At 62.8% G+C, this 111,496-nt stretch carries 108 protein-coding genes, 1 tRNA gene and 2 pseudogenes (1 of these 111 cut by a window edge); 48 read left to right on the plus strand and 63 right to left on the minus strand.

Annotated elements, in window-relative coordinates; translation table 11 throughout:
- On the plus strand, nt 1-223 hold a 223-nt coding region (locus AC07N6_RS15610), incomplete at its 5' end, for a hypothetical protein (RefSeq protein WP_494782895.1).
- 1 nt (nt 224) lies between these two features.
- Here the strand turns inward: AC07N6_RS15610 and AC07N6_RS15615 are convergent.
- A pseudogene (locus AC07N6_RS15615) lies at nt 225-470 on the minus strand (allantoinase); the annotation flags it as partial.
- 4 nt (nt 471-474) lie between these two features.
- Here AC07N6_RS15615 and AC07N6_RS15620 point away from each other — a divergent pair.
- Nucleotides 475-666: pseudogene (locus AC07N6_RS15620) on the plus strand (IS5/IS1182 family transposase); the annotation flags it as partial.
- 198 nt (nt 667-864) lie between these two features.
- Here the strand turns inward: AC07N6_RS15620 and AC07N6_RS15625 are convergent.
- The 5 genes from AC07N6_RS15625 to AC07N6_RS15645 all read right to left on the minus strand — a co-directional run bounded on the left by AC07N6_RS15625 (nt 865) and on the right by AC07N6_RS15645 (nt 7,526).
- Entirely contained in the window at nt 865-1,995 is a 1,131-nt protein-coding gene (locus AC07N6_RS15625) for a porin (protein WP_494782894.1), read from the minus strand.
- A gap of 92 nt (nt 1,996-2,087) precedes the next feature.
- Nucleotides 2,088-3,419 carry an MFS transporter gene (locus AC07N6_RS15630; protein WP_494782893.1) on the minus strand — a complete coding sequence of 444 codons (1,332 nt, stop codon included), beginning with the start codon at nt 3,417-3,419 and terminating at the stop codon, nt 2,088-2,090.
- 168 nt (nt 3,420-3,587) lie between these two features.
- Nucleotides 3,588-3,758: a benzoate/H(+) symporter BenE family transporter gene (locus AC07N6_RS15635; RefSeq protein WP_494782892.1), complete on the minus strand. Its 171-nt coding sequence runs from the start codon at nt 3,756-3,758 to the stop codon at nt 3,588-3,590.
- 101 nt (nt 3,759-3,859) lie between these two features.
- Nucleotides 3,860-5,260, minus strand: a complete 1,401-nt coding sequence (locus tag AC07N6_RS15640) for an aminotransferase family protein (protein ID WP_494782891.1) — start codon at nt 5,258-5,260, stop codon at nt 3,860-3,862.
- A gap of 16 nt (nt 5,261-5,276) precedes the next feature.
- Nucleotides 5,277-7,526, minus strand: a complete 2,250-nt coding sequence (locus AC07N6_RS15645; RefSeq protein ID WP_494782890.1) for a N,N-dimethylformamidase beta subunit family domain-containing protein — start codon at nt 7,524-7,526, stop codon at nt 5,277-5,279.
- A gap of 95 nt (nt 7,527-7,621) precedes the next feature.
- Here AC07N6_RS15645 and AC07N6_RS15650 point away from each other — a divergent pair, with 95 nt between their 5' ends.
- Both AC07N6_RS15650 and AC07N6_RS15655 read left to right on the plus strand, forming a co-directional pair.
- Nucleotides 7,622-8,524 carry a LysR family transcriptional regulator gene (locus AC07N6_RS15650; protein WP_494782889.1) on the plus strand — a complete coding sequence of 301 codons (903 nt, stop codon included), beginning with the start codon at nt 7,622-7,624 and terminating at the stop codon, nt 8,522-8,524.
- The gene (locus tag AC07N6_RS15655) at nt 8,517-9,467 is read left to right on the plus strand and encodes a LysR substrate-binding domain-containing protein (protein WP_494782888.1); all 951 of its coding nucleotides are present in this window, start codon (nt 8,517-8,519) and stop codon (nt 9,465-9,467) included. Before AC07N6_RS15650 ends, AC07N6_RS15655 begins: the two co-directional genes overlap by 8 nt.
- A 258-nt stretch (nt 9,468-9,725) precedes the next feature.
- Here AC07N6_RS15655 and puuE read toward each other — a convergent pair whose 3' ends face one another.
- From puuE to AC07N6_RS15680, 5 genes are all read right to left on the minus strand, one after another.
- Nucleotides 9,726-10,658, minus strand: coding sequence for an allantoinase PuuE (gene puuE / locus AC07N6_RS15660; RefSeq protein WP_494782887.1), 933 nt, complete (start codon nt 10,656-10,658; stop codon nt 9,726-9,728).
- A 68-nt stretch (nt 10,659-10,726) separates the two neighbouring features.
- On the minus strand, nt 10,727-11,461 hold the full coding sequence (locus AC07N6_RS15665) for an aspartate/glutamate racemase family protein (protein ID WP_494782886.1): 735 nt from the start codon (nt 11,459-11,461) through the stop codon (nt 10,727-10,729).
- Complete coding sequence (locus AC07N6_RS15670; protein WP_494782885.1) at nt 11,446-12,924, minus strand: NCS1 family nucleobase:cation symporter-1; 1,479 nt, start codon at nt 12,922-12,924, stop codon at nt 11,446-11,448. Before AC07N6_RS15670 ends, AC07N6_RS15665 begins: the two co-directional genes overlap by 16 nt.
- 152 nt (nt 12,925-13,076) lie before the next feature.
- A complete protein-coding gene (locus AC07N6_RS15675) occupies nt 13,077-13,826 on the minus strand; it encodes a GntR family transcriptional regulator (RefSeq protein ID WP_494782884.1) in 750 nt (249 codons plus the stop codon).
- A 465-nt stretch (nt 13,827-14,291) separates the two neighbouring features.
- A complete protein-coding gene (locus AC07N6_RS15680) occupies nt 14,292-15,350 on the minus strand; it encodes an adenosine deaminase (RefSeq protein ID WP_494782883.1) in 1,059 nt (352 codons plus the stop codon).
- A 296-nt stretch (nt 15,351-15,646) separates the two neighbouring features.
- Here AC07N6_RS15680 and AC07N6_RS15685 point away from each other — a divergent pair, with 296 nt between their 5' ends.
- Entirely contained in the window at nt 15,647-16,192 is a 546-nt protein-coding gene (locus AC07N6_RS15685; RefSeq protein WP_494782882.1) for a hypothetical protein, read from the plus strand.
- A gap of 71 nt (nt 16,193-16,263) precedes the next feature.
- Here the strand turns inward: AC07N6_RS15685 and AC07N6_RS15690 are convergent, their stop codons facing one another.
- The 18 genes from AC07N6_RS15690 to AC07N6_RS15775 all read right to left on the minus strand — a co-directional run bounded on the left by AC07N6_RS15690 (nt 16,264) and on the right by AC07N6_RS15775 (nt 32,309).
- Nucleotides 16,264-16,998, minus strand: coding sequence for an amino acid ABC transporter ATP-binding protein (locus tag AC07N6_RS15690; protein WP_494782881.1), 735 nt, complete (start codon nt 16,996-16,998; stop codon nt 16,264-16,266).
- Nucleotides 16,979-17,635 carry an amino acid ABC transporter permease gene (locus AC07N6_RS15695; RefSeq protein ID WP_494782880.1) on the minus strand — a complete coding sequence of 219 codons (657 nt, stop codon included), beginning with the start codon at nt 17,633-17,635 and terminating at the stop codon, nt 16,979-16,981. The genes AC07N6_RS15690 and AC07N6_RS15695 overlap by 20 nt, the downstream gene beginning before the upstream one ends.
- The gene (locus AC07N6_RS15700; protein WP_141913808.1) at nt 17,632-18,303 is read right to left on the minus strand and encodes an amino acid ABC transporter permease; all 672 of its coding nucleotides are present in this window, start codon (nt 18,301-18,303) and stop codon (nt 17,632-17,634) included. Before AC07N6_RS15700 ends, AC07N6_RS15695 begins: the two co-directional genes overlap by 4 nt.
- A gap of 166 nt (nt 18,304-18,469) precedes the next feature.
- A complete protein-coding gene (locus tag AC07N6_RS15705; RefSeq protein WP_494782879.1) occupies nt 18,470-19,252 on the minus strand; it encodes a transporter substrate-binding domain-containing protein in 783 nt (260 codons plus the stop codon).
- 39 nt (nt 19,253-19,291) lie between these two features.
- Nucleotides 19,292-20,056, minus strand: coding sequence for a GntR family transcriptional regulator (locus AC07N6_RS15710; protein ID WP_494782878.1), 765 nt, complete (start codon nt 20,054-20,056; stop codon nt 19,292-19,294).
- A gap of 315 nt (nt 20,057-20,371) precedes the next feature.
- On the minus strand, nt 20,372-21,340 hold the full coding sequence (locus AC07N6_RS15715) for an NAD(P)H-dependent flavin oxidoreductase (protein ID WP_494782877.1): 969 nt from the start codon (nt 21,338-21,340) through the stop codon (nt 20,372-20,374).
- A gap of 18 nt (nt 21,341-21,358) precedes the next feature.
- The gene (locus AC07N6_RS15720; RefSeq protein WP_494782876.1) at nt 21,359-22,099 is read right to left on the minus strand and encodes an enoyl-CoA hydratase/isomerase family protein; all 741 of its coding nucleotides are present in this window, start codon (nt 22,097-22,099) and stop codon (nt 21,359-21,361) included.
- Nucleotides 22,096-22,587 (minus strand): MaoC/PaaZ C-terminal domain-containing protein, encoded by a 492-nt coding sequence (locus tag AC07N6_RS15725; protein ID WP_494782875.1) that lies wholly within the window; start codon nt 22,585-22,587, stop codon nt 22,096-22,098. Before AC07N6_RS15725 ends, AC07N6_RS15720 begins: the two co-directional genes overlap by 4 nt.
- Before the next feature lie 18 nt (nt 22,588-22,605).
- Nucleotides 22,606-24,228, minus strand: a complete 1,623-nt coding sequence (locus AC07N6_RS15730) for an AMP-binding protein (protein ID WP_494782874.1) — start codon at nt 24,226-24,228, stop codon at nt 22,606-22,608.
- Between the two features lies 1 nt (nt 24,229).
- Nucleotides 24,230-24,967 (minus strand): ABC transporter ATP-binding protein, encoded by a 738-nt coding sequence (locus tag AC07N6_RS15735; RefSeq protein WP_494782873.1) that lies wholly within the window; start codon nt 24,965-24,967, stop codon nt 24,230-24,232.
- Nucleotides 24,964-25,770, minus strand: a complete 807-nt coding sequence (locus tag AC07N6_RS15740; protein ID WP_494782872.1) for an ABC transporter ATP-binding protein — start codon at nt 25,768-25,770, stop codon at nt 24,964-24,966. Before AC07N6_RS15740 ends, AC07N6_RS15735 begins: the two co-directional genes overlap by 4 nt.
- Nucleotides 25,767-26,663, minus strand: a complete 897-nt coding sequence (locus AC07N6_RS15745) for a branched-chain amino acid ABC transporter permease (protein WP_494782871.1) — start codon at nt 26,661-26,663, stop codon at nt 25,767-25,769. The genes AC07N6_RS15740 and AC07N6_RS15745 overlap by 4 nt, the downstream gene beginning before the upstream one ends.
- Before the next feature lie 7 nt (nt 26,664-26,670).
- Nucleotides 26,671-27,543, minus strand: a complete 873-nt coding sequence (locus tag AC07N6_RS15750; RefSeq protein WP_494782870.1) for a branched-chain amino acid ABC transporter permease — start codon at nt 27,541-27,543, stop codon at nt 26,671-26,673.
- Between the two features lie 74 nt (nt 27,544-27,617).
- Nucleotides 27,618-28,748, minus strand: coding sequence for an ABC transporter substrate-binding protein (locus AC07N6_RS15755; protein WP_494782869.1), 1,131 nt, complete (start codon nt 28,746-28,748; stop codon nt 27,618-27,620).
- Nucleotides 28,749-28,877: 129 nt separating this feature from the next.
- On the minus strand, nt 28,878-29,669 hold the full coding sequence (locus tag AC07N6_RS15760) for an enoyl-CoA hydratase-related protein (RefSeq protein WP_494782868.1): 792 nt from the start codon (nt 29,667-29,669) through the stop codon (nt 28,878-28,880).
- A gap of 16 nt (nt 29,670-29,685) precedes the next feature.
- Nucleotides 29,686-30,465 (minus strand): citryl-CoA lyase, encoded by a 780-nt coding sequence (locus AC07N6_RS15765; RefSeq protein WP_494782867.1) that lies wholly within the window; start codon nt 30,463-30,465, stop codon nt 29,686-29,688.
- Between the two features lie 34 nt (nt 30,466-30,499).
- Nucleotides 30,500-31,378 (minus strand): MaoC/PaaZ C-terminal domain-containing protein, encoded by an 879-nt coding sequence (locus tag AC07N6_RS15770; protein ID WP_494782866.1) that lies wholly within the window; start codon nt 31,376-31,378, stop codon nt 30,500-30,502.
- A gap of 25 nt (nt 31,379-31,403) precedes the next feature.
- On the minus strand, nt 31,404-32,309 hold the full coding sequence (locus AC07N6_RS15775) for an SDR family NAD(P)-dependent oxidoreductase (protein WP_494782899.1): 906 nt from the start codon (nt 32,307-32,309) through the stop codon (nt 31,404-31,406).
- A 707-nt stretch (nt 32,310-33,016) separates the two neighbouring features.
- On the opposite strand from AC07N6_RS15775, the gene AC07N6_RS15780 reads away from it, so the two are divergent.
- Nucleotides 33,017-33,904 carry an IclR family transcriptional regulator gene (locus AC07N6_RS15780; RefSeq protein ID WP_494782865.1) on the plus strand — a complete coding sequence of 296 codons (888 nt, stop codon included), beginning with the start codon at nt 33,017-33,019 and terminating at the stop codon, nt 33,902-33,904.
- Nucleotides 33,891-34,778, plus strand: coding sequence for an IclR family transcriptional regulator (locus tag AC07N6_RS15785; RefSeq protein WP_494782864.1), 888 nt, complete (start codon nt 33,891-33,893; stop codon nt 34,776-34,778). Before AC07N6_RS15780 ends, AC07N6_RS15785 begins: the two co-directional genes overlap by 14 nt.
- A 42-nt stretch (nt 34,779-34,820) precedes the next feature.
- Here AC07N6_RS15785 and AC07N6_RS15790 read toward each other — a convergent pair whose 3' ends face one another.
- The 3 genes from AC07N6_RS15790 to AC07N6_RS15800 form a co-directional block, all read right to left on the minus strand.
- Nucleotides 34,821-36,383, minus strand: coding sequence for a CYTH and CHAD domain-containing protein (locus AC07N6_RS15790; RefSeq protein WP_494782863.1), 1,563 nt, complete (start codon nt 36,381-36,383; stop codon nt 34,821-34,823).
- A gap of 70 nt (nt 36,384-36,453) precedes the next feature.
- Complete coding sequence (locus AC07N6_RS15795; protein ID WP_494782862.1) at nt 36,454-36,855, minus strand: NUDIX hydrolase; 402 nt, start codon at nt 36,853-36,855, stop codon at nt 36,454-36,456.
- A gap of 8 nt (nt 36,856-36,863) precedes the next feature.
- A complete protein-coding gene (locus tag AC07N6_RS15800; RefSeq protein WP_494782861.1) occupies nt 36,864-37,805 on the minus strand; it encodes a 5'-nucleotidase in 942 nt (313 codons plus the stop codon).
- 261 nt (nt 37,806-38,066) lie between these two features.
- Between AC07N6_RS15800 and AC07N6_RS15805 the strand changes: the two genes are divergently transcribed.
- From AC07N6_RS15805 to otnI, 6 genes are all read left to right on the plus strand, one after another.
- On the plus strand, nt 38,067-38,768 hold the full coding sequence (locus AC07N6_RS15805) for a FadR/GntR family transcriptional regulator (RefSeq protein WP_494782860.1): 702 nt from the start codon (nt 38,067-38,069) through the stop codon (nt 38,766-38,768).
- A gap of 114 nt (nt 38,769-38,882) precedes the next feature.
- Nucleotides 38,883-39,791: an L-threonate dehydrogenase gene (gene ltnD / locus AC07N6_RS15810; protein WP_494782859.1), complete on the plus strand. Its 909-nt coding sequence runs from the start codon at nt 38,883-38,885 to the stop codon at nt 39,789-39,791.
- Between the two features lie 57 nt (nt 39,792-39,848).
- The gene (gene otnK / locus AC07N6_RS15815; RefSeq protein ID WP_494782858.1) at nt 39,849-41,147 is read left to right on the plus strand and encodes a 3-oxo-tetronate kinase; all 1,299 of its coding nucleotides are present in this window, start codon (nt 39,849-39,851) and stop codon (nt 41,145-41,147) included.
- Nucleotides 41,144-41,779 carry a 3-oxo-tetronate 4-phosphate decarboxylase gene (gene otnC, locus AC07N6_RS15820; RefSeq protein WP_494782857.1) on the plus strand — a complete coding sequence of 212 codons (636 nt, stop codon included), beginning with the start codon at nt 41,144-41,146 and terminating at the stop codon, nt 41,777-41,779. The genes otnK and otnC overlap by 4 nt, the downstream gene beginning before the upstream one ends.
- 271 nt (nt 41,780-42,050) lie before the next feature.
- Entirely contained in the window at nt 42,051-43,364 is a 1,314-nt protein-coding gene (locus tag AC07N6_RS15825; RefSeq protein ID WP_494782856.1) for an MFS transporter, read from the plus strand.
- A gap of 60 nt (nt 43,365-43,424) precedes the next feature.
- Nucleotides 43,425-44,228: a 2-oxo-tetronate isomerase gene (otnI, locus tag AC07N6_RS15830; protein ID WP_494782855.1), complete on the plus strand. Its 804-nt coding sequence runs from the start codon at nt 43,425-43,427 to the stop codon at nt 44,226-44,228.
- A gap of 108 nt (nt 44,229-44,336) precedes the next feature.
- On the opposite strand, the gene AC07N6_RS15835 is transcribed toward otnI, so the two are convergent.
- The gene (locus tag AC07N6_RS15835) at nt 44,337-44,492 is read right to left on the minus strand and encodes a hypothetical protein (protein ID WP_494782854.1); all 156 of its coding nucleotides are present in this window, start codon (nt 44,490-44,492) and stop codon (nt 44,337-44,339) included.
- 676 nt (nt 44,493-45,168) lie between these two features.
- Here AC07N6_RS15835 and mqo point away from each other — a divergent pair.
- A complete protein-coding gene (gene mqo / locus AC07N6_RS15840) occupies nt 45,169-46,818 on the plus strand; it encodes a malate dehydrogenase (quinone) (protein WP_494782853.1) in 1,650 nt (549 codons plus the stop codon).
- Between the two features lie 325 nt (nt 46,819-47,143).
- The gene (locus tag AC07N6_RS15845) at nt 47,144-48,334 is read left to right on the plus strand and encodes a porin (RefSeq protein ID WP_494782852.1); all 1,191 of its coding nucleotides are present in this window, start codon (nt 47,144-47,146) and stop codon (nt 48,332-48,334) included.
- 242 nt (nt 48,335-48,576) lie between these two features.
- Here AC07N6_RS15845 and AC07N6_RS15850 read toward each other — a convergent pair whose 3' ends face one another.
- Nucleotides 48,577-48,828 carry a hypothetical protein gene (locus tag AC07N6_RS15850; protein ID WP_494782851.1) on the minus strand — a complete coding sequence of 84 codons (252 nt, stop codon included), beginning with the start codon at nt 48,826-48,828 and terminating at the stop codon, nt 48,577-48,579.
- 71 nt (nt 48,829-48,899) lie between these two features.
- Here AC07N6_RS15850 and AC07N6_RS15855 point away from each other — a divergent pair, with 71 nt between their 5' ends.
- Entirely contained in the window at nt 48,900-50,474 is a 1,575-nt protein-coding gene (locus AC07N6_RS15855) for a tetratricopeptide repeat protein (RefSeq protein ID WP_494782850.1), read from the plus strand.
- Between the two features lie 128 nt (nt 50,475-50,602).
- Here the strand turns inward: AC07N6_RS15855 and AC07N6_RS15860 are convergent, their stop codons facing one another.
- Complete coding sequence (locus AC07N6_RS15860) at nt 50,603-51,559, minus strand: CsgG/HfaB family protein (protein ID WP_494782849.1); 957 nt, start codon at nt 51,557-51,559, stop codon at nt 50,603-50,605.
- Nucleotides 51,560-52,173: 614 nt separating this feature from the next.
- On the opposite strand from AC07N6_RS15860, the gene AC07N6_RS15865 reads away from it, so the two are divergent.
- The 4 genes from AC07N6_RS15865 to AC07N6_RS15880 all read left to right on the plus strand — a co-directional run bounded on the left by AC07N6_RS15865 (nt 52,174) and on the right by AC07N6_RS15880 (nt 56,482).
- Entirely contained in the window at nt 52,174-53,157 is a 984-nt protein-coding gene (locus AC07N6_RS15865) for a DUF1852 domain-containing protein (RefSeq protein ID WP_494782848.1), read from the plus strand.
- Between the two features lie 43 nt (nt 53,158-53,200).
- Nucleotides 53,201-54,229, plus strand: coding sequence for a methionine synthase (locus tag AC07N6_RS15870; RefSeq protein ID WP_494782847.1), 1,029 nt, complete (start codon nt 53,201-53,203; stop codon nt 54,227-54,229).
- A 199-nt stretch (nt 54,230-54,428) separates the two neighbouring features.
- Nucleotides 54,429-54,938 (plus strand): flavin reductase family protein, encoded by a 510-nt coding sequence (locus AC07N6_RS15875; protein ID WP_494782846.1) that lies wholly within the window; start codon nt 54,429-54,431, stop codon nt 54,936-54,938.
- 89 nt (nt 54,939-55,027) lie between these two features.
- On the plus strand, nt 55,028-56,482 hold the full coding sequence (locus AC07N6_RS15880; RefSeq protein ID WP_494782845.1) for a methylenetetrahydrofolate reductase C-terminal domain-containing protein: 1,455 nt from the start codon (nt 55,028-55,030) through the stop codon (nt 56,480-56,482).
- Nucleotides 56,483-56,578: 96 nt separating this feature from the next.
- Here AC07N6_RS15880 and AC07N6_RS15885 read toward each other — a convergent pair whose 3' ends face one another.
- The 5 genes from AC07N6_RS15885 to AC07N6_RS15905 all read right to left on the minus strand — a co-directional run bounded on the left by AC07N6_RS15885 (nt 56,579) and on the right by AC07N6_RS15905 (nt 59,790).
- Nucleotides 56,579-57,259, minus strand: a complete 681-nt coding sequence (locus tag AC07N6_RS15885; protein WP_494782844.1) for a hypothetical protein — start codon at nt 57,257-57,259, stop codon at nt 56,579-56,581.
- A gap of 243 nt (nt 57,260-57,502) precedes the next feature.
- Nucleotides 57,503-58,087, minus strand: a complete 585-nt coding sequence (locus AC07N6_RS15890) for a hypothetical protein (protein WP_494782843.1) — start codon at nt 58,085-58,087, stop codon at nt 57,503-57,505.
- 99 nt (nt 58,088-58,186) lie between these two features.
- A complete protein-coding gene (lspA, locus tag AC07N6_RS15895) occupies nt 58,187-58,717 on the minus strand; it encodes a signal peptidase II (RefSeq protein ID WP_494786265.1) in 531 nt (176 codons plus the stop codon).
- Between the two features lie 70 nt (nt 58,718-58,787).
- A complete protein-coding gene (locus tag AC07N6_RS15900) occupies nt 58,788-59,045 on the minus strand; it encodes a hypothetical protein (RefSeq protein WP_494782841.1) in 258 nt (85 codons plus the stop codon).
- Between the two features lie 669 nt (nt 59,046-59,714).
- Nucleotides 59,715-59,790 (minus strand) — tRNA-Phe (locus tag AC07N6_RS15905).
- A 76-nt stretch (nt 59,791-59,866) separates the two neighbouring features.
- Here AC07N6_RS15905 and AC07N6_RS15910 point away from each other — a divergent pair.
- Nucleotides 59,867-61,123 carry an FAD-dependent monooxygenase gene (locus AC07N6_RS15910; RefSeq protein ID WP_494782840.1) on the plus strand — a complete coding sequence of 419 codons (1,257 nt, stop codon included), beginning with the start codon at nt 59,867-59,869 and terminating at the stop codon, nt 61,121-61,123.
- Between the two features lie 200 nt (nt 61,124-61,323).
- On the plus strand, nt 61,324-62,094 hold the full coding sequence (locus AC07N6_RS15915) for a DsbC family protein (protein WP_494782839.1): 771 nt from the start codon (nt 61,324-61,326) through the stop codon (nt 62,092-62,094).
- Nucleotides 62,095-62,164: 70 nt separating this feature from the next.
- On the opposite strand, the gene pth is transcribed toward AC07N6_RS15915, so the two are convergent.
- Nucleotides 62,165-62,743, minus strand: a complete 579-nt coding sequence (gene pth / locus AC07N6_RS15920) for an aminoacyl-tRNA hydrolase (protein WP_494782838.1) — start codon at nt 62,741-62,743, stop codon at nt 62,165-62,167.
- Nucleotides 62,744-62,932: 189 nt separating this feature from the next.
- Here pth and AC07N6_RS15925 point away from each other — a divergent pair, with 189 nt between their 5' ends.
- Nucleotides 62,933-65,284 carry a Tex family protein gene (locus tag AC07N6_RS15925; protein WP_494782837.1) on the plus strand — a complete coding sequence of 784 codons (2,352 nt, stop codon included), beginning with the start codon at nt 62,933-62,935 and terminating at the stop codon, nt 65,282-65,284.
- Nucleotides 65,285-65,393: 109 nt separating this feature from the next.
- Here the strand turns inward: AC07N6_RS15925 and AC07N6_RS15930 are convergent, their stop codons facing one another.
- The 9 genes from AC07N6_RS15930 to pilM all read right to left on the minus strand — a co-directional run bounded on the left by AC07N6_RS15930 (nt 65,394) and on the right by pilM (nt 75,348).
- Entirely contained in the window at nt 65,394-66,113 is a 720-nt protein-coding gene (locus AC07N6_RS15930) for a DUF5610 domain-containing protein (protein ID WP_494782836.1), read from the minus strand.
- A 206-nt stretch (nt 66,114-66,319) separates the two neighbouring features.
- Nucleotides 66,320-67,432 carry an ABC transporter substrate-binding protein gene (locus tag AC07N6_RS15935; protein ID WP_494786266.1) on the minus strand — a complete coding sequence of 371 codons (1,113 nt, stop codon included), beginning with the start codon at nt 67,430-67,432 and terminating at the stop codon, nt 66,320-66,322.
- A gap of 128 nt (nt 67,433-67,560) precedes the next feature.
- Nucleotides 67,561-68,718 (minus strand): deoxyguanosinetriphosphate triphosphohydrolase, encoded by a 1,158-nt coding sequence (locus AC07N6_RS15940; RefSeq protein WP_494782834.1) that lies wholly within the window; start codon nt 68,716-68,718, stop codon nt 67,561-67,563.
- Nucleotide 68,719: 1 nt separating this feature from the next.
- Nucleotides 68,720-70,510, minus strand: a complete 1,791-nt coding sequence (gene aroKB / locus AC07N6_RS15945; protein ID WP_494782833.1) for a bifunctional shikimate kinase/3-dehydroquinate synthase AroKB — start codon at nt 70,508-70,510, stop codon at nt 68,720-68,722.
- 114 nt (nt 70,511-70,624) lie between these two features.
- Nucleotides 70,625-72,700 (minus strand): type IV pilus secretin PilQ, encoded by a 2,076-nt coding sequence (locus tag AC07N6_RS15950; protein ID WP_494782832.1) that lies wholly within the window; start codon nt 72,698-72,700, stop codon nt 70,625-70,627.
- An 8-nt stretch (nt 72,701-72,708) separates the two neighbouring features.
- Nucleotides 72,709-73,296, minus strand: coding sequence for a pilus assembly protein PilP (locus AC07N6_RS15955; protein ID WP_494782831.1), 588 nt, complete (start codon nt 73,294-73,296; stop codon nt 72,709-72,711).
- The gene (locus AC07N6_RS15960; protein WP_494782830.1) at nt 73,293-73,895 is read right to left on the minus strand and encodes a hypothetical protein; all 603 of its coding nucleotides are present in this window, start codon (nt 73,893-73,895) and stop codon (nt 73,293-73,295) included. Before AC07N6_RS15960 ends, AC07N6_RS15955 begins: the two co-directional genes overlap by 4 nt.
- Nucleotides 73,892-74,488, minus strand: coding sequence for a pilus assembly protein (locus AC07N6_RS15965; protein WP_494782829.1), 597 nt, complete (start codon nt 74,486-74,488; stop codon nt 73,892-73,894). Before AC07N6_RS15965 ends, AC07N6_RS15960 begins: the two co-directional genes overlap by 4 nt.
- Nucleotides 74,485-75,348: a pilus assembly protein PilM gene (gene pilM / locus AC07N6_RS15970; RefSeq protein ID WP_494782828.1), complete on the minus strand. Its 864-nt coding sequence runs from the start codon at nt 75,346-75,348 to the stop codon at nt 74,485-74,487. The genes AC07N6_RS15965 and pilM overlap by 4 nt, the downstream gene beginning before the upstream one ends.
- A 624-nt stretch (nt 75,349-75,972) precedes the next feature.
- Between pilM and AC07N6_RS15975 the strand changes: the two genes are divergently transcribed.
- Nucleotides 75,973-78,378, plus strand: coding sequence for a penicillin-binding protein 1A (locus AC07N6_RS15975; RefSeq protein WP_494782827.1), 2,406 nt, complete (start codon nt 75,973-75,975; stop codon nt 78,376-78,378).
- A gap of 89 nt (nt 78,379-78,467) precedes the next feature.
- Here the strand turns inward: AC07N6_RS15975 and AC07N6_RS15980 are convergent, their stop codons facing one another.
- The 4 genes from AC07N6_RS15980 to AC07N6_RS15995 all read right to left on the minus strand — a co-directional run bounded on the left by AC07N6_RS15980 (nt 78,468) and on the right by AC07N6_RS15995 (nt 82,637).
- A complete protein-coding gene (locus AC07N6_RS15980; protein WP_494782826.1) occupies nt 78,468-79,655 on the minus strand; it encodes a serine hydrolase domain-containing protein in 1,188 nt (395 codons plus the stop codon).
- 12 nt (nt 79,656-79,667) lie between these two features.
- Nucleotides 79,668-80,414 carry a 7-cyano-7-deazaguanine synthase QueC gene (queC, locus tag AC07N6_RS15985; protein WP_494782825.1) on the minus strand — a complete coding sequence of 249 codons (747 nt, stop codon included), beginning with the start codon at nt 80,412-80,414 and terminating at the stop codon, nt 79,668-79,670.
- Nucleotides 80,415-80,506: 92 nt separating this feature from the next.
- Entirely contained in the window at nt 80,507-81,280 is a 774-nt protein-coding gene (locus tag AC07N6_RS15990) for a DUF3108 domain-containing protein (RefSeq protein ID WP_494782824.1), read from the minus strand.
- 229 nt (nt 81,281-81,509) lie between these two features.
- Nucleotides 81,510-82,637: a DUF3108 domain-containing protein gene (locus AC07N6_RS15995; protein ID WP_494782823.1), complete on the minus strand. Its 1,128-nt coding sequence runs from the start codon at nt 82,635-82,637 to the stop codon at nt 81,510-81,512.
- Nucleotides 82,638-82,794: 157 nt separating this feature from the next.
- On the opposite strand from AC07N6_RS15995, the gene AC07N6_RS16000 reads away from it, so the two are divergent.
- From AC07N6_RS16000 to rfaE2, 4 genes are all read left to right on the plus strand, one after another.
- Nucleotides 82,795-84,117: a branched-chain amino acid ABC transporter substrate-binding protein gene (locus AC07N6_RS16000; RefSeq protein ID WP_494782822.1), complete on the plus strand. Its 1,323-nt coding sequence runs from the start codon at nt 82,795-82,797 to the stop codon at nt 84,115-84,117.
- A 56-nt stretch (nt 84,118-84,173) separates the two neighbouring features.
- Nucleotides 84,174-85,067: a PhaM family polyhydroxyalkanoate granule multifunctional regulatory protein gene (locus tag AC07N6_RS16005; protein ID WP_494782821.1), complete on the plus strand. Its 894-nt coding sequence runs from the start codon at nt 84,174-84,176 to the stop codon at nt 85,065-85,067.
- A 137-nt stretch (nt 85,068-85,204) separates the two neighbouring features.
- On the plus strand, nt 85,205-86,062 hold the full coding sequence (locus AC07N6_RS16010) for a ferritin family protein (protein WP_494782820.1): 858 nt from the start codon (nt 85,205-85,207) through the stop codon (nt 86,060-86,062).
- Nucleotides 86,063-86,227: 165 nt separating this feature from the next.
- Nucleotides 86,228-86,710: a D-glycero-beta-D-manno-heptose 1-phosphate adenylyltransferase gene (gene rfaE2, locus AC07N6_RS16015; protein WP_050466718.1), complete on the plus strand. Its 483-nt coding sequence runs from the start codon at nt 86,228-86,230 to the stop codon at nt 86,708-86,710.
- A gap of 81 nt (nt 86,711-86,791) precedes the next feature.
- Here the strand turns inward: rfaE2 and AC07N6_RS16020 are convergent, their stop codons facing one another.
- Nucleotides 86,792-87,304 carry a copper chaperone PCu(A)C gene (locus AC07N6_RS16020; RefSeq protein WP_494782819.1) on the minus strand — a complete coding sequence of 171 codons (513 nt, stop codon included), beginning with the start codon at nt 87,302-87,304 and terminating at the stop codon, nt 86,792-86,794.
- 96 nt (nt 87,305-87,400) lie between these two features.
- Nucleotides 87,401-87,814, minus strand: a complete 414-nt coding sequence (locus AC07N6_RS16025) for a DUF2946 family protein (protein WP_494782818.1) — start codon at nt 87,812-87,814, stop codon at nt 87,401-87,403.
- 233 nt (nt 87,815-88,047) lie between these two features.
- Here AC07N6_RS16025 and AC07N6_RS16030 point away from each other — a divergent pair, with 233 nt between their 5' ends.
- From AC07N6_RS16030 to AC07N6_RS16045, 4 genes are all read left to right on the plus strand, one after another.
- Complete coding sequence (locus AC07N6_RS16030; protein WP_494782817.1) at nt 88,048-89,028, plus strand: ABC transporter substrate-binding protein; 981 nt, start codon at nt 88,048-88,050, stop codon at nt 89,026-89,028.
- Nucleotides 89,029-89,187: 159 nt separating this feature from the next.
- Nucleotides 89,188-90,177: an ABC transporter substrate-binding protein gene (locus AC07N6_RS16035; RefSeq protein ID WP_494782898.1), complete on the plus strand. Its 990-nt coding sequence runs from the start codon at nt 89,188-89,190 to the stop codon at nt 90,175-90,177.
- 116 nt (nt 90,178-90,293) lie between these two features.
- Complete coding sequence (locus tag AC07N6_RS16040) at nt 90,294-91,187, plus strand: ABC transporter permease (RefSeq protein ID WP_494782816.1); 894 nt, start codon at nt 90,294-90,296, stop codon at nt 91,185-91,187.
- 1 nt (nt 91,188) lies between these two features.
- A complete protein-coding gene (locus tag AC07N6_RS16045; protein ID WP_494782815.1) occupies nt 91,189-91,983 on the plus strand; it encodes an ABC transporter ATP-binding protein in 795 nt (264 codons plus the stop codon).
- 91 nt (nt 91,984-92,074) lie between these two features.
- On the opposite strand, the gene AC07N6_RS16050 is transcribed toward AC07N6_RS16045, so the two are convergent.
- Together AC07N6_RS16050 and AC07N6_RS16055 are read right to left on the minus strand one after the other, a co-directional pair.
- Complete coding sequence (locus AC07N6_RS16050) at nt 92,075-92,557, minus strand: tRNA (cytidine(34)-2'-O)-methyltransferase (protein WP_494782814.1); 483 nt, start codon at nt 92,555-92,557, stop codon at nt 92,075-92,077.
- A gap of 28 nt (nt 92,558-92,585) precedes the next feature.
- Nucleotides 92,586-93,422 (minus strand): phosphoribosyltransferase family protein, encoded by an 837-nt coding sequence (locus tag AC07N6_RS16055; protein WP_494782813.1) that lies wholly within the window; start codon nt 93,420-93,422, stop codon nt 92,586-92,588.
- A gap of 68 nt (nt 93,423-93,490) precedes the next feature.
- Here AC07N6_RS16055 and AC07N6_RS16060 point away from each other — a divergent pair, with 68 nt between their 5' ends.
- The 8 genes from AC07N6_RS16060 (at nt 93,491) to AC07N6_RS16095 (ending at nt 100,058) form a co-directional block, all read left to right on the plus strand.
- A complete protein-coding gene (locus tag AC07N6_RS16060; RefSeq protein ID WP_494782812.1) occupies nt 93,491-94,432 on the plus strand; it encodes a methyltransferase domain-containing protein in 942 nt (313 codons plus the stop codon).
- A 380-nt stretch (nt 94,433-94,812) separates the two neighbouring features.
- Nucleotides 94,813-95,274 carry a DUF2244 domain-containing protein gene (locus tag AC07N6_RS16065; protein ID WP_494782811.1) on the plus strand — a complete coding sequence of 154 codons (462 nt, stop codon included), beginning with the start codon at nt 94,813-94,815 and terminating at the stop codon, nt 95,272-95,274.
- Nucleotides 95,275-95,306: 32 nt separating this feature from the next.
- On the plus strand, nt 95,307-96,467 hold the full coding sequence (gene coxB / locus AC07N6_RS16070) for a cytochrome c oxidase subunit II (protein ID WP_494782810.1): 1,161 nt from the start codon (nt 95,307-95,309) through the stop codon (nt 96,465-96,467).
- A gap of 19 nt (nt 96,468-96,486) precedes the next feature.
- A complete protein-coding gene (gene ctaD, locus AC07N6_RS16075) occupies nt 96,487-98,109 on the plus strand; it encodes a cytochrome c oxidase subunit I (RefSeq protein ID WP_494782809.1) in 1,623 nt (540 codons plus the stop codon).
- Nucleotides 98,110-98,163: 54 nt separating this feature from the next.
- Entirely contained in the window at nt 98,164-98,274 is a 111-nt protein-coding gene (locus AC07N6_RS16080; protein WP_494782808.1) for a cytochrome oxidase small assembly protein, read from the plus strand.
- Nucleotides 98,271-98,840: a cytochrome c oxidase assembly protein gene (locus AC07N6_RS16085; RefSeq protein WP_494782807.1), complete on the plus strand. Its 570-nt coding sequence runs from the start codon at nt 98,271-98,273 to the stop codon at nt 98,838-98,840. The genes AC07N6_RS16080 and AC07N6_RS16085 overlap by 4 nt, the downstream gene beginning before the upstream one ends.
- 28 nt (nt 98,841-98,868) lie before the next feature.
- Entirely contained in the window at nt 98,869-99,096 is a 228-nt protein-coding gene (locus tag AC07N6_RS16090; protein ID WP_494782806.1) for a DUF2970 domain-containing protein, read from the plus strand.
- A 101-nt stretch (nt 99,097-99,197) separates the two neighbouring features.
- Entirely contained in the window at nt 99,198-100,058 is an 861-nt protein-coding gene (locus AC07N6_RS16095; RefSeq protein ID WP_494782805.1) for a cytochrome c oxidase subunit 3, read from the plus strand.
- 59 nt (nt 100,059-100,117) lie between these two features.
- Here AC07N6_RS16095 and AC07N6_RS16100 read toward each other — a convergent pair whose 3' ends face one another.
- Nucleotides 100,118-100,318: a twin transmembrane helix small protein gene (locus AC07N6_RS16100; RefSeq protein WP_006461519.1), complete on the minus strand. Its 201-nt coding sequence runs from the start codon at nt 100,316-100,318 to the stop codon at nt 100,118-100,120.
- A 233-nt stretch (nt 100,319-100,551) separates the two neighbouring features.
- Here AC07N6_RS16100 and AC07N6_RS16105 point away from each other — a divergent pair, with 233 nt between their 5' ends.
- The 5 genes from AC07N6_RS16105 to AC07N6_RS16125 are packed head-to-tail and all read left to right on the plus strand — an operon-like array spanning nt 100,552 to nt 104,573.
- On the plus strand, nt 100,552-101,283 hold the full coding sequence (locus AC07N6_RS16105; RefSeq protein WP_494782804.1) for an SURF1 family protein: 732 nt from the start codon (nt 100,552-100,554) through the stop codon (nt 101,281-101,283).
- Nucleotides 101,280-101,912: an SCO family protein gene (locus AC07N6_RS16110; protein ID WP_494782803.1), complete on the plus strand. Its 633-nt coding sequence runs from the start codon at nt 101,280-101,282 to the stop codon at nt 101,910-101,912. The genes AC07N6_RS16105 and AC07N6_RS16110 overlap by 4 nt, the downstream gene beginning before the upstream one ends.
- 33 nt (nt 101,913-101,945) lie before the next feature.
- Complete coding sequence (locus AC07N6_RS16115) at nt 101,946-103,088, plus strand: COX15/CtaA family protein (protein WP_494782802.1); 1,143 nt, start codon at nt 101,946-101,948, stop codon at nt 103,086-103,088.
- Entirely contained in the window at nt 103,085-103,978 is an 894-nt protein-coding gene (gene cyoE / locus AC07N6_RS16120) for a heme o synthase (RefSeq protein WP_494782801.1), read from the plus strand. Before AC07N6_RS16115 ends, cyoE begins: the two co-directional genes overlap by 4 nt.
- A 4-nt stretch (nt 103,979-103,982) precedes the next feature.
- Nucleotides 103,983-104,573, plus strand: coding sequence for an SCO family protein (locus AC07N6_RS16125; protein WP_494782800.1), 591 nt, complete (start codon nt 103,983-103,985; stop codon nt 104,571-104,573).
- A gap of 74 nt (nt 104,574-104,647) precedes the next feature.
- On the opposite strand, the gene rpoH is transcribed toward AC07N6_RS16125, so the two are convergent.
- The 4 genes from rpoH to ftsY form a co-directional block, all read right to left on the minus strand.
- The gene (gene rpoH, locus AC07N6_RS16130; protein WP_494782799.1) at nt 104,648-105,547 is read right to left on the minus strand and encodes an RNA polymerase sigma factor RpoH; all 900 of its coding nucleotides are present in this window, start codon (nt 105,545-105,547) and stop codon (nt 104,648-104,650) included.
- A gap of 359 nt (nt 105,548-105,906) precedes the next feature.
- Complete coding sequence (ftsX, locus tag AC07N6_RS16135; protein WP_494782798.1) at nt 105,907-106,830, minus strand: permease-like cell division protein FtsX; 924 nt, start codon at nt 106,828-106,830, stop codon at nt 105,907-105,909.
- A complete protein-coding gene (locus AC07N6_RS16140) occupies nt 106,827-107,519 on the minus strand; it encodes a cell division ATP-binding protein FtsE (RefSeq protein ID WP_141913728.1) in 693 nt (230 codons plus the stop codon). Before AC07N6_RS16140 ends, ftsX begins: the two co-directional genes overlap by 4 nt.
- Nucleotides 107,520-107,524: 5 nt before the next feature.
- Complete coding sequence (gene ftsY, locus AC07N6_RS16145) at nt 107,525-108,670, minus strand: signal recognition particle-docking protein FtsY (RefSeq protein WP_494782897.1); 1,146 nt, start codon at nt 108,668-108,670, stop codon at nt 107,525-107,527.
- 205 nt (nt 108,671-108,875) lie between these two features.
- On the opposite strand from ftsY, the gene AC07N6_RS16150 reads away from it, so the two are divergent.
- The 3 genes from AC07N6_RS16150 to AC07N6_RS16160 form a co-directional block, all read left to right on the plus strand.
- A complete protein-coding gene (locus AC07N6_RS16150) occupies nt 108,876-110,246 on the plus strand; it encodes a M16 family metallopeptidase (RefSeq protein WP_494782797.1) in 1,371 nt (456 codons plus the stop codon).
- 62 nt (nt 110,247-110,308) lie between these two features.
- On the plus strand, nt 110,309-110,944 hold the full coding sequence (locus tag AC07N6_RS16155) for a nucleotide-binding protein (RefSeq protein WP_494782796.1): 636 nt from the start codon (nt 110,309-110,311) through the stop codon (nt 110,942-110,944).
- Between the two features lie 57 nt (nt 110,945-111,001).
- A protein-coding gene (locus AC07N6_RS16160; protein ID WP_494782795.1) for a M16 family metallopeptidase crosses the window boundary here: on the plus strand, nt 111,002-111,496 show its 5' end (the start). It continues 843 nt past the right edge of the window; the window shows 495 of its 1,338 coding nt (coding positions 1-495); its start codon is at nt 111,002-111,004; the stop codon falls past the right edge of the window.

A 111,496-nucleotide genomic window follows, 5' to 3' on the forward strand; every position in this document is an offset into this window, starting at 1 on the left:
CCATTTTTTTGCCCGCTCCGCCGGCTGGTTAGATGCGGACTTCGGAAACGGCTCGCCTTCGGCATCGCGGTGCTTGCTGCTCGCCTGCGGCTTCGGTGTTGTGGCTCGCTATCTTGCTTTCTGCGTCATCCTGACGAAGTCAGGATTCAGTGTCATTCGTTGCGCATCAAGGAAAAAACGCCGGCATCTGCCGGCGTTTTCATTTCTGCTTGAATCAGCGTGAATCAACCCGCCTGATACGGATGCGCCTTCTTCCAATGCTCCGCAATATCGATGCGCCGGCAGATCCATACGCGCTCATGCGATTGCACGTAGTCGAGGAAGCGCTGCAGCGCGCGGAAGCGTCCCGGGCGCCCTAGCAGGCGGCAGTGCATGCTGATCGACAGCATCTTGGGCGATTCCTCGCCTTCTTCGTACAGCACGTCGAAGCTGTCCTTCAGGTACTGGTAGAAATGCTCGCCGGTGTTGAAGTCTTTGAAGTTTCGTCATCTGCTGGAGAAACATCAATTGGATGAGAAACTGTTTGCCGAGGTCGGACGCGTCCTGCAAGGCGGTGGCATGAGCTTGAAGAGCGGAACCATCGCTGACGCCACCATCATCGCCGCGCCCAGTTCAACCAAGAATCGCCAACAAGAGCGAGATCCCGAGATGCATCAGACTAAGAAATTCCATGTATCCGTGAACGAAATTCGTTCCGACGGTGGCCTATGCCGCCTGTCGTCACCAGATACTTCACGCGAGGGCTGGTGTTGGGGCAAGAGATAGGACGGGACTTTATCGGCGGCTCGTTGTTGGTTGCCCGCCGATAATTTGAAAACAGGAGAAGCGCGTGCATCAGTTAGCCAACGCTTCTCTTGCCTGCGCTTAAAAGAACGTTCGCATCCCTATAGTCAGGCCGGTCTGACTGGCATGTCCGTTGAAAGTGCCGACCGGGCTGTTGGTATCGTTGACCGAGGCACCGTTGAGTACATTGCGGTCCAATTCTGCGTAGACATTGGTGCGTTTGGATAACTGATAGTCCACCAGCGCAACCAGCGTCTTGATCTTGCCGCTGCGGTCACCGGCAACACCAGCCACATTATCGAGCATCAGGCTGGCGCCGACACGCAACATCGGAGTAGCCTGATAAACCGTTCCTAGCGAAACGAAAGAATCGAGCCTGGCTGAGGTCTGCAGACCCGACACCGTGATTCGGTTGGACAGCATGCTGGTATTGGCCAGCGCAGTGCCGGCGGTGCTGCCGATCACAAATCCGGCATCACGCCGCGAATGAATATAAGTCGCAAAAAACTTCATTGGCCCCATGGTGTAGTTAGCCCCGGCGCCCAACACATCCGCATGGTGTTCGCTGGCGTCCGTCGCCCGCTGGGCGATCAATCCCGCAGCTACGGCCTTGTCGCTATAGCTCAGGCCGACGGCAGTGGTGGCGCCAGACTTGGTATCGCCTGCCTGCTCGCCAAAGGATTGTTGCAGCTGTAAAGTGAACGGCCCGCTGGAAACGGTGTACTTCACCGAATTATCCAGCCGCACGCCGAAGAAACGTGTTTGCCATGCTTCGGCAAGATAGTTGGGAAAGTTGAAGGCATCATAGTTCGACAACTGCCAGAACGGCAAACTATAAATGCGCCCCGCTTGCAACATACCGTAGCGCTGATTTTCAAGACCGACCCAGGCCTGGCGTCCAAATAGCTGGCCTTGTTGGTCGAGGCTGCCGGTGGTAGGAAGAAAGCCGTTTTCCAGGACGAAGCTGGCGCTGCTGCCGCCGCCCAGATCTTCCTTGCCGCGAAAACCGAGACGGCTGCCCATCAATGCGCCCGCACCCGGCCCCCATGTAACACCGCCGCCGGCGGTGGTGTTGTTGGTGTAACGAATTCCGGTATCGATGCCGCCGTACAAAGTGACCGAGGATTGCGCATACGATATCGAGCTCATGAAGAGGCTGGCCAGACCGCTGGTAACGCGTACGAAATTTTTGCTGAATGCCGTGGTTAACATCTGTTTCCCCTGAGGATTTTTTCTGAAGTTGAGGTGGCGCGCGTGAGGCTCGCATCTGCAGCGTTGAGCGCGGCCTGCCCGGGCGAAAGTGCTTATCTGTTGGAAAGTCCCGGATCGCCCAATGAGGCGACTGGCCGTGAAATCGTGTCGCGTGGGCATTGACTCAGTGCGATCAGGCTGATCACGGCACCGAAGGCCAGGTAGTAGGCCGGGGACAACTGATCGCCAGTCTTGCCGATCAGCCACGTCACGATGAAGGGAGCGAAGCCGCCGAACACAGTCACCGCAATGCTGTAACTGACCGACAGGCCGGTGGTGCGATTGCGGGTTCCGAACAGGCGCCCCATCAAAGCCGGTACCGGTGCGAAATACGCTGCAAGGCCTACGCCCAGAACGATCTGCACGAACACGATTCGGCCCACGCCTGGCTCCACCCCAATGTATTGGAAGGCTGGATACATGCCGATGCCGACCAGTAGCGCACCGGGTACCATCACCTTGGCAGCGCCCACGCGATCGGACAGGGCCCCGAATATCGGCGACAGGAAAAACTGTACCGCACCGGCGGCCATCACAGAATAGAACGCTAGTGACGGCGGCAGATGCAATTGCCGGATGGAATAAGTCGGCATGTACAGTAACAGCAGATAGGAACCGATAGTGGCCAGCACGATAAGACCGGTCGCCGGTAGAATTCCCACCAGGCCTTTACGGCCTGAGGCGACTGATGTGCTCACCCTATGCTTCTCTGCCTGCAGCACTTCTGCCACGAACTGCGGGCTCTCCTCCACCTTGGCCCGGATATAGAAACCGACCGGACCGATCAGTGCGCCAAACAGGAACGGAACGCGCCAGCCCCACGATGCCTGTGCATCGGCAGGCAGCAGCGAAATCAACAGGCCAAACAGAGCTGCCAGAAATGCGGTGATGCCCTGGCTGGCAACTTGCCAGCTGGCGTAGAAGCCGCGTTCATTTTCGGGCGTATGTTCCAGCAAGAATGCCGTCGAACTGCCGAATTCACCGCCAGCGGAAAACCCCTGAATCACGCGTGAGATCACCACCAGAATCGGTGCCCACACGCCGATTGCAGCATAGCTGGGTGTAAATGCAATCACCAGCGTGCCCAGTGTCATCAGCAACAGTGACAGTGTTAGTGCCGCCTTGCGGCCGGCACGATCTGCGTAGATGCCGAGCACAATGGCGCCGACCGGACGCGCTACGAATGCCACGCCGAAGGTCGCCACCGTCATCAGCAGCGAAGTCAGCTCGTCCTTGGCCGGAAAAAAAGTCTTGGAAATGATGATGGCGAAAAAACCGAAGATGATGATGTCGAACCATTCCAGCGCGTTGCCAACCGTCGCCGCGACGACAGCCTTGAGTTGCTGGTTCTTGCCCCCTCCAAGGGGCGGATGAGTGGTTTTCATATTGGCATTAATCCTTTTGTTCTGAGTGAGCGTGGCGATGTCCGTGATCGCGTGGCCTGCGCAATCCCATTTTCGAAAAAGCGATGGAGCTGATGTAGATTAAGATGCAAAAAACAAGCCCACAATGCACATAAACTCTTAGTGAATATTCATGCAAAGAATATTCACTCAGCTGCGCATTGCCAGCAGTGCCAACAGGCCAGCCAGCAACGCCCGGAAGCTCGATCCGATACCCAGCATGCTGATGCCTGACGCGCCTGTAAGGAAGGTCGGCAAGGAAGCCTTACGACGTACAGGATCGTGCAACATGCGCTGCAAGACATTGTTTAGCGGTGGCAATAAGCAAGGCCTGTCGCATATGGAATTGCCGGTTTGGGCAAGGCGCTGGAATGTCTGAGATCGGCTTTCAAAGACAGGCCACGGGGAGCCAGCGGCTGCGATCAGGCTTGCAGTACCTCCTTGGCAATCAGTTCTTGCTCCAGATCGTTGAGCGCACTAGCCAAGCCTTCAGCCAGTTCATCGATCTGCGCTTCGGTGATGATCAGCGGCGGTGTGATCATCTGGATATCGCCAAATACACCGCGATTTGCGCGACGGTTATATAGCGCGAGGCCGTATTTAAGCGCATGCGCAGTCAGCATTGCCGGTGCATTTAGCGCAACCGGCAAGGCTTGCTTGCTCTGCTTGTCGGCCACCAGCTCGATGGCCATCAGCAGACCTATGCCGCGCACGTCGCCGACCAATCGCGAGCCAGTCTGCACTTCCAGCAAACGTTTGCGAAGATGCGCTCCTAAGGGCAGCGAACGCGATAGCAATTCGCGCTCGATGATTTCATCGAGCACCGCTTTCGCGGTGGCGCAAGACATAGGATTGGAGAAATAGGTATGGCCGTGTACGAAACCGCCCTTGGCGGCAATCGTCTCGACAATACGGTTCGGCGCCAGCAAAGCGCCAAAGGGTGTGTACCCTGCGGCCAGACCTTTGGCCAGTGTCACCAGATCAGGTTGCACCTCAGGCCAGCGATGGGAAGCCAGGAAATAACCCGTGCGACCGGCACTTAAAATTTCATCGTGAATCAGCAGTACGCCATGTCGGGTGCAGATGTCGCGCACCGCGCGGTGATAGCTTTCTGGCGCCATTACGGCGCCACTGGCCAGGCCCCCGACCGGTTCGATGATAAAGGCCAGCACACTCTCCGGCCCTTCTGCAAGAATGCATTTCTCGAGTGCCTGTGCGCATTGCAGAGCGTAACTTTCGACATCCATGCCAGGAGGCAAACGATAGCTCAGCGGCGCCGGTACCTTGGGCATCTTGCACAGCATGGGTTCGTAGATCGAGGCAGTAAAGTCGTCTCCGGTAATGGCGACCGTCCCCAGCGTGGCGCCGTGATAACTGGGGGTGAGCGACAACACTTTCCAGCGCGAAGCCTGCCCGGTGACGACAGCATATTGACGCGCCAGCTTCATTGCAGCTTCGTTGGCCTCCGATCCACCCGATACGAAGAAGGCGCGGTCTAGGCCGGCGCCGGCCAGTTCGCATATGCAATCGGCCAGGGCCACCGTTTGCGGACTTTCAAAAAATCGCGGATAGGCAAAGGTGACTTTGGCCGCCTGTTCAGCCATCGCTTTCAGAACGCGCGGATTGGAGTGCCCAAGATTACTGACCATGGAGCCCGATGTGGCATCGAGGTAACGCGTGCCTAGATCATCGTATAGATAGACGCCTTCGGCGCGATCGATTCGGGGTGGACGGGCTGCGCCCTTAGGCACGTAGAAGCCAAGTACTGATCCCCCCTTGGGCGTGTCTCCCACGAGTCGGACGGTATTTTTTTCAGAAGACATATCGGTCGCTATTTCATTATTGACGGTTGAGGGAAGAGGAGGAACTGAAGCCGGTCACCACATTGCGCAATAGCGTGGCGACATTGTTGTGATAGCCGTTGTGAGAGAGCGCTCCGCAAAAGGTGATCGATCCGACTGAAAACACCTGGCCGCCAAATCCCGAGAAGTAATGAATCATGTCGGCGCGGATCAGTTGCTCCGGTGTGCCGCGCGACACGCTCATGGTGTGCGATAAAAGACTGTCTTGCGCGGCGCCAAAACCAGGGCCATGACCTTCTGAACTGGCCAGCAAGGTAAAGTCCTCCGGACTGCCGTCCACCGCTTGCACCGAATCCAGCTCGAAACCCGCGGCGCCGCCGCCGCATAGGCCAAAGTCGCCCAGCACAGGGCCTTCTACTCCTTCGAGAATCCAGCCGCCTCGCTGACTGCGCGCCTCATCCGGGATGCGGAAATACGAACCTTCATACGGCCCCTGCGCAGTAAAACCGATGCCGACCAGGCGATTGGGGGTACGTCCGCTGTTGCGCCACAATCCGCTGTAATGGCCGTCAAGCGCATGAAAATATTCCCCTGCGGGCGTGGCCCATGCGCGCGTCCCGCTTTCGCTGCGGCGCATTTCAAGCGCACCTGGAATGCTGTCGCTGCGGCCGATCCGCCAATAGAAACCATTGCCGCCGAGGTAGGCCAGATTGCCGCCGACGCGCAAATAGCCGGTCAGCGCATCCAGCGTTTCGGTAGTGTGGTATTCGGGGTGTGTGCCGGTCAGCACGCAGGGGTAAGAAGCCAGCAATGCTGCGCCGTCACGCTGTACGTCTTCGTCGGTGACGATATCGACCTTGATGCCCTCATGTTCCAGCCAGTCCAGCAAATGAGAATCGGCAATGTAATGACGGCAACCTGAACCGCGCGCATCGTCAAAGGTCATGAAGCCAGGGCGAAAGGTCAGCATAGGACGCAGACGCGAAGAAAAATAGACGCCGCTGCCGTCGCTGTGCAGGTTGTAAGTCGATAAACCATAATCACGGTGCTCATCTGGATTGTGCGGATAAGCTCCCCAGGCTGCGACCTTGGCTTTGAGTTTGGCGTCGTAATTGCCGCGGGCAAAATTGGCGTAGGCCTGATAGGTATAGGTGGGCGCCACGAACAACGCCTTGGCGCCGGGTTTCCCAAGTGCCGGGCGCACATAGAACGGCAGATAATCTTCGTGACCGCCGACTGTAATATGCATGGCATAAGCACCGCTGCGCAGCCCCTCGGGAATTAAGAAACTGAAATCGGTCTGCCAGCCCGCGTCGTGCAAGTCGTCATCATGAAAATGGATCGCAGCGTAGTGCGATGGCGCGTGACGCCAGCACATTTCATCACCGTTCCAGCTGCTGCCAGTGACACCGCGCGCCGGCAGATTGAATAGTGTGCCGTGCCGTCCATATGGCCCTTGGTCGATAATGGTCTGAGTGTCTATCCCCTGGCTGAAATCCCAGCAGGCGTAAATGGATGTATGGCCGGGCATAGGCCGCAAACTTGCACGAGAAGCTTTCTTCACTAGCCTCGCAGCCTCTTCCGCACCGGCGAGAATAAAGGGTTGCTCAAGTTTTCCATTGAAACTGCGGGAACGCATGCCGCGCAACTCGTCCGTGGCCAGGAGCAGATCGGCAGAAGCTCGTGTGCTGAAAGGCTGGCACAGGAATGCGTCAGTGGCGTGGAACGCCGGTGGCGTGCGCTGCATGTTCTGTTCGACGCCGGCAACGGCAATTTGCACCCTTCCCCGCTCCGGTGCGTAACTCAGAATTACATCGTGCCAATCTTTGCTCAAGGGTGCAGAGCAACGCACGTTTTGCTGCAAACCATCGGGACCATCAACCGAGAAGCTAAGGCCTGTATCGTCGATCAGCAGCGCAAAGCCTTGTCCGCTAGCCGGATCGCGTTGCGCCAGCAGGCATTGAGGCCCGGCGGCAAGCAAGGTCGGCAGAACCCGGACCGAAAAAGTAAAGCCATCGCCCTGACATAGAGCCGCGGCACCGGCGATGCGGGCATAAGAGCCGGTCTGCAATACCTGAAGACGCGAGGGAACGCGTCGCGCGAATATCTGTTCCAGTTTTTCAAACCTAAGGCCGGGGCCGGCTGGGTTGGCATCGGCATGAATGACGCGTACCAAGCTGGCCTGGTAAGGCTCCTGAACGCGACTTGAAACCTTGAACTCTATGGTCTCGCCGGCACATCCGGAGAGCCGGTCGCTATAGCCGATAAGGGGGATGGGGTCTGGCATGTGGAATCCTGAACTTCTGTTTTGATCTGGATTCCAGTCTATTGTCGGCTCTGAATTTCCGCGATGCAGGCAATGCTTTATAGTATATTCGCCACATGAATATCGACCTGAACCTCTTGCGTATTCTGCATAGTATCTATGCGGAAAGAAGTATCAGTCGTGCCGCGGCGCGGGTCGGGTTGTCACAACCTCGAGTCAGCAATGCGCTCGCCAGCCTACGCGAGATGTTGCAGGATCAGCTCTTCGTGCGCGAACCCGGCGGGATGTCGCCCACGCCATTCATGCGCCGCCTTGCGCCCTATCTGAATCGCGGTTTCGATGCGTTTGAAGAAGGGTTGGTACAGCAGCTGGCGTTCTCCCCGGCCACCTCGCGCCGCACTTTTCGCATTCAAATGAGCGACAGCGCAGAGCTGCTGTTTGCGCCGCCCCTGCGACGCATGCTGCAAAAGGCTGCACCGCATGCGACCCTGCATACCTTATCCAAAGCCTCACGCGATATCAGTCACGCGCTAGCCAATGGCGACGTCGATTTTGCTATTGGCCGATATAGCGGCAATGAATCCATTTTGCACAGGCCACTGTTCGATGAACGCTATGTACTGTTACGTGACGGACTGCGCGAGCCGCGCGAACACATCACGCAGGACATGCTGGCGGAGCTGGAATATCTGGTCGTGGGCGACTATCCGGATGTTGCGCAGCTGATCGCCGACTTCGGACTTGAAAGCCGTATCCGTCTGCGTACATCGTCTTATCTGGCGGTGCCCTCACTGCTGGAAGGTAGCGGTCTTTCACTGCTGCTCCCCTTCGGCGTGGCGCAGTTGATGGCACCGCTTGGGCCGTTTGAAATTCATGAACCCTGCCAGCCGCCACGCCGTATCCCCTTGTCGGTCTACTGCTATCGCTTGGCGCCTGAAGATCCCGGCTTGGCCTGGCTATGGGATCGTATCGTTCCGACCTTGTGCTTTCCCGATGCCAATGAGGGACAACATGAGTAGTAGCGCGGAAATTTTCGACAGCCTCGATCTCGAACTCTTGCGCACCATCGAGGCAGTTTATCTGGAACGCAACGTCGCACGCGCAGCACTACGTCTGAACGTTTCGCAACCGCTGGTGAGTCGGCGGCTGACCAGCTTGCGGCTACTATTGAAAGATCAACTGTTCGTCAGGGCGCCGCACGGCGTGGCGCCGACCGAATTGACCAAAAGCCTGGCGCCCAGCATTCACCGTGCACTCAGCGAGCTGCGGGAGTCTTTGCAGGGGGTGCGCCAGTTCGATCCGGCCAGTGCCGTGCGCCAGTTCACGCTGCATATGAGCGATAGCGCCGAAATGGCTTTTCTGGTGCCATTGCATCGCCATCTGCGTGTGCATGCTCCTGGCATTCGCCTGAAAAGCGTGCGGCTGCCGGCCGACGCGGTGCCGGCTGCGCTGGAGAACCAAAGCATTCATCTCGCCATCGGTGTTTTCCCGCAACTTGGCCCGGAGTTCGACCGCGCCAATCTGATCACGCAGGATTATCAATTGGTCATGAGTCGTTCGCATCCCTGGGGCCAGCGTGATATTAGCGCGGCGGATTTGATTCAACTGGATTTTCTGATGGTCGGGGATTTCCACGATGTCGAAAACATGATGGCCGAGCATGGCCTGAGCAGCCGTATCCGCCATCGTATCGGTCACTATCTGGCAGTGCCTTTGCTACTGGCGGAAGGCTCATTGGTAGCCTGGCTCCCGCGCAGCATCATCAAGCCGATGTCGATTTTCGGCGAATACCGCGCTTTATCGCCATTGCATCCCCAAAGAATTTTCAGTGTCTGCATCATCAGAACTGCCCGCAGCCGGCATGACCCGGGGATTCTGTGGTTGTGGCAAACAATCATAGACTGCATCCATGAGAACGCACGTGCATTGGGAACCGATCTGGAAGCTCCCCTCAAATCCTGAGACGATTGCAATGCTCGAAGGGGGGATGGCCGGCATTAGGGAATTTCTCACCCTAGTGCATAGATCCCTGGTTGCAGATACTTTTCAGGGCCGTATCGAAGCCGGCGTGTCAGCGTTAGCGGTCTTGTCTGCCCCTCGATACGCTGCTGCGCAGCTACTCAGGGCGAACGGGGCCTGAACTCCACAAACACAAATGCCGCTCAACACTTAACTGAACGGCATTACCGTCATCTGCCGGCGTTTTCATCTCTGCGTGAATCAACCCGCCTGATACGGATGCTTCTTCTTCCAATGCTCCGCAATGTCGATGCGCCGGCAGATCCATACGCGCTCATGCGATTGCACGTAGTCTAGGAAACGCTGCAGCGCGCGGAAGCGTCCCGGGCGTCCCAGCAGGCGGCAGTGCATGCCGATCGACAGCATCTTGGGCGATTCTTCTCCTTCTTCGTACAGCACGTCGAAGCTGTCCTTCAGGTACTGGTAGAAGTGTTCGCTGGTGTTGAAGCCTTGCGGGGTGGCGAAGCGCATGTCGTTGGCGTCCAGCGTGTACGGCACTACCAGGTGAGGTTGCGCATTGCCGTCGCTGGTCTGGACCTGGGTCCAGAACGGCAGGTCGTCGCCGTAGTAGTCGGAGTCGTAGGCGAAGCCGCCGTGTTCGACCACCAGCTGGCGGGTATTGGGCGAGTCGCGGCCGGTGTACCAGCCCAGCGGAGCGGCGCCGGTCAGTTCGCGGAAGATCTTCACGGCCTCGCGCATGTGGGCGCGTTCGGTTTCGATGTCCATGCTCTGGTAGTGGATCCAGCGCAGGCCGTGGCAGGCGATTTCGTGGCCGAGTTCGATGAAGGCTTGGGTCACGTCCGGGCAGCGCTGTAAGGCCATGGCCACGCCGAATACTGTCAGCGGCAGGCCGCGTTTCTCGAACTCGCGCAGGATGCGCCATACGCCCACCCGCGAGCCGTATTCGTAGATCGATTCCATCGACATGTGGCGCGCCGGATAGGCGGCGGCGCCGACGATTTCGGAGAGGAACTGTTCGGAGGCGGGGTCGCCGTGCAGCACGCAGTTCTCGCCGCCTTCTTCGTAATTCAGCACGAACTGCAGGGCCACGCGCGCCTGGCCGGGCCATTGCGCATGCGGCGGGTTGCGGCCGTAGCCGGCCAGGTCGCGGGGGTAGTGTGGTGGCAAAGACATAGTACTCATTCAGGTTGCGGTGAAAAGGAAAAACACGGCGCAGGAACATGCCTGCGTTGTCAAACGATTCATGGCCGGGCGAACTCCCGTAGCAGGCCATGGTAAGCCTTGGGGCGCGGCGGCGCCAGTTCGCCGTGCTTGGCGGTGGCCAGGCCCAGCGCTACCAGCGATTCGGCCAGCTTGACGGCGGCGCTCACGCCGTCGATCACCGGCGCGCCGATGTCGTGCGCGATGGCCGCGCACAGGTCGGCCATGCCGGCGCAGCCCAGCACGATCGCCTCGGCGCCGTCTTCGTCCAGCGCGCGCCGGCATTCCGCGGTGATGCGCGCGCGCGCATCGGCGGCCGGATCTTCCAGTTCCAGCACGGCGATGTCGCAGGCGCGCACATTGCGGCAGAAACGCCGCATGCCGTAGCGTTCGGCCAGGTGCCAGGCCATGCCGGAAGTGCGCGCCAGCGTGGTGACCACCGAGAACGAGGGCGCCACCAGGCTGGCCATGTGCATGGCGGCTTCGGCGATGCCGATCACCGGCCCCCGCGCCAGCTCGCGCGCGGCCGCCAGGCCGGGGTCGCCGAAGCAGGCGATCACGTAGGCGTCGAAGCCGTCGCGCTCGCCGCGTTCGATCTCCTGCAGCAGGCCCGGTACGGCCAGCGCTTCATCATAGTGGCTTTCGATCGAGGCCGGTCCCATCGACGGGCTGGCGCCCACGATCTCGGTCCCGGGCGCGGCCACCGCCCGGGCGCAGGCGGTCATGGCGTGCGTCATCGAGACGGTGGTATTGGGATTGATCAGTTTGATGCGCATGGCTTCTCCTTCCTGGCCAGGGCCAGGTAGAACAGCGCGCCCAGCGTGGCGCCGATGAACCATGAGAAGTTCGATGCCGCGCGCAGCTGCGGCAGCATCACGCAGGCCACGCACACCGCGGCGGCCAGCGCCAGCGCCTTGACCGCGTCGCGGTTGACGCCGTTGCTGTACCAGTAGCGACCGTCGCGGCGCATCGAGTACAGGTCCTCGACGGCGACCTGGCGCCGTTTCACCAGATAGTAGTCGGCCAGCAGGATGCCGTACAACGGGCCGACGAAGCCGCCCAGCACGTCCAGCGTGTAGTGGATCACCTCGGGGTTGCCGAACAGGTTCCAGGGGGTGATGAAGATCGAGGCGACGGCCGCGATCATGCCGCCGGCGCGCCAGCTGATGCGGCTGGGCGAGAGGTTGGAAAAGTCGAATGCGGCCGACACGAAGTTGGCCACGATGTTGATGCCGATGGTGGCCACCAGGAAGGTCAGCGCACCGATCACGGCGGCGGTGGCGCTGTCGATGCGCGCCACGGTCTCCACCGGATCGATGATGAGTTCGCCGAACACCGCGACGGTGGCCGAGGTGGTCACCACGGTGACCACCGAGAACGCCAGGAAGTTGACCGGCAGGCCCCAGAAGTTGCCGCGCTTGACCTCGCCGAAGGTGCGGCAATAGCGTGAAAAATCGCCGAAGTTGAGCATCGGCCCCGAGAAATAGGACACCACCAGCGCGATCGCCGTGAGCATCACCGGCACCGCCGCCCAGCCGCTGTACTTGACCTCGCCCAGGTTCAGGCCGATGTTTTGCCAGCCGGCCTTCCAGATCATCCAGCCGGCCAGCACAAACATGACGACATACACGGCCGGGCCGGCGAAGTCGATGAACTTCTTGATGGTCTCCATGCCGTTCCAGAACACCAGCGCCTGCAGCACCCACAACAGCATGAAGCCGGCCCAGCCCAGCGCGGAGAGGCCGGCGAAGGAGTGCACCTGGACGTCGGCCCAGGGTGCGAGCTCGGGATAGAACTTCAGCACCACCACCACGAAGGCGGCCGAGGCCAGGTAGGTCTGGATGCCATACCAGGCCACCGCGATCAGGCCGCGGATCATGGCCGGGATGTTGGCGCCGAGCACGCCGAAGGAGAGCCGGCTCATCACCGGATAAGGCACGCCGTGGACCTGGCTGGGCCGCGCTACCAGATTGCACAGGTAGTAGACGATGGTGATGCCCGCCAGCAGCGAGACCAGCACCTGCCAGCTGCCCAGGCCCAGCGCGAACAGGCTGCCGGCGAAAACGTAGCCGCCCACGCTGTGCACGTCCGACATCCAGAAGGCGAAGATATTGTAGGAACCCCAGGTCTGCCGCTTCAGCGGCGCCAGGTCGGCGTTGGTCAGGCGCGCGTCGTTGGCGCCGGAGGTGCGCGCGGCCGCGGATTGCGTATCGATGATGCTGAGTGATTTGATGGTCATTGCCGGTATTCGTCCAAATGAAAAGGATCCGCGCAAGCAGCAAGCTGCGCCGCACGGATCTGTGCAGGTATCCCTCCCTGCATGCTCTTCGGCATTCATTCAGTAGCCGGTCGCGGCCGTGTTGGCGGCGGCCGCGAATATGCGAACCGGGTTTACAGTCCCTTGCCGAGCACGGCGCGCAAATCGAACTGGTCGTCCGCATCCGGCCGCACCCGGTCCTCGCACAAATGCAAGTGATGTGCCATATGTTCCTGGGCGGCTTCGACGTCGCCGCTTTCCAGCGCTTCCAGCACGGTTTCGTGTTCGTCGAAGGAGCAGGCGTTGTGGCCCGGCGCTTCGGTCTTGGCGATCATCAGCGTGGTGCGCGACACCAGCTTGCGCAAGGTGTCCACCAGCAGCGCATTGCCGGTCAGTTCGGCCAGCGCCAGGTGGAACTGCGCCGACAGGCGGATCCAGCGCGGCCGGTCGCCGGTCAGGTACGACTCGCGCTCTTCCTCCACCATGCGCCGCAGCCCGGCGATCTGGCGGGTGCCGGCCTGGCGGCCGACTTTTTCCAGCACGGCGTGTTCCAGGATATTGCGCAGCTCGAACATGTCGCGCACCTCGGCATGCGAGGGGCTGGCGATGAAGGCGCCGCGGTTGGCCTCAAGGTCCACCATGCCTTCGGTGGCCAGGCGCGAGAGCACCTTGCGCACGGTGTGGCGCGCCGTATCATAGATCTGGCAGAGCGTCTGCTCGGTCAGCTTGGTCCGCGGCGGCAGGCGGTGTTCCATGATGGCATCGTAGATGTCCTGGTACATGCGTTCCTCGACGGCCACGGACGACTCCCGGTCGCGCGTGGAGACGGCGGCGCGGGTCTGGATGGCGGCCGTCGCGCGGCCGGATTTGCTGGCTTTGTTCATGATGCTCATGCTTTCGATGAAGATCCTGTTCCTGCGGATGCCGGGCATGCCTTGATGCGGATCGTCGACAATCACGGAAAATATTTGCAACAAAACGGGGCTATTTTGCACCAAAAAGAACGCCATCTGCTTTTCTTTGGTTCATCCTGAGCCAGCCGTTGATGCTGCGGCGCAGCGCAAAACCCGTGTTTCCTTGAGGTCGGCCGCAACAAGCCAGATACCGCCTGCCTCAACAGCCCAGGCCTGCGTACGGCATGTACGGCGCAAGGGATTGTCGCCAATCCATATGCTGATTCCCGGCAATATTTCTGGCCGATGTGGTCGTTTGCGGATTGCGGTTCCAGACAATCCATTCGCCAATCCGGCTCAGGACTTCCATGATGCAAGAAGCGTGCTTGATTTGCACGGGGCGTTTGAGGAAGGGGAGAGCGCCCGGCGCGGCGGCCGGGCGGAAGGGCAAAAATCTTAGTTGACGGCGGCGTACTGCTCCAGCTCCTGCAGCAGCGCGGCCTTGTCTTCCTCGGGCAGGAAACAGGCCTCGATGCCGTTGCGCGCCAGTTGCAGGACCTGTTCGCGGCTCAAGTCGAGCGCGCCGGCCACGGCCTGGTAGTTGGCGGTCATGTAGCCGCCGAAATAGGCCGGGTCGTCCGAATTGACCGTGACGGCCAGGCCGGCATCCAGCAGGCGCGCCAGGTTATGGTCGGCCATGTCCTTCACCACGCACAGCTTGAGGTTGGACAACGGGCACACCGTCAGCGGAATGCGCTCTTGCGCCAGGCGCTTCATCAGCGCCGGGTCTTCCTCGCTGCGCACGCCGTGGTCGATGCGTTCCACCTTGAGCACATCGAGCGCGCCGGTCACATAGGCGGCCGGGCCTTCTTCGCCGGCATGGGCCACCAGGCGGAAACCCAGTTCGCGGCAGCGCGCGTAGACGCGCGCGAACTTTTCCGGCGGGTTGCCGCGCTCGGAAGAATCCAGCCCGATGCCGCTCCACAGGTCCCGGTACTGCTCGCGCAGCGGCAGTGCCGCTTCCAGCGTGGCGAAGGCGTCTTCTTCCGACAGGTGGCGCAGGAAGGACATGATCATGGCGCCGCCGAAACCGTCGCGGCGGCGCGCATCGCGCAGCGCCGCGGCAATGCCGGCGAACACGGTGGCGATCGGGATGCCGCGTTCGGTATGGGTCTGCGGATCGAAGAAGATCTCGGCATGGCGCACGTTGTCGGCTTGCGCGCGCGCGATGTAGGCGGCGGTCATGTCGTAGAAGTCCTGCTCGGTGCGCAGGACGTCGGCGCCGGCGTAATACAGGTCGAGGAAGGATTGCAGGTCGCTGAAGTCATAGGCCGCGCGCAGGTCTTCGACCGAGGCGTAAGGCAGCGCGACCTGGTTGCGCTGGGCCAGCGCGAACATCAGTTCGGGTTCCAGCGTGCCTTCGATGTGCAGGTGCAGTTCGGTTTTCGGCATGCCGGCGATAAAGGCTTCAAGCGCCTTGCCCGACGCGGATGGAGAAGTGACTGCTGAGTTCATGGCTGACTACCCTTCAAAAATGGCGAGAACGATGGGCGCGACGAGGATATTCGCTCCCCGGAGCTGCGCGGGGCCTGGAAAAGTGCCTAACGCGCTCTAACCCCGCATTATCACGCAAATCCCATACCTGGCCTACCCGGCCACGGCCAAGGATGAACCTTGTCGCCGGCGCGCGCTCTGAACAGCAGGCCGCAGCGGCATGCCGATATCGAATGCGAAAGCGGTGTAAAGATTCGGTGAAAACGCTTGTACGGCGGCAAAGCATGTTTAAATGCAAACCTTCATGGGGGAAATGCATGCGCAAGACGATTCGGGGTTCGTTGCAATTGCTGGTATGCACAACGATGTTGGCCGGCATGTCCGGCTGCTCGCTGATGCCGTGGACGGAGCAGGAAGATCCGGCGGTGGTGCCGTTCAAGACCATCATGAGCGGTTCTTACCAGGGCTTCCTCAAGAATTGGGACGACAGCCGGCAGCCGGTTTTCTGCGCGCTGATCCGCAGCCGCGCCGAGTGGGACCATTGGATGGCGCCGGCGCCGGTGATGGAAGACAAGCGGCCGGCCGGCCCCTCGAGCGCGCATTTCGACACCACGCAATACCTGCTGGTGGCCCGCACCATGCAAGCCCCCGATGCCGCCGAGCGTCCGCATGTGTTCACGCCGCTGTCGGTCAGGCTGCGCGACGGCGGACTGCGGATCAATTACCTGTACCGCATGCCGGCCTCCGGCGCTTCCTACCGCATCAAGGACTATCTGATGCTGGCCATTCCCAAGGAGCGCTATACCACCGGGCCGGTGGTGTTCTACGAGAACGACCGCAAGGTGTGCGAGCTGGACCGCTGAGCGCAGCGAACGCAAAAAAAAGCCGGAAGCGCGCAAAACGCTTCCGGCTTTTTTGATGCGCCGATGCGGGATCAGGCGCCCTGGGTCATGCCAATGAACTGTTGCAGTTCCGGCGTCTTCGGTTGGGTGAACAGCTCTTCCGGCGGGCCGACCTCATGCACCTTGCCCAGGTGCATGAAGACCACGCGGTCGCACACCTCGCGCGCGAAGCGCATCTCGTGCGTCACCATCAGCAGGGTCATGCCTTCCTTGGCCAGGCTGCGCACCACGGCCAGCACTTCGTTGACCAGTTCCGGATCCAGCGCCGAGGTGATCTCGTCGCACAGCAGCGCCTGCGGTTCCATCGACAGCGCGCGGGCGATCGCCACGCGCTGCTGCTGGCCGCCGGAGAGCATGTCCGGGAACTCGTCGAACTTGTGGCCGAGGCCGACCTTTTCCAGGTTGGCCTTGGCCGTCACCATGGCTTCGGCTTCCGACGTGCCCTTGACGATCATCGGCGCGATCATCACGTTGCGGCCCACCGAGAGGTGCGGGAACAGGTTGAACTGCTGGAAGATCATGCCGACCTTCAGCCGCAGGTTGCGCAACTCCAGTTCGGAGGCGCCCAGCTTGGCGCCGGCCACGCTGATGTTGCCCTCGTCGATGCTTTCCAGGCCGTTGATGCAGCGCAGGAGGGTGGACTTGCCCGAGCCGCTCTTGCCGATGATGGCGATCACCTCGCCGGGTTCCACGTCCAGGCTGATGCCCTTCAAGACCTCGTTGTCGCCGAAGCGTTTTTTGACGTTATCAATGGCGATGAGCGGCATTGTATTTCCTTTCTAAAGACTGGCTGTACTTGGACAGCGGCCAGCAAAGCACGAAGTAGAAGAGGCCCACGATGGCAAACACCGTAAAGGGGCGGAAGGTAGCATTGGTGATCACCGAGCCGGCCTTGGACAATTCGATGAAGCCGATGATGGAAGTCACCGCGGTCGATTTGATGATTTGCACGCCAAAGCCCACGGTCGGCGCGATGGCGATGCGCAAGGCCTGCGGCAGCACGATGTGGCGCATCTGCTGGAAGTAGTTCATGGCCAGCACCGACGACGCTTCCCACTGGCCCTTGGGGATCGCTTCCACGCAGCCGCGCCAGATCTCGGCCAGGTAGGAGGCGCTCCAGAAGGTCAGCGCCAGGCCGGCCGCCAGCCAGGCCGGCACTTCGATGCCGAACAGGGCGATGCCGAAGAACACCAGGAACAATTGCATCAGCAGCGGGGTGCCCTGGAACAGTTCAATATACAGGCGGGCGATCTGGCGCAGCCAGTTCTGGCGCGAGGTGCGCATGAACAGGATGATCAGGCCCAGGGTGCCGCCGAGCACGAAGGTGACCAGCGACAGGAGGATGGTCCAGCGCCACGCCAGCATCAGGTTGCGGACGATGTCCCAGGTGGTGAAAGAGATCATGCGTTCCTCCGGGCGGTGATGAAGTATTGGCCGATCAGGCGCAGCAGCTGGCGCAGCAGGATCGCCAGCACCAGGTAGATCAGGGTGGCTACGATGTAGGCCTCGAAGGCGCGGAAGTTGCGGCCCTGGATGAAGTTGGCGGCGAACGACAGTTCTTCCACCGCGATCTGCGAGCACACGGCCGAACCCAGCATCACGATCACGACTTGCGAGGACAGCGCCGGCCAGATCTTTTGCAGCGCCGGGCGCAGGATGATGTAGCGGAAAATCTGCATGCGCGACATCGACAGCGAAGCCGCCGCCTCGATCTGGCCCCTGGAAACGGCCTGCACGCCGGCGCGGATGATCTCGGTGCTGTAGGCGCCGAGGTTGATCACCATCGCCAGGATGGCGGCCTGGATTTCGCTGATGTGGATATTGAGCGAAGGCAGGCCGAAGAAAATGAAGAACAGCTGCACCAGGAAGGGCGTATTGCGGATGATCTCGACATAGCCGCTGACGATGGGCTTGAGCCATGCCGGCCCTTGCGTGCGCGCCCAGGCGCCGAAGATGCCGACCGCGATGCCCAGCACGCCGCCGATGGCGATCAGCTCGATCGTCGTCAGCACGCCTTTGACGATGACGTCGCCGTAGTCGAAGGTTGATAGGAAATCGAATTGATAGGCCATGATGTCGTGTTTGCCCTGCCTCAGTGTTGCGGGGATTGCCGCGCGATGTTGCCGTCGCGGCGCCCCGGTGGTCCGCCTGCCCCCCATTGCTGCTATTGCCCGCATCGCCGGCGCCAGGCGAAATCGCGCCGGCGATGCGTTATTGCTTTAACTCAGCCCCAGCAAGTTACAGGCCAGCCGGCAGCGGCAGGCCCAGCCACTTCTGCGAGATGGCGTTCAGGCTGCCATCCTTCTTGGCTTCGGCCAGGATGGCGTCGACCTTGTCCTGCAGCTTCTTCTCGCCCTTGTTCAGGCCGATGAAGCATGGCGAGTCCTTGATCAGGAACTTGGTTTCCGGCTTCTTGGGCGGGTTCTTGGCGATGATGGCCGCGGCCACCACGTTGCCGGTCGCCACCAGTTGCACCTGGCCCGAGAGGAAGGAACTGATGGTGCTGTTGTTGTCTTCGTAGCGCTTGACGGTGGCGCTGGCCGGGATGATCTTGGTCAGCTCCAGGTCTTCCACCGAGCCGCGGGTCACCGCGATGGTCTTGCCGGCCAGGTCGGCCGCGCTCTTGACGGTCATGTCGGCCGGGCCGAACACGCCGTTGAAGAACGGCGCGTAGGCGGAGGTGAAATCGATCACTTTTTCACGCTCGGGGTTCTTGCCCATGCTGGAGATCACCAGCTCCACCTTCTTTGTGGTCAGGTAAGGAATGCGGTTGGCGCTGGACACCGGAATCAGCTCGACCTTCACGCCCATTTTCCTGGCGATCAGGTTGGCCACGTCGATGTCGAAACCCTGCGGCTTGAGGTCGGCATCGACCGAGCCGAACGGCGGGAAGTCGGCCGGCACGGCCACGCGCAGCGTGCCGCTCTTCTGGATATCGTCCAGCGCGTCGGCGCGCGCGGCGCCGGCGGAGAACATCATGGCGCCGGCCATCAGGCCGATCAGGAGTTTGGATAATTTCATGGCAGTTTCCCTTTACTTGACGACGTTGATGAGTGGGCTCTACGAGCTTCTTTTGGGGTGGTGGTGATGGCGCAGAATATCGGTGACGGCCGCGGTCTTCACGGCCCCTTCGTGCGACACCGGCGCCAGCGCCTGCCGCAACGGTTCCAGCGGATCGCTGCTGCGCACCTGGTTCAGCCCGGATTCAACATGCTGCAGGTGGGCCTGCATCAGTTGTTCCGCTTGTTCCAGATCGCCGCGTTCCAGCGCCTCGACGATCAGCACATGTTCCGAACATGAATCCTCCGCCTGCTCCGACGACTGGTGCAGCATGGCCGTGAGCGTGGTGCGCGCGGTCAGGTCGCGCAGCGTTTCCGACAGCAGCGAGTTGCCCAGGCATTCGCACAGGCAGACGTGGAAGTCGCCCAGCAGGTAGCTGCGCGCACCGACATCGGCGCCGGCGATGGCCGCCTCTTCACGCGCGATGTGCTCGCGCAGCTGCCCTACCGCGGCCTGCGGGATCGGCCGCATGCGCGCCTGGCGCAACAGGCCAAGCTCGATCACGCGGCGCGCCTCGAAGGCTTCGCGCGCTTCTTCCGGCGTCGGCTCGATCACGAACCAGCCGCGCCGCGCGCTGACCGTGACGATGCCGCGCGCCATCAGCCGCGTCAGCGCCTCGCGCACCAGGGTGCGCGACACGCCGAACAGGTCGGCCAACTGCTGCTCGCCCAGGCGGGTGCCCGGCGCAAGCTGCTTGGCCAGGATCGCCTCGGTGATGCGGATCGCGATCTGCGAAGAAGATTTGACGGAAGGATTTGTGCCCATGCCCACTCATCAGCAAGTTGCGTGCCACACTGATATACAAGATTGAAATACAAAACTGCGCGACGATTATTGGCGGCGAAAGCCTTGTGTGACAAGGGTTTTCAGACATGAATGCATGTGCGAACGCACAAAATTCCCAAAGGGAAATTTGTTGCAATGCAAGTTGGCGATGCTTGGGAAAGGAGGGGGGCGGCGCCTTCTGGTGCGCGCCCGCGGCGATGCCGTGCACCATCCTTGTGCGGTGCTTCACAGGCGGAAGAGTTGTTGATGGTGCAATGAAAGCCGGCTTTCCCGTCACGGGAAGAACGGCCTGGTTCAGCCGGGAATGCCCAGCCGCCGGCCCGCCAGCCGGTACTCCTCGTGGAGCTGCTCGACGATCTGCGCCGCCGGCAGGATGGCCGAGATGGCGCCGATGCCCTGGCCGCTGCCCCAGATCTCCTTCCAGCGCTTGGGCTTGCCGAAATCCAGCGCTTGCTTGTCTTCCTGGTCCAGCTGGTCCGGATCGAGCCCGGCGGCGCGGATGCTGGGCTTGAGGTAATTGCCGGGAACCCCGGAGAAGTGCGGCGTATACAAAATGTCATCGGCAGTGCCGTCGACGATCATCTGCTTGTGCAGCGGCGCGGCCGAAGATTCTTCCGAGGCGATGAAACGCGTGCCCATATAGGCCAGGTCGCAGCCCAGGGCCTGCGCTGCGAGGATGCCCTGGCCGTGGCTGATGGCGCCGGCCAGCACCAGCAGGCCGTCGAAGATGGCGCGCACTTCGGACGCCAGCGCGAACGGGCTCAAGGCGCCGGCATGGCCGCCGGCGCCGGCGCAGACCAGGATCAGGCCGTCCACGCCGGCGCCGATCGCCTTTTTCGCATGGCGCAGCGTGGTGACGTCGTGCAGTACGATGCCGCCATAGGCATGCACCTGCTGCACCACCCGGTCGGGCGCGTGCAAGGAGGTGATCACGATCGGCACCCGATGGCGCACGCAGGTGGCGAGGTCGTGTTCCAGGCGCGGGTTGGACTGGTGCACGATCAGGTTGACCGCATAAGGCGCCACCAGCGCTTGCGGGTGCTGGCGCCGGTAGGCGGCGAGCCCTTCGGCGATATCGGTCAGCCAGGTCTCCAGCGCTTCCTGCGGCCGGGCGTTGAGCGCCGGGAAGGAACCGACCACGCCGGCGCAGCATTGGGCGATCACCAGCGCCGGATTGGACACCAGGAACATCGGCGAACCGATCACGGGCAGGCGCAGGCGGCCCGGCAAGGCGGCGGGCGAAGGCAGCAGAAGTTCAGTCATGGCACGGTAGAGGAAAGGTCATTTCTTGCCGAAGGCGGCGATGCGCTGCTGCATGTCCGGCCCTTTGCCGGCGTTGCGGAACACTTCGTGCGCCAGCCCGGCTTCCAGCGGCAGGCCATCGGTTTCCAGCAGCAGGCGCTTGTTGGCGCGATGCGAGAACCAGGAGCCGGCCAGCAGTTCGCGCGCCAATGCGTCGACCCGGGCGTCGAACTCTTCATCGGCGAAGCAGAAGTTGGCCAGGCCGAGCGCGGCCGCCTGGGCGCCGCCATAGCTGCGGCCCAGCAGCATCATCTCTTTCGCGCGGGCTTCGCCGACCCGGCGCGGCAGGCGCTGGCTCATGCCCCAGAGCGGCGTCAGGGCCCACTTGGCATGGGTGTCGGCGAACTGCGCCGACTGCGCGGCGGCGATCAGGTCGCCCGCCAGCGCCAGCTCCAGCGCACCGGTGTAGCAGTGGCCATGCACGGCCACAATCACCGGTTGCGGCAGGCGCGCCAGGCGGTCGATGGCGCGCGCCTGCAAATGCGGTCGCGGCAACGGCTGGCCGGCGGCGAGGTCGCGCAGATCGTTGCCGGCCGAGAAGCAGCGGCCGGCGCCGCGCAGCAGCACCGCGCCGATGGTGTCGGTCTGCCGCTCCAGCGCCGCCACGTGTTCGTCGAGTTCGAGGAACATCTGCACGGTGAGCGCATTCATCTTGTCGGGACGGTTCAGCGTCAGCGTGCAAAGGCCGTCGCGATCCTCGCGCAGCACCTGCGCGCTCATGGCTGCGCCGCCTGCGAGGATTGTTCCTGCTGCTGGCGCGCGCCTTCATGAGTGAGCACCAGCACATCGCTGTCGCCTTCCTGCGCCACTTCGCCGCGTTGGTTGAGCAGGCGGAAGCGCCGCCCCAGCTTGCCGCTGCGGCCGCTCTTGCCGGGCTCGACCGACAGGATCTCCAGCTCCAGGTGTACCGTGTCGCCGATCATGATGGGCTGCTTGAAATTCCACTCGCGCAGGCCCAGCATGGCAATCACCGATTTCTCGAAGATGCCGATCTGGTGCAGCATCCCGGTACAGATGGCAATGCCCAGCGTGCCGTGCACCAGGCGCTGGCCGTAACGCGTGCCGCGGGCGAATTCGGCGTCGGCGTGGATCGGGTTCCAGTCGCCCGAGATCATCGAGAACATGGTCAGGTCGGCCTCGGTGATGGTGCGCCCGCTGCTGGTGAAGATCTGGCCGGGCTTGAAGTCTTCCAGGTAATACGAACTCATCGTTTGCTCCGAAAAGGGTCAGGCCGCCTGGGCCAATCGCTGCAGCGCCATGTCGCGCAGTTTCACGCGCTGGATCTTGGTGCCGTTGGAACTCTGCGTGGTGGGGAATTCGTCGACCAGCCAGATGTGCGCCGGCACCTTGAAGGCGGCCAGCGCGGCCGCTGCGGCGCGCAGCATCTCTTGTTCCGCCGGCCGGCTGCCGGGCGCGGCGATGACGAAGGCCACCGGCCGCGCCTGGTTGGCGATGTCGATGGCCACCACCTGCACATCGGCCACGCCGGACACGGTCTTGATCACATCCTCGATTTCCACCGGGCTGACCAGGTAGCCGCCCAGGCGCATGGCGTCGCCCTGGCGGGTCTGGTAGACGAAGCTGCCATCCTCGCGCAGGTAGCCGACGTCGCCGGTACGGAAGAAGCCCTCGGCATCGATGGCCTGGGCGGTGGCTTCCGGGTTGTTGAGGTAGCCGATGAAATTGGTGTCGCTGCGGATCTCGATGGCGCCGCTGTGGCCGACCGGCAGCAGTTCGCCGCTGTCGACATCGCGGATGCGCACCTCGGCGCCGAGGCCGTGGCTGGCCGGCATGCCGCCGCCCTTGATGCGTTCCTCCAGGGGCAGCGCGCGCTGCTGCAGCGAGAACAGCGCCTGCACTTCGGAGGAGCCGTACAGGCCGATCATCGGAATGCCGCGCGCCCAGGCCGCTTGCGTATATTCGACGATGCCGGGATGGAAGCAGGCAAAGCCGAACACGCGCGCGCTGGGGAAGGGCCGCTCGCCTTCGCCGTTCTCGATGATGCGGCGGAACATCTCGTCGCTGCCGAACACATGCGTGGCATGGTGCTGCCTGATCAGCCGCGCCGCGCCGGGGCCATCGAAGGTATCCATCACCACGATGGGCTTGCCCGCGGCAAACGCCGCCATCGCCGCGTTGAAACCGAACACGCCGGCGAACGGCAGCGCCGCCAGCAGGCGCACGCCTTCTTCCGTGAAGCCGTAGGCCGGGGCCACGCGCTGGCTGTGGAGGGTCACCGTGCGCTGCGGATGCAACACCAGCTTGGGGCCGGAGGTGGTTCCCGAGGTGGTGAACAGGATGCTGTGGGCGTCGGGCGCGGAGACGTCCGGCACATCGGCATGCGGCAACCCGGCCAGATCGAAGGCGACGGTGGGCTTGCCCAGTACTTCGGACGGTATGGCACTATCGGCGGCGCCGGCGGCGTCGACCACGACCACCTTCTTCAGGGTGCGGGCCGATTCGGCCGGCACGTCGCGCAGCACGGCGGGGAAATCGATCTTGCGGAAGTTCAGCTGCAGCACCAGCATGCAGGCTTGCGAGCGCTCCAGGATGTAGGCCAGCTCGTGCGAACGGTAGCGCGTGTTGACCGTCATCATGGCCGCGCCGATCCTGCCCAGGCCAAAGTACATCGCCAGCCATTCCATGCGGTTGACCAGCCAGACCGCCACGCGGTCGCCGGGCCGGATGCCTTGCTGCTGCAGCCAGGCCGCGGTGCGCCCGGCCATGCGGTCGAATTCACGGTAGGTGATGTGGCGCTCGCCATCGATGAAGGCGAGCGCATCGCCGCGCTCGGCGACATTGCGCGCCAGCAGCGCGGGCATGGTGAGGAGAAGGTCGGTAGCGGGCATGTCAGTACAGCTCCATCAGTTTCGCGTTGTCGTTCAGTTCCTCGGGCAGCGCCTCGCGGATGATGGCGCCGGACTTCATCACCACCACGCGGTCCGAGATCTTCAGGGCTTCTTTCACGTTCTGCTCCACCAGCAGGATGGCCATGCCAGTGTCGCGTTGCAGTTGCCGGATCGGCTGCAGCAAATCCTGGAACAGCTTGGGCGCCAGGCCGATGGAGGGTTCGTCCATCAGCAGGCAGCGCGGGCGCGAGAGCAATGCGCGCCCGATCGACACCATCTGCTGCTGGCCGCCGGAGAGGTTGCCGGCGCGGCGTTCATAGAATTGCTTCAAGGCCGGCAGCACCGACATCACCCAGTCCAGCCGCGCCGCGCGTTCGCCGGCGGGGACGCCGGCCGACCACAGGCCCATCTTCATGGTCTCGGCCACCGTCAGGCCGGGGAAGATGCCGCGGCCTTCCGGCACCAGCGAGATGCCGGCGGCGGTCAGGCGGCGCGGCTCCACGGCGTCCAGCGCCCGGCCGTCCAGCAGGATCTGGCCTGCCTGGCGCTGCACCAGGCCGAACAGGGTCTTGAGCAGCGTCGACTTGCCGGCGCCGTTATGGCCGATCAGGCACAGCACCTCGGCCGGACGCAAGCCGAAGTCGAAATCGCGCAGCACCGGGCGGCCGCCATAGCCGACTACCAGGCCGCGCGTTTCCAGCACCAGCGGCTGCGGTTCGTGATTGGGTTGCGCGCTCATGTGTTCTGGTCTCCGAAATAAATGGCCGCCAGGTGCGGATCCTTGAGCACCACATCGGGCAGGCCGTCGGCCAGCAGCTTGCCCTGGTCGAGGAAGGCGATGCGGTCGGAAATGCCGACCACGATGTCGAGGTTGTGTTCGATGATGCACACCGTCACGCCCTTCTTCACCTCGGTGCGCAGCAGGTCGAGGAACAGTTCGTAGGAACTGCGGTCCAGGCCCGAGGCCGGTTCATCGAGCAGCCAGATGTTGGCCTCGGCGGCCATGATGCGCGCCATGCTGAGGAACTTGCGCTCGGCATAGGCCAGGTCGATGGCGCGCGTGTGCGCCTTGGCGGCCAGGCCGGTGCGCTTGAGGATGGCTTGCACCTTCTCGCGTCGCCGGTTGCGCGCGGCGCGCCCGCCCGGCTGCCAGATCCAGGAAGTCGGCTCCATCACGGTCAGCACGTTTTCTTCCACCGTCATGTGGTTGAACAGGCGCAGGTCCTGGAAGGTGCGGGCGATGCCCATGCGGCTGATCTGGAAATGCTTCTTGCCGAGCACCGACTGGCCGCGCCACAGGATGTCGCCCGACTCCGGCACCAGGTGGCCGGTGATCTGGTTGAACAGCGTGGTCTTGCCGGCGCCGTTGGGACCGACCAGCGTGGTCACGATGCCGGCGCGCAAATCCAGCGAGACATCGTTGGTGACCTTCAGCCCGCCGAAGCTCTTGTTCAGGTTGCGGATCGACAGCAGCACTTCCCCGCCCGGATCCTGGCCGGCGGCCTGCAGCGCGCCGCGGTTGTGTTCGATGATGGCGTTCATGCGGCTTGCTCCTTGGTAGCGCGCGGTTTGCCGGAGCCGACGATGCCGCCCGGCCGGTAGATCATCAGCAGCACCATCGCCAGCCCGTAGGCGATCTGCTGGATCGAGCCGATCTCGGTCTGCGGCAGGAAGGACATATAGCTGAACACGCCCGGCAGCAGCATCAGCAGCACGGTGCCCACGATCGGCCCGAGCAGCGTGCCGGTGCCGCCGATGATGACCATCGCCATCAGCAGCACGGAAGTGTCCAGCATGAAGCTCTCGACGTTGATGAAGCCCATGTAGAACGCGTACAGCGCGCCGGCCACCGCCGCCAGCATGGCCGAGATCACCACCGACATGGTCTTGATGACGGCCACGTTCTTGCCGAAGGCGTGCGCCGCCGATTCGCTGTCGCGGATGGCCTTGAGGTTGCGGCCGAAGGAGGAGCGCAGCAGCACGCTGGTGACCAGCAGCACCGGGATCAGGCAGCATACCGCCAGCAGCAGGAACTGCACCGGGTCGGCCACGGCATGGCCGAAGATGTCGGCCGGCGGGATGCCGATCATGCCGCCCAGGCCGCCGGTGACCGATTTCCATTCGGAAAACACCGTCACGCCCAGCACCTGCAGGCCCAGCGAAGCGGCCACGAAGTATTCGCCGCGCACGCGCAGCGCCGGCAATGCCAGCACCAGCGACAGCAGCCCGGCCACCACCATCGCCACCGGGATCACCAGGAAGATGGAAGCGCTCACATTCAGCGCGAAATACGCCGCGCTGTAGGCGCCCACGCCGAAGAAGATGGCATGCGCGATCGAGAAGATCCCGGCGTAGCCCATGATGAAGTTGAGGGTGATCGCCAGTACCGCGTTGATGCACATGAGGGTGGCGAGATTAAGGATATAGGCGAGCATGGCAACCTCAGCTGGCAGTGGCCCGGCCGAAGAAACCGGAAGGGCGGAACAGGATGAACAGGAACAGCACGATGAAGGTAATGGCTTCGCTCCACTGCGGCTCGAACCAGGCCAGCGCCAGGTTTTCGGCCAGCCCCAGCAGCAGGCCGGCGCAGGCCGCGCCGCGCAGGCTGCCGACGCCGCCGACGATGGTGGCGGCCAGGCTGATGAGCATGACGTGGTGGCCGATGGCCGGGTTCAACCCGGAGCCGGCCGCCGACAGCAGCGCCGCCGGCACCACCAGCAACGAGCCCAGCGCGAACACCGTCATCGACAGGCGCCGCGGCGACAGGCCGTAGGCGCGTACCAGCTCGGGGTTTTCCGACAGCGCGCGCATGGCCATGCCGGTATGGGTGCGCATCAGGAACAGTTGCAGCGCGAAGAAAAACACCAGCGCGATGACGATGGCGATGCCGGCCAGCGGCGAGACGAACAGGCCGGGCAGCATTTCGACGCTGCGCGAGAGCGGCGTATTGACCGACACGAAGCTGCGTCCGAACAGCATGCCGCACAGGTTCTGCACCACGATGCCCACACCGAAGGAGGCGACGAAGACGGTGAAGAAGGAGCCTTCATGTTTCTGGATCGGCAGGTAGACGAAGCGGTTCAGCGCCAGGCCGAACAGGATCGCCGCCGCGCAGGCACCCAGCACCGCCACCGTCCAGTGCAGCTGCATGATCGCCAGCAGGTCGTAGAACACGTAGGCGGCGATGGTGAAGGTCGAACCGTGCGCGAAGTGGAAGATGCGGGTGGAACCGAAGATCAGCGAAAAGCCGACCGCGATCAGCGCATACAGCGCGCCTACCTGCACCCCGTTGATCAATAGCTGTAGCAGCAGCATGTCTTTGTCCTTGCGCCGCCGTCCCGCATGCGCGGGCCGGCGGCATCATTGCATCCGAAGCGGAATGGTCCCGCTCACTTGGCCGCGGCGCTGACCACCTTGCCGCCCTTGCCGTCGATCTCGTTGATTTGCATCGGCATGGTCACGGTGCCGTTCTCGGCGAAGCTCACCTTGCCGCCGACCAGGTCGAAGGTCTTGCTCTCGATGCGCTGCTTCAGCAGGTTCTCGCCGGTGATCGGCTGGCCCTTCTTGACCAGCTGCTGCGCCAGCAGGCCGAACATGCGTACCGCGTTGTAGTAGTTGGCGATGTAGGCGGTCGGCATCTTGTTGTACTTCTTCTTGTAGTCGTCGACGAAGCGCTTGGTCACCGGGTCCTGCGAATTCCAGTCGATGTTCTGCGAGGTATAGAGCGAACCGGCGGCCTCGGGCTGGGCATTGATCTCCGGGATCGAGAAGGCGGTGTAGCTGGCCAACTGCTGCTTGATGCCGTTGTCGCGGAACTGCTTGACGATCTGCGACTGCTGCGACCCGTAGGAGGCGATGTAGATCACGTCCGGATTGGCCGCGCGCACGCGCGCGGCGATGCCGCCGAATTGCTGCGCCGTGGCGGGGACCGACAGCGCCTCGGCCAGCTTGCCGCCGGCGGCCGGCAGCGCGCTTTCCATTTCCTTGCGGATAGCTTGTCCGAGCGGGTCGTCGATATAGACCAGCACGAAGTTCTTCATCTTGCGCTCGTTGACCAGGTAAGGAATGATGGCGCGCACTTCATAGTTGGCCAGCGGGATGATGTTCCAGAAATAGGGGCCCAGTTCGGCCAGGTCGGGGCCGACGCCGCCGCCATTGACCGCCACCGTCCTGGTGCGGGTGGCGATGGTGGAGATCGCCTTGGAGACGCCGGTGAACGCCGACAGCACGTACGGCACCTTCTGCACGTTGACCAGCTTGTTCATGCCGATCACGCCTTGTTGCGGCAGCGCCTGGCTGTCCTCGTACTGGATAGCCAGCTTGCCGCCCAGCAGGTTGTCGGCGTTGATGTGCTCGGCCGCCAGGTTGGCGCCGGAGCCGAAGATGTCGCCGTAAGAAGCGTTCGGGCCGCTCATCGGGAACAGTGCGCCGATGGTCACGTCGGCGGCATGGGAGGCGGCCGAAGCCGCCAGTACGCAGGCCAGGACGCCCGCTTGGATTGCCTTGCTGAACTTGGTCATCATCATCTCCTTCGTTTCCTGTTATGGTCGGCGCCGTTCCCGCGGCAGCCGTCTTTTTCTTCCTGTGCGGCCGGGCGATTGTGCGCCGGCCAATTGCCGTGTGCTTGCTGCTGCGCTGCTGCCTTCGGTCTACCGCCCTTTGAATACGGCACTGCGTTTTTCGCGGAATGCGGCCGCGCCTTCCTGGTAATCATCAGTATTGCCGAGCAGGCGCTGCGATGCCGTTTCCAGGTCCAGCTGCTGCGCCAGGGTGTTGCTCTGGGCGGCGTAAATGGCGTGCTTGGTCAGGGCCAGCGCGCGCGTGGCCGATTGCGCCAGTTGCGCCACCAGCGCGCGGCTGGCGGCGTCGAATTCATCATCCGGCACGCAGCGCCAGATCAGGCCCCAGTCGGCGGCTTGCTGCGCTTCCAGCTTGTCGTTGAGCAGGCACAGCGCCATCGCGCGCGCCGTGCCGATGCGCTGCGGCAGGAACTGCGAGGCGCCGCCATCGGGCATTAGCCCCAACCTGGTGAAACCCTGCAGGAAGTAGGCCGAGCGTTTGGCGATCACGATGTCGCAGGCCAGCACCAGGGTCGCGCCCACGCCTACCGCCAACCCGTTCATGGCGCACACCACCGGCGCCGGCAGCGCGCGCAGGCGCAGCATCAGCGGCTTGTAGTAACGCTCCAGCGCCGCGCCCATGTCGCGCTTCTGGCCGTCCGGCAGCGGCTTGCGGTCGCCCTGGTCCTGGCCGGCGCAAAAGGCGCGGCCGGCGCCGGTGATGACCAGCACGCGCAATGCCGGGTCATGCTCGATGCGGTCGAGGAAAGCGGCGATGGCGTCGTGCATCGCATCGTTGACGCTGTTGAGCCGGTCCGGCCGGTTCAGCGTGACGGTCGCCACGCCATCGGCGAACTCGCACAGCACGGGAGGCTGATCCATGTCGCTGGCTCCGTTCTCAGCCGCGCAGGTGGGCGCTGGCGCGGTCTTCGATCTCATGCCACAACCGGTAGGACATCGGCGACTGCGATTCTTCCAGGATGTGGCCCACCAGGCCGATGGCGCGCGCCATCACGCCGAAGCCGCGCACGATCTTCCAGGGGAAGCCGAACTCGCAGCAGATCGCGCCCAGCGCACCGGTGGCGTTGATCGGCAAGACCTTGCCGGTGGCGCGTTCGGCCTCGGCCTGGATCAGTTGCACCAGCTTGACGTACTTGCCGGCCATGCCGTTTTCTTGGGCCAGCTGGAACAGGCGCGGGGTGCGCGGATCGATGGGCTTGTGCAGCGGATGGCCCAGGCCGGGGATGGCCTGCTTGCGGGCGCGGAAACCGGCCACGGTCTGTTCGGCCAGCGCCTGCAGGTCGGGCTGGTCGCCGGCGCCTTCAAAGGCTTCGTACAGCATCTTGGCCGAGCCTTCGGTGGTGCCGACGAACACCGTGCCCAGCCCGCACAGGCCGGCGGCCACCGCCGCCTGCAGCGATTCGGGCGCGCCGGCGTAAGTCATGCGGGCGGCGATCGCGCTGGGGGTGATGCCGTGCTCGACCAGCGTGATCAGCAGCGCGTTGAACATGCGCGACTGCTGCGGCGTGGCGGTCTTGCCGGTCAGTTGCAGGTAGGCGAAATCGCCCAGGTTCATCTTGCCGAGGATTTCGTTGGGGAGATCCTTGCCGCGCACCACGATGCGGTCGGGGGTGCTGTAGGCGATGTCGGATCTGATGTCTGCTGTCTTGCCGGTCATGTCGTTCTCCGTTGTGCTTGCGGTATAGGTGGTGTCAGGCGGCGATTTCGGCCGTGCCGTTGGCCAGCACGACCTGGTTGCGTTCGAGCGCGCGCGACTGGAACTGCAATTGCGTACCGTCGCGCCAGATCTCGGTGCGGATGGTTTCGCCGGGATAGACCGGCGCTGAAAAACGTGTTGCGAGCGCGCGCAAGCGGCTGGCGTCGTAATCGCAACAGCTGCGCACCAGCGCATGGCAAGCCACGCCATAAGTGGCCAGCCCATGCAGGATGGGCGCGGAAAAGCCGGCGCGGCGCGCGGTTTGCGGGTCGGCATGCAGCGGATTGCGGTCGGCTGACAGGCGATACACCAGCGCGCTCTCGGGGCGCGTCGGCAATTCGCACACCAGGTCGGGCTCGCGTCCGGGCACGGCCGGCATGGCGGGCGGGGTGGCGTCGCTGGGCTGGCCTTGTTCGGCAAAACCGCCGTCGCCGCGGCAAAAGCTGGTCTGCTCGACGGTGGCCAGCAATTCGCCGGACGGGTCGCGCAGTTCGCGCTCGACGATCAGCAAGGCGCCCTTGTCGCGGCCCTTGTCGACGATCGCCTTCACGCGCGATACGCCGGTGACCGTGCCCGCCGATGGCAGCGTGCGATGCAGGCGCAGGCGCTGTTCCCCGTGCACGACCTTCAACAGGTCGACGCCGGCTTCCGGCGCGCCCATCCACAGGCCGGGGTGGGCCAGGATCACCGCCATGCTGGGCATGGCCTGCAAGTTCTTCTCATAGACGAAGCGCAGCGCGCCTTCACCGTCAGGCAAGGCCGCCGAGGCGCCTACGCCGATGCCCAGCGCGTACAGCATGCTGTCGTCTGCGCCGTAGCTGTGCTGCAGCACCGGGAAGTTCCAGTTCTTCAGCTTGTGGTAGTCGATGGCCATGGCTGTGTTTCCTTTGCCGCCGCGCTTACACCGGGTCCCACTGGAACACATCGGCCGAACGGTCCAGCGGGATGAAGCTGGCCTTCAGCGCCGGGATCGCATGCTCGGCCACCGTTTGCGGCGTCCAGCCTTCGGCGCGGTGGATCGAGCGCAGCGGGCGCGGCTGGCTCATCAGGAAGATCTCGTTGTTGCGCACCGTGAAGACCTGGCCGTTGACATCGGCCGCCGCATCGCTGGCGAGGTAGGCCGCCAGCGGTGCGATCTTGTCCGGCGTCATCTGCTTGATCTTTTCCACGCGCGCCTGCTGCTCTTCGCTCTTGACCGGGATCGAGCTGATCATGCGGCTCCAGGCGAAGGGGGCGATGCAGTTCGAGCGCACGTTGAATTTCTGCATGTCCAGCGCGATCGATTTGGACAGCGCGGTCAGGCCCAGCTTGGCGGCCGAATAGTTGGCCTGGCCCAGGTTGCCGATCAGCCCTGAGGTGGAGGTCATGTGCACCAGGCTGCCCGACTGCTGTTCGCGGAAATGCATGGCGGCGGCGCGGCTGACGTGGTAGGCGCCGTACAGGTGCACCTTGAGCACGGCGTCCCATTCGTCGCCGCTCATCTTGTGGAACAGCGCGTCGCGCAGGATGCCGGCATTGTTCACCACGCAATCGATGCGGCCGAAGGTCTGCACCGCCTGTTCGACGATGCGTTCGGCGCTGGCGGCATCGGCCACGCTGTCGGTGTTGGGGGCGGCGCGGCCGCCGGCGGCCTTGATCTCATCGGCGACCTGCTGCGCCGGGCCGGTGCTGGCGCCCTCGCCGGCAAGCGAGGCGCCGATGTCGTTGACCACCACGGCGGCGCCCTGGCGCGCCATCGCCAGTGCGATCTCGCGCCCGATGCCGCCGCCCGAGCCGGTGACGATGACTACCTTGCCTTCCAACATGCGTGCATTGCTCATGGCTGTGTTTCCCTGTTCGGAAACGATGGACAAGGCTGCGCCCTGCGGGCGTCCTCGCATTCTCGTTTCGGTTGGCTGGTGGCGGCGGCGCGCCTGCATGGATTGCCGCCTTAGTTTCTTCCGCACTGCTGCCGGGCGGAAAAAACCTGTCTCTTATTGCGTTGTTTCTTGGTGTTTTGCCGGAAGGCCGTGCGATGCTTCCGGTGCTGCGATGTGCGTATAGTCTGGAAGCGGGGAAGGGGTGTCAAGCAGGGTTTTGACGGTGTTCCGTACAACGGAATATGGCCGACCCTTCCAAAACATGGCGCGACAGGTCTGGGTATTGCGTCGTTGCATCTTGCGCTGCGGGATAAACCGATGCGCATGGCGTAAATTGAAGCAAGGCGGGCCATATACAGGGCTGTTGCGGCTTTTTCTTCATCGCCGCGACGACTGGCGCGGCGCAGCAATGAATGTTCGCCATTCAAAATGGTATTGAATATTTCAAAGTACGGAACATAAAATATTCATCGGTTGACCCTGCCGCGGCAGCTGCCGCATGGTGTCGGCAGAGCGCGAAAAAATACGCTTGCAGGTTAGCGCGCGGCAGAAAAAAGATGCGCATCCACACGCAGATGCACGGCAAGACAAGGAGACCCAGTGAATTTCGCCATCTTGTATGTAGAGCGCATGGTGCGGCATGAAGGGCGCGCATGAAGACGGCCGCGCGCAAGCCGGCGCGGCGCGTCAAGGACGTGCGCATCGTGCTGCGCGCGCCCAATCCCCCTGAATACCGCAACGGCAATACCCCGCTGCGCGCCGATGCGTCGGCGCCAGGCACCATCAAGCCGATCGAACGCGGCTTCGCCGTGCTCGATGCCTTCCTCGGCGAGGCCGACTGGCTGGCCAACCAGGACATTGCCTTGCGCACCGGCTTGCCCAAGGCCACCGTCTCGCGCCTGGCGCAGACGCTCGCCGCGCTGGGCTACCTGACCTACAGCGAGCAGCGCCGCAAATACCGCTTGGCGGTATCGGTGCTCACGCTCGGCTTCGCCGCCATGGTCGATACCGATGTGGTGCTGCAGGCGCGTCCGCTGATGCAGAAGCTGGCCGACGACAATGGCGTGTTTGTCGCGCTCGCCGGCCGCGACGGCCTGGACATGATCTTCTTTGAAAACTGCCACAGCGCATCCAACACCGCCACTGTCGGCCTGGGCGTGGGCGAGCATATGCCGATGGCGTCATCGCCGGTGGGCTGGGCATTGCTGGCTTGCCTGCACGAGAACGAACGCGGCTACCTGCTGGACCATATGCGGCCCTACCATAAGCGCGACGAGTGGATGGCGGTGCGCCAGAAGCTGACCGACGCCGAAACCCAGATCGGCGAGAAATCGTATTGCGTCTCTGCCGGCGACTGGGGACCGGACATCACCGTGGTGGCCACGCCGCTGAAACTGGCCGACCGCTTGCCGATGGTGCTCCTGTGCGCCGGCCAGTCGCGCACGCTGACCAAGGCGCGGGTGGAGCAGAAGGCCGGCCCGCAGTTGCTGGCGATGCGGCGGCAGTTGCAGGAAATGGAGGCGCAACGTGCGCAAGCTTGAGATATCGCGGCGAAGCAATGGGCGCAGTGGGCACAATGGGCGCGCCGAAGACGCCGCCTTGCCCGATGTGGTGCATGACGATGCCGCAGCCGCTCCGGAAGCGTCGGCCGGCACCCATACACTGGAGCGCGCGCTCAAGCTGCTCAAGGTATTCCATGGCAGCGCCAAGCCGCTCACGCATGCCGAACTGGTGCGCCGTACCGGCTATTCGAAAGCGTCGGTGTCGCGCCTGAGCGCGACCCTGGTGGCCTTGGGCTATCTCGACCGCGCCCCGGACGGCGTGCGCGTGCAGATCGGCGTGCGCGGCCTGCGGCTGGGCCACAAATATCTGGCCAACAGCCCGGTGCCCGACATCGCGCGGCCCATCATGCAGGAGTTCGCCGACCGCTACGACATGTCGGTCGGACTGGCCGTGGCCGACCAGCTCGACATGGTCTACCTCCAGTACTGCAACAGCAGCAAGATCGCCACCCTGCGCCTGGGCGTGGGACGGACGGTGCCGATGGCGCTCAGTTCCATCGGCCGCGCCTATGTGTGGTCGCAACCGCCGCAGCAGCGCCAGCGCCTGCTGTTTTCGATCTGGAAGAAGAGCGGCGAACACGGCCCGCAGGTGGTGGCGAAGATGGAGCGCGCCTTCGGCGACCTCGATACCCACGGCTATTGCCTGGCGGCCGGCGAATACCAGCGCGACACCTTCGCCATCAGCGTGCCGCTGGCGCTGGGCGCGCCGCCCCTGATGATGGGTCTGAACTGCAGCGCCGTGGGGCCCTTGCCCGACCGGCTGATGATCCGCGATGAGCTGGCGCCGGCGCTGATGAAGACTGCGCGCCGGTTGCAGCTGGAACTCGACGCGGTCGACAGCAGCCTGTTCTGACGCCGTCCCATGCCATGCACGTTTTGTTATTTCGTTATTTTGTTATTGCGGCAGCTGCTGCGCTTTCCATTTCTTCCACAGCCGGCGGACCTTCTCTTCGCCGTCGCTGACCTGCGCGGCCAGGAAGCCGCGCGCATAGCCGATGCCGGAAGCCAGCGGCGGGTGCTTTGCCTGCAGTTCGTCCAGCAGCTTGTTGGCGACCGAGATGTCGTTGAGCAGGCCCAGTTGATCCTGCAGGCGCGACAGCGCCTTGAGGTAGGGCTTGCTGTTCTTTTCCCGGTACAGCGCCTGGAAGAATTCGGTGTCGTAGCGCATCCGCTTGGCCGCGATGCGGGCGCGGTGGCGCGAACGGGGATCGTCTTCCATCTTGCTGCCGCGCTTTTTCATGCGCTTCTCGTCATGGCGCAGCATCTCGCGCGCGAAGCGCGACAGCGGCCGTTCCAGCGCCGCCAGTTGTCCCACGGTCATCGTTGCGCGCCATTGCGCGGCCAGCATCCAGCGGCTCAAGTGCAGTGCCAGCGCGGTGTAGCGGGGCGATGCCACAACTTCTACTGCGGCCTGGTGCATCGCCCGCGCCTGCTTGTAGGCCGCGTCCCGCACCGCAGCCAGGCCGGGCGCATCGGCCGGTCCGGCCGGCACCGACGCCAGGGTGGCGCCGGCCAGCACGTCCCAGTCGCGGGCGGCGCCGATGTGCCGGGACAGCCATTCGAATTCGCCCGCCAGCGCATCCGGCAACGCGATCTCTGCGCCAAACAGCGTGAAGGCCGAGCGCAGGCGGCGCAGGCCGACCCGCATCTGGTGCAGGCGTTCCACATCCCGGGCGTCGCCATCGGCGATGTCGTTGGCCTGGATCTGCTCCACGCAATTGCCGACGATGGCGCTGAAGGCTTGCTCCACGCTCATCTTCTTGGACAGCGCCAGCGCGGCCGCCTTGGTGACGTTGCTGACGTTGCTGGCGTTGCCGGCGGGCAGGCTGCCGGCGGCCCGGTGGTACAGCGTGTAGCCGCGCTGGGCCTTGCTCTGGATGCCGATGCGCAGCGGGATGTCCTGCAGCAGTTGCAGCGCGAAATCGAACAGCGCCAGCGGGCTGCCGGCCTTGAGTTCGAGTTCGATCTCGCACACCCGGGTTTTCAGGTCGCCATGTTCGACCGTGCCGCGGTCGAGCACGAACTCCACCTCGGAACCGTCGGGCAGCTTCAAGTCCCACAGCATGCGCTTGATGTTGGTGGCGAAGATGGGGCGGATCCGTTGGGCCAGGTCGGACGTAAAGACCAGCCTGGCCCATTTGGCGTCGGCCGGCACCATCTCGCGCAGCGCCGCGAGGTCGGGCTGTTCGCCCGCGACCTGGGACTCCCATTCGTTGCGCTGGTGCAGGCCGCCCTGTACGCCGCCGCCGGCTTTCAGGGTCTGGATGTATTCGCCGCCGGTGCGCCGCACGCGCAGGCCGGCGTCGTTGCGGCGCAAGTCGTTGCCGGGAGTATCGAAGTACACGCCGGTCTGGTCCTTGGTGCGCGGCGCGGCCAGCGCATGGCGCGCCAGCAGCGGATGCCTGATCAGTGTCTTGACGTGCCCGGGGGCGAGCAGCAGTTTCAGTTCGGTTTCCATGGTGGAAGAAGATAGTGAGGGTGGATTCCCAGTGTGCATGCCTGCGTTTTAAAACGGCAGGCCTGTGCCGTCAACAATCCCGCACGTCCGTATTCGCGCGGGACAGTTCCCGTTCGATCGAGGCCCGGTAGCCTGCCGGCAGGTTTTCCGGAAGCGCATCCGGCGCGAACAATCCTATCCGCTGGTGTTCATGGCTGATATCCGGCGCGAAGGCGCCGGCCAAGGCGCAGCGATAGGTGGCGATGAACACCCGCTTGCCGGGGATCACCTCGAACATCCAGGCGTCGATGATGGCGCCGACCTGGACTTTCAGGTTCAGCTCTTCTTCAATCTCGCGCGCCAGGCATTGCTGCGGCGTTTCGCCGTCTTCTATCCGGCCGCCGGGCAGTTCCCATTCGTTGCGTTCGTTTTCCAGCAGGACGATCCTGCCATCCGGCGCCTGCAATACACCCTTGATCGAGACCGGGTACATCGCCGGCCTCAGCGCTTGAGCGCGCGTGCGGCCGGCTTCGCGGCGCCGGCCAGCTTGCCGCCCTTGTAAGGCACGCGGCCCGAGGGCACCACCACCGCCGCGGTTTCGACATGGCCTTCCTGGTCGTCGAAGAACATATGGGCGCCGAAGGCTTGCAGCACGTCGGTTTTCTTCAGGCCGCCGAGGAAGAAGGCTTCGTCGACGTTGACGTTCCAGGTGCGCAGCGTGTGGATCACGCGCTGGTGCGCCGGGCTGTTGCGGGCGGTGACGATGGCGATGCGCACCGGGCATTCCTTGGGCGGAAACTGTTTCTGGATGGCGGAGAGCGCCAGCAGCAGCTTGGCGAACGGGCCTTCCTTCATGGCTTTCTTGCGGTGGCGCTGTTCGTGTTTGGCGAAGGCCTCCAGGCCTTTCTCGGCGAAGATGCGTTCGGACTCCGGCGAGAACAGCACGGCGTCGCCGTCGAAGGCGATGCGGATCTGGTTTTCCGGCGCGCTGTATTCGACCGGCGCGGTGTAGAGCTGGGCGGCGGCGACGCCGGCGTCGATGGCTTCCTGTACGTCGCCGGTATCGCGCGAGAGGAACAGGTCGATCTTGAAGGCCTGCAGGTAAGGCGCGGTCGGGCCGCCGCCGGTGAAGGCCGCGCGGCTGATGTCGAGCTTGTGGGCGGCGATGGCGTTGAAGGCGCGCAAGCCGGTGTCGGGCGTGTTGCGCGAAATGACCACCACTTCCACCAGGCGGCGTTCGGGAATCAGGTCGTTGAGCCGCAAGAGCGCCTTGACCAGCGGGAAGGCGGTGCCGGGTTCCAACGCATCATTTTCGTGGGTGCGCTGGTAGTCGGCATAGACATCCACCCCTTGCTCGTCATAGATGGCGTTTTCGGCTTCGAGGTCGAACAGGGCGCGCGAGGAGATTCCGATGACGAGTTTGTCTGAAAGGTCGTAGGGCATGAAGGCATTTCCGTGTAACTGGCTGGGTAAGCCGTGATTGTAGAGCGGCCCAGGCGGGGCAAAGTCGGCTAAATCGCCAGTTATATGAAATTTTAATGTCTGAGGTGAACCTGCCGATATAACTGATTAACATCGTTTAATTGTATTTATTTATCTCAATTAAAGGCTGTTTCTCCCGGTAAAAAGAAAAAATCGCGTTGCCGAGCCATTGATAAATTTGTATGATGACCGGATAACCTTACGATAACGACGCGAGACAGCATGTTTCAGAAAATCCCCGCGCAAGCGCTCAGCGACACGGTTGCCAGGCAGTTGCTGGAGAACATCGATGCCGGCGCTTTCCCCCGTGGCAGCAAGCTGCCGACCGAAGTGGTGCTGGCGCAGGAGTTCGGCGTCAGCCGCACGGTGGTGCGCGAGGCGATCTCGCGCCTGAAGCATGAGGGCGTGGTGGAACCGCGCCAGGGCAGCGGCGTTTTCGTGACGGAGCAGGCGGGCATCAAGCCGCTGCGCATTGACTATGCTGAAGTAAGTTCGCCCGATGCGGTGCTGCAGATCGTCGAGCTGCGCCGCGCCATCGAGGCGGAGGTGGCGGCCCAGGCGGCCAAGCGCCGCACCGGGGAAGACATCGCCGCCATCGACGCGGCGCTGGCGCGCATCGGCGCCGATGTGGCGGCCGGCGGCGACGGCGTGGCAGCCGATGTGGCTTTCCACCGCGCGCTGGCGCAGGCCACGCGCAACCCTTACTTCATCAAGACGCTGGAGTTCCTCTCGCAGTACCTGGAGGCGGCCACGGCGGTCACGCGCGGCAACGAAGCCCGCTACGAGGATTTCTCGCGCCAGGTGCGCGAGGAGCACGAAGCCATCGTCGAGGCGATCCGCGCCGGCGACGAGATGGCGGCGCGCAACGCGGCGCAGACGCATATGTTCAATGCGGCGCGCCGTTTGAGCCAGGGGCAAAGTTAGTTTTTCCCAACAAGGATTCAGTAACAGGCGACGCCGGCCTCGAGCCGGCGTCACATCATCAACCGGCGCAGCGGTCTGCATCACGATAATGGCAGCGGCGCCTTTTGCTTCTCAGTGGAGACAACAATGTCCAAGAATGTGGGTGTGATCGGTTTGGGTGCGATGGGCTTCGGCGTCGCCAGCTCCCTGTTGCGTGCCGGCTTCAATGTGCATGCCTGCGATGTGCGCCGCGAAGTGCTGGACAAGTTCGCCGCCGCCGGCGGCGTGGCCTGCGCCAACCCGGCCGAGCTGGCCGGGGCGGTCGACGTGGTGATCACGCTGGTGGTCAACGCGGCCCAGACCGAAGCCGTGCTGTTCGGCGAGAACGGCGTGGTATCCACCTTGAAGCCCGGCAGCGTGGTGATCTCCAGCGCCACCGTGGCGCCGGACTTCGCCGTCGAGCTGGGCAAGCGCCTGGGCGAGAAGGGCCTGCTGCTGCTGGACGCGCCGGTTTCCGGCGGCGCCGCGCGCGCCGCTTCCGGCGAAATGACCATGATGACCTCCGGCCCCGACGAGGTGTACGCCAAGATCGAAGACGTGTTGCAAGGCATGGCCGGCAAGGTCTATCGCCTGGGCAACGCGCACGGCATCGGCTCCAAGGTCAAGATCATCAACCAGTTGCTGGCCGGCGTGCACATCGCCGCTTCCGCCGAAGCGATGGCCCTGGGCCTGCGCGAAGGCGTGAACCCGGATGCGCTGTACGACGTCATCACCCATAGCGCCGGCAATTCCTGGATGTTCGAGAACCGCGTACCGCACATCCTCAACGGCGATTACACGCCGCTGTCGGCGGTCGACATCTTCGTCAAGGACCTGGGACTGGTGCTCGATACCGCCCGCCGCAGCAAGTTCCCGCTGCCGCTGTCGGCCGCTGCCCACCAGATGTTCATGATGGCATCCACCGCCGGCCACGGCGGCGAGGATGACTCGGCCGTGATCAAGATCTTCCCGGGCATCGACCTGCCCGCGGCCAAGGCCAAGTAAGCAGTCAAGCAGCGCCGATTGGCATCAATGAGTATCGAACAGATTCCGGAGTCCACCATGTCCCAAGCCAAACCACTGCTCGGCTGCATCGCCGACGATTTCACCGGCGCCACCGACCTGGCCAACATGCTGGTGCGCGGCGGCATGCGCACCGTGCAAACCATCGGCGTGCCGGCCGAGATGCCTGCCGCAGTTTCTACATTGACCGCTGATGCGCTGGTGATCGCGCTCAAGTCGCGCACCATCCCGGCCGCCGAGGCCATCGAGCAATCGCTGGCCGCGCTGCGCTGGCTGCAGCAGCAGGGCTGCACGCAGTTCTTCTTCAAGTACTGCTCCACCTTCGACTCCACCGACGCCGGCAACATCGGCCAGGTGACCGATGCATTGATGCAGGAACTGGGCGTGGACTTCACCATCGCCTGCCCGGCCTTCCCGGAAAACGGCCGCACCATCTATCGCGGCTACCTGTTCGTGGGCGATGCGCTGTTGAACGAATCCGGCATGGAAAACCATCCGCTCACGCCGATGACCGATGCCAACCTGGTGCGCGTGCTGCAGCGCCAGACCGCATCCAAGGTCGGCCTGGTGCGCTACGACGCGGTCGCCCGTGGCGCGTCCGCCGTGCAGGAGCGCTTTGCCGCGCTGCGCGCCGATGGCGTGAAGATGGCCATCGCCGACGCGGTCTCTGACAAGGACCTGTTCGCGCTGGGCGAAGCCTGCGCCGAACTGAAGCTGATCACTGGCGGTTCCGGCGTGGCCCTGGGCCTGCCGGAGAATTTCCGTCGCGCCGGTTTGTTGCACGCGGCCGGCGAAGCGGCGCAGTTGCCCAAGGTCGACGGCCTGTCCGTGGTGCTGGCCGGCAGCGCCTCCAAGGCTACCAATGCCCAGGTCGCCGAATGGAAGGCCAAGCGCCCGTCGTTCCGCATCGATCCGCTGGCGCTGGCGCGCGGCGAAGACGTGGTCGGCCAGGCGCTGGCCTTCGCCGACCAACGCATCAAGGACGAGCCGGTGCTGATCTACGCCACCGCCACCCCGGACGAAGTCAAGGCGGTGCAAAAGGAATTGGGCGTGGCCAAGGCCGGCCATATCGTCGAGCAGGCGCTGGCGTCCATTGCTTCTGGTTTGAAGCAACGCGGCGTGCGCCAGTTCGTGGTGGCCGGCGGCGAGACCTCCGGCGCGGTGGTGCAGGCGCTGGACGTGCGCGCGCTGCGCATCGGCCCGCAGATCGATCCGGGCGTGCCGGCCACGGCCACGCTGGATGAACAACCGGTGGCCCTGGCGCTGAAGTCGGGCAATTTCGGCACGGTCGACTTCTTCGAGAAGGCGCTGCGCGTATTGGCGGGGAAGACGGCATGAGCAACGAAGCCAAACTGCGCGAAGAGATCTGCCGCATCGGCGCATCGCTCTACCAGCGCGGCTACACCGTCGGCTCGGCCGGCAACATCAGCGCACGGCTGGACGACGGCTGGCTGATCACGCCGACCGATGCCTGCCTCGGTTTCCTCGATCCGGCCGCGATCTCCAAGGTCGATGCCGGCGGCAACTGGGTGGCCGGCGACAAGCCGTCCAAGACCCTGGTGCTGCACCGCGCGGTGTATGACAACAACCCCGAGATGCATGCGGTGGTCCACACCCATTCCACCCACCTGGTCAACCTGACCATCAAGGGCGTGTGGAAGGAAGAGGATGTGCTGCCGCCGATCACGCCTTATTACGTGATGAAGGTCGGCCATATCCCGCTGATCAAATATGCCCGTCCCGGCGCGCCGGAAGTGGCAGAACAGGTCGCCAGGATCGCCACCCGGGTGCGCGGCGTGCTGCTGGAACGGCTCGGCCCGGTGGTATGGGAAAGCTCGGTCTCCAAGGCCGCCTTCGCGCTGGAGGAGCTGGAAGAGACGGCCAAATTGTGGCACCTGTCCGGTGGCGCCACGGGGCTGGAAGAGTCGGCCCTGCAAGAGCTGCGGGACGTATTCAAGGCGCGCTGGTAGCGCTGGTAAGCGGCCCGCATAAAAGATTGTCAGCAACAAGCATGGCGGCGCTGCCTGCGCCGCCATCCGTTTTCCGCGCCAGGCCGGCCGGAAGATGCAAGAGCCGGCGCCAGACCGGACGATCAATGTCAAGGGACGCAGTCTGTCGTTTGCCCGCCAGCCTGAGCGCCCATCCATATTGAATCCATAAATTGCCTGCATGCGAATGCAGGCGTCAAGCAACCAGCGGCCGCCACGAATGGCCGAATATTTCTTAGGGAGATGTCGCAGCATGACCACCGCAACCACCACTGGCGTCGCAAGCAGCGCCAACGATCAGGCCAGGGATGGCCTGTACAAGAAAGTCTTTTGGCGCATCATGCCGTTCCTGATGCTGTGCTACGTGATCGCTTACCTCGATCGCGTCAACGTCGGCTTCGCCAAGCTGCAGATGTCGGCCGACCTGGGTTTCTCGGAAACCGTGTTCGGCCTGGGCGCCGGCCTGTTCTTCATCGGTTACTTCCTGTTCGAAGTGCCCAGCAATGTCCTGATGCACAAGGTCGGCGCGCGCATCTGGATCGCCCGCATCATGGTCACCTGGGGCATCCTGTCGGCCTGCTTCATGTTCGTGCAGACCCCGACCCAGTTCTACGTCCTGCGCTTCCTGCTGGGCCTGGCTGAGGCGGGCTTCTATCCCGGCATCATCCTGTACCTGACCTACTGGTTCCCGTCGCACCGCCGCGCCAAGGTGATCGCGGTGTTCATGTCCGGCATCCCGGTCGCGGGCATCCTGGGCAACCCGCTGTCGGGCTGGATCATGGACGCCTTCCACGGCAGCAGCGGCATGCAGGGCTGGCAGTGGATGTTCGTGATCGAAGCGATCCCGGCCGTGCTGATCGGCCTGGTCACGCTGTTCTACCTGGACAACGACGTCAAGAGCGCCAAGTGGCTCTCCGACGATGAGAAGAAGCTCCTGCAAGCCGACATCGACGGCGACCAGAAGGGCAAGGAAAGCGGCCACAGCTTCGGCGACATCGTCAAGGATGCGCGCGTGTGGCTGATGTGCCTGATCTACTTCTCGTTCGTCATGGGCCAGTACGGCCTGACGCTGTGGATGCCGACCCTGGTCAAGGCCACCGGCGTGAGCGGCAACCTGCAGATCGGCCTGCTGTCGGCGATCCCGTTCGGCTGCGCCATCGTCGCCATGAACCTGATCGGCCGCAGCGCCGACCGCAAGCGCGAACGCCGCTGGCACCTGGTGGTGCCAGCCATGATGGGTTGCGTCGGCTTCATCGGCGCGGCGCTGTTCGCCGACAATACCGTGATCTCGATCGCCTCGCTGTCGCTGGCCGCCGCCGGCGTGCTGACCTGCGCGCCGCTGTTCTGGTCGCTGCCGACTTCGTTCCTGTCGGGCGCCGCCGCGGCGGTGGGCATCGCCGCCATCAATTCGGTGGGCAACCTGGCCGGCTTCGTCAGCCCCTACCTGATCGGTTACTTCAAGGACCTGACCAAGAGCAACGCGATCGGCATGTACATGCTGGCCGTGATGCTGGTGGTGGGCGCCATCGCTACGCTGGTCACCAAGCCCAGCGTGGTCAACAAGTAAGGACATGGCCGGTTCCGACTGAGCGGAGCCGGCCGCGCATCAACATTCAAGGAGAGCACGATGCTGCGTTTTGCCGCCAACCTGAGCATGATGTATGTCGAACATGACTTCCTGGACCGTTTCGCCGCCGCCGCGAAGGACGGTTTTCCGGGCGTCGAATTCCTGTTCCCGTACGACTACCAGCCTGAGGAAATCAAGTCGCGCCTGGAGGCCAACGGCCTGACCCAGGCGCTGTTCAACGCGCCTCCGGGCGACTGGGCCGGCGGCGAGCGCGGCATCGCTTCGCTGCCCGGCCGCGAAGACGAATTCAAGCGCAGCATCGAGACCGCGCTGAAGTACGCTGCGGTGATCGGCAACAAGACGCTGCACGTCATGGCCGGCCTGATCAAGCCCGAGCAAGACCGGGCCCGGCACCGCGCGGTGTACCTGGACAACCTGTCCTACGCCGCCCACCAGGCCGAGTCCGCCGGCATCACGGTGGTGATCGAGCCGATCAATACCCGCAACATCCCGGGCTTCTTCCTGAACCGCCAGGATGAGGCGCAGGCCATCTGCGCCGAGATCGGCGCGGAGAACCTGAAGGTACAGTTCGACTGTTACCACTGCCAGATCGTCGAAGGCGACGTCGCCGTCAAGTTGAAGCGCGACATGGCCGGCATCGGCCACATCCAGATCGCCGGCGTGCCCGAGCGCCACGAGCCGGACGTGGGCGAGCTGAACTATCCCTACCTGCTCAAGCTGATCGACACGCTCGGCTACCAGGGCTGGATCGGCTGCGAATACAATCCTGCCGGCGCCACCTCGGCCGGCCTGGGCTGGCTCAAGGCGATCGCGGCACAGGGACTGACGCAGCTGAAGGCTTGAGCGCGGCGCTTGCGGCAGGCCACAAACAAAAAGCGGAACGCATGTGCGCGTTCCGCTTTTTTCTTGCCCGCAGGCGAGGCGAGGGAAGCTGGCGCCGTCGCCGCGCCATCACAGGGGCACGTTTTTGGCCTGCTCGGTCACCGAGTCCTTGTAGCGGCATTTGACGCAGGTGGCGTAATGCCATACGGCCGACGCCAGCGGGTGCATGCCTTCCTTCTGGCCGCAGCGGCGGCACATCAGATTGCCCTGTTCAGGGATGTTCATTGTTGATCCAGGTCGAATGACGCAGGCCGCCGGCGCATGCGAATGCATATGCCCGGCGGCAAGCGCCCAAGCCTGCGATTCTACTTGCTGTTGCGTATCTTTGCGCGCGGGCTTGTCCGCGCTGCTGCCGTTGTGCAGATGCAAAGTAAAGGCGCGTTCGGTGCCTACGGTGCGGCCGGCGCCATGCCGCTTGCCCCGGTTCATGCAACGGCTTGGCCTGCCCGGGGCCGCGGGGATGAGTGATAACCGTCATCGCCAGCATCGGCGCAACATGTTAAGCTTGCCGCCTCAACATGACCCAATCCCGGTTCGCTCTGATGGAGACGTTTTTGTACAGGCATCGCTCAAATGCCGGAGACAGGAATCGGACAGGCAGTTGAATCCGGCAGGCACATTGAGCCAGGCTTGGTGTGCGTTGTGGCCAACGTCGGCCACACCCGGCAAAGTGTTGCGTACCCAGCGGTGGGCGCAATGCGGGTGGAATGGCAGGAGTGCTGCGCTTGACCTTTCAGGCTGGGCAGCCCTGGCATCCGCAAAGCCGGTTGTCTGAAATCCCCAAGTTCATGCAGGCATGCGCCATCGGTGACGAAAGTGCACTTTTTGGCCGTCGCATCCTGTATTTGTCATTTTGGCAAGCTTGGGGGCGGATCTCTCTTCATCAAACATGGATTAGAAAATGTTGAAAAAATCCTACCTGGCATTGCTGGGTTTTGTATTTGCGCTGGTGCTGGCACCGGCTTCGCAGGCGGCCGACGTCAAGAAAGTCGACGTGCTGCTGATCGGTGGCGGCATCATGAGCTCCACCCTGGCGGTCTGGCTCAATGAGCTGGAACCGGGCTGGTCGATGGAAATGGTGGAGCGCCTGGACGGCGTCGCCCAGGAAAGCTCCAACGGCTGGAACAACGCCGGCACCGGCCACTCGGCGCTGGCCGAGCTGAACTACACGCCGGAGAACAAGGAAGGCAAGATCGAGATCGCCAAGGCCATCGAGATCAACGAAGCCTTCCAGATCTCGCGCCAGTTCTGGGCCTGGCAGGTCAGGAACAGCGTGTTGAAGAACCCGCGTTCGTTCATCAACTCGACCCCGCACATGAGCTTCATCTGGGGCGACGACAACGTGACGTACCTGAAGAAACGCTATGAAGCGCTGCAGGCCAGCCCGCTGTTCGCCGGCATGCAGTATTCGGAAGACCACGAGCAGATCAGGAAGTGGGTGCCGCTGATGATGGAAGGGCGCGACCCCAAGCAGAAGCTGGCCGCCACCTGGACGCCGCTGGGCACCGACGTCAACTTCGGCGAAATCACCCGCCAGTTCGCCGCCTACCTGCAGACCCGCCCTAATTTCACGCTCAAGCTTTCCAGCGAAGTGCGCGACATCACGCGCAATGCCGATGGCACCTGGCGTATCGGCTACAAGAACCTGAAAGATGGCAGCACCACCGAGACCGACGCCAAGTTCGTCTTCATCGGCGCCGGCGGCGGCGCACTGAAGCTGCTGCAAAAGTCCGGCATTCCCGAGGCGCGCGAGTACGCCGGTTTCCCGGTGGGCGGTTCCTTCCTGGTGACCGACAATCCGGTGGTGGCCGAACGCCACCTGGCCAAGGCCTACGGCAAGGCCTCGGTCGGCGCGCCGCCGATGTCGGTGCCGCACCTCGATACTCGCGTATTGGACGGCAAGCGCGTGATCCTGTTTGGCCCCTTCGCGACCTTCTCCACCAAGTTCCTCAAGGAAGGCTCGTATTGGGACCTGTTCTCCACCACCACGACGCACAATGCCTGGCCGATGGCCAAGGTCGGCATCGCCGAATACCCGCTGGTGGAATACCTGGCTGGCCAGCTGATGCTGTCGGATGACGAGCGCTTCGCGGCGCTCAAGGAATATTTCCCCAATGCCAAGAAGGAAGACTGGCGCCTGTGGCAAGCCGGCCAGCGCGTGCAGATCATCAAGCGCGATGCAGACAAGGGCGGCGTGCTGAAGCTGGGCACCGAGATCGTGGTCGCCAAGGATGGCAGCATCGCCGGTTTGCTGGGCGCTTCGCCGGGCGCATCGACCGCTGCGCCGATCATGCTCACCGTGCTGGAAAAGGTGTTCAAGGACAAGGTTGCCACGCCCGCATGGCAAGCCAGGATCCGCGAGATCGTGCCGAGCTATGGCACCAAGCTCAACGACCATCCCGACCAGGTCGCCAAGGAATGGGCCTACACCAGCGGCGTGCTGCAACTGACGCCGCCCCCGGTCATCGCGCCCAAGCCGGCGCAGCCCGAAGGCAACAAGGCCAGCCTGGACAAGCCGAAGGAAAACGCGGCGGCCGACATGGCGCTGTGAGCGTGATGGCCTGATGCCAGGCAAATAAAAGTAAAGACAGCCGAGGCTGCCATGCCGTCCAGTGATTCACTGGACGGCATTTTTATTTGTACTGTTGCAATATGCCGCCCGTCAGGATTGACTCATCAGTAGCGCGCTGCGCATTGGCGCCAATAGTGGATTTCCCGATAAAAAAATACAACAGATGCCATTTTAATTTTTTGATCTCATCTAAAAAATTGCTTCTATAAACAAAGGTGAAGTCATGAAGAATCAGAAGCATTAATGTCTGTGCATCCGACTGAAAGTACGGATCCTCAAGACTATTTTTATAGAAGGATGTCAAATGAAAAAATCTCTGCTGGCACTAGCCGTTCTCGGCGCGTTCGCAGGTGCTGCTCATGCACAAAGCTCCGTCACCATCTACGGTATCGTCGATACCGGCGTTGTCTATCAAAGCAAAGTGGCGACCAGCACTGGTGGCACTGGCAGCAAATTTTCTCTCAACTCGGGCGTCATCCAGGGTTCGCGCATCGGCTTCAAGGGCGCTGAAGATCTGGGCGGTGGCCTGAAGGCAGTGTTCAACCTGGAAGTCGGCTTTTCCAACGACACCGGCGCCCTGCAAGGTTCCGATGCCTCGACCTCTTCGAACCTGTTCCGTCGCAAGTCGGTCGTCGGTCTGGCCGGCGGTTTCGGTAGCGTGTTGCTGGGTCGCCAAACCGACTTCGCCGATACCATTTCCGCTTACACCTCCGTCAACGACTTCGGTGGTTGGACCGGTAACGTGGGCCACAACCTGGATCGCCTGGAAGGTACCCGCACCAACAACTCGATCAGCTATACCACCAACAACCTGAGCGGCTTTACCGGTAACCTGATCTACGGTTTCGGCGAAACCGCCGGTCAAACTTCCGCCGGCCAGGCCTTCGGCGCCGGCTTGAAGTACGACAACGGTCCCCTGGGTCTGGGCCTGAACTACTACCAGTCCAAGGCGAACGGCACGGGTTACTCGTCTGACACCAGCCTGATCCCATCGTCGAGCACCACCGCTTCGGTCAACACGCAGTCCGGCAGCGCCGGCAACACTGCTTACAAGGGCTGGAACCTGGTGGCTTCGTACCAGTTCGGTCCGGCACGCGTGTACGGCAACTGGTCGCGCGTCAAGCAAGACCTGAACACCCAGACCAACCTGACCGCGGCCGGCGTTGGCTCGCTGGGCACATTGACCAACCGTACCCTGGCGCGCGCAAACAAGGCTGATGTGTACGAACTCGGTACCGCTTACGCGCTGAGCCCGTCGCTGAAACTGCTGGCGGCAGTGGATCGCACCAATGCGCAGTTCGACGGCGTGTCGGGCAAGGGCAAGCTGACCCAGTTCAGCCTCGGCACCGACTACTGGCTGTCCAAGCGTACCGACCTGTATGCCTTCCTGGCGTACACCAAGGCGACCGATATCGTCAACACCGGCGTGGCTGACAGCACCGGCACCGATGGTAACCAGGGCGCCGTGGCCGTGGGTATTCGCCACAAGTTCTAATGCGTCGGTCGTCATTCTGACGACAGTAGGCAAGACGTAAAAAGAGGGGGCACTGCATGATTGTTCATGCAGTGCCCTTCTTGTTTTCTATCCGCGGAACTGAAGGAATCGATTTGCGGATGAGCTCAAGCCGAGCCGTCACCGCGCCTGGTTTTTGGCCCGGATGATGCCGTATGTTGGTGCATCTTTGCAATCCTGAACAGTAACCGGGAACCCTGTAGTGGCGCGGTTCTTAACAAGCATCAGGCATTGGTAATAGTCCATTTCGCCGTGAAATTATTGGTGCCTGCCACTGCCAAAATAGCGCTGTCATCGAGGTTGGCGGCGATGGCGATCACGGTTGGCAGGAACCGCCAAATTGAACAACGTGCCTGACGCGACTGCATAGTCCAGCGATCCCCGGGGCACAGAAAACCGACGCAATGATTTGCGCCGGCGGGGGATCCTTTTGCCTTTGATTTTGCGATTCCGGCGGTCGTTGTATGGACATTCATGTTGGAGAGATCTGATGCCGCATCGTCCTGACATCACGTTTCACCACGCTCACGAAAGCGACAGGTAACACATGGCGACACGAGAAGAATTGGCCGTTATCAAAGCAGCACGGGCAGGCGAATCCAGGGCCCAACTGGCATTGGGAAGTCGTTACCTGTATGGCGGAACCGGCCTGCCCAGGAGCAATGGCACGGCATTCTATTGGTTGAAGCGGGCCGCGCAACAAGGCGTCGATGATGCCTGGATGATGATAGGGCGCAACATCTCCTATGAGCAGGTCAAGGATCTGTCGTCCCCGCGCGAAGCGGCGGTCTGGTACGAGAAGGCCTTCGATGCGGGGATTGCCCATGCCGGGCTCACGTTTGCCCGCCTGGTCCTGGACAACACGGAGCTGTTCGACAGCAACAGCCATGCCAGGGCCATCGGCGCCTTGTCTTTCCTGGCCAGCAAAGACGATCATCAGGCGCAGTGGCTGCTGGCGCAGCAAATGCAGATGCACGGCCAGGATGCGGATGACGACGACGATGCTATTGAGAAAAACTTCAAGGCGATCTTGCATGACGGCGCCCTCAAGTTCGAAGAGCGCCTGATCATCGAGGCGGCGCATGCGGGCATTGAACAGGCGCAATATGCCTTGCTCGATAAGGCCTGGAAAAAATCCGACTACGCGGGGTTTGCCCGTGACGCGGTTGCGCTGGTCGAGAAGCTGTTTGCGCGAAACGCCGTCGCAGTGGCGCAAATAGAGAAGGATGCGGATGTCACCGGCGGCATCCTCCTGTCATCCGCGGAGTCGACCCTGTTGCTGCGCTTTGCGCAATGGCGCCTGCAGGCGCCGCAGCCCGACCCCATCGGGATCGGCCACCTCCTGGAGTTGGCCGCCCTGGCTGGCAACACCGAGGCGCAACTCGAGCTCGGCCTTCTCTGCGCAAAGATCGACCGCGACGGCAACAGGGTATTCATGGAGCATGGCCTGGCGAATTTCAAGAAGGCGCTCAACTGGCTGACGCTGGCCGGCGAGGGCGGCTCGGCGCTGGCGTGGCATGCGCTGGCCAGGATCTATTCGCGCTCGATCTATTCGCAACGCAATCTCGAGGTCGCCTTGCAGTACCTGGAAAAGGCCGCCGACATGGGCCTGGTGGAAGCGCAATATGAGTTCGCCCAGATCTCCTGGAGAAACCGCCGCGATGACAAGCTTAACGATGTCAGGGCGCTTTATTGGTGGCAAAAGGCGGCGCAGCAGGGCCATGAACATGCGAAGACCGCGCTGGAGGCATTTTCAGCCGGCGCCAATGCCAATGGCTGGGCCAAGGATGCCGTGGGCTACCTGAGCGATAAATTCAGGAATGCGAATCCATTTCTCAGCGCCCGGGTCGAGCTGGCGGCGACGTTTGGCCTGACCAAGCCCGAAGCCTTGCTGATCGATGTGAAGAGTGCCGACTACGGCCATTGCCTGGTCGTCGATATTTGCGGCTACTACGCACGGAGCAAGCGTCGCCTGGTGGCCATCGAGACCGAGGAGCAGCGCTTCACGTTGAACCGCATCGGCCGCCTGTTCAGTGACGTCGATTGCAGCTTCAGCGGCCTTGAGGGGAATTACCGGCAGCGCCAATACCGCCTGAAGACATCGTTTCCCGCAGTCGCGTAGAGATAGGCACGCCGGGCATCCCGCCAACGGGAGTGGCGCGCATGCCGCCGAAATGCAAAACGCCAACCGGCGACGGTTGGCGTTTTGCTTGGGAGAGCCCGGCGGTTCGCTGCGGAACCTGGCCGGTCTTATTTTTTCTTTTTCTTGACGGTCTTCTTGGCAGCCGGTGCGGGCGCGTCGTCATCGTCCTGCACCGCGAGGTTGCCGCCAGTGCCCAAGCCGCCGGCGACGGTCTGTTGCTTGTAGTTGCGGATGGCGCGCACGACGTTGTTGTAGGAATCGGTGAACGCGGCAACGATCACTTTGCCTTCCGCGGTATTGGAATAGCCGCCCAGCGAGCCGCCGGCCGAGCTGCCGATGAGACGTCCCAGCGCGCCAAAGTCCATGCTGGTGGCGCTGCCTTCGGCCGCTGCCAGCTGTACGCCCGAACGGTTATCGATCACGGTCAGCAAGGTGCTGGCTTCTTTTGAGTTCATGTTGCCCGCAAGCGCGCCGATGGCCGAGCCGAACCCGCCGGGAAGGAGCCCGGCGACACTTGCGCCGGCGCCGCCCGCGTTGTTATTGGTAAAGGTGATCGATGGGCTCAGGCCGTAGTCGGCCGCGACCATTTTCCCTTTGCCGAAATTGGAGCGATTGCGCAATTCGCCGGAGTCTTGCAGGGAGCGCTCGCCCATCATCGTTGACATGCCGCGGCCGCGTTCCACCACCACGAAGCAATTGGACTGCTGGATCAGCAGTTTGAGCACCGGAACCGTCGAGCCCAGTTTGTATTGCCCGGTCAAAATCCCGTACCAGGGGGCTGTCGTGTCCTCAATGACCGCCATTGTGCCAAAAGGCTTGTCGCATTTCTCCAGCTGGGCATTCGCATTCTGCGCATTGGCGCCGCCAGCGGAGCCGGTAGCCGCTGTCTTCGCGCTGTTGCTTCCCATGTCCATGGTCGAGCAGCCGGCAAGGAGAAGACCGGCAAATAGCGCTGCCGCTACTTTGGCGTTTTTAATTGAAGTATTCATCGAATTTAACACCCCTAAATAAAGTTGATCTATCAAGGCGCACGAGGTCAGATTGGCGACTGCGCGATAAAACATGGGAGGAGCATTAAATAGTTGCTGAGTTGGAACTTCCTCCGCATTGCGGTGGTGATCCTAGCATATTTCTTTATGTCAATTGTATTTACACGATATTTCAGACATAAATTTCTTCGCAATACTTACGTTTTTTATTGAATTCAGGTCACCGGGTGCGGGGGCGGCAAGGCGCTATGCGTCGGCGGAATTTGACGTGTGCGGATCGATGGGGCGCCGTCTTGTCATGCCGGGAGGGGGCCGGGAAATGGAGGCGCGCCAGGCGATATTGGCAACGCCGGAAAAGCGCCGGGCAAACACAAAAAGACAAATTTCGCCCGATGGCTTCTGCATCAGGCTTTTCGCCTGGCAGAACGGTCGCAGTGCGCAATGCAAGGTGGGGTAAATGGAGCGGGCCGATCTCCAGGTACGCCGGCATGCGTCCAATGCATGAGTGAATATAATGGTTTTATTAGATAAATTCATTTTTATTCATGGATTGAACGGCATAGAATTCGTCTCGCACACCGTCAATGACAAGACTGCTGAATCAAAAAACCAAAAATTTGGAAGTACTGAAAAACAAGCGCACGCAGTGGACGCAGGCTTGATCTCAGAAATTAGGGTACCGGACCATCATGAGTAAAGAATTCACATTTGCCATCAAGAGCATTTGTTTCGATGAGGACTATCGTCCTTCAGAGAACACGCGCATCACCACCAACTTCGCCAATCTGGCCAGAGGGGAGAGCCGCCAGGAAAACCTGCGCAACACCTTCCGGATGATCGACAATCGTTTCAATGCCCTGGCGCATTGGGACAATCCCACGGGCGAGCGTTATAAGGTCCAGCTCGAGATCATCTCGGTCGAGATGAGCGTCGATGGCGAAAGCGCCGGCAACGCGCTCCCCCTGATTGAGATCTTGAAGACCACGATCATCGATCGCCACACCGACGAACGTATCGCGGGCATCGTGGGGAATAACTTTTCCTCCTACGTACGCGATTACGACTTCAGCGTTGTCTTGCCGGAGCTGAACAAGAACCAGCCGGTGTTCAGCGCGCCGGAGGATTTTGGCGACCTGCACGGCAAGCTGTTCAAGTCCTTCGTGAACTCGGACGCATACAAGAAACATTTCAACAAGCCGCCCGTCATCTGCCTGAGCGTGTCGAGCAGCAGGACCTATCAGCGCACTGAAAACCAGCATCCGGTACTGGGCGTGGAATACGTGCAGGACGCGTATTCCCTGACCGATGAATACTTCAAGAAAATGGGCATGAAGGTGCGCTATTTCATGCCGCCGAACAGCGCCGCGCCGCTGGCTTTTTATTTCTCCGGCGATTTGCTCGGCGATTACACGAACCTTGAGCTGATCAGCACCATCAGCACGATGGATACCTTCCAGAAGATCTATCGCCCCGAGATCTACAACGCCAATTCCGCGGCGGGAAAGTCCTATCAACCCAGCCTGAAGCATCAGGACTATTCATTGACCCGGATCGTCTATGACCGGGAAGAGCGCAGCCGGCTGGCAACCGAGCAGGGCAGGTTTGTCGAGGAGCATTTCATCAAGCCTTACCAGGCCGTTCTGGCGCAATGGTCCACCAATTGCGCGCACTGATTCACTGATTCATTGATTCATTCCACACACCAGGTCATCTATTGTGAAAAAACTGCTCCCTACTTCGACTGCCGGCAGCCTGCCTAAACCTTCCTGGCTCGCCGAGCCCGAGAAACTCTGGTCACCCTGGAAGCTGCAAGGTGAAGAACTGCGCGACGGCAAGCAGGACGCCTTGCGCCTGGCGTTGCAAGAGCAACAGCACGCCGGCATCGATATCGTCAGCGATGGCGAACAGACGCGCCAGCATTTCGTGACGACCTTCATCGAGCACCTGGATGGCGTCGATTTCGAGAAGCGCGAGACCGTCAGAATCCGCGACCGCTACGATGCCAGCGTACCGACCGTCGTGGGCGCTGTCTCGCGCCAGAAACCGGTCTTCGTCGAGGATGCCAAGTTCCTCCGTCAACAGACCGGGCAACCCATCAAATGGGCGTTGCCAGGTCCCATGACCATGATCGACACGCTGTATGACGCGCATTACAAGAGCCGCGAAAAACTGGCCTGGGAATTCGCCAAGATCCTCAATCAGGAGGCCAGGGAGTTGGAGGCCGCCGGTGTCGATATCATCCAGTTCGATGAGCCTGCATTCAATGTTTTCTTTGATGAGGTGAACGAATGGGGCGTTGCCACCCTGGAAAAAGCCATTGAAGGACTGAAATGCGAAACGGCCGTGCATATCTGCTACGGCTATGGCATCAAGGCCAATACCGACTGGAAAAAGACGCTGGGTTCCGAGTGGCGGCAATATGAAGAAGCGTTCCCCAAGCTGCAAAAATCCAGCATCGATATCGTTTCGCTGGAATGCCACAACTCTCATGTCCCCATGGACCTGATCGAACTCATCCGGGGCAAGAAAGTGATGGTCGGGGCCATCGATGTGGCAAGCAGCACCGTTGAAACACCCGAAGAAGTCGCCAATACCCTGCGCAAGGCACTGCAGTTTGTCGATGCGGATAAGCTCTATCCTTGCACCAACTGCGGCATGGCGCCCCTGGCGCGTGGCGTGGCAAGAGGCAAGCTCAATGCCTTGAGTGCCGGCGCGGAAATCGTCCGCAAAGAACTCGCGAAGTAATTCCGAGGCGGGAAATGGCCGTCGCGCAAAATTCGCGACGGCCAGACGCAAAGAGCCGTTTTGCCCTGGCCGGCGCCGGTTGACGCGCGCTTCCCACATCCGCAACGGCCGAAGTCAGCCTGCATGAGTCCGCTAACATTTCGGACGACTCCGGGCTCCCCTTAACACTGTCGATCCGTACCTGTATTCCATTCTTGCCATGTCACTTTCCAGTACTGCCGTCGAGCCATTGCGCTTTCGCGAAGCGCTCGGGCATTACGCTTCCGGTATCACGGTGATTACATCGCTCGTCGATGAGGAGCCGATCGGCTTCACCTGCCAATCGTTCTATAGCGTGTCGATGAGCCCGCCGCTGGTGTCCTTCAGCGTCATGTCCGGCTCGGCCAGCTATCCCAGGATCCGCCAGGCAGGCCGATTCGCGGTCAATATCCTGTCAAATGAGCAGGTCCGGATTTCCAACCAGTTCGCGCGTCGAGGCGCGGACAAGTGGCATGGCATCGAATGGCGAGAATCGCCGCTGGGCAATCCGCTCATTGCCGGTAGCCTGCACTGGCTTGATTGTGAAATCTACGCCGAACATGCCGCGGGTGATCACGTCATCGTGATTGGCGAAGTGAAAGCCTTGAACCTGCAAGAAGCGGTTGCCGCGCAGCCATTGCTGTATTTCAAAGGCCAGTATCGCAACATCGCCGCGCATAGCGTGGCTTGAGCGCTTGCCGCCGCCCGCTATTGCCGCTATTGCCGCAATCGTTGCTCGATAGCGACTGCGTCACTCTCTGATCTATAAAGGTCGCTGCCTTGAGCGTATTGAAACAGGCGCTGAACGAAGGGCGCTTCGTCTGCGTGCTTGAGGTCATTCCTCAACAGTCAACTGCGCGCCTGGCCGCACTTGAGCGGATCGTGCAGCGCGGGCATCTGGCCGGCTGGCCGTTGCTGCCGGCCTTTTCCGACCGGGTCGGCCTGCGCTCGGACCTGAGTCCCCTGGAAGGCGCCGGCGCATTGGGCGATCCGGCCTCATCCTTGCTCCACTTTTCAGGCAAGGATCGAGAGCGCGCAGACTTGCTGCTCCAGATGGAGGCGATGAAAGCCCGCGGCCTGCGCCAATTATTGCTGCTCAGCGGCGATCGCTTGCCGGGTCACCATCCCGGCCAGGCGCCGGTGCGTTATCTTGAGTCGGTGCCCGCGCTGCAGCTGGCCCGTGCGCATGGCCCGGACTGGCTGTTGGGCGCGGCGTTGAATCCATTCAAATACCGCGAAGAAGAAGGCGGCGCCCAGTATCTGAAGGCGCAGAAAAAGCTGTTGGCCGGCGCTGATTTCCTTACCCTGCAACTGGGTTTCGACACCGCCAAGCATCTTGAGGCCCTGGCCTGGATGCGCGCCCAGGCATGCGCGAAACCGATGCTGGCCTGCGTCATGCAGCTGACCGGCAAACGCGCGGCCGCCCTGCAGGAGGTGCCCGGCATCGTCATCACCGAATCCATGCGCGGGTTGCTGGAGCGGGAGCGGCAGGTAGCGCCCGCTTATGCCGGGGCACGAAGCCGCGAACGCCTGGCACTGCAGATCGTCGGCTTGCAATTGATGGGCTATGCCGGAGTGCATGTGTCCGGGCTGCATACGCTGGATGAACTGCTGGCGTTGGAGCAGGCGATCTGCAAGCAGCGCGACAGCGCGACCTCACTGACCGCTTGGCTCGAACGATGGCAGGCAAGCTGGGCGATGCCTGATGCGCCCAGGGTCTGCTTCACCCCCGAGGCCGGCGCCTGGGAAATGGGGCAATCCAAGGTTGCCGCCACCCGCAGGGAGCGCCTGAAATACACGCTGCTCTCCAAGGTACATGGCCGGTTTTTCAGTCGCACAGGGTGGCTCAGCAAAGCTTTTGGCTGGAGCGTGACGCGCCCGGTCTGGAAAGACGGCATCGCCGCGGAGGTACTGCATGCCGTCGAACGGATGATCAAACGGCCGCTGCTCGGCTGCGATACCTGCGGCAGCTGCCGCTTGCAGGCTACCCTCTACATATGCCCGGAGACATGCCCCAAAGGCCTGGCAAACGGCCCCTGCGGCGGCACCCGCCTCAATCGTTGCGAATTTGGCGACCGCGAGTGCGTGCATGGCGTCAAATACCGGATCGCCAAATCTGCCGGTCAGTTGCCTGTGCTGGCACAGACCTTGATTCCTGGCATCGATGCGGATGACAGGCACCGCAGCTCCTGGCCCGTGTGGTTTGCGCGGGTGGATTCGACGTCGCGGCGCTGAGTCGCGCCACGGAGGTGGATGGTTGGCCCCAAAGGTTGGTTCGGTGTTCAACTTTTGGGGCGCAGTTCAGATCTGGATGAAATCAGAAACGGTCATTTATTTGGCGAATTCTATCCGAGGGAGATTCAATTGACCGCCGACAGAAAAGACGGATTCTTTAACCGCGTTATGTAATGCCTCTCCCCATGCTACAAGTGCTTCCGGGACTTCGTGCAGATTTTGGGTTTCGCTGCGAGCATCTAGTAGCCCCAAGAATTTTTTGGCGGTCATCAGATTAACGCTCAGATACGTCCCTCCTTGGGAGCCATATTGCGTGCGAAGTGAATAACCGCCGGTGAATAGCTGAATATTTTGTTGTTTAAGAGCCGTGATGACTTCGGAGTCTTCCTTGTAGAACTTGAGTGGTGCAAAGGCGCTATTGACGATTAGACAGTCACGCGTATCAGGCTGCTTGTTGCTTCCGAAATCGTTAGTGAAGTATTTAGGCTTTGACTCAGGACATTGCTGGCTGATCCAGCGAATTCTGCTACCGCGCCCAGCCTCGGTGCTAGTGATGCTGAGGAGTGCGGAAACGGTTCCGTTCCCATCCGTTAATTTGAATACTCTCGTATGGAGCGGCATCTTACTGTATTGATCGAATGTGAGATTCCCCTCAAATTCGGTAAGGATAGACCAGCCATCTTCAGGCAGCTGCAGGTTGGTGCGCCCGATAGTTTCAGCCATACACGGATTCATCAATAAAGTGGCTACGCCCCAGAGAAAACTGATCTTCTTCATTCTTTTTATGTCCGTTGGAATATTTATTTAAGTTGAGAAAGAGAGTGAAGTGGCGATGAAGTGTAGCGCTCTCTTTACCAATTTTTACATTGATTCCTGACAAAACGCTGATGATGAGGCATGCGCTCGAGAAAATGCCATGTACCGGATTTTCTCTTTTTTTGAGGACGTTCTTGGGCGCTTACGGACGGATATCGGCGAACGGGAATTTAGCGCGATGGACTGCTCGTCGTAGCCATTATTTCACCGATGAGAGGGGATGCCGTCTCGTTCCAAGGCAGCGCAAACAGGTAGCATTGGGTACTGTTTGCATACTGGGATAATTGGTGTCAAGCTTATCGATGGGCGGTCGGGAACGTATCCTTTTTTTTGCATGCAAACCTGTGCACGGGCTGTTTCGCCGACGCTGACCGGCGATCCCGAGCCCAGGGGATTCGGATAGCCACACTCATACATCGCTACGATGGCAATGCGCTGATTGGCAATGCGCTGCTCGAAATGTTGAGACGCATTGGCAGCACGCCAAGAGATCAAATCAGCCGACCCTCTGTTCCACTTTGGCGAAAGAGTCCAAAAGCCGGGGTCGCCGGTGAATGGCAGCGACGCCAGTTCAGTGATGCTAACAGGAGAGCCTCGTTTCTCCTCGATACATGCCGGCATTGTGCGGTTGTAGTCGCAGATATTGAAATTCGACGTGTGCTGGAATCCCTTCCTTTTCATGCATAGATACATTTTCACGGCCTCGTTGTCGGGGGTATTTGCCGGTATCGCGCCAAGATTCGGAAAACCGCAGTCCTGCATCGTGCGTTGCACATCCTTCTCGGTCATGCCAGGTTTTTCCCATACCTTGAATAAGGGAGGGGGAGGGCATGCACTCAAACTGCACAGCAGAAACAAGATCAGCAAGTAGCGAAGCATGGATATCGATCAGATAGCGAAGACCGGGCGGGACGATCCGTGTGATGCTCCGAGCAACAGCATGACGGCACCCGCGGTGATGCCGACGTCTGCCACATTGAACACGCCGGTCCGGATATTGCCGATGCCAATATTCAGGAAATCGAATACACCGCCACCATAGATGGCACGATCAATCAAGTTGCCAGCACCGCCACCCACGATACAGGCGAATGCAATGAGCTCCAGGCGACGCATCTTTTGCGATGTCCAGATCCAGAACAGCAATGCGACAAGAATGGCTGAAACGCCGTAGATAAAGACGGTATCGCGTGCCTCGCTTGTCATGCCGGCGCCGAGGCTAAGAAAGGCGCCATGATTGAAGACAGGGGTGATGAGCAGAAGACCGGAAAAGTAAGAGATAACCTGATCCGGATGCAAAATTGCCTTGAGAAAGAGCTTGCAGGTTTGATCCGTTATGACCCATGCCATTGCTATGGCGGCAGCAAGTAAAAGTCGTTTTGTCCTGGACATAAGAAATGGGGCGCAGCGGCTATGCATAAGATTGGATTATGCCCTGAATGCCAAACGTGAAGCGAAGGTTCGCTTCTGGCCGATTGCGGACAGGCTTTCAGCGGATATGGAAGTAGAAAAAAAGACCTGACCCAATCACACCGATAACACCAAGCAGAAGAAAAATAAGAAACTCCTTCTTGGTTGTGGGGATACCTGCTAGAGATTCAGGAAAGCTAAGAATAAAAACAACTATTCCAACCACGACCATGCTTAATTTGGCGACGAACCCAAACACGATTTCAAAAAAACGCTGCCATTTGGGGGCGCTTCTTTCTTGTACATCATACGATTGAATTTCGTCAGACTCGCGCATCTCAGTGGCTATCTATTTTTTCATTATGTTTCTGCGTGCCGATAAATCCGTGATCGAACATATCGGGGAAGTTTTCTTCTCAGGCAGTCTCTGCAATCTCAATCAAATCACAATAACCGGAGCCAGGCAAAACAACGGCAGCCTCAAATAACGCATTAGCCACGTTTCCACCATCTCGTAAAAACTTCCGATAGTCTGGGTGAAACTTGATTCCTAGGCGATTTTCAGCCGCATCAATCTCCAGTCTGTTGGTGCCCGAAACGGGCTGTCGACTAAGTGTGTTGTCATAGCGAGTGTTCTAAAAAAGACCGTTTCTGGCCGCTTACGGACATTATGAATGGGGCAGTATCCATCAAAATTGGCCTACGAACCAGAACCCCCAAATTGCGGGCATAGATCGCAAGGTGATCTGCTGGGAAGCCGTCATGGCGCACACCAAAGCGATTAAGGAGTGCGCTGTATCGCATGGATAAAGATTGGGACATGCGCTATACCACTCTGCACAAGTACGTGAAGGACGCGCGCACCAGATGCGGAGACAGCTTTGAAGATGGCAGATGATGCAGGAATTGACCGTGGAGAAATGCTGGTCTTGATGGCATCGGCCGAGAAAACAAAAAAGGCAGCGACACTCGAAAGTGTCGGCTGCCAATTCTGAAAAAGATATTTTGGTGGCCCGGGGCGGAATCGAACCACCGACACAAGGATTTTCAATCCTCTGCTCTACCGACTGAGCTACCAGGCCAAGACGCAAGATTATAGCAAAGAAAAAAAATACTGCAAGGCCTTTCTCATAAATTGTTTATGGGGCGGCGTTTATAATGCGACCCATGACTTCCAATGCCCAATTCATGACTGCTTCGCCGGCTGCGGCCGGTACCGATATCTGCATCGTCGGCAATGGCGCGGTAGGCAAGGCCGCCGCGCTTGGACTGGCGCAGGCGGGTTTGCGGGTGACGTTGCTGGCGCCGCCGCCATCGCTATCGCCATCGCGTCCTGCGCCGGCCGATGAGGCCAGTTGGGATGTGCGGGTGTATGCCTTGAACCATACCGCGCGCCGGTTGCTGTCTTCGGTGCGGGTGTGGGAGGCGATGGATGCCGGGCGCATCGCGCCCGTGGATAACATGACGGTGCAGGGCGACGGCGCCTCGGCGCAGGGTGGGGCGGGCTTGCTGTCGTTCGATGCCTATGGCGCGCGCACCGACGCGCTGGCGTGGATTGTCGAAGACCGCAACCTGGATGCCGCGCTCAATGCCGCGTTGCGTTTTGCGCCCAATATGAAACTGGTGCAGGGCCGGGCGACGGCGCTGTCGGTGTCGCCTGAGGCCGCTACGCTCACGCTCGCATCCGGCGAGAGTCTGTCGGCGTCGCTGGTGGTGGGCGCCGATGGCGGCCATTCGTGGGTGCGCGGCCAGTGCGATATCGGGCTCGATTATCGCGCGTACGGCCAGCGCGCCATCGTCACCAATTTCAGTTGCGAGAAGCCGCACCTGGGCGTGGCCTACCAGTGGTTCAGCCCGGCCGAAGGGGTGGTGGCGCTGCTGCCGTTGCCGGGCAACCGCGTCTCGCTGGTGTGGTCGGCGCCGGATGCGCTGGCCGAGCAATTGTTGCGTTTGCCCTTGTCCGAGCTGGCGCAGCGACTGGCGATCTGGGCCGCGCCGGTGCTGGGTGCGCTCACGCCCCTGCAGCCGGAGGTGGTTAAGGAATTCCCGCTGGCGCTGATCAAGCCGCACGCGATGATTGCCGAGCGCGTGGCGCTGATCGGCGATGCCGCGCATGTCGTGCACCCGATGGCCGGCCATGGCATGAACCTGGGGTTTGCCGATGTCTCGGCGCTGATCGAGACGCTGGCCGCGCGCGAGCCGCAATACGACTGCGGCGACAGCCGCGTGTTGCGCCGCTATGCGCGTGCGCGCAAGGAAGAAGTCTTGCTGATGCAATTGGCTACCGATGGCTTGAACCGCATTTTTTCCGCCGATGCCGAGCCGTTGCGCATGGCGCGCAATATCGGAATGAACCTGGTCAACCGCCTGCCGGTCTTAAAGCGTCGGCTGATCGCGCATGCGCTGGGCAAGTGAGCAAGTGAGGCGGGCCGATTTGAGGTAAGGTAATGCGCCTGGCCGGATCTTGGGACCTGTTTGCGATCCGGCTACGGCGTTTGCGCCATCTATCAACCAATTCCCATGAGGTGACCGCCAGGGCAGGTGGGCAATGGGGCACGGCTTTCAGGCCGATGCCGCCAGGATTGCCCGGGCGTTTGATTTGAATCAGGAGCACTATGAATAATTTTCTGACCACCGGCCCGGCGCGCAAGCTGCGCCACATTGGCATGGCCGTGGCTTTGCTGGCATCGGCGGTGACGGGCGTTTCCGCCCATGCGCAGGCCGCGGCGGCCGACAGCACCGAGGCCACCATCAAGAAGCTGATCGAGCCGCGCCTGGGCCAGGGCGCCAAGGTCGATGCCGTGACCAAGACGCCGTATGCCGGCCTGTATGAAATCCAGATCGACGGCGACGTGATCTATACCGACGCCAAGGCGCAATATCTGTTCATCGGCCGCGTGGTCGATTCGCAGACTTACCGCGACTTCACCAAGGAAAAGATCGAGGCCATCAACACGGTGCCTTTCTCCGGCCTGCCGCTGGACAAGGCGATCAAGACCGTCAAGGGCAACGGCAAGCGCATGATGGCGATCTTCGAGGATCCGAACTGTATCTACTGCAAGCGCCTGCACAAGACGCTGCAGGAAGTCGACAACACCACCGTCTACACTTTCCAGTACAACATCCTGTCGCCGGACTCCATCGTCAAGTCGCGCAACATCTGGTGCGCGCCCAATCCGAGCAAGGCCTGGAGCGACTGGATGATCGACGGCAAGGAAGCGCCGGCCGCTGTCGCCAGCTGCAACGCACCGCATGACGAGGTGCTGGCGCTGGGCAAGAAGATGAAGGTCACCGGCACGCCGACCATCATCTTCACCGACGGCTCGCGTGTGCCTGGCGCGATCGACGCCAAGGCGCTGGAACAGAAGCTGTCTTCGATCAAGTAAGCAAGCAATGAAAAAGGGGCACCCGCATGGCGGGCGCCCCTTGTTTTTTTATCCGTGCGGACATGCGGATTCACTTGCCCGTGTGCAGCTCCATCATCGCCGCTTCGAACTTGCCCTGGCACAGCAGCGGGATGACATTCAGGCTCTTGTCCAGCGCCTCGTTGATCAGCGCCTGTTCTTCCTTGCGCGGGCGGTGCAGCACGAAGTCCGCCACCGGCTGCTGCAAACCGAGCGTGCGCGGATGGCCGATGCCCAGGCGCAGGCGCCAGTAGTCTTGCGTGCCGAGTGCGGCCGTGATGTCCTTCAAGCCGTTGTGGCCGCCGGACGAGCCGCCTTTCTTGATGCGCGCCACACCGGGCGCCAGGTCGAGTTCGTCATGCGCCACCAGCACTTCATCGGGGGCGATCTTGTAGAAGCGCGCCAGCGCGCCGACCGACTGGCCGGAGCGGTTCATGTAGGTCTGCGGTTCAAGCAGCCAGACTTCGTTGCCGGCGATCGATGTCTTGCCGGCCAGCGCGGCGAAACGCGCCTCGCGCGCCAGGCGCACCGGGCCGGCCAGGTTGTCGACCAGCCAGAAGCCTGCGTTGTGCCGGGTTTGTTCGTATTCCGGGCCGGGGTTGCCGAGACCGACGATGAGACGGATGGACATATTGCAAAAATGGACAGAAGTGCGATGTTGAAACGGCGATTATCCCGAGTTTGCCGTCGCCCGTCCAATTCCTTCGTACCGCATGCAAAGCGTTGCAACGCGTAATCGGCCGCTGTCAAGATTGGCGCGCGCGGTTGAATTGCGTATCATCCAACGCTTGTTTTTCTTTACTGTTGACTGGGTTTCACAATGCTGCCTTCTATCGAACAACGACTCGCCCTTGAACTCGTCGCCAAGCCGGGTCAGGTCGCTGCCGCCGTCGCCTTGCTGGACGAGGGCGCGACTGTTCCCTTCATCGCCCGCTATCGCAAGGAAGTGACCGGCGGCCTGGACGACATCCAGCTGCGCCTGCTGGAAGAGCGCCTGCGCTACCTGCGCGAGCTGGAAGCCCGCCGCGCCGCGATCATCGCCTCGATCGAAGAGCAGGGCAAGATGACGCCGGTGCTGCTGGACGCCATCGTCCACGCGGAAGACAAGACCCGCCTGGAAGACCTGTACCTGCCCTACAAGCCCAAGCGCCGCACCAAGGCGCAGATCGCCGCCGAAGCCGGCCTGACCGAGCTGGCCGATGCGCTCTTGGACGACCCGACGAAAAATCCGGAAGAAGAAGCCGCCAAGTACCTCAAGCCGGCCTTCACCACCGACAACGGCGACAACCCCGGCGTGCCCGATGCCAAGGCGGCGCTGGACGGCGCGCGCCAGATCCTGATGGAGCGTTTCTCGGAAGACGCCGAGCTGCTGCAGAACCTGCGCGAATACCTGACCGAACACGGCGTGGTCGAGTCGAAAGTGGTGGAAGGCAAGCAGGACGCCGGCGAGAAGTTCGCCGACTACTTCGATTACTCGGAAACCGTCGGCACCATCCCCTCGCACCGCGCGCTGGCGCTGTTCCGCGGCCGCCGCGAAGAGGTGTTGAATGTGGTGCTGCGCCTGGACAGCGAAGAAGAAAAGCCGAAGTGGGATGCCCCGCACAACCCGTGCGAAGGCCGCATCGCCTCGCGCTTCGGCGTTTCCAACAAGGGCCGCGCCGCCGACAAGTGGCTGTCCGACACGGTGCGCTGGGCCTGGCGCGTGAAGGTGTTCATGCACCTGGAAACCGAACTGATGACCAAGCTGCGCGAAGAAGCCGAAGCCGAGGCCATTAACGTCTTCGCCCGCAACCTGAAGGCGCTGCTGCTGGCCGCGCCTGCCGGCCCGCGCGCCACCATGGGCCTGGATCCGGGGCTGCGTACCGGCGTCAAGGTCGCCATTGTGGACGCCACCGGCAAGGTGGTAGCGACCGATACCATCTATCCGCACCAGCCGCGCAACGACTGGAATGGTTCGCTGCACTCGCTGTCGCAGCTGGCCGAGAAGCACAATGTGTCGCTGATCTCGATCGGCAACGGCACCGCCTCGCGCGAGACCGACAAGCTGGCGCAGGACCTGATCAAGCTGCGTCCGGAACTGAAGCTGACCAAGATCGTGGTGTCGGAAGCCGGCGCCTCGGTGTACTCGGCCTCCGAATTCGCTTCCAAGGAACTGCCCGACCTGGACGTGTCGATCCGCGGCGCGGTATCGATCGCGCGCCGCCTGCAAGACCCGCTGGCCGAGCTGGTCAAGATTGATCCCAAGTCGATCGGCGTGGGCCAATACCAGCACGATGTGAGCCAGACGCAATTGGCGCGCTCGCTGGACGCGGTGGTGGAAGACTGCGTGAACGCCGTCGGCGTGGATGTGAACACCGCCTCGGCGCCGCTGTTGGCGCGCGTGTCGGGCCTCAACGCCAGCGTGGCGCAGAGCATCGTTTCTTATCGCGACATGAAGGGCATGTTCGTCTCGCGCGCCGCGCTGCGCGATGTGCCGCGTTTGGGCGACAAGACTTTTGAGCAGGCCGCGGGTTTCCTGCGCGTGATGAACGGCGAGAATCCGCTGGATGCCTCCGCGGTGCACCCGGAATCGTATCCGCTGGTGGAAAAGATCCTGGCCGATATCAAGAAGGACATCAAGGGCGTGGTCGGCCAGACCTCGCTGTTGAAGGGCCTGTCGCCGGCCAAGTACGCCGATGAGAAATTCGGCGTGCCCACCGTCACCGACATCCTCAAGGAACTCGACAAGCCGGGCCGCGATCCGCGTCCGGAGTTCACCACCGCCACCTTCAAGGACGGCGTGGAAGAGATCAAGGACCTGCGCCCGGACATGATCCTGGAAGGCGTGGTGACCAACGTCGCGGCCTTCGGCGCCTTCGTCGACATTGGCGTGCACCAGGATGGCCTGGTGCATATCTCGGCGCTGTCGAACACCTTCGTCAAGGATCCGCACACCGTGGTCAAGGCCGGCCAGGTGGTCAAGGTCAAGGTGCTGGAAGTGGACGAGAAGCGCAAGCGCATCGCCCTGACCATGCGCCTGAACGACACCGCCCCGGCGCCGGGCGCGCGCAATGAGCAGCGCGGCGACCGCAACGATTCGCGCCGTCTGTCACAGCACCAGAACCAGCGCTCGCGCGAGCAGGCGCCGGCCGGCAATGCGATGGCGGCGGCGTTTGCCAAGCTGAAGGGGTGAGTCGTTCCGGCGCTTGATGTCGCATCGTTTCGCATCGTCGTCGGCCAATAGAAAACAGGCTGTTCCCGCCCAGGAACAGCCTGTTTTTTATTGCCTTGCCGATCAACGATCAGGCGGTGGTGCTGATGCGCGTCTGGGTCACCGAGACCGATATGCTTACCGTCGTCTGGCTGGCCTCTACGGTGCCTGCGCTGTTGTCGCCATTGTCGGCGTCGGTATCGTCGCCGTCCTGCTTTTCGCCCTTGACCTTGGCGATGAAGTCGGCCAGCGATTTTTGCACCAGGTCATAGGTCTTGTCGATGTTGCTGGCAATGTCGCCATTGAGCACGCTCAGGCTGTCGAGAATGCCGCGCGCTTCCTTGAAGCCCTGGTCGACGCCCTTGAAGATCAGGGCCATGTAGTCGTCGATATTGGCGGCGTCGTCCTTGTTCGGGTTGTGCTGCTTGTACAGTTCGAACATGTTGGTGATGAACGAGACGATGCGGCCCGCCGTGCCTTCGGGAGAGTTGTCTTGCGACATGGCGTTCTGGATGGCGTTGTCGCCCATCTCGGGGCGCAGCACGTCGTTGATGTTTTCGATGGCGCTTTTGTAGACCAGCGCCAGCGGATCGTTCTGCGAATTGATCGACACTTCCAGCGAAGCTTGCAGGATGGAAACGTTGAGCTGGGCACGGGCGCCGGATTCGGTCAGCAGGTTGGCCTGTTGCGCGTCGGCGATCTTGTCGTTGGATGAGGCGGTGGCCGGCTGGTTGGCCGAATCGGCGGAAGTGGCGCTGGCGGGCAGCAAGGGCTTGGTGTCGACGCTGCTGGCGGTAGTGCTGATGGACATAACGGTCTCCTGTGCAAGGACCGCGCTCAAAAAAAGGGGGACGGCAGTCCTTCTTCAACTTACGGCATCCGCAGCGGAATCTGAAGGTTTGAAAAACAACTTTTAATGATTTTAATGTTGAATCGAGACAGTACGTATCGTTTTGTCTGATGTTGCCTGATTTTAACAATGTCTTCGATTTGTCCCGCAAGCCGGCGATTGGCGCCCTAATGGGCGAAAGTGCCTGCCCTGGTGACGGTGGTGAGGTCGACATAGCTGGAGCCATGATGGTTGGATTCGGAAAAATTGATCCGGTATCCGAGGCCGTCGTAGTTCTCTTCATTGATGCTTTTCAGGGCGGCAATCAGCTTGTCCCGCGTCGGGGCGGGGCCGGCGCGCCTGATGCCTTCGGCCAGCACCTTGGCGGCGATGAATCCTTCCAGTTCCAGATAGCCGAACTCGCTGACGCGGGCCTGGCGCATCGCCTGCTGGTATTGGCGCACGATGGGGACGGTTTTCTTCCATGGGAAGGGCATGGCCTGCGAGACCACCATCCCGGCCATCGTCTGGCGCTGGGCGTTGTCCAGGGTGCTGTAGACGAGTGACGCAGCGTAGAAATAACCGCGATAGCCCTTGGCGCGCAAGATCTCGATCAAGGGAACATTGAGCGCCGGCGAACTGCTCATGACCAGGATGATGTCCGGCCGTGCGCGCAGGAGGTGGTCGGCCATTTCATCCATGCCCGGGCCGACCGCGCTGACGGACGCCACCAGCTCGGCCCCGGCGGCGTCGATCATGGTTTGCACGAGGGCGCCGCTTGGCACGCTGGGATGGTCGGTAAAGATGGCCAGGCGTTTCAGCCCGATCCTGGAAAAATGCGAGAACAGGTAGGTGTATTCGTCGGCGTAACTGGCGCGGATAGTGAATACATGGCGATTGAGCGCGTTGTAGACGATGCTGGCGCCGGTGAGCGGCGCGAAAAATGGGGCGCCGTTTTCATTGACGATGGAAAGCACGGCGCTGCTGGTTTGCCAGCCGACATAACCGAACAGCGCCAGCGCCTTGTCGTCTTGCAGCAGCTGCCGCGTGTTTTGGACTGCCGTGACGTGATCGCTCCGGTCATCCATTGTGACCAGCCTGATCTGGCGCCCATGGATGCCGCCGTTGCCGTTGACCTGCGCGAAGTAGGCATTGGCGCCGGTGAGGAACTGCCGGGTGATGTGGGCATGTTGGCCACTCAGGTCGGCGGACTGGCCGATGACGATGTCGTCGCCGTTGCCGGCGCCGGCGACCGGGCTGCACGCAAGAGCCAGCACGCCAATCAGCAATAGCGCAGGCATTCGCATGAGGATCTCCTTGTGGGCGCAGTTACCTGGAATCTTTGATGTTAGCAACGCCGCACAGGAGGGCAACGGCCATCAGCCGCAGTGATGAAAATAGAGAGTAAATCTCGTATTTTTTTTATTTATTATGTCTCTTCCATCAGGAACAGGCGCCGGTGTTCACGTATCGCGTAGCGGTCGGTCATGCCGGCGATGTAATCGGCCACCTGGCGCGCCTGCCGGTGCAGGCGCTGCGCCTCGTCGGCGATCTCCTTGACCTGGTAGGCCGGCGGCAGCAGGTTGGGCTGGCCGATGAAGGCCTGGAACATCTCGCTGATGATGCGGCGCGCCTTGGCGGTCATGCGGTTGACCTGGTAGTGGCGGTAGAGCTTCTCGCGCAGGAATTTTTTCAGGATCGCGGCCTCGGCCGCCATGGCGTCGGAAAAGGCGATCAGCCGCGGCGCGTTGCGCACGTCCTCGATGTCGCGCGGCGCCGCGTCGGCGATGCGCGCCTGCGAGGTGTCGATCAGGTCGACGATGAGCGCGTTGATCATGCGGCGCACCGTCTCGTGGATCACGCGGCGGCCGGTAATGCCGGGGTAGGCCTGCTCCACTTCGCGCAGGTGGCGCGCGAAGAAATCCACCTCGCACATCTGCGCCATGCCCAGCAGGCCGGAGCGCAGGCCGTCGTCGATGTCGTGGTTGTTGTAGGCGATCTCGTCGGCCAGGTTGGCCAGTTGCGCCTCCAGCGAAGGCTGCTTCTTGTCGATGAAGCGCTGGCCGATGTCGCCCAATTGTTTCGCGTTGTGCAGCGAGCAGTGCTTGAGGATGCCCTCGCGCGTCTCGAAGGTCAGGTTCAGGCCGTCGAAGGCGGCGTAGTGCTGTTCCAGCTCATCTACCACGCGCAGGCTTTGCAGGTTGTGTTCGAAGCCGCCGTATTCCTTCATGCAATCGTTGAGCTCATCCTGGCCGGCATGGCCGAAGGGCGTGTGGCCGAGGTCGTGGGCCAGCGAGATCGCTTCCACCAGGTCTTCGTTGAGTGTGAGATTGCGTGCGCAGGAGCGCGCGATCTGCGCCACTTCGATGCTGTGGGTCAGGCGCGTGCGGAACAGGTCGCCCTCGTGGTTGACGAAGACCTGGGTCTTGTATTCGAGGCGGCGAAAGGCGGTGGAGTGGACGATGCGGTCGCGGTCGCGCTGGAATTGGCTGCGCGAACCGGGAGGGGTTTCATCGAAGCGCCGGCCCCTTGAATTTGCCGAATTGGCGGCGTAGGGGGCCAGGTGGGGCGGCGCTTCGAAACTCATGTCACTCTCCGGTGCAGGCCGCCAGGGTTTGCATCAGCAACTCCTGCGGCGCGTTGGTAATCAGCGGGCTGCCCAGCGGCTTGACCAGGATGAACTTGATCTGGCCGCCCTCGTTTTTCTTGTCGACTTCCATCAGCTCCAGCCAGCGCTGCTCGCCCAGGTTTGGCGCTACCGTCGGCAGGCCGGCGGCGGCCGTCACGGCGCGGATGCGTTCGCGCGCGGCGGCGTCGATGTAGCCCAGGCGGTGCGACAGGTCGGCCGCCATCACCATGCCGCAGCCGACCGCTTCGCCGTGCAGCCATTGGCCGTAGCCCAGGCCGTTTTCGATGGCGTGGCCGAAGGTGTGGCCGAAGTTGAGGATGGCGCGCAGGCCGCCTTCGCGTTCGTCCTGGCGTACCACGTCGGCCTTGATCTCGCAGGAGCGCCGGATGGCGTAGGCCAGTGCGGCATCGTCCTTGGCCACCAGCCTGGCCATGTTGGCCTCGATCCAGTCGAAGAAGGGGGCGTCGATGATGGCGCCGTGCTTGATCACCTCGGCGATGCCGGCGGCCAGTTCGCGGGCGGGGAGCGTGTGCAGCGTGGCGGTGTCGGCGATCACCGCTTGCGGCTGGTAGAACGCGCCGATCATGTTCTTGCCCAGCGGGTGGTTGATGCCGGTCTTGCCGCCCACCGACGAGTCCACCTGCGACAGCAGCGTGGTCGGCACCTGCACGAACGGCACGCCGCGCATGTAGGAGGCCGCGGCGAAGCCGGTCAGGTCGCCGATCACGCCGCCGCCCAAGGCGATCAGGGTGGTCTTGCGGTCGCATTTCTCGGCCAGCAGCACGTCGAAGATCTTCATCAGGCTGGCCCAGTTCTTCTCGCCTTCGCCGTCGGGCAGCACGATCTCGGTGACCTGCTTGCCGGCCGCGCGCAGGGCGGAACTGACCTTTTCCAGATACAACGGGCCGACCTTGTCGTTGGTGACGATGGCGGCGCGCTTGCCCTTGACGAACTGCGGCAGCAGGGACGGGTCATCCAGCAGGCCGCGGCCGATGAGGATGGGATAGCTGCGTTCGCCCAGGTCGACTTCGAGGGTGATCGGGGCGGCGGGGGTATCGGCTTGGCTCATGCTGCGTGTGTTCTGGTGGTGGCCGGCGCTGGCGGCGCCGGTGAAGGTGGTGGTCGAGGAGGTGGCGGAGGCGGCAAAGACAACGTGGCCTTCACTTGCGACCAGCGTCGCGCTGGCGCGTTCGATGGTCACGGCGCCGCCGGCGAAGGCATCCGCCTCGGCCTGCTTGGGCGAAAGCTCCAGGTGGCTCATGATGGTCTGCACCAGGAACTGCACATTGGGGCGGTTGGTTTCGACGACGAAATCCGCCACTTCGCGGTACAGCGGCTCGCGCTGGCGGGACAGTTCTTCCAGCTTGCGGCGCGGGTCGGCGGTCTGCAGCAGCGGGCGGTTCTTGTCGCGGCCGGTGCGCTGGAGAATCTGGCTGATGCTGGCGCGCAGGTAGATCACGGTGCCGCCGCGCTTGAGGTTCTCGCGGTTTTCGGCGCGCAGGACGGCGCCGCCGCCGGTGGCCAGCACGATATCGGATTGCGCGCAGAGGTCACGGATGACTTCGGCTTCGCGACGGCGGAAGCTCTCTTCGCCCTCGATCTCGAAGATGACCGGGATCGATGCGCCGGTGCGCGCTTCGATTTCGTGGTCCGAATCGACGAAGCGCTTGTTCAGCTTCTTGGCCAGGGCGCGGCCTATGGTGGTCTTGCCGGCTCCCATCAGGCCGACAAGAAAGATGCTTCCTGTCATATCGAAAATTCTGCGCAGCAGGCCGGAAAGCGGCGGCGGTATTGCCGTTGCGCGGTTTTTCGGCCAAAACGCCGATTTTACCGTCCTTGGCCGCCCGCCGGGGAAAAATGCGCATCAATGGCGGTGCTGCGCCGCCACCACGCGCGGCGTCAGGAAGATCAGCAGCTCGGTCTTGTCCTGCACCCGGGCGCTGTGCTTGAACAGGCGGCCCAGCACCGGGATGTCGCCCAGCAGCGGCACCTTGGCTTCGCGCTGGTGTTCGGTCTGGGTGTAAATGCCGCCGATCACCACGGTACCGCCATCTTCCACCTCGACCTGGGTCTTCACATGCTTAGTGTTGATCGCCAGGCCGCCGGGGGTGGCGGTGCCGCGGCTGTCCTTGTTGACATCCACGTTCAGGATTACATTGCCGTCCGGCGTGATCTGGGGCGTTACTTCCAGCTTCAGGTTGGCTTTCTTGAAGGCGGTGGCGGTCGCGCCGCTGCTGGTGGATTGCTGGTAAGGAATTTCCTCGCCCTGTTCGATCAGCGCGGTTTGCTGGTCGGCGGTGACCACGCGCGGGCTGGAAACGATCTTGCCGCGCCCTTCGGATTCCAGCGCCGACAGTTCGATGTTGAGGAAGCGGTGCGCGGCCGCGTTGAACAGCGTGAAGGCAAAGCTGCCCGGCGGCGAGCCGCCGATAGGCTGGGCCGGGAGATTGACGGCGGGCTCCCGGGCGAAGGCGTCGGGCGCCGGCGGCGCCTGGCCGCTGAGCTCGACCGCATCGCCGTAGGAATTGCCGATGGCCGCGCCCTTGGTCCTGGCCGACAGGCCCAGCTTGACGCCGAGGTTGCGTCCGAAACTGTCGTCGGCCTCGACGATGCGCGCCTCGATCAGCACCTGGCGCGCGGCCACGTCGATACGCTCGAGCAGCTTGCGGATATTGGCCAGCACGGCCATGGTGTCGGTGACGAACAACTGGTTGGTGCGGGCATCGACCACTGCGCTGCCGCGCCGCGAGAGCAGCCCGTTGCGGCGTTCGGCCAGCGCCGCACCGTCCTCGCCGATGCCGAACGCGCGGCGGAAGGTGTCGGCGCGCTGGTAGTTGAGCTGGAACACCTCGGCATGCAGCGGTTCGAGGTCGGCGATCATGGCTTGTTGTTCCAGTTCCTGTTTTTCGCGCGCCAGCATTTCCTCGCGCGGCGCGATCCAGACGATGTTGCCGTTGCGCCGCATGCCCAGGCCGCGCGCCTGCATGATGATGTCCAGCGCCTGGTCCCAGGGGACATCCTTGAGCCGCAGGCTGAGCTGGCCGCCGACGGCATCGCTGGCGATGATGTTGAGCCCGGTGAAGTCGGCCAGCACTTGCAGCGCCGAGCGCACGTCGATGTCCTGGAAGTTCATCGACAGTGTGTCGCCCTGGTAATTGCGCTCGGCGGCCGGCCGCTGCGGCTGCGGCGCCGCCGGCTGCACCTCGATCAACAGCCGGCGGCCGCGCTGATAGGCGTCGTAGCGCCATAGCCCATGCGCTTCGATGATCAGCCGCGTGCCGCCGGCATGGCGCATGGCGCTGTAACGCGCCACCGGCGTGGCGAAGTCGCCGACATCGAGGCGCCGCTGCAGCGCGACGGGCAACGTGACGCCGGGGATATCGGCGACGATCTGCTGGCCTGACTGGCGAACATTGACCGTGGTGTGCGCCGATGGCAGTTCCAGTGCGATTTGCCCTGCGCCGGCCGGCCCGCGGCGAAAGTCGATGCCGGCCAGCAAGGGTTGCGCGTGCTCGTCCCGTTCCGGGGTGGCCAGCCGTTCGCGCAGCACGATGCGCAGCCGCCGCCCGTCGTAGTGCAGTTGGTGTGCCGCGCTTTGTTTGAGCTCCAGCAGCAGGCGCAGGCGTTGGCCGTCGGCGGCGAGGATGGCCTGCTGCATGAGGCCCACGCCGCGCATGCGTCGCTTGATGTCGCCGGCACTGGCGGTGCGGGGGAAATCAAGCACCAGGCGCGGCGGATTGACGGTCGAGAATTCGCCCACCTGAAGCGGCGCGGGCGGATGCGCGAAATCCAGTTCGACGATGGCGGCATCGTCTTCCTGTTTCACGCTGATCGATTCCAGCCGGTTTTCTGCCGTGCCGGAGAGGTCTGCCGCAGCCGACGGAAAAGACAGGAGCAGGCAGCCCAGCAAGCTGCACAGGCAGCCGAGCATCGGCATCATGCGCCGGCTCATGGCCGCACCCAATGGGCTTGTCCTGGCTGGCGCGCCGGCTCTACATCGGACGCCATTTCTTGCGTAGCGCCGCTGCCCACCGCCAGTATGCGCGTCGCGCCCCGGTTGGCCACTTGCACCGATTGCTCATCGATGCGCACGACACGCCCCACTCCCGCGGGGAGTTCGTCGCCGACGCGCACGCGCAAACTGCGGCCGTCTACCTGCAGCACGGCATAGGCGGAGGTTTCCTGCACCAGCGTGCCCAGTACCCGGATGCGCGGCGCGGATTTTCCGGCCGGCCCGGCTTGCTGCATGTCGGCGCCGTTGCGTGCGCTGGCCTGCCGATGTGCGGCTCGCCGTTGCGCCATGCCGAATGGGTCGGTTGGCGTATCCGTCAGGGTCATGGCGGTAGCGTCGCTGTGTTCCGCTTGGGCGTGTGCCGGCGCCGGCACGCGAGAGCCGGCTTCGCGTTTGGCCTGGGCGATCCAGGCGCGGGCGGCCTCGGTTTGATCCGCGGCGCCGCAACCGGCCAGCAGCGCGGCCGCCAATAAATACATCGGCAAGCGGCGGGCCGGATGGCGGGAAACGAATGGCGCTGTCATCTTTGAGGAGGGGCGTCGGCATCGCGCAGCGCGGCGCCAAGGACGGCTTGCATCAGCAAGGTCTGGCCGCCTTCGCGGGCGGTGTGGAGGGCAAGCTCCATCGACTCGACCCGCACCGGCAGCGGCGGCTGGGTGACCAGTTCCACGAACCGCAGCAGGCCGGCGTACTCGCCGCTGAGCTTGATCTCGGCATGGGGTGCCGGCTGGCCGGCCGGAGGGGCCGATGCCAGCGGCTTGAACGATTCCATCTCCAGGCCGCATTCTTGCGCGCGGCGCGCCAGCTTGAGCTGCAACAGGCCGGCGCCGGAATGGCTGTCCTGCGGCCATAGCTGGTCTTGCGCGGCCAGTAATTGCATGTCGAGCCGGCCTTCCTGTGAACGCAGCGCGGGCAGTTCCGCTACTTTTACCAATGCGCTGGCCAGGCGCGATTGCAGGCTGTGGCGGAGATTTTCCGCGGCCTGGCGCAGTGCGCTGCGCTCTTGCGCATACAGGACAAGCCCGGCCGCGGCGCACGCCAGCGCCACGGCCAGCAGCAGGATGGCGCGCGCCGCGGGCGGCCAATGCGCGGGATGCGCCAGCAGTGCGGACTGGGGTTTCATTGCGGTGCGCCGGCATCGGCCGGCGCCTCGTCGCGCCACTGCGGTCGCGGCAAGGGTAGCGACAAGCTGAAGTCATAGCGCCCGCCGCCGGCGTTCTTGTCGGTGGCCCGCAAGTCCTGGATGGCGACGCCTTCCAGGCCGGCATGCAGCAGGGCATTGACGTAGGCCTGGATATCGCGGATCTCTGCCGCCTGGCCGTTCAGCTCTCCGGCGCGCGGCTGCAGGGCGATGCGGTGCAGCCTGATTTCCGGCAGCGCGGCAGCGGAGGCGGCGCGCAGCAGCGTTGCGGCTTGCGCGCGCAGGGCGGCTTGGCCGTTGAGCGCCGCCAGCCGGGCTTGCATGTCCGCGATGCGGGCCTGGCTTGACGCCAGTTGATCCAGTTGCGGCTGCAGGGTGTGCAATTCGTCGGCCAGCAAGCGATTGGCCATGCCGATATCGTTGGTTTGGGCATCGATGCGCAACGCCAGCGCCAGTACCGGCAAGACGCCCAGCAAGGCCGCCAATGCCAGCCAACGATAAAACGAGCGTTCGCGCGCCCGGCGGCGCTGGGCCAGGGTCAGGGCGAAGTTCGGGGAAGCCTGGCACTTGCTCACATGAGCCCTTCGCTTGCCAGCGCCACGGCGCAATGGAATGCAGGCAGCTGGCGCGGCGCGATGGCGGCCGTCACATGATCCGCTATCAGGATGTCGGGAGGAATCGCGGCCACGGCAGCGGGGATGCCGGCGTATTTGCGCAGCGCCGCGGCAACCGGGCCCAGGTCGGTGGCATCGCCGCTGAGCAGCAGTCGTTGCGGCGGCGGCCGCAGCAGCGGCGCCAGCTCTTCCAGCAGGGCGGTGATGGGCGCGTCGCCGCAACGCCATGCGAGCGCTTGCCAGCGTTGCGCCTGCGGCGACAGCCAGGCCGAGGCGGCATCCAGATGCAAGACGGCCGCGGCGGCGCCGCCACGCAGGAATGCCGCCAGGCTCCAGCCGTCGGCCACCACCGCGCGCGCTTGCAGGCCCAGCGCTTCGGCCAGGGCCAGCCGGTCTTCCACCAGCATGGCCGGCGCCGTGGCGGCCAGTACCTGCACATCGGCGGGGGAGGCCGGCGCCGGGCCGAGCACACGATAATCGAGCGCCAACTCATCCAGCGATTGCCGCCAGTGGGCCGCCACCTCGGCGTGGACTTGCGCCAGCCGTTCCAGTTCGTTGGAGGAGGCGGGCAAGGTCAGCCGCGTCAATGTGAGCGCTGCCGCCGGGATCGCCATGGCCACCGGGCCGGCATCGATCATGTGTTGCCGCAACAAGCGGCGGCAGCCATGCGCCAGCAGCTCGAAGTCGCCGATCAGGCCATCGTTGCAGATGGCCTGGCCGAAGGCATGTTCGGCCAGCAGTTCCAGCCGCAGCCTGTCGCGCCGCCGGCGCAGCACGGCCAGCCGGATGCGGTCGGCGCCGATGTCCAGTCCGGCGCACATGCCATGTGTGCCGATTCGCGATCTCTTCAATGCCAGTGAAAATGCCACGCGGAAATACCCAGTTCGGATGCGTTTCGATTGAGCCGCTGATTGTTCGGCAGGCCGCATCTGGCCGGCAATAGACGAAACTTGAGAATGCCGCGCAAATGAATCCGCGCCCGGCGGGAACCGCGGCGGCCGATCGAGTCAAAGGGGTTTGGTCTATTTGCAACACCGGGTCATTTGCCGGTACCGGATAATTGTCCGGCGATTGCATGAAATTGATGCGAATTGGACACAGATCGGGGCTAATCCTTTCTTGCGGCAGCTTTGGCGCTCTGCTTGCCTTCCGCGGCTGGCGCTCGCCCGGGCCCGGCCGCTTGGGTCGCAGTGGCGAGCCGCTATAATGCGTCCTTGTCTCTTTGATCCGGCTACGGCCCGATTTGACTCGCTTAGAACCTGTTTATGATCTCGCCGGGAGTTGATCGAATGCTATTTCAGGATGGGCTGCAAGGCGCAAAACGTAGCCGGGCCGGTGGCCCGGCGAGGCTTTGCAACGCCGTAGACCGCCTGAAAGGGTATTTGAGCGACCCCGGACGGGATCGTAAACAGGTTCTTATCTCGCATTTATCTAGTTAATTTCGAATGTCTTTACCTCCAAACGCTGGCGAAAAACCGAACCCGACTCCGGCTGGCAAGCCGCAGGCGGGCAAGGACAAAGCGCCGCGCAAGCGCCTGCACTGGTCTGTCCGCTTCATTCTCGGCCTCTTCGGCATCATCCTCGGCGTGGTGGCGATGGCCGTGCTGGGCGTGACCTTCATCGTCGCCCTGACCTATCCCAAGCTGCCCGACCTCGACACCCTGACCGACTACCGTCCCAAGATCCCGCTGCGCATTTTCTCGGCCGACGGCGTGCTGATCGGCGAGTTCGGCGAAGAGCGCCGCAACCTGGTGCATTTCAAGGACATCCCCGACATCATGAAGAAGGCCGTGCTGGCCATCGAGGACGACCGCTTCTATGAGCACGGCGGGGTCGACTACCAGGGCATCGTGCGCGCCACCTTCTCCAACCTCTCGGGCGGCGGCGGCGGCGCTTCCACCATCACCCAGCAGGTGGCCCGCAATTTCTTCCTGACCAGCAACGAACCGACCTTCCTGCAGAAGGCCACGCGCAAATTCTTCTATGAGATTCCGCTGGCCTGGAAGATCGAGAACAACCTGACCAAGGACCAGATCCTCGAGGTCTACATGAACCAGATCTATCTGGGCCAGCGCGCCTACGGTTTCGCCTCGGCCGCCCAGATTTATTTCGGCAAGCAACTCAAGGACATCACCATCGCCGAAGCGGCGATGCTGGCCGGCCTGCCCAAGGCGCCGTCGGCCTACAACCCGGTGGTCAATCCCAAGCGCGCCCACGCGCGCCAGCAATACATCCTGTTGCGCATGCGCCAGCTGGGCTATATCACCGAGCCGCAATACCTGGCGGCGCGGGATGAGGAACTGCGCGTCAAGGGCGACAGCTCGGCCTTCGGCATGCACGCCGAATATGTGGCCGAAATGGCGCGCCAACTGGTCTATGCCCAGTACAAGGAAGAGACGTATACGCGCGGCCTGAACGTGTTCACCACCATCACCAAGACCGACCAGGACGCCGCCTACATCGCCCTGCGCCGCGGCATCATCGACTACGAGCGGCGCCACGGCTACCGCGGTCCGGAAGGCTACATGGAGTTGCCTGAAGGCGCTTCCAAGGAGGCAGTGGAAGATGCCATCGAAGTGGAGCTGGCCGACCATCCCGACAGCGACGACATGATCTCGGCCGTCGTGCTGGAGGCCAAGCCCAAGGAAATCACCGCGGTGCTGGCCACCGGCGAGGAAATCACCATTTCGGGTTCCGGCCTGGGCTTCGGCGCCAACCTGCTGTCGGACAAGGCGCCGCCGCAAAAGAAGATCCGCCGCGGCGCCATCATCCGCGTGTTCCAGGACGGCAAGAACTGGATCATCACGCAGATGCCGGAAGTCGAATCGGCCTTCGTCTCGGTCAATCCGCAGGACGGCGCGATCCGTGCGCTGGTGGGCGGCTTCGACTTCAACCGCAACAAGTTCAACCACGTGACCCAGGCATGGCGCCAGCCGGGCTCGTCGTTCAAGCCGTTCATCTATTCCTCGTCGCTGGAAAAGGGCTTGTCGCCGGCCACCATCATCAACGATGCGCCGCTGACCTTCACCCAGACCGGCGGCCAGGTGTGGCAGCCGAAGAACTACGGCGGCAAGTTCGAAGGCCCGATCTCGATGCGCCGCGCGCTGCAGAAGTCGATCAACCTGGTCTCGATCCGTATCCTGGAGCGCGTCGGCGTGAAGTATGCGCAGGAATACATCACCCGCTTCGGTTTCGACGCCGACAAGAACCCGCCGTACCTGACCCTGGCGCTGGGCGCCGGCAACGTGACGCCGTTGCAGATGGTGGGGGCGTATTCGGTGTTCGCCAACGGCGGCTACAAGATCAATCCCTACCTGATCACCAAGGTCACCGACAACAACGGCAACGTGCTGTCGCAGGGCAAGCCGGCCACGGCTGACGATGAGTCCAACCGCGTCATCGATGCGCGCAATGCCTTCATCATGGACAGCATGCTGCGCGACGTGGTGCGCCACGGCACCGCGGTCAAGGCCCTGTCCTTGAAGCGCACCGACCTGGCCGGCAAGACCGGCACCACCAACGACTCGATGGACGCCTGGTTCGCCGGCTACCAGCCCAACCTGGCGGCCATCGCCTGGATCGGCTACGACCAGCCCAAGAGCCTGGGCGACCGCGAAACCGGCGGCGGCCTGGCCTTGCCGGTGTGGATCAGCTATATGTCCAAGGTATTGAAGGATGTGCCCAACGTGGACCGCAAGGTGCCGGACGGCATCATCGAGTCCGGCGGCGAGTACTACTATGCCGAGTATCCGCCGGCCGCCATGGTGCGCGACCTGGGCATGGGCGACCGCCCGGCGCTGTCGCCGGAAGAAGAAAAGGCCAAGACGCAGATGAAGAACGAATTGTTCTGACGTATCGGCCGACTGGCTGAAGACTGGCTGAAATGTGAACGCCGCCCGCCGTAATAGCGGGCGGCGTTTTGTTTTTTTGTTAACGGTGCTTAATCCTGGCCGGCAACGGCATGGGAAATCCTGCGCATGGCCAGCAAGGTCAGCACTTCGTCCTGTTCCACGCCATGGTCGCTCAGTTTGACGATCACGGTGCGGGTGGCGGGGTTGACGTAGAGGTATTGGCCGAATACGCCGATGGCGGAAAAGTCGCGGTCGGCTTCGTTGCCGGGCGGGATCCACCAGCCGTCGCGGTAGTCGAGGGCATTGCCGCGGTTGACCGGCTGGCGCGGTTCCTCGGTCCAGGCGGCGCTGACGACCTGCCTGCCGCCGGCTCGCCCTGCATTCAGGTAGAGCAGGCCCAGCTTGGCAAAGTCGCGGGCGCTGGTGTTGATGCAGCAGAAGGCTTTTTCGACGCCGTGGGCCTGGCTGTCGGTGCTCCAGCTGGCGTCCTGCTCCATGCCCAGCGGTTCCCACAGCGCCTGCTGCGCGTAGCTTGACAGGCTCTGGCCGGTCAGGCGCGCCAGCACGCGCGACAGCACCAGCGTATCCACGCTGCGGTATTCGAAGCGCGAACCCGGCGCGAAACGCAGGCCGTTGAGCCCGGCGAGGAATTTGCCGAGATCGGTGCTGACATACATGCGCACCACCGGCGAGGTGAGCGAGCCGCCGTAGCGTTCGTCGACATCGATGCCGGAGCGCATGTCGAGCAACTGGCCGACCGTGATGTTGCCGTAGGCCGGTGCGATTTCCTCGGCGCTGAGGTAATTGCCGATCGGCTCTTGCAGCGATGCCAGCTTGCCTTCGGCCAGTGCGGCGCCGGTCAGCGTGGCGACGAAGGATTTGGCGACCGAGAACGAGGTGAAGCGCGAGGCGGCGTCGTAGCCGTCGATGTAGCGTTCGAACACGACCGTGCCATCCTGCACCACCAGGAAGGCGTGGGTATGGGTGGTCTTGAGGAAGGCGGTGACATCCAGCGTGCCGCCATCCTTCCACGGCAGCGCGAGGTCGAGCGGGCGCAGCGCGGTCGGCAGCGGCGCCGGATGGCGGGAACGGCGGATCGGGTTGGCGTCGTACAGCTTGTAGGTCTGGCTGCGCGGCGTCAGGTCCAGTTGCAGGTCCACCAGCACCGGCAGGCTGGGCAGGTTGGCGGCGCGGCGCGCGATCTCGGCGCCGCCCAGCAGCAACAGCAAGGCGACGGCGGCGCCGGCCAGCAGCCTGGATTTCCTGGTCATCGGCATATGCTGGCCGGATCAGGCCGCTTGCTGGCGGGCGAGGTACTGGCGATAGCCGCGCGCACGCAGTTCGCAGGCCGGGCATTTGCCGCAGCCGTGGCCCCAGTCGTGCAACGCGCCGCGCTCGCCCAGGTAGCAGGTGTGCGTGTCGGCGCGCACCAGTTCGACCAGTGCCGCGCCGCCCAGCGTGCGGGCCAGTTCCCAGGTCTCGGCCTTGTCGATCCACATCAGCGGGGTTTCCACTTTCAGTTGCGTGGCCATGCCCAGGTTGAGCGCCACTTGCAGCGCCTTCATGGTGTCGTCGCGGCAGTCGGGATAGCCCGAAAAATCGGTTTCGCACATGCCGCCCACCAGTACGTTCAGGCCGCGGCGGTAGGCCAGGGTGGCCGCCACCGTCATGAACAGCAGGTTGCGTCCGGGCACGAAGGTATTGGGCAGGCCGTTGTCCTGCATGGTGATTTCGACGTCGCGCGTCAAGGCGGTATCCGAAATCGAGCCGATCAGCGACAGGTCGATCATGTGGTCTTGGCCCAGGCGCGCCTGCCATTCGGGCGAGAAGCCTTTCATCTTTTCCAGCAGCGCCGGGCGCACGCTCAGTTCGATGGCGTGGCGCTGGCCGTAGTCGAAGCCGATGGTTTCCACGCGCTGGTAGCGCGCGAGCGCCCAGGCCAGGCAAGTGGTGGAATCCTGGCCGCCGGAAAACAGCACCAGCGCGCTTTGGGTCTTGACGGTCGGGGCGACCGCGTCGTGAGAAATATCGGACATGTTGCCTGCCTGCGAAGATGAGGATGTAACGGCGCGGGGCCTGAGCCGGCATCGATGCCGGCTCAGGCCCCGCGCTGGGATTGCTTGCTAGCTTAGTTGGTTTTCTTGAGCGAATCCAGCGTCTGCTCGATATAGTCGCCATCCGGGTCGGTGAATTTCAGGCGCACCGGATACCACTCCATCGAGGGCGCCAGCCAGATGTCGAGTTTCTGGCCCTGGTCGTCCGGCGGCGGGGCGCGCAGGATGTGGACCGCGGTGGTTTCGCCCTGGGCGGTTCGGATCTTTTCGCGGCCCACGACCTTGAAGGTCCATTGTTCGGCGTCGCGCGGGCCGGCCACGAAGAACTTCCATTCCGAGTTCGGCGTCATCTTGGCCGGGTTGGCGCGGGCCACCGAAACCAGTTGCCAGGTGATGCCGGTGCGGTCCTGTTCGCCGCCTTGCAGCGGGAAGGTGTCGGAGGATTGGGTGAAGGTGATCTTGTTCTGCTCGCGATTGAAGGTGGTGGTCGACGGATCGCGGCGCAGGCGTTTTTCGACGAAGCGCTCCGGCGCCAGGCCGTAGGCATCGACCGCGCCTTCGCTGCTGGTTTCCAGGATCTTGCCCAGCAGCATCGCGCGCGTTTCGGTGGCGGCGCTGTAGGAGGTCTTGTTATTCGTCCATTTCACCAGGCCCTGGCCTTTGATGTCCAGGCCGCTTTGCCTGGCCTGGATCGAATAAGCCAGCTCGGCCGAGGGCGGCAGGTTGAAGGCACGTTTTTCGACCGGATGCGGGCCATCGGCGGCGTGCGCCAGCGGCACGGCGAGCAGGGCCGCCAGGGCGGTTGCGAGAAGGGGGGCGCCGAAGCGGGAAGTGCGGAGGTGGGTCATGGCGAGCTCTTCGTGTTGGTCTCTGTTGATGGTATGGGCATTGCCGGACGGCTTGGCGATGCCGGTACAGGTTGAGGCGGATGTGCCGCTTTCAAGCGGTACGGTGTCCCGGCCCTCCTGGACAGACATGCACCCGAGGGCGCGGTTCTGCCGCATGGATGGAGAATTGTTCTCAATTGTTTCCGATTTTGACAGGGCTTGCCGCTTGCTGCATCCCCAAGGTGCGGCGTCACTGCTTCAGCTTCTCCAGCAACATGTCCAGATAATCGCCATTCTGGCGCGGATCGGTATAGCGCAGGCGCACCGGATACCAGCCGTGCAGCGGCGCCAGCCAGATATCGATGCGCTGGTCGTAGGAGCCCGGCTTGGGCATGCGCACCACGTGCCAGGCGCGCAGTTCGCCGATGGGGAGCTTGAGGTCTTCTTCGCCCAGTACCTGGATGCGCCAGACTTCGGCGTCGCGCGCGCCGGCCACGAACAGGTCGATCACCGCGCCGGGCTGGTACTTGCCGGCATCGCCGCGGCCGATGGCCGCCAATTGCCAGACCAGGCTGGCGCGGTCCTGTTCGCCGCCGTTGCGCGGATAGTTTTCGGTCGAGGCCGAGAAACTGATGACATTGCGTTCGCGGTTGAAATGCGTGTTGGTGGCCGATCTGCGCATGCGCTTTTCGGTGTACAGCTCGGGCGACACGCCGAAGGCGTCGATCTCGCCATTGCTGGAGAAATTGAGGAAGGTGAAGAGGAAGTCCTCGGCCTTGCCGTCCAGCCGGTAGGTCTTGCCATCGGTTTTCCAGTCCAGCGTGCCGGAGCCGTGCACGGGCATCTGGTTATAGGTGGCCTGGACGTCGTATTCCAGGCGCGCCGTGGGAGGCGGGTCGGTGTCGTAGTGGGTGCCGGCGGCGGACGGTTCTGCCGCTGCCTGCGTTTGGGCGCTTTCGTCCTTGCTGTCCTTGCCGGCAGCGGCGGCCTCTTCCGCGCCGGCGCCGTCGGTTGCGCCAGATGGGGGCGCGGCGCTTTCCGGCGCCGGTTGCGCGCTGACGACGACTACCGTTTCGCGGATGGGTTCGTCGGGCGGCTCGATCGATTCCGCGACAGGCGGCGCCCGGCGCGGGGCGACGGCCTTTTTCGGCGGCGCGTTTTTGGCGGCGGGCGGCTTGGCCAGCGGCAGCGAGACCGGCTGTTGCGGCGGCGGCACCGGCCGCAGCAAGACCGAAATGGCGCGCTGCTCGTCCGGCGCCGCAGGCGCGATCAGGTGGCGCTTGCCCCAGTCCACCAGCAGCAGGTGCAATGCAAGGGAGAGCGCCACCAGCGCCAGCGCGCGTGGCCAGCGCTTGGGATGGCGGGAAACTTCTGTCATGGTCCCAAGTGTATCGGATCGTGCCGGCTTCGTCGTCGTGGCCGGAGCAATTCCGGGGGCAATTTCAAACAACGTACAATGCGGCTTCTCCGTGGGGGAGGCTGCGTGCCGGCATGGCGCGCGGCCTGTGCGCCCCGCGACTTTCTACCGGATATCGATGAGGGAAATCGTGCGACTGAAGTTCCATCCATTGCTGTGTGCCGTCGCTGCTGCCGCCGCGCTGGTCTTGCATGCGGCTGCGCAGGCCGCCGCGCCTGCGGCTCCTGCCACACTTGCCGCTCCCATCCGCATCGGCATGATCGACGGTTTGTCGGGCCCCTTCGCCAACGCCGGTGAGGCGGTGGTGCGCAACATCAGTTATGCCATCGACCGCATCAACGCGCGCGGCGGCGTCACCCTGCCGGACGGCAAGCATCCGCTGCAATTGTCCACGTTCGATAACAAGCTGGGGGTGGAGGATTCGCTGGTGCAGTTCCGTCAATTGACCGACCAGCGCATTCCCTTTCTGATCGAAGGCAACAGCTCGGCCGTGGCCGCCGCGCTGATCGATGCGGTCAACAAGCATAACCAGCGCGAACCGGGCAACCGCGTGCTGTTCCTGAATTACTCGGCGGTCGATCCGGCGCTCACCAATGAGAAATGCAGCTTCTGGCATTTCCGCTTCGACGCCAGCGCGGACATGCGCATGCAGGCGCTGACCGAGGCCATCAAGGCTGACGCCAAGACCAGCCGCGTCTACCTCATCGGGCAGGACTACAGCTTCGGCCGCCAGGTGGCCAAGGCCGCGCGCGAGCAACTGGCGGCCAAGCGGCCCGATATCGCCATCGTCGGCGACGAGTTGCATCCGATCGGCAAGATCAAGGACTTCGCGCCGTACATCGCCAAGATGAAGAACGCCGGCGCCGACGCGGTGATCACCGGCAACTGGGGCAACGACCTGACGCTGCTGGTGAAGGCTGCCAGGGATGCCGGCTTCAAGGCCAAGTTCTATACCTTCTACGCCAACAGCCTGGGCGCGCCCGCGGCCATTGGAGACGCTGGCGTGGGCACGGTGCGTGCGGTGGCCGAATGGCATCCGAACGCCGGCACCGGCGCGGCCGATTCGCCCAGCGACGTCTTTTATCAGGAGTTTCGCAAGCGCTATCCGCAGGCCAAGGATGATTACATGTACCTGCGCATGCAGGTCATGATCGAGATGCTGGCCAAGGCCATTGAAAAAGCCAAAAGCGCCGATCCCAAGGCGGTTGCATATGCGCTGGAAGGCGCGCATTATCAAAGCGCGTTCCACGATGCCACCATGCGCGCGGCCGACCATCAATTGATCCAGCCGTTGTACCTGATGCTGATGCAGCGCGCCGACAGCGGCGGGATCCGCTTCGACAACGAGGGCAGCGGCTACGGTTTCCGCACCGAACGCTTCATTCCGGCCGAGCAGACCGTGTTGCCCACTTCGTGCAAGATGCAGCGCCCGCCGCGCTGATGCCGTCGGTATCCGGCCGCGCCTTCATGCGGCTTCAATCTCCACAGGAGTATTCAATGCTGAATCAGGAAAAGATGCCGGGCGCAGGTTCGGTGGCCGATACGATCGAATTCATGAAGCAGATATGGGGCAGCATGGGGGCGCCATCGATGGCCGCGCCTTCGCTGTCGGTCGACGATATCAACAAGAAGATTGCCGACCTCAAGACTGTGGCCTCCTGGCTGGAGCTCAACCTCAACATGCTCAAGGCCACCATCCAGACGATGGAAGTGCAAAGCGCGACCTTGTCGACGCTGCAGGCCATGGGCGCCATCATGGCCTCGCGCGGGGCCGATCCGGAGCAGGCTCCGGCCGAAGAGCGCGAAGGCGCGCCGCCATTCCCGTTCGGTTTCCCGATGTGGTCGGGCGGCATGCCCGCCAACGCGGCCCGGGACGAGGCAGAGCAGGGGGCGGAACAGGAACCGGAACCGGCGCCGGCCGGGACGGAAAACCAGGCGCAACCGCAGCGCGGCGAGCAGGAGCCGGAGCCAGGACGGGAGCCCGATTTCCCGTCGGCGATTGGCAATCCGAATGCCTGGTGGAACGTGTTGCAGGAGCAGTTCAAGCATGCCGTGGGGAATGCCATGGCCGGCGCGCAGGCTGAACAGGAACCTTTGCTCAAGCCGGTAACACCCGCCGATGCCAGGAAGGCGGCCAAAACAGGCAAAACCGCCAAACGTAGCGAAAATAAGACAACGCGGCCGGCGGCCAAGCCCGCGCCCAAAGCCAGGCCCAAGCCTGCCGCCAAGAGGGCGGCGCCGGTGAAGCAGGCCGAAAAGCCCGGGGCGGACAGGCCGGCAGCCAAGAAAGTGCCCAAAAGTCCGGCAAATACGAGCACGCCGGCCAAGGCGGGTGTTGTACAATCCCGGCAAAACAAGAAGCCAGCCTCCCGCAAGCCAACTTCCCCCTGATTCCACCTGCTTCAAAACCCGGTACGCCAAGCCGGGTTGGTGAAGGTTGTCATATTCCTGAAACCTGACGGTTTTAGTATGGGATAGGGAAAAACTTTGTTAAAATCAAACACTTAACGCATATAGGCAAACCACAGATGCTGTACCCTGAATTGTTCAAATCGCTCGAGCAGGTCCGCTGGAACATGGATAAGGATATCCCCTGGGACAAGTTCGACGCTTCGCTGCTCACCGACGAGCAGGCCCAGACCATTCGCATGAATGCGATCACGGAATGGTCCGCGCTGCCGGCGACCGAGATGTTCCTGCGCGATAACCGCGGCGACAGCGATTTTTCGGCATTCATGTCGGTATGGTTCTTTGAGGAACAGAAGCATTCGCTGGTGCTGATGGAATACCTGCGCCGCTTCCGCCCGGAGCTGGCGCCGACCGAAGAGGAGCTGCACAACGTGCGCTTCGAGTTCGATCCCGCGCCGCCGCTGGAAACCCTGATGATGCACTTCTGCGGCGAAATCCGCCTGAACCACTGGTACCGCTGTGCCGCCGACTGGCACACCGAGCCGGTCATCAAGCAGATCTACAAGATCATCAGCCAGGACGAGGCGCGCCACGGCGGCGCCTACCTGCGCTATATGAAGAAGGCGCTCAACGAAGTGGGCGACAAGGCCCGCGCCGCCTTCGCCAAGATCGGCGTGCTGATGGCGTCGGCGCGCCGCACCGAAAAGCCGCTGCACCCGACCAACCTGCACGTCAACCAGGCGCTGTTCCCCAACGACACGGTGCAAAGCCGCCTGCCGGATCCGGAGTGGCTGGAGCGTTGGCTGGACAACCAGATCAAGTTCGACACCGAATGGGAAAAGAAGGTGGTCGACCGTATCCTGCACAACATGTCGCTGCTGTTCGAGCGCACTTTCGGGACGGTGCAGGAGCTCAATCGCTACCGCAAGGAAGTCTCCCAGCGCCTGATGCCGGGTGAAGCCGTCGTCGCGGCCTGAACACCGGGCAGCGCAACGTAAAGTAAAGGGGCGGCCCTGACGCGGTGGCAAACGCATAGTGCCGCACACGGGCGCCTCCCCAGGCAGTAAAATCAAAAGCCGCGCATTTGTTGCGGCTTTTTTCATTTACGGCGGTCATGCATCGCCGGCACAAACCGATTCCAAATGGCCGATTTCGAAGACAAGGTATGTACCCGCGCCCAACTCAAGGAGCGCATTTCCCAATTGCCCAAGCCGGTGGTGCTGACCAATGGCGTATTCGACATCCTGCACCGAGGCCATGTGACTTACCTGGCGCAGGCGCGCGCGCAGGGCGCTTCGCTGGTGGTGGCCGCCAATACCGATGCATCGGTCAAGCGCCTGGGCAAGGGCGACGATCGCCCGATCAACACCTGCGAAGATCGCATGGCCGTGCTGGCCGCCCTGGAGTCGGTATCGCTGGTGGTGCCGTTCGATGAAGATACGGCGCTGGAAGTGGTGCAGGAGGGGCAGCCCGAGATTTACGTGAAGGGCGGCGACTACGACATGGGCGCCATTCCCGAGGGCAAGGCGGTGGTGGCTTATGGCGGGCAAGTGCTGGCGATCGCCTTCGAACACGACCGCTCGACGACCAAGCTGCTGGCCAAGGTGCGCAAGCTGGCGGGTTGAGCTTGCGTCCCCGCAATGACAAGGCCGGCAGGAGCAAACGCTCCTGCCGGCCTTGTCGCTCCTGCTCGGTGCTGGCCGGGGTCAGTGGTGCATGTGGCCCTTCATGTCATCCTTGCCCGCGCCTGAGGCGGCCGCCGGATCTTCCACATTGAGCGTGACATCCACCTTGCCGGCCTTTTCAAAGGTCAGGCTCAGCGGCACTTTGTCGCCGGCCTTGAGCGGTTTGGACAAGCCCATCAGCATGATGTGGTAACCATTGCCCGGCTGCATGGCGATCTTCTGGCCCGGTTTGATTTCCAGGCCGCCATCGACTTCGCGCATCTTCATCAGGTTGCCTTCCATCGCCATCGTATGGATTTCGGTCGATTTGGCGACCGGCGACGACAGGGCGACCAGCTTGTCCGATGCCGCGCCCTTGTTTTCGATGCTGAAATAGGCGCCGCCAGCCGGTTGGCCGGGAACGGTGGCGCGCGCGTAGGGATGGCCGATTTCCAGTTGCCCCAGCTTGTATTCATGCGCCTGCGACAGCGGTGCGGCGACGAGGAGGGCTGCGGCGGCGGCAATGCCGGCGGCGCGTTGGAAGAATTGCTTCATATGATTGCGTCCTTTGGAGGTGTTGGCGCCGGGAGCGCGCGGGCCAATGCCGCGCGCATTCCATTCGGCCTGTTTTTGCTGCGTTTTCGAGGTGGATCAGGCCGCAGGCGGCGCTCTGGCGCGCGGCGAACCCGGCGCCAGGCTGGGCGCGCAGCCGGCTTGCCAGGCCCGCGCCACAGGATAGCTGATGCCGGGCGCGGCGGCGCCGGGCAAGTCGGCCGCAGGCAAGGGATAGGGCGTCTGGTTGCCGCAGCATAGCTGGCAATGGGCTGCGGCATGTGCCGGCGTGCCGCCGGAATTGGGCCCACCGCCGGTGTTGGCCACGCTGCAGATCGCCATGGCGGGGATATCTTGCGGCGCTTGCGCGAAGGCCGGCTGCAGCCAAGGGCCGGCTGCCATGAACAAGGCCAGCCACAGATGCAGCCAAGCGCGCCGCCCAAACGGCAACCCGGCGTGCGGCTTGTGGCGGCGTACGGCGGGGCAATGCGAGGCTGGCGGGCGTGAATGCATGACGGGGGATTATAGCAACAGGCCGCGGCAAGTTCGTTTGGCCGGGCGTGCGGCACCCATGCGAGGAGCGGCGTCAAAACGATCCGGTTCGTCTCGTTCATGGTCAACCTTGCCGTAAGGGCGGCCGCGGCAGGGCCGCGGCAATGGCGCTGTGCAAATTGATTGTTGGGGTGCGCTAGGCTAGACTTACCGTCTTTTCGGCTATTCCCAACAATTTTTCCAAGGGAGACTACATGTCCAATACCACCAAATTGACGCTGCGCGCCCTGGTTGGCGCATTGTCCCTGGCCGCAGTCTGCGCGGCCCCCGCCATGGCGGCGGACAAGGCAGTGTCGGTGACCGCCATCGTCGAACACCCGGCGCTGGACGCGATCCGCGATGGCGTCAAGGATGAGTTGAAGGATGAAGGCTTCGAAGCCGGCAAGAACCTGAAGTGGGATTACCAGAGCGCCCAGGGCAACACCGGCACCGCCGCCCAGATCGCCCGCAAGTTCGTGGGCGACAAGCCTGACGCGGTGGTGGCCATCGCCACGCCGTCGGCCCAGGCGCTGGTGGCCGCCACCAAGACCATCCCCGTGGTCTACTCCGGCGTGACCGACCCGGTCGCCGCGCAACTGGTGAAGGACTGGAAGGCCTCCGGCACCAATGTCACCGGCGTGTCCGATGTGCTGGAGCTGGACAAGCAGGTCGACCTGATCAAGCGCGTGGTGCCCAATGCCAAGCGCGTGGGCATGGTCTATAACCCGGGCGAAGCCAATTCGGCGGTGGTGGTCAAGGCGCTCAAGGAACTGCTGACCAAGTCCGGCATGACCCTGGTGGAAGCCGCCGCGCCGCGTTCGGTTGACGTCGGTACCGCCGCCAGGAGCCTGATCGGCAAGGTCGATGTGATCTACACCAATACCGACAACAACGTGGTTTCGGCTTACGAATCGCTGGTCAAGGTCGGCAACGACGCCAAGATCCCGCTGGTCGCTTCCGATACCGACAGCGTCAAGCGCGGCGCCATTGCCGCCCTGGGCGTGAACTACTACGACCTGGGCCGCCAGACCGGCAAGGTCGTGGCGCGTATCCTCAAGGGCGAAAAGCCGGGCGATATCGCTTCGGCCACCAGCAGCAAGCTGGAACTGTTCGTCAATACGGCCGCGGCGCAAAAGCAGGGCGTGACCCTGTCGCCGGAACTGGTGAGCTCGGCCAAGACCGTCATCAAGCAATAAGTTAAAGTAGCGCCTGACGTCCCCGATACAACGATCCCGCTATCGAAGCGGGATCGTTTTATTTGGGGGCAAGTCGCCATCTGTACATCGTTTCAACGCCATACAACGCCATATATGAATAACGGGCCAGGCAGCGCGGCTGCCCAGGCGCCGACCGTCATGAAAGAGGAGTGGACTGTGTTTGCATTAACTAAATCATTGCGCGCCATTGCCGGCGCGCTGGCCATCAGTGCCGTCTGCGCTTCCGCGCTGGCGGCCGAGAAGGTGGTCGCCGTGACTTCCTATGTCGAGCATCCGGCGTTGGATGCCGTGCGCGATGGCACCAAGGATGAACTCATCGCCGAAGGCTTCGAGCCGGGCAAGAACCTGAAATGGGATTTCCAGAGCGCCCAGGGCAATGCCGGCACCGCCGGCCAGATCGCCAGGAAGTTCGTGGGCGACAACCCTGACGCCATCGTCGTGATCGGCACCCCGTCGGCGCAGCCGATGGTGGCCGCGACCAAGACCATCCCGATCGTCTATTCGGCCATCGCCGACCCGATGGCGGCCCAACTGGTCAAGGACTGGAAGCCATCCGGCACCAACGTGACCGGCATGTCGCACATGCTCGATCCGGTCGCGCAGGTCGAGATCATCAAGCGCGTGGCGCCCAACGCCAAGCGCGTCGGGATCGTTTACAATCCGGGCGAAGCCAATTCCGTATCGGCGCTGAACAACATCAAGGGCGAGCTGCAGAAGCAGGGCATGACCCTGGTCGAGGCCGCCGCGCCGCGCTCGGTTGACGTGGCCCCGGCCGCCAAGAGCCTGATCGGCAAGATCGACGTGATGTACACCACCACCGACAACAACGTGGTCTCGGTCTTCGAATCGCTGGCCAAGGTCTGCAACGACGCCAGGATCCCGCTGATCGCTTCCGATACCGGCAGCGTCAAGCGCGGCGCCGTGGCGGCGCTGGGGGTGAACTTCTACGACCTGGGGCGCCAGACCGGCAAGATGGTGGCGCGTATCCTGAAGGGCGAGAAGCCGGGCGATATCGCTTCCTCGACCAGCAAGAACCTTGAGCTGTACGTCAACACCTCGGCAGCGCAAAAGCAGGGCGTGACCCTGTCGCCGGAGTTCCTGAAGTCGGCGACCAAGGTACTGAACTGATCTGCACGGCACCGCGAGGCATTGCGCCATCCCTGCGGCGCTTCGCGGAACGCAGAAGACATTCGGCACTGGCGTATCACGCCAATGCCGAATGTGTTTTTTAAGAAAGACCTTTTATGTCGCTGTATACGCTGTTGGGCGCACTGGAAATCGGCCTGATTTTCAGCCTCGTGGCCCTCGGAGTGCTGATTTCCTTCCGCATTCTCACTTTCCCCGACCTGACCGTCGACGGCAGTTTTCCGCTCGGCGGCGCCGTGGCCGCCACCATGATCGCGGCCGGCCATGATCCATTCCTGTCGACCGGCGTCGCCATCTTGGCCGGCGCACTGGCCGGCTTCACCACCGCCTGGTTGAATGTGCGGCTCAAGATCATGGATCTGCTGGCCAGTATCCTGATGATGATCGCGCTGTATTCGATCAACCTGCGCGTGATGGGCAAGCCCAACGTACCGCTGATTTCCGAGTCGACCATCTTCACCATCCTGCAGCCCGACTGGATCCCCGACTATGTCGGCCGTCCGTTGATCCTGCTGGTGGTGGTGATCGTCGTCAAGCTGCTGCTGGATTGGTTCTTCTCTTCCGAAATCGGCCTGGCCATGCGCGCCACCGGCGCCAATGCCCGTATGGCGCGCGCCCAGGGCATCGCCACCGGCGCCGCCACGCTGGCCGGCATGGCGCTGGCCAATGCGCTGGTGGCGCTGGCCGGCGCGCTGTTTGCGCAGACCCAGGGCGGTTCCGACATTTCCATGGGCATCGGCACCATCGTCATCGGCCTGGCGGCGGTGATCATCGGCGAGAACATCCTGCCGGCGCGCCGCCTGGTGTGGACTACGCTGGCGGTGATCCTGGGCGCCATCCTCTATCGCTTCTTCATTGCGCTGGCCTTGAACAGCGACTTCATCGGCTTGCAGGCGCAGGACCTGAACCTGGTGACCGCGGTGCTGGTGATGCTGGCGTTGGTGCTGCCGATGGGCAAGCGCAAGCTGAAACTGTTGATGAAGGGGGCCTGAGATGTTGAAAGCAAGCGATCTCAAGATCACCTTCAATCCCGGCACGCCGATCGAAAACCCGGCGCTGCGCGGCCTCTCGCTGGAAATCCCGACCGGCCAGTTCGTGGCCGTGATCGGTTCCAACGGCGCGGGCAAGTCGACCTTTTTGAACGCCATCTCGGGCGACTTGCTGATGGACTCGGGCACGATCGAAATCGATGGCGCCGATGTCACCAGGAAGCAGGCCTGGGACCGCGCCGGCATGGTGGCGCGGGTGTTCCAGGACCCGATGGCGGGTACCTGCGAGGCATTGACCATCGAAGAAAACATGGCGTTGGCGATGGCGCGCGGCCGCCGCCGCGGTTTCAACTTCGCCATCCGCGGCAAGATGCGCGAGCTGTTCCGCGAGAAGCTGGCGATCCTGAACCTGGGGTTGGAAAAGCGCCTCTCCGATCGCATCGGCCTGCTGTCCGGCGGCCAGCGCCAGGCGGTCAGCCTGTTGATGGCATCGCTGCAGCCTTCGCGCATTTTGCTGCTGGATGAGCATACCGCCGCGCTCGATCCCAAGACCGCCGCTTTCGTGCTGGAGCTGACCGCCAAGATCGTGACCGAGAGCAAGCTGACCACGATGATGGTGACCCACAGCATGCGCCAGGCGCTGGACTATGGCGACCGCACCGTGATGCTGCATCAGGGCAAGGTGGTGCTGGATGTGTCGGGGAAGGAACGCGCCGGGCTGGATGTGCCGGACCTGCTCAAGATGTTCGAGCAGACGCGCGGCGAGAAACTGTCGGACGATGCCTTGTTGCTTGGTTAAGCCAAAGCGTATCGCTCCATGAAAAACGGCTCCTGTGAATAGCGGGAGCCGTTTTTCATTGTCCTTCACATCTTCACATTCGCATCGTGTCTCAGCTCCCGCCCTCATAGCCATTCTGCCGCCACGCCTCATACACCACCACCGCCACGGTGTTGGAGAGATTGAGGCTGCGGTTGTCCGGCCGCATCGGCAGGCGGATGCGCTGCGCGGCCGGGAAAGATTCGCGCAACGCCGGCGCCAGCCCGCGCGTTTCGGCGCCGAACACGAAGGTGTCGCCCGGGCGGAAGGCGAGGCCGGCGAACGGCGTCGAACCGTGGGTGGTCATGGCGAACATGCGCGCCGGATCGAATTGCGGATCGGCGCGGCGGCGTTCCAGGAAGGTGTCCCAATCCGGGTGCACCTGCATGGTCGCGTAATCATGGTAGTCGAGCCCGGCACGGCGCATCTTGGCGTCGTCGAGCGGAAAGCCGAGCGGTTCGATCAGGTGTAGTTGCGCGCCGGTGTTGGCGCACAGGCGGATGATGTTGCCGGTATTGGGAGGGATCTCCGGCTCGACCAGTACGACGTGAAACAAGCAAATCTCCTGAAAATGCGATGCCGGATCAGCCCGGCAGGGTGCGCGCGAAAACCAGGTTGGTCACGCGCTTGGCGCCGAAACGCTTGAGGGTGGCGGCCAGTTCGTTGAGGGTCTCGCCGGTGGTCATGACATCGTCGACGATGCCTACGTGGCGGCCGCGCACATGATCCATGGCGTCGTAAGGCACCACGAAGGCCTTGCGGATATTGCGGCCGCGCGCCGCCAGCGGCAGGCCGGACTGCGCCTGGGTTTCTTTCACCCGTTCGAGCAGGGATGGATGCAATGGAATGTCGAGCAGCCTGGACAGCGGCTTGGCGATTTCCAGCGCCTGGTTGAAGCCGCGTTCCTGGAGGCGGACGCGGCCCAGCGGAACCGCCGCCAGCATGGTCGGCAGCGGCGCCTGGGCAGCGCTGCCCGGCAGCGGAGCGCGCAGCGCGGCGTTGCGGATCAGTTCGGCCAGCAGCGGCGCCAGCCGCAGGTCGCCGCCGAACTTCAGGGCCAGCACCAGTTGGTCGGACGGCGCGAAATAGTCGGTGGCGACAATGGTGGCGTCGAACGCAGGCTTGTTCTTGAGGCAGGCGCCGCAACGCAATTCCTTGCCGGTGGCCGGCATCGGCAGCGCACATTGGAGGCAGCGCCGATGCTGGCGCGTGAAGAAGCGCTGGCGGCAAGGCGCGCACAGCGTGTCGCGCCCGGCCTCGCCGCACAGGGCGCAGGAGGAGGGCAGCAGTTGCGGAATGCGGGCCAGCATGCGTTTCACCCAGCCGGCCTGTTGCGGCTTGGCCGGCGCTGCCCGCTTGTAGGCGGCAGCCGTCTTGGGCGCGGCAGGCGCATTGCTGGGTTTGTGCGGTTTGACGTCCATGGGGTTGCGCCCGGGGAAAATGGATTTCGACTAAACTACGGCCATTATCTCACCTGTTTCCCGATTCGATGTCCCTCAGTCCGCCATCCGCCAGCGCCAAACTCAGCGCGCCGATCGATTTGCCTTTGGTGCGCCGTACCTTTGGCCGGCCGCAGCGGGTGGCCGAATCCGACTTCCTGCGCCGCGAGGTGTCCTGGCGCATGCAGGAGCGCCTGGCGCTGGTGAAGATCGCTCCCAACCAGGTGCTCGACGCCGGCTGCGGCGAGGGCGCCGATTTGCCGATGCTGCAAAAGCGTTATCCCGAGGCTCAGGTGGTCGGGCTGGACGGCGCCTACAGCATGCTGTGCGTGGCCGCCGAGCACCAGCGCGGCGCCCGGTCGGCGGTCAACCGCCTGTTCGGCTCCATCAACAAGTGGCTGGGCGCTGCCGGCGGCAACGGCCCCGAGCTGGCGTGCGCCGATTTCGCCCAACTCCCTTTGGGACACAATTCGCTCGACCTGGTCTGGTCCAACCTGGCGCTGCACTGGCATCCGCAGCCCGACCGCGTGTTCGCCGAATGGCGGCGCGTGCTGCGGGTGGAAGGCTTGCTGATGTTCTCGTGCTTCGGCCCGGATACCCTGCGCGAAGTGCGCGGCGCCTTCGAGAGCATCGACCTGGCGCCGCATACCCTGCCGTTCGTGGACATGCACGACTTCGGCGACATGCTGGTCAATGCCGGCTTTTCCACGCCGGTGATGGACATGGAAACGATTACCGTGACCTACGAGACGCCGCAACGCCTGCTGCAAGACGTGCGCGCCTGGGGCGGCAATCCGCTGGAAACGCGCCGCCGCGGGCTGCTCTCGCGCGGCCAGCGCCAGCGCCTGCTGGCGGCCCTCGAGGCGATGCGCAACCGCGACGGCAAGATACCGCTGACGTTCGAGGTGGTGTATGGCCACGCCTTCCGGCCGGTGCCGAAACAGACCGCATCCGGCGAAAGCATCATCCGGTTCGATTTGCCCAGGAAGTAGTGGCAACGGCATATAAGGCTTAGTTGCCAAAGTCCATCTGGAATCGGCCATCGTTGTTGTATCGTTACGCCCTGCCAGAATCGGGCGCAGGCCTTGGAAGCCAGTCTGCAAGCCGGGCGGCGGGCGGCAGTGCCTGTTTGGAGCGGTTCGGTAAAAACGTTCAGGGGCATGGGATTGGGTTTGCTTGATCACGGGCGGCGTTACCCCTTATACTCAAACGGTTAAGAATTTAAGAATAAATAAAGAGCCGCCATGCGGACAGCACCAGCGCCACAGGGCGTCGCGGAGGGCGGCAACCGCCCCGTGATGCAGCGCCGGCGCGGTCTTCAGCGGTTCGACTTAGAGACACGCTCGACCGACAATCATGCTGGCGAGGTGCTATGGAGACGCGGGAATGGATATTGAAGCGCAATTGTTCGATTGCGCCGCGCCAGTTGGCGTGGGTCTTTGCAATACTCTGTGCCGTATCGCTGGCGGTCGCGTTGGCATTCACCGTCCATGGCGCCTGGATCATCCTGATTTTTTCTGTCATTGAGCTTTCGGCGGTCGGCATCGCCTTCCTGGTGTACGCCCGCCATGCAACTGATCGTGAATATGTCGCTTTGTTGGACGACTGCCTGGTCGTCGAATTGACGCAGGCAGGCAAGGCAAGCCGTATCAAGCTGGATCCGCGCCGCTCGCGCATCGCCTTCCCTGTCGCCCGCCAGTCGCTGGTGGGGCTGGAGTGTTCCGGCATGCGTGTGGAAGTAGGCCGTTTTATGAGCGAATGGAAACGACGCGAGTTCGCGCGCGAGCTGGAACGCGAATTGTCCGCAAGGATCGGCGTGTTGGCGAAATTCTAATTCTTATAAATTTTGGGCTTTTGAGGAAATCCATGAAACATGCGAAGCGCCTTCAATCGTTGACCCTCGGTGCATCGCTGCTGGCGGCGGGAATCCCGTCCTGGGCAGTGGTGGACAGTCCAGGGGGACCCGCAGTAAGGCAAATGAACTTCCAGCCGCCCGTCACCCAAATCGCCGAACAAATCTACGACCTGCACATCCTGATGCTGATCATCTGCCTGGTGATCTTCGTGGCGGTGTTCGGCGTCATGTTCTATTCCATCCTCAAGCACCGCAAGTCGCTTGGCCACAAGGCTTCCACCTTCCATGAAAGCACGACGGTGGAAATCGCCTGGACCGTGGTGCCGTTCCTGATCGTGATCGGCATGGCGCTGCCGGCCACCAAGACGGTGGTGGCGATGAAGGATACTTCCAATGCCGACCTCACCATCAAGGTCACCGGCATGCAATGGAAGTGGGGCTACGATTACCTGAAGGGCGAGGGCGAAGGCATTTCCTTCCTCTCCAACCTGGCCACGCCGCGCGAGCAGATTACCGATGCCTCGATCAAGAAGAACGACAACTACCTGCTGGAAGTGGACAACCCGGTCGTGGTGCCGGTCAACAAGAAGGTGCGCATCGTCACCACCGCCAACGACGTGATCCACTCGTGGACCGTTCCCGCCTTCGGCGTCAAGCAGGATGCGATCCCCGGCTTCGTGCGCGACACCTGGTTCCGGGCCGAGAAGATCGGCACCTATCGCGGCCAGTGCGTCGAGCTGTGCGGCAAGGACCACGCTTTCATGCCCATCGTGGTGAATGTGGTCAGCGAGGCCGACTACAAGACCTGGGTCGATGAAAAGAAGAAGGAAATGGCGGCCAAGGCCGACGATCCGAACAAGACCTGGACCATCGACGAGCTCAAGCAGCGCGGCGAAAAGGTCTATACCGCCAATTGCGCGGTCTGCCACCAAGCCAACGGCCGTGGTGTGCCCGGCGCCTTCCCGCCGCTGGACGGCGACCCGGTGGTCAACGGCCCCAGGGCGCAGCAGATCCATGTGGTGTTGAACGGCAAGAACGCCATGCCGGCGTGGAAGACCGTGCTCAACGACACCGAGATCGCCGCCGTCATCACCTATACGCGCAACAGCTGGTCCAACAAGGCGCAGGAAAACATCGTTCAGCCCGCCGAAGTGCTGGCCGGCCGCAAGTAATCGATTGGAGAACAGGACTATGACCACCACCGTTGATCACACCCCTGATCATTCCCACGATCACGCGCATGGCCACGATCACGACCACGCGCACGACCACGGCCATCCGCACGGCTGGCGCCGCTGGCTGTTCGCCACCAACCACAAGGACATCGGCACGCTCTACCTGTGGTTCTCGTTCACCATGCTGCTCTCGGGCGGCGTGCTGGCATTGCTGATCCGCGCCGAGCTGTTCCATCCGGGCCTGCAGTTCTTCCGTCCCGAGTTCTTCAACCAGTTGACCACCATGCACGGCCTGGTGATGGTGTTCGGCGCCATCATGCCGGCCTTCGTCGGCTTCGCCAACTGGATGATCCCGCTGCAGATCGGCGCCTCCGACATGGCGTTCGCGCGCATGAACAACTTCTCGTTCTGGCTGCTGCCGCCGGCGGCGCTGCTGCTGGCAGGCTCGTTCCTGGCGCCGGGCGGGGCCACCGCCGCGGGCTGGACGCTGTACGCGCCGCTGTCGACCCAGATGGGCCCAGGCATGGACATGGCCATCTTCGCCATGCACATCATGGGCGCTTCGTCGATCATGGGTTCGATCAACATCATCGTCACCATCCTCAACATGCGCGCGCCCGGCATGACGCTGATGAAGATGCCGATGTTCTGCTGGACCTGGCTGATCACCGCCTACCTGCTGATCGCGGTCATGCCGGTGCTGGCAGGCGCCATCACCATGACGCTCACCGACCGCCACTTCGGCACCTCGTTCTTCAACGCCGCCGGCGGCGGCGACCCGGTGATGTACCAGCACATCTTCTGGTTCTTCGGCCACCCCGAGGTGTACATCATGATCTTGCCGGCCTTCGGCATCGTCTCGCAGATCATCCCGGCCTTTGCGCGCAAGCCGCTGTTCGGCTATGCCTCGATGGTGTACGCGACCGCTTCGATTGCGATCCTGTCCTTCATCGTCTGGGCGCACCACATGTTCACCACCGGCATGCCGGTGACCGCGCAACTGTTCTTCATGTACGCCACCATGCTGATCGCGGTGCCGACCGGCGTGAAGATCTTCAACTGGATCGCCACCATGTGGCGCGGCTCGATGACCTTCGAGACGCCGATGCTGTTTTCGGTCGGCTTCATCTTCGTGTTCACCATGGGCGGCTTCACCGGCCTGATCCTGGCGGTGACTCCGATCGACATCCAGATGCAGGATACCTACTACGTGGTGGCGCACTTCCACTATGTGCTGGTGGCCGGTTCGCTGTTCGCGCTGTTCGCCGGCTACTATTACTGGGGCCCGAAGTGGACCGGCTACATGTACAACGAATGGCGCGGCAAGTTCCACTTCTGGGCTTCGCTGATCACGTTCAACGTCACCTTCTTCCCGATGCACTTCCTCGGGCTGGCCGGCATGCCGCGCCGCTATGCGGACTATCCGGCGCAGTTCACCGACTTCAACATGCTGGCCTCGATCGGCGCCTTCGGTTTCGGCCTGAGCCAGGTGTACTTCCTGTTCTGGGTGGTGATCCCATCGATCAAGGGCGGCAAGAAGGCCGAAGCCAAGCCATGGGAAGGCGCGGAAGGCCTGGAGTGGACCGTACCCAGCCCGGCGCCTTTCCACACGTTCGAAGAGCCGCCTGTTTTCAAGTGACGAGCCGGGCGCACGCGGGCAATGCCGGTGTGCGCCGACCAACCCGGGATTCCCATGTCTGATCGCAAGCAACCGAACAATCTGCGCACCGGCCTGTTGCTGGGGCTGGTGGCGCTGGCCTTCTTCGTCGGCATCTTCGTCAACCGCATCTGGTTCGCCAAATGAGCAAGAGCGATCCGCAAGGCGGGAGCCAGGAGCGCGTGCTGAACCGCGTGATGCTGCGCAAGCTGGTGGTGGTGGCGGTGCTGATGTTCGGCTTCGGCTACGCGCTGATTCCGTTGTACCGCAAGATCTGCGAGGTGACCGGCGTCAATTTCCTGACGCTCAAGGATGCGACGGTGGAAGCGCCGTCCAATACGCAGGTCGACAAGTCGCGCACGGTCACCATCGAGTTCGACGGCAATTCGCAGGGGCCGTGGCGTTTCCGGCCGACGGTGGCGAGCATGCAGGTGCATCCGGGCGAGATGACCCAGGTGACCTACGAAGTGGTGAATACGCAGTCGCGCAATGTGGACGCCCAGGCGATTCCCAGTTATGCGCCGCAGCAGTCGGCGGCCTTCTTCAAGAAGGTGGAGTGCTTCTGCTTCACGCAGCAAACGCTGGGGCCGAACGAGGCCAAGCAGATGCCGGTGGTGTTCTACATCGATCCCAAGCTGCCCAAGGATGTGACGACGATCACGCTCTCGTATACCTTCTTCGAGATCGGCGGCAAGGACAAGACGCAGGGTTGAACCGGCGGATGCGCCAGGAGGGCAGGCAGTGAGCGAGGATCTGAAACAGGCATCGCAACGCAAGGCGTCGTTCGGCGCGACGATGAAGGCGGTGTTCTGGTCCTTCTTCGGCGTGCGCAAGAAGAGCGACTACGAGTCTGATGCCGCCAGGCTCAATCCGGTCCACGTACTGGTGGCCGGCGTGATCGGCGCGGCCATCTTCGTGGCGGTGCTGGTGGTCATCGTGAAGCTGGTGGTGGCGCAGGCCGCGACATGACAATGCATCAACGGCAAGTGGCCGGCAGCGCCTGAAACGGGCGCAGGCCATTCAAAACAACGAAACAACGAGTCAGCTGAATTTCGTATCGGGAGATGGAAATGAGTTCTCAACAAGCCAAGGCGCCGCATTACTTCGTTCCGGGGCCGTCGCGCTGGCCGATGATGGCCGGCATATCGATGCTCATCACGATGGCCGGCGCATCGGCATGGGTCAACGGCGTACCATGGGCGCCGTATGTCAACATCTTCGGCATCCTGATGGTGCTGGTGGTGCTGTATTACTGGTTCGGCGACGCCATCAAGGAGTCCGAGTCCGGCCTCTACGGCGAGCACGTCGACCGCTCCTACCGCTGGAGCATGAGCTGGTTCATCTTCTCGGAAGTGATGTTCTTCGCCGCCTTCTTCGGGGCATTGTTCTATGCGCGCAGCATCACGATGCCCTGGCTGGCAGACCTCGACCACAAGGTGATCTGGCCCGACTTCGCCGCGCACTGGGGCAACGTCGGCCCGGCGGGCACCGTGGAGAGCTTCAACACCATGGGGCCGTTCCCGATCCCGACCATCAATACCTTGCTGCTGCTCAGTTCAGGCGTGACCCTGACCATCTCGCACCATGCGCTGCGCGCCGGCCACCGCCAGAAGACGGCGGTGTGGCTGTTCCTGACGATTCTGCTGGGCGCGGTGTTCATGGGGTTCCAGGCGTACGAATACATCCATGCCTACACCGAATTGAACTTGAAGCTGACCTCCGGCATCTATGGTTCGACCTTCTTCATGCTGACCGGCTTCCACGGCTTCCACGTGACGATGGGCGCGATCATGCTGTCGGTGGTGCTGTATCGCCTGTTGCGCGGCCATTTCACGCCGACCAACCACTTCGCCTTCGAAGGCGCGGCCTGGTACTGGCACTTTGTGGACGTGGTGTGGCTGGGCTTGTACGTTGTGGTGTACTGGCTGTAAGCCTGTTCCTGGCCTAAGGATGTGAAAAAGCCGCACCCGTGTGCGGCTTTTTCATGCGGTCAGCGTATGCCGGTGGGCTGTATCCATCCGAGCTTGTAGCTCAGCAGGATGAACAGGAACAGCGCCACCGAGAAGCCCACGCGCAAGGTCAGGGCCTGCACCGTGCGGTTGCTTTTGCCCTTGTCGCGCATGAGGAAGATCAGCGCGGAAGCCAAGCTGGCGAGGATGAGGATGAACGCGATCGCGACGATGATTTTCATGAGGGTAGAATCCCGGTGTCTCCGCCGCGTCGCCGGGGTGCATCGCCGGCGCGGCCGTTTGAAATATTTTCGTCCATTGTAGAGCGTGTTATGAATTATTTCAGCCCCCGCTGCGGGCCGCCTGCTGCCTTACTCCTCCTTGCCGTGGCGCCACCACGACGCGTCGTCGCGCCTTGCATTCGGCCCGTTGCCGGGGCTGCGCGGGGGGCTGAAATAATTCATAACACGCTCTAATGCCAATCAGATTCCGAATCCGCTGGATCCCCTTGTGCGCCACGATCGCGGTCGCCGCCGCCGGCATCGCCCTGGGGCAATGGCAGACCCATCGCGCCGAGGAGAAGCTGGCGATCCAGCAGCGCATCGAGGCGCGCGCCAAGGAAGCGCCCTTGCAGGCGCTGCCGCCCGATAGCGAGGCCGGCGCCAGCGAATTCCGCCATGTCCTGCTGGAGGGGGAGTTCGTGCCGCAGTGGACGGTCTACCTGGAAAATCGTCCGCATGACGGCGCGGTGGGCTTCCATGTGCTGACGCCGTTTAAAATAGCGGGTTCGCAGCGCACCGTCATGGTGGCGCGAGGCTGGGCGCCGCGCGATGTCGCCGATCGCGCCAAGGTGCCGCATCCGCCCACGCCGTCCGGCTTGACGCGCATCGATGGCGTCTTGCGCCGCGATGCCGGCCATGTGCTGCAGTTGGGGCAGGCCGATGCGCCCAGGCCGGGTGCGATCCTGCAGAACCTGGATATCGCCGCGCTGGCCGCGGCCAGCGGCTTGCAACTGTCGTCGCTGGTGGTGGAACAACGCGCCGCGCCGCCGGATGGCGACGATGGGCTGGCGCGCGACTGGCCGGCGCCTGCGCTGGGCATCGATCGCCACCGCGCTTATGCCTTGCAGTGGTATGCGTTGGCGGCGATGGCGCTGGTATTTTTTCTTGTTACGGGATTGAGACGCAAGGGTAACGACAGGCAATGACAAACCTCGATGCAAGCCGGCCGGCGGCTGCCGCTGCCGCCGACGATGAAAAGCGCCGCCGTCGCGGCCGCTGGAAGATGCTGCTGGTGGTGCTGGTGTGCGCGGCGCCGATGATCGCGTCGTATTTCACCTATTACGTGATCAAGCCGGAGAGCCGCAACAACTACGGCACGCTGATCGACCCGCGCCAGTATCCGATTCCCGACCTGGGCAGCAGCGCGCTCGACGGCGACCGTGCCGGGCTGGAGGATTACAAGGGCAAGTGGATCATGTTGCAGGTGGACAGCGCCGACTGTGCCGCCGCCTGCCGCAACAAACTGTTTACCATGCGCCAGTTGCGGCTGATGCAAGGCAAGGAAATGGAGCGCGTCGAACGCGTCTGGCTGGTGACCGACAAGGCGCCGGTGGAGACCATGCTCATACGCGAATACGACGGCACCGATATGCTGCGGGTGGATGCGGCCAGGCTGAAGGCCTGGCTGCCGGTGGAGGCGGGCGGTTCGGCCGAGGACCATATCTACCTGATCGACCCGCTGGGCAATTTGATGATGCGTTTCCCCAAGGACCCGGATCCGGGCAAGATGAAGAAGGATATTTCCAAGCTGCTGCGCGCCTCGGCCATCGGCTAGGCCAGGCGTGACGCGGCGCAGGTTTGAAAGAAGATGAACGCAACGACGCTGATTGAACTGGGGCTGACCGGCCTCCTGCTGGCATTGATTCCGCTTTCGCTGGTATGGCGGGCCAAGGGCTTCGACAACAAGTACCGCAAGCTGGTGTGGGTGACGATGTTCTTCACCTTCGACCTGATCATGTTCGGCGCCTTTACCCGGCTCACCGATTCCGGCCTGGGCTGCCCGGACTGGCCGGGCTGCTACAACCATTCCAATCCTTTGCTGGCGCATGCGCATATCAACGCCGCGCAGGAAGCCATGCCGACCGGCCCGGTGACCTGGGGCAAGGCCTGGATCGAGATGACGCACCGCTATTTCGCCATGGCGGTGGGCGTGCTGATCATCGCGCTGATGGCGATGGCCTGGCGGCGCTGGATCAAGTCGCAGGGGACCGAGCCCCAATACCGCCCGTGGTTCCCGACGGCCCTGCTGGGTTTCGTCTGCCTGCAAGGCGCCTTCGGCGCCTGGACCGTGACCATGAAGCTGCAACCCGTCATCGTCACCATCCACCTGCTGCTGGGACTGACGCTGTTGGCCATGCTGGCCTGGCTGGCCGCGCGCCAGAGTCCGCACCTGCCGGTGACGCCCGCCGCCCGGGCACTGGTGTGGCCGGCCACGATAGGGCTGGCGCTGCTGACGCTGCAGATCGCGCTGGGCGGCTGGGTCAGCACCAATTACGCGGCGCTGGCCTGCACCGACTTCCCGCTGTGCAACGGCAAGCTGGTGCCGGACATGGATTTCGAACATGGCTTCACCCTGTGGCGCCACCTGGGCATGACGGCCGGCGGCGACTTCCTGCCGTTCCAGGCGTTGACGGCGATCCACTGGGTGCACCGCAGTTTCGCCTTTGTCGTGATCTTGTATGTTGTATGGCTGGCACACAAGGCGCTGCGCGACGCAGGCCTGCGCAAGACCGGCCGCTGGCTCCTGATCATCGTGGGTTTGCAGCTGGCCACGGGCCTGGCGACCATCTACCTGAGCTGGCCGCTGGCCATTGCTGTGGTGCACAACGGCGGGGCGGCGCTGCTGGTCATATTGCTGGTCATGTTAAACTACAAGGCTCGATACGCTCCCGCCGGCATCGCCGAGGCTAATTCACAGCCGGCCGTTGCCGCGCCACTAGGCTCTGTATGACCACTCTGACCGCCCAACCCAACCGCATCGCCCAGTACTGGGCCCTGACCAAGCCGCGCGTGACGCAACTGGCCGTGTTCTGCGCCGTGATCGGCATGTTCCTGTCGAGTCCGGAGTTGCCGGACTGGCACAAGGTGGTGTTCGGTACCGTGGGCATCTGGCTGCTGGCCGGCGCCGCTTTTGCGATCAACTGCCTGGTCGAACGCGAAATCGATTCGCGCATGGCGCGCACCGCCCGCCGTCCGCTGGCGCGCGGCGAGATCACCGTGACCCAGACGCTGATATTCTCGGGCGTCATCGGCGGCCTGGGCATGTGGGTGCTCTACAACCTGGTCAATCCGCTGACCATGTGGCTGACCTTCGCCACCTTCGTCGGCTACGCCATCATCTACACCATCATCCTCAAGCCCGCCACGCCGCAGAACATCGTGATCGGCGGCCTGGCCGGCGCCATGCCGCCGGCGCTGGGCTGGGCCGCGATCGCCAACGACGTGCCGATGCAGGCCTGGGTGCTGGTGATGATCATCTTCATCTGGACCCCGCCGCACTTCTGGGCGCTGGCCATGTACCGCCGCGACGACTACGCCAAGTCCGGCCTGCCGATGCTGCCGATCACGCATGGCATGGAGGTGACCAAGTTCCACATCCTGATGTACACCATCGCACTGCTGGCGACCAGCATGCTGCCTTTCGCCATCGGGATGAGCGGCCTGATCTACCTGGCTACCGCTATCGTGCTGGGCGGCATCTTCTTCTGGTATTCGTGGCAGATCTACCGCCACTACACCGACCTGATCGCCCGCAAGGCGTTTGCCTATTCCATCGTCTACCTGTCGATTTTGTTCGCGGTGCTGCTGGTGGACCACTATTTCCTGTTCCGTACCTTCTGACCTGATGACGCGATTCCTCTCTACGCTGCTGCTGGCAGCTTGCGCTACCTTGCTGGCCGCTTGCGGCCAGTCCAAGCCAGAACTCAAGTTCAACAATACCGATGTCACCGGCCTGGATTACGCCAAGGATTTCGCGCTGACCGACCACACCGGCCGCCCGCGTACACTGGCTGATTTCAAGGGCAAGGTGGTGGTGATGTTCTTCGGCTATACCCAGTGCCCGGACGTGTGCCCGACCACCATGGTCGAGATGGCCAACGTGATGAAGGAGCTGGGCCCCGACGCCGACCGCGTGCAGGTGCTGTTCGTCACCGTCGACCCCGAGCGCGATACCCAGGAAATCCTGTCGCAATATGTGCCGGCGTTCGACCAGCGCTTCCTCGGCCTGCGCGGCGACCTGGCGCAGACGGAAAAGGTGGCCAAGGAATTCAAGGTGTTTTATCAGAAGGTGCCGGGCAAGCAGCCGGGCAGCTATACGATGGACCACACCGCGGGCAGCTATGTGTTCGACCCGAAAGGACACATCCGCCTGTTCATCAAGCACGGCCAGGACCCGCAGACGCTGGCGCACGATATCAAGCTGTTGTTGTCCTGAGCGCAAACCGTACAGACAAGCAAAAAGGCCAGTCATGATGACTGGCCTTTTTGCTTTGTGCCTTGCAGGGAAGATTACGAATACGCCTGCAGCGAAGTCTTCATCTTCTTCAGCGCTACCGCTTCGATCTGGCGGATGCGCTCGGCGGATACGCCGAACTCGTCGGCCAGCTCATGCAGGGTGGCGCCGGAGCCGTCGTCGTTGGCCAGCCAGCGGGCTTCCACGATACGGCGCGAGCGGTCATCCAGCTTGGACAAGGCGGTTTCAATGCCTTCCGACTGCATGCGGTCGTAACGCTTGGCTTCCATCACGCGGGTCGGCTCGGTGTTTTCCGAGGACAGGTAGGCGATCGGCGCGAACTTGTCGTCATCGTCATCGGTCGGCGACTCCAGCGCGATATCGCGGCCGGACAGGCGCGTTTCCATCTCGATCACTTCTTCGCGCTTGACGTCCAGCGTCTTGGCCAGCGCCTCGACCTGGGCCGGCGACATCGCGTCCAGGCCTTCCTTGTGGCTGCGCAGGTTGAAGAACAGCTTGCGCTGGGCCTTGGTGGTGGCCACCTTGACCAGACGCCAGTTCTTCAGGATGTACTCGTGGATCTCGGCCTTGATCCAGTGCATGGCGTAAGACACCAGGCGCACGTTCTGGCCCGGATCGAAGCGCTTGACCGCCTTCATCAGGCCGATGTTGCCCTCCTGGATCAGGTCGGCATGCGGCAGGCCGTAGCCCAGATAGCCGCGGGCGATCGACACCACCAGGCGCAGGTGCGACAACACCATTTTCTGGGCGGCGCCCAGATCGTTCTTTTCGCGCAGGTCGCGGGCCAGCTGGACTTCTTCTTCCTGCGTCAGCATGGGCAGGCGGTTCACTGCCGAAATATATGCGTCGATGTTGCCCAGGCTGCCGGAAAAACCGAGCGCGAGTGCATTCGACTCGACCGGCATGAGTGCAGATTGTGCAGACGCTGATTTCATTGATTCTCCTTGTTTCCTAAACGGAAGGACGTGTAGATTAAAGCAATGCTTTAAAGCTGGAGCATTTCGATAGGGTATTTTAGCACTCGTCATTTGAGAGTGCTAATTGCAAGTTTGGAAGACCCCGATAGAACTGCTCTATTGCAGTTCTGACAATCATTGCTTTCGTCCCTGCATATTAGAAGGACATGGGGGATGAAAGTTGCTGCGGCAGGTCAAAAAGGAAGTCAAAAACCTGTAACAAATTCTGCAAGACGGTAGAGCTAAATCTAGGGCTATTTGATGGCTTTTCAAGGATTATTGACAAAAATGGCCGCCGGCATCGCCAGCGGCCATTGCATTGCAGAAATGCCGGCTTTTTACTTCATGCGCGCCAGGTGCCGGCGCACCGACATCATCGCGCCGAACAGGCCGAGCAGGGCGCTCACCGCCAGCAGCAGGCCGATCGCCATGGCGCTGGGCGGCGCCAGCTGGAATTCGGATGCATACAGGTGGGCGAAATCCAGAATGGCGGCATTCAGCGGCTGCTGCGCGGCGATCACCAGGCCCAGCGCCACCATCCCGGCACACAAGCCGAGCAAGGCGCCGGTGTAGTAAAACGGGCGATGGATGAAAGCGTTGGTGGCGCCAAGGAGGCGCGAGACCTCGATTTCCTCGCGCTGCGTCATCACTTGCAGGCGGATGGTGTTGAACACCACCGCTACCACCACCGCGCCCAGCGTGATGCCCAGGAACAACAGCACCAGCCGCAGGATGCGCAGCAGCGCCGCCAGCCGCTTGACCCAGGCCGAGTCGATCTGCACCGTGTCCACCCCCGGCTGGTTGGTCAGCTGTTGCGCGATATCGTCGACCCGGCCGGCATCCATGGCGTTCTGGAAGCCCGGCAGGCGCAGCACGAAGCTGTCCGGCAACGGATTGCTGCCCAGCGTGGCCAGCACGTCGGCCAGGCCGGTCTTGCTCTTCATGGCATCGAAAGCCTTTTCGCGCGGGATGAATTCCACGCGGCCCACAGTGTCGCTGTCCTTGAGCACCTGGGCAATGGTCTTGCCCATGGCTTGCGCGGAATCCCGGCTGGCGTCCATCTTCATGAAGATGCTGATTTCGGGCTCGACCGACATCTGGTCGGAAATCGGCCGCACGTTTTCCAGCGCCGACAGGCCGGCAAACGGCAGCGCCAGCGCGATCGACACCACCAGCACGTTGAGGATGAAGTTGCCCGGCGAGCGCAGCAGGTGGCGCAGCGCGTCGGCCGCGGCGGCGAAATGTTGGCGCAGCCAGTTCATGGCGACACCTCCACCGGATTGGCCACGCCGTTGTGCCAGCCGTCGACGATGCGGCCGCGGTCCAGGTAGACGATGCGGTCGGCGCCGGTCAGGTATTGCTCGTCGTGGGTCGAGATCAGGCAGGTCACGCCCACGCCGTGGAACGACTTGAGCGCGGCCAGCACCTTGTTGGCATTGGCGCGGTCAAGGTTGGCGGTGGGCTCGTCGGCCAGGATGATCTGCGGGCGGTTGACGATGGCGCGGGCGATCGCCACGCGCTGCTGCTCGCCGCCGGACAGTTCTTGCGGCTCGGACTGCGCCTTGTCCAGCAGATCGACCTTGTCCAGCGCCGCGCGTGCGCGCTTTTCGGCGTCCGCGCGCGAGGCGCCGGTGACGATCAGCGGCAGCATCACATTGGCCAGCAGGTTGCGGTCCAGCAGCAGGCGCTGCTGCTGGAAGATCAGGCCCAGGTTGCGACGCAGGTAGGGCAGGCCGGAGCCCTTGATGGCGCCGATGTCCTGGCCGCTCACGGTCAGTTTGCCCGCGCTCGGGCGTTCGATCGCCGCGATCATCTTCAGCAGGGTCGATTTGCCGGCGCCGGACGGGCCGGCCAGGAACAGCAGCTCGCCCTTGCCGACCGACAGGGAAATGTCGCGCAAGGCATAGACCTCGCGCGAATATTGTTTGGATACCCGGGAAAATTCAATCATTGAACTCAGCTCAATAGGGCGTCGACGAAATCGGTGGCGTTGAAGGGCTGCAGGTCTTCGATCTTTTCGCCCACGCCGATGAAATACAGCGGCACCGGACGGGTCTTGGCGATCGCGGCCAGGATGCCGCCCTTGGCGGTGCCGTCCAGCTTGGTCACCACCAGCCCGGTCAGGCCCAGCGCATCGTCGAAGGCCTTGACCTGGGCCAGCGCGTTCTGGCCGGTGTTGCCGTCGATGACCAGCAGCACTTCATGCGGCGCCGAGGCCATGCCTTTGGCGATCACGCGCTTGATCTTCTTGAGTTCGTCCATCAGGTGCAATTGCGTCGGCAGGCGGCCGGCGGTATCCACCATCACCACGCTGGTGCCGCGCGCCTGCGCCGAATGCACGGCGTCGAATGCGACTGCGGCCGGGTCGCCCGACTCCTGGGCGATCACGCTGACATTGTTGCGCTCGCCCCAGATCGCCAACTGCTCGCGCGCGGCGGCGCGGAAAGTGTCGCCGGCGGCCAGCAGCACCGACTGGCCATGGGCCTGCAGGTGCAGGGCCAGCTTGCCGATGGTGGTGGTCTTGCCGGCGCCGTTGACGCCGGCGATCATCATCACCAGCGGTTGTTCGCGGCCCAGCACCAGCGGCCGCTGCAACGGTTGCAGCAGTTCGATCAGCAGGCTGCGCAAGGCGGTGCGCACCTGGGCGGCTTCGGTCAGGCGGTCGGCCTTGACCTTTTTCTTCAGTTCGTCCAGCAGCCACTGGGTGGCCTCGACGCCGGCGTCGGACATCAGCAGCGCCGACTCCAGCTCTTCGTACAGGTCGTCATCGATGCGCGCGCCGACAAATAGCGTGGTCAGGTTGCTGGACGTCTTGGACAAGCCCGATTTCAGGCGCGACAGCCAGGAACGCTTGGCTTCCGGCGTCGGCTGGGGGGCTTCGACGATGTCGATATCTTCGGCTGCGGCCTCGGCGACGGGGTCGGTAACGTCGCCGACCTCCGGTTGGGCCGGGGGCAAATCGGCTTCGGCCAGTGGCGTTGCCGGCACGGAAACCGGGGGTGTGGCTGGCGTTTCAGGCTGGATGGGGGGCGCCGGCCGGGTTTCCGGCTGCACTTCCAGTTCAGGTTGCGGCTTGGGTTTTCTTTTGAAGAAACTAAACATCGGTGGCGGAATGGAATCGGTCTGGTTGTTGCCCGCGGCGCAAGCGGTGTGGCGCGCAGCAGGACGATCCGGGCGGATCGGGTTGCGGCGAGGGCGCCGCAACATGCCCTGACAAGCGCATGGGACAGGTTACAATTGCCCATCCACAAGACCCGCGCACAGCCGCCAGGGTCAATGAATCCCGCATTTTATCAGAGCATAGCGAATGAAATTGAAGATCAGGGCAATCCTCACCATCGGTCTTTTCGGCGTTTGCGCGACGTTGGCGCAGGCGCAGACGGCCCAGGAATTCGTGCTCAAGAACGGGATGAAGGTGGTGGTCAAGGAAGACCGCCGCGCGCCGACGGCGGTGCAGATGGTCTGGTACAAGGTCGGTTCGGTCGATGAGCTCAACGGCACCACCGGCATTTCGCATGCGCTGGAACACATGATGTTCAAAGGCACCAAGACGCACAAGGCCGGCGAGTTCAGCCGCCTGGTGGCTGAGATGGGCGGGCGCGAGAATGCCTTTACCGCCAACGATTACACCGCCTATTTCCAGCAGATCGAGAAATCCCGCCTGGAAGCCGTGATGGCGCTGGAAGCCGACCGCATGGCCAACCTGCAGTTCGACGCCGATGAGTTCGCCAAGGAAATCCGGGTGGTCATGGAAGAGCGCCGCTGGCGCACCGACGACCAGCCCATGGGCTTGCTCAACGAGGCGCTCAACGCCGCCGCCTGGACCGCCCATCCCTACCACCATCCGGTGGTGGGCTGGATGGACGACCTGCAGCATATGACTGTGCAGGATATCGCCGCCTGGTACCGCCAATGGTATGCGCCCAACAATGCCACCCTGGTGGTGGCGGGCGATGTCGATGCCCGGCGCGTGCTGGCGCTGGCCAACAAGTATTTCGGCAAGATCCCGCCGCACGCGCTGCCGCGGGAAAAGCCGCAGAACGAGCCGCAGCAGCTGGGCATGCGCCGCGTGACGGTCAAGGCGCCGGCCGAGAATCCCTATGTGGTGCTGGGCTTCAAGGTGCCTGGCCTGCGCGATGTCGAGCAGGATCAGGAAGCCTATGCGCTGGACGTTCTCTCGACGGTGCTCGACGGCTATGAGAATGCCCGCCTCACTGCGCGCCTGGTGCGCACTGACAGCAAGGCCACCGTGGTCGGCGCCAGCTACAGCGGCGTGGCGCGCGGCCCGGTGCTGTTTACGCTGGAAGGCAGCCCGGCCGAGGGCGTCAGCACCGAACAATTGGAAGGATTGCTGCGCGCCGAAGTCGAGCGCATCGCCAGGGACGGCGTGTCGCCGCAAGAGTTGCAGCGGGTCAAGACCCAACTGATCGCTTCCCAGACCTACAAGCGCGACTCGGTGTTTGGCCAGGCCATGGAAATCGGCATGATGGAAACCACCGGCATCGGCCAGAAGAACATCGACCGCATCATCGACCGGCTCAAGACCGTCACGCCTGAACAGGTGCAGGCGGTGGCGCAAAAATATTTCAAGGACGACAACCTGACCGTGGCCACGCTGGTGCCGTTGCCGCTGGACGGCAAGAAGCCTGCCCCGCCGCCGCCGGGGATGCTGCACTGAGTATTTGCAGGAACGTCGTTTTTCGCAATCGGCCAGGTTCGCTGTTCTTCTCGGAGGAAAACATGCCTGTCATCGTTGTTGCCAATCCCAAGGGCGGAGTCGGAAAAAGCACGCTGTCCACCAACCTGGCCGGGTATTTCGCCAGCCGCGGGCATGGCGTATTGCTGGGCGATATCGACCGCCAGCAATCAGCCCGCGCCTGGCTGAATATCCGGCCGTCGCAAGCGCGGCCGATCACGACCTGGGAGGTCAGCGAGGACTACATCGCCAAGCCGCCCAAGGGCACCAGCCACGTGGTGCTGGATACGCCGGCCGGCTTGCACGGCTGGCGCCTGAATGACACGCTGAAGATGGCCGACAAGGTGCTGGTGCCGTTGCAGCCGTCGATCTTCGACATCCTGGCGACGCAAGACTTCCTGCGCCGCCTGGCGGACGAGAAAAATGTGCGCAACGGCGAGATCGACGTGGGCATTGTCGGCATGCGGGTCGATGCGCGCACCCGTTCGGCCGAGCAGCTGCATCGCTTTATCGATGGCCTCAAGCTGCCGGTGCTGGGCTACTTGCGCGACACGCAGAATTATGTGCAACTGGCCGCGCATGGGCTGACGTTGTGGGACATCGCGCCCTCCCGCGTGCAGCGCGACCTTGAACAGTGGCAGCCGGTGCTGGACTGGGTGGAAAAGAAACACGGCGGATGATGCGCCAGGACGCCGCCTGGAACGGGCGTCTATTGCTTTTAATTGGTATCGGGTCTCATGAAAAAATATTTCGGTTTTCTGTTGTTGGCAATCGGCCTCGGCCTTTCCATGCCCGCCTCGGCGGCTTTGCAAATCCAGTCGTGGACGCAAGCCGACGGCGCGCGCGTGCTGTTCGTGGCCAACCATGCGATCCCGATGCTGGATGTCAGCGTGCAGTTCGATGCCGGCCAGCGGCGCGATCCGGCCGGCCGTGCCGGCCTGGCCGAACTGACCGTGGCCAGCCTGACGCGCGGCGTGGAAGGTGGCCAAGGGCAGGATGGCGGCGGCCTGAGCGAGGCGCAGATCCTGGACGGTTTCGCCGATGTCGCGGCCGAACGCCATGCCGGCGCCGGCCAGGACCGTGCCGGCGTTAACTTGCGTACGCTGTCGTCGCCGGCCGAACGCGATGCATCGCTGGCGCTGCTGGCGCGCACCTTGGCCCACCCCAGCTTTCCGCAGGCGGGCCTGGAGCGCGACAAGGCGCTGGCCATTTCCGACATCCGCGAAGAGCTG

The organism is Herbaspirillum sp. GW821-FHT09A12 (assembly GCF_059418325.1).

Excerpts from the sequence above, each read along its gene's own strand:
- AC07N6_RS15630 (WP_494782893.1), bottom strand. The coding sequence starts at position 3,419 with ATGAAAACCACTCATCCGCCCCTTGGAGGGGGCAAGAACCAGCAACTC.
- ftsY (WP_494782897.1), bottom strand. The coding sequence starts at position 108,670 with ATGTTTAGTTTCTTCAAAAGAAAACCCAAGCCGCAACCTGAACTGGAA.
- AC07N6_RS15735 (WP_494782873.1), bottom strand. The coding sequence starts at position 24,967 with ATGAGCGCGCAACCCAATCACGAACCGCAGCCGCTGGTGCTGGAAACG.
- AC07N6_RS15955 (WP_494782831.1), bottom strand. The coding sequence starts at position 73,296 with ATGACAGCGCCATTCGTTTCCCGCCATCCGGCCCGCCGCTTGCCGATG.
- AC07N6_RS15900 (WP_494782841.1), bottom strand. The coding sequence starts at position 59,045 with ATGCGCGAGTCTGACGAAATTCAATCGTATGATGTACAAGAAAGAAGC.
- AC07N6_RS15845 (WP_494782852.1), top strand. The coding sequence starts at position 47,144 with ATGAAAAAATCTCTGCTGGCACTAGCCGTTCTCGGCGCGTTCGCAGGT.
- AC07N6_RS15670 (WP_494782885.1), bottom strand. The coding sequence starts at position 12,924 with ATGACCATCAAATCACTCAGCATCATCGATACGCAATCCGCGGCCGCG.
- AC07N6_RS16030 (WP_494782817.1), top strand. The coding sequence starts at position 88,048 with ATGTCCAATACCACCAAATTGACGCTGCGCGCCCTGGTTGGCGCATTG.
- coxB (WP_494782810.1), top strand. The coding sequence starts at position 95,307 with ATGAAACATGCGAAGCGCCTTCAATCGTTGACCCTCGGTGCATCGCTG.
- AC07N6_RS16010 (WP_494782820.1), top strand. The coding sequence starts at position 85,205 with ATGCTGTACCCTGAATTGTTCAAATCGCTCGAGCAGGTCCGCTGGAAC.
- AC07N6_RS15665 (WP_494782886.1), bottom strand. The coding sequence starts at position 11,461 with ATGCGCATCAAACTGATCAATCCCAATACCACCGTCTCGATGACGCAC.
- AC07N6_RS15795 (WP_494782862.1), bottom strand. The coding sequence starts at position 36,855 with ATGTACCCGGTCTCGATCAAGGGTGTATTGCAGGCGCCGGATGGCAGG.
- AC07N6_RS16055 (WP_494782813.1), bottom strand. The coding sequence starts at position 93,422 with ATGGACGTCAAACCGCACAAACCCAGCAATGCGCCTGCCGCGCCCAAG.
- aroKB (WP_494782833.1), bottom strand. The coding sequence starts at position 70,510 with ATGACAGGAAGCATCTTTCTTGTCGGCCTGATGGGAGCCGGCAAGACC.
- puuE (WP_494782887.1), bottom strand. The coding sequence starts at position 10,658 with ATGTCTTTGCCACCACACTACCCCCGCGACCTGGCCGGCTACGGCCGC.
- AC07N6_RS15930 (WP_494782836.1), bottom strand. The coding sequence starts at position 66,113 with ATGTCCATCAGCACTACCGCCAGCAGCGTCGACACCAAGCCCTTGCTG.
- AC07N6_RS15925 (WP_494782837.1), top strand. The coding sequence starts at position 62,933 with ATGCTGCCTTCTATCGAACAACGACTCGCCCTTGAACTCGTCGCCAAG.
- AC07N6_RS16035 (WP_494782898.1), top strand. The coding sequence starts at position 89,188 with ATGAAAGAGGAGTGGACTGTGTTTGCATTAACTAAATCATTGCGCGCC.
- otnK (WP_494782858.1), top strand. The coding sequence starts at position 39,849 with ATGTCCCAAGCCAAACCACTGCTCGGCTGCATCGCCGACGATTTCACC.
- AC07N6_RS16060 (WP_494782812.1), top strand. The coding sequence starts at position 93,491 with ATGTCCCTCAGTCCGCCATCCGCCAGCGCCAAACTCAGCGCGCCGATC.
- AC07N6_RS16115 (WP_494782802.1), top strand. The coding sequence starts at position 101,946 with ATGAACGCAACGACGCTGATTGAACTGGGGCTGACCGGCCTCCTGCTG.
- AC07N6_RS15705 (WP_494782879.1), bottom strand. The coding sequence starts at position 19,252 with ATGAAATTATCCAAACTCCTGATCGGCCTGATGGCCGGCGCCATGATG.
- AC07N6_RS15625 (WP_494782894.1), bottom strand. The coding sequence starts at position 1,995 with ATGTTAACCACGGCATTCAGCAAAAATTTCGTACGCGTTACCAGCGGT.
- lspA (WP_494786265.1), bottom strand. The coding sequence starts at position 58,717 with ATGCATAGCCGCTGCGCCCCATTTCTTATGTCCAGGACAAAACGACTT.
- AC07N6_RS15805 (WP_494782860.1), top strand. The coding sequence starts at position 38,067 with ATGTTTCAGAAAATCCCCGCGCAAGCGCTCAGCGACACGGTTGCCAGG.
- AC07N6_RS15685 (WP_494782882.1), top strand. The coding sequence starts at position 15,647 with ATGCGCAAGACGATTCGGGGTTCGTTGCAATTGCTGGTATGCACAACG.
- pth (WP_494782838.1), bottom strand. The coding sequence starts at position 62,743 with ATGTCCATCCGTCTCATCGTCGGTCTCGGCAACCCCGGCCCGGAATAC.
- AC07N6_RS16085 (WP_494782807.1), top strand. The coding sequence starts at position 98,271 with ATGAGCAAGAGCGATCCGCAAGGCGGGAGCCAGGAGCGCGTGCTGAAC.
- queC (WP_494782825.1), bottom strand. The coding sequence starts at position 80,414 with ATGTCCGATATTTCTCACGACGCGGTCGCCCCGACCGTCAAGACCCAA.
- AC07N6_RS16155 (WP_494782796.1), top strand. The coding sequence starts at position 110,309 with ATGCCTGTCATCGTTGTTGCCAATCCCAAGGGCGGAGTCGGAAAAAGC.
- AC07N6_RS15680 (WP_494782883.1), bottom strand. The coding sequence starts at position 15,350 with ATGAACTCAGCAGTCACTTCTCCATCCGCGTCGGGCAAGGCGCTTGAA.
- AC07N6_RS15780 (WP_494782865.1), top strand. The coding sequence starts at position 33,017 with ATGAAGACGGCCGCGCGCAAGCCGGCGCGGCGCGTCAAGGACGTGCGC.
- AC07N6_RS15690 (WP_494782881.1), bottom strand. The coding sequence starts at position 16,998 with ATGCCGCTCATCGCCATTGATAACGTCAAAAAACGCTTCGGCGACAAC.
- AC07N6_RS15940 (WP_494782834.1), bottom strand. The coding sequence starts at position 68,718 with ATGAGTTTCGAAGCGCCGCCCCACCTGGCCCCCTACGCCGCCAATTCG.
- AC07N6_RS15980 (WP_494782826.1), bottom strand. The coding sequence starts at position 79,655 with ATGCCGATGACCAGGAAATCCAGGCTGCTGGCCGGCGCCGCCGTCGCC.
- AC07N6_RS15640 (WP_494782891.1), bottom strand. The coding sequence starts at position 5,260 with ATGTCTTCTGAAAAAAATACCGTCCGACTCGTGGGAGACACGCCCAAG.
- otnI (WP_494782855.1), top strand. The coding sequence starts at position 43,425 with ATGCTGCGTTTTGCCGCCAACCTGAGCATGATGTATGTCGAACATGAC.
- AC07N6_RS15875 (WP_494782846.1), top strand. The coding sequence starts at position 54,429 with ATGTCACTTTCCAGTACTGCCGTCGAGCCATTGCGCTTTCGCGAAGCG.
- AC07N6_RS15750 (WP_494782870.1), bottom strand. The coding sequence starts at position 27,543 with ATGCTGCTGCTACAGCTATTGATCAACGGGGTGCAGGTAGGCGCGCTG.
- AC07N6_RS15710 (WP_494782878.1), bottom strand. The coding sequence starts at position 20,056 with ATGGGCACAAATCCTTCCGTCAAATCTTCTTCGCAGATCGCGATCCGC.
- AC07N6_RS16025 (WP_494782818.1), bottom strand. The coding sequence starts at position 87,814 with ATGCATTCACGCCCGCCAGCCTCGCATTGCCCCGCCGTACGCCGCCAC.
- AC07N6_RS15775 (WP_494782899.1), bottom strand. The coding sequence starts at position 32,309 with ATGTTGGAAGGCAAGGTAGTCATCGTCACCGGCTCGGGCGGCGGCATC.
- AC07N6_RS15725 (WP_494782875.1), bottom strand. The coding sequence starts at position 22,587 with ATGAGTTCGTATTACCTGGAAGACTTCAAGCCCGGCCAGATCTTCACC.
- rfaE2 (WP_050466718.1), top strand. The coding sequence starts at position 86,228 with ATGGCCGATTTCGAAGACAAGGTATGTACCCGCGCCCAACTCAAGGAG.
- AC07N6_RS15915 (WP_494782839.1), top strand. The coding sequence starts at position 61,324 with ATGAATAATTTTCTGACCACCGGCCCGGCGCGCAAGCTGCGCCACATT.
- AC07N6_RS15855 (WP_494782850.1), top strand. The coding sequence starts at position 48,900 with ATGGCGACACGAGAAGAATTGGCCGTTATCAAAGCAGCACGGGCAGGC.
- AC07N6_RS15695 (WP_494782880.1), bottom strand. The coding sequence starts at position 17,635 with ATGATCTCTTTCACCACCTGGGACATCGTCCGCAACCTGATGCTGGCG.
- AC07N6_RS15885 (WP_494782844.1), bottom strand. The coding sequence starts at position 57,259 with ATGAAGAAGATCAGTTTTCTCTGGGGCGTAGCCACTTTATTGATGAAT.
- AC07N6_RS15770 (WP_494782866.1), bottom strand. The coding sequence starts at position 31,378 with ATGGCCATCGACTACCACAAGCTGAAGAACTGGAACTTCCCGGTGCTG.
- AC07N6_RS15990 (WP_494782824.1), bottom strand. The coding sequence starts at position 81,280 with ATGACCCACCTCCGCACTTCCCGCTTCGGCGCCCCCCTTCTCGCAACC.
- AC07N6_RS15950 (WP_494782832.1), bottom strand. The coding sequence starts at position 72,700 with ATGATGCCGATGCTCGGCTGCCTGTGCAGCTTGCTGGGCTGCCTGCTC.
- AC07N6_RS15645 (WP_494782890.1), bottom strand. The coding sequence starts at position 7,526 with ATGCCAGACCCCATCCCCCTTATCGGCTATAGCGACCGGCTCTCCGGA.
- AC07N6_RS16095 (WP_494782805.1), top strand. The coding sequence starts at position 99,198 with ATGAGTTCTCAACAAGCCAAGGCGCCGCATTACTTCGTTCCGGGGCCG.
- AC07N6_RS15800 (WP_494782861.1), bottom strand. The coding sequence starts at position 37,805 with ATGCCCTACGACCTTTCAGACAAACTCGTCATCGGAATCTCCTCGCGC.
- AC07N6_RS15755 (WP_494782869.1), bottom strand. The coding sequence starts at position 28,748 with ATGACCAAGTTCAGCAAGGCAATCCAAGCGGGCGTCCTGGCCTGCGTA.
- AC07N6_RS16000 (WP_494782822.1), top strand. The coding sequence starts at position 82,795 with ATGAGGGAAATCGTGCGACTGAAGTTCCATCCATTGCTGTGTGCCGTC.
- ftsX (WP_494782798.1), bottom strand. The coding sequence starts at position 106,830 with ATGAACTGGCTGCGCCAACATTTCGCCGCCGCGGCCGACGCGCTGCGC.
- AC07N6_RS15730 (WP_494782874.1), bottom strand. The coding sequence starts at position 24,228 with ATGCCCGCTACCGACCTTCTCCTCACCATGCCCGCGCTGCTGGCGCGC.
- rpoH (WP_494782799.1), bottom strand. The coding sequence starts at position 105,547 with ATGAAATCAGCGTCTGCACAATCTGCACTCATGCCGGTCGAGTCGAAT.
- AC07N6_RS16080 (WP_494782808.1), top strand. The coding sequence starts at position 98,164 with ATGTCTGATCGCAAGCAACCGAACAATCTGCGCACCGGCCTGTTGCTG.
- AC07N6_RS15850 (WP_494782851.1), bottom strand. The coding sequence starts at position 48,828 with ATGAATGTCCATACAACGACCGCCGGAATCGCAAAATCAAAGGCAAAA.
- AC07N6_RS15675 (WP_494782884.1), bottom strand. The coding sequence starts at position 13,826 with ATGAACAAAGCCAGCAAATCCGGCCGCGCGACGGCCGCCATCCAGACC.
- AC07N6_RS16045 (WP_494782815.1), top strand. The coding sequence starts at position 91,189 with ATGTTGAAAGCAAGCGATCTCAAGATCACCTTCAATCCCGGCACGCCG.
- AC07N6_RS16020 (WP_494782819.1), bottom strand. The coding sequence starts at position 87,304 with ATGAAGCAATTCTTCCAACGCGCCGCCGGCATTGCCGCCGCCGCAGCC.
- otnC (WP_494782857.1), top strand. The coding sequence starts at position 41,144 with ATGAGCAACGAAGCCAAACTGCGCGAAGAGATCTGCCGCATCGGCGCA.
- AC07N6_RS16125 (WP_494782800.1), top strand. The coding sequence starts at position 103,983 with ATGACGCGATTCCTCTCTACGCTGCTGCTGGCAGCTTGCGCTACCTTG.
- pilM (WP_494782828.1), bottom strand. The coding sequence starts at position 75,348 with ATGTGCGCCGGACTGGACATCGGCGCCGACCGCATCCGGCTGGCCGTG.
- AC07N6_RS15740 (WP_494782872.1), bottom strand. The coding sequence starts at position 25,770 with ATGAACGCCATCATCGAACACAACCGCGGCGCGCTGCAGGCCGCCGGC.
- AC07N6_RS15790 (WP_494782863.1), bottom strand. The coding sequence starts at position 36,383 with ATGGAAACCGAACTGAAACTGCTGCTCGCCCCCGGGCACGTCAAGACA.
- AC07N6_RS15890 (WP_494782843.1), bottom strand. The coding sequence starts at position 58,087 with ATGACCGAGAAGGATGTGCAACGCACGATGCAGGACTGCGGTTTTCCG.
- cyoE (WP_494782801.1), top strand. The coding sequence starts at position 103,085 with ATGACCACTCTGACCGCCCAACCCAACCGCATCGCCCAGTACTGGGCC.
- AC07N6_RS15720 (WP_494782876.1), bottom strand. The coding sequence starts at position 22,099 with ATGAGCGCGCAGGTGCTGCGCGAGGATCGCGACGGCCTTTGCACGCTG.
- AC07N6_RS16040 (WP_494782816.1), top strand. The coding sequence starts at position 90,294 with ATGTCGCTGTATACGCTGTTGGGCGCACTGGAAATCGGCCTGATTTTC.
- AC07N6_RS16100 (WP_006461519.1), bottom strand. The coding sequence starts at position 100,318 with ATGAAAATCATCGTCGCGATCGCGTTCATCCTCATCCTCGCCAGCTTG.
- AC07N6_RS15655 (WP_494782888.1), top strand. The coding sequence starts at position 8,517 with ATGAGTAGTAGCGCGGAAATTTTCGACAGCCTCGATCTCGAACTCTTG.
- AC07N6_RS15650 (WP_494782889.1), top strand. The coding sequence starts at position 7,622 with ATGAATATCGACCTGAACCTCTTGCGTATTCTGCATAGTATCTATGCG.
- AC07N6_RS16140 (WP_141913728.1), bottom strand. The coding sequence starts at position 107,519 with ATGATTGAATTTTCCCGGGTATCCAAACAATATTCGCGCGAGGTCTAT.
- AC07N6_RS15765 (WP_494782867.1), bottom strand. The coding sequence starts at position 30,465 with ATGACCGGCAAGACAGCAGACATCAGATCCGACATCGCCTACAGCACC.
- AC07N6_RS15960 (WP_494782830.1), bottom strand. The coding sequence starts at position 73,895 with ATGAAACCCCAGTCCGCACTGCTGGCGCATCCCGCGCATTGGCCGCCC.
- AC07N6_RS15860 (WP_494782849.1), bottom strand. The coding sequence starts at position 51,559 with ATGTTTTATCGCGCAGTCGCCAATCTGACCTCGTGCGCCTTGATAGAT.
- AC07N6_RS15995 (WP_494782823.1), bottom strand. The coding sequence starts at position 82,637 with ATGACAGAAGTTTCCCGCCATCCCAAGCGCTGGCCACGCGCGCTGGCG.
- AC07N6_RS15935 (WP_494786266.1), bottom strand. The coding sequence starts at position 67,432 with ATGCCTGCGCTATTGCTGATTGGCGTGCTGGCTCTTGCGTGCAGCCCG.
- AC07N6_RS15825 (WP_494782856.1), top strand. The coding sequence starts at position 42,051 with ATGACCACCGCAACCACCACTGGCGTCGCAAGCAGCGCCAACGATCAG.
- AC07N6_RS16150 (WP_494782797.1), top strand. The coding sequence starts at position 108,876 with ATGAAATTGAAGATCAGGGCAATCCTCACCATCGGTCTTTTCGGCGTT.
- AC07N6_RS15700 (WP_141913808.1), bottom strand. The coding sequence starts at position 18,303 with ATGGCCTATCAATTCGATTTCCTATCAACCTTCGACTACGGCGACGTC.
- AC07N6_RS15975 (WP_494782827.1), top strand. The coding sequence starts at position 75,973 with ATGTCTTTACCTCCAAACGCTGGCGAAAAACCGAACCCGACTCCGGCT.
- AC07N6_RS16065 (WP_494782811.1), top strand. The coding sequence starts at position 94,813 with ATGGAGACGCGGGAATGGATATTGAAGCGCAATTGTTCGATTGCGCCG.
- AC07N6_RS15715 (WP_494782877.1), bottom strand. The coding sequence starts at position 21,340 with ATGACTGAACTTCTGCTGCCTTCGCCCGCCGCCTTGCCGGGCCGCCTG.
- AC07N6_RS15745 (WP_494782871.1), bottom strand. The coding sequence starts at position 26,663 with ATGCTCGCCTATATCCTTAATCTCGCCACCCTCATGTGCATCAACGCG.
- AC07N6_RS15835 (WP_494782854.1), bottom strand. The coding sequence starts at position 44,492 with ATGAACATCCCTGAACAGGGCAATCTGATGTGCCGCCGCTGCGGCCAG.
- AC07N6_RS15910 (WP_494782840.1), top strand. The coding sequence starts at position 59,867 with ATGCGACCCATGACTTCCAATGCCCAATTCATGACTGCTTCGCCGGCT.
- mqo (WP_494782853.1), top strand. The coding sequence starts at position 45,169 with ATGTTGAAAAAATCCTACCTGGCATTGCTGGGTTTTGTATTTGCGCTG.
- ctaD (WP_494782809.1), top strand. The coding sequence starts at position 96,487 with ATGACCACCACCGTTGATCACACCCCTGATCATTCCCACGATCACGCG.
- AC07N6_RS16110 (WP_494782803.1), top strand. The coding sequence starts at position 101,280 with ATGACAAACCTCGATGCAAGCCGGCCGGCGGCTGCCGCTGCCGCCGAC.
- AC07N6_RS15865 (WP_494782848.1), top strand. The coding sequence starts at position 52,174 with ATGAGTAAAGAATTCACATTTGCCATCAAGAGCATTTGTTTCGATGAG.
- AC07N6_RS16005 (WP_494782821.1), top strand. The coding sequence starts at position 84,174 with ATGCTGAATCAGGAAAAGATGCCGGGCGCAGGTTCGGTGGCCGATACG.
- AC07N6_RS15760 (WP_494782868.1), bottom strand. The coding sequence starts at position 29,669 with ATGGATCAGCCTCCCGTGCTGTGCGAGTTCGCCGATGGCGTGGCGACC.
- AC07N6_RS16105 (WP_494782804.1), top strand. The coding sequence starts at position 100,552 with ATGCCAATCAGATTCCGAATCCGCTGGATCCCCTTGTGCGCCACGATC.